This window comes from uncultured Eudoraea sp., assembly GCF_947258525.1.
GTDB lineage: Bacteria > Bacteroidota > Bacteroidia > Flavobacteriales > Flavobacteriaceae > Eudoraea.
In genome coordinates this window covers 1-83,592 of the sequence record NZ_CAMYIP010000049.1, presented here as the reverse complement: position 1 = coordinate 83,592, position 83,592 = coordinate 1, and the positions used below count along the sequence as shown (strand labels likewise).

Below are 83,592 nucleotides of genomic sequence, written 5' to 3'. Positions count from 1 at the left end.
AACAACTGCCACCAGAAAGTTTTGATAACCTCCCAGAGCACCAATTGCAGTTAAAACAATGGCTGCTAAACCAGCAGCAGGGCCGCTGACCCCGATATGCGAGCCACTAAGTGATCCAACTATAATACCTCCCACTATTCCGGCTATTAAACCAGAAAATAAAGGTGCGCCACTGGCCAAGGCTATTCCTAAACACAAGGGAAGTGCCACAAAGAATACCACTATACTAGCCGGTAGGTCGTTTTTTAAATATTTAAACATAATTATAAAAGTATTGTCCTCAATAAATTATTAAGGATTGATTAGAAACTAAATTGTATATGAGCTTATGCGTTATAGACCATTAATTCCGGAGGAGGTAAGGGAATTTCAATGGAATGAGTAGAAGAATTTATCTTTTCCATCTCTAAATAGGGTGATTTTTCGTGCGGGGATAATTGAACCTGAGCCAGCCAATTTTCTAGCAGTATTTTTTCCTCTTTGTTGTCTTTCTTAGACTGTTCTTGCTGCTCTTCTTCATTTAAATTCAAAGAGATTAAAATGCTTTCCCCATTATTTACCAGGGTAATAACAGATGGGGCAACTATCGCAAACAGCCAAATGCCAATAAGGGTCGCTATAATTGCAGATCTAGTCATTGTTAAATTGGTTATAAAGCAAATATAAACGTAACTACAATGAATAATTGTTAAAGAAAAATTAAAAATCCTTCAACAATTTAATTTCGCCTGCAGGGACCCAGCCGGCTTTTCCATCTATCAGTTCTATTTTTTTCCAATCATCCAACTCATCCAATACATAGACTTTTGTTCCCTCATGCAAAAGGAAAGCCTGTGAACTTCTATTATTTGGTTCAGATTTTACTGGTAGCTCCTCGGAAAATACAATTGCCGGCTCATCTGCCTCAAAATCCTGAAATTGAATCAATGCCAGTACAATACAAAAAACCGCAATAAAGAAAGAAACAATACTCGTGATAAATGCTATGCGCTTATGAGTAGAATACCTAAGGTAATAAAATAAAATATAGGCCAGGACAAAGAGCAATACAAAGAAAACACCTACATAGGACCATTGATCGAAAGAGAGCAATCCGGTAATATTTTTGTATAACTTTGACAGACTTGTCTCCGGAAGCGGCTCAAAAGCATCTAAAGTCATATTTTGAGCATATGCCAGATTATTTTTAATTTCCCTGTCATTGGGTTTAAGCAACAAAGCCTTTTCATAATAATAAATACTTGGCGCTATCTGGTTTAATTTGTAGTAACAGTTACCTATATTGTAATAAACTGCTGCCGAATGTTCACCATTCTCCAATATTTTAAAGTAGTTCTCAGATGCTTTTTCATATTCACCTTCATTATAATACGTTGTTGCCCTGTTAAAAAGGGCTTCGTTTTGAGCATTGGCTGTAAACGATAGCAGTATTAATAATAAGAAGATCAAATTCTTCATAACTAAAGCTTTTTGTCTATTGATGAAATTGTTTCACCGGCTTTATTGTAATCTTGTTGCATCTGGACATCAGAGAAAGGGCTATAGCGAGCCATTTCACAATTCTTAAGCAGATCTACAAAGGCATGGTTAGTTGTCTCGTCTATTCCTTTTTTAGACAACAAAGAAGCTATTTTATCTTTGCTAAACTCAGAGGTTTCTATTTTTAGTTTAGCTTTAAGATAGTTGTGTAAAGCTTTTTCAAGTGCAATATAAAATGCCTCTTTGTTACCTAAGGCCCTTTTGGCCTCGGAGAGATATTTCCTTGCCAGTTTGTTGGCCTTCTTGATTTTGTTACCCGCTACATCACTAGCGATGGCTTCGCGCCTTTTACCAAAGAGTACGGCAATTGGAATAAGCAAAAATGGTGAAAATAACCAAAAATAAAACCGTGTAGAACCAAAAAAATAATTAGTACCAATAACAGATAGGTTTGGTTTAAGTTTAATAAAATTAAACTGATCATTTGTGTTGATAACCGTCTGCTTACTTGTTGTTGAAGGGCCACTCGCTATTGCACCTGATCCTAATGGGCCTTCCATAACGTTTATCATAATCTCATCGGATGCCACAGATTTGTAAATCTCTAATTCCGGGTCAAAATAGCTGAATGAAATACTAGGAATGGGGTATTTTCCTCTGAATGATGGGACTACAGTATAATTATTACTCACTTTTCCCTTCATACCGGAGAGTGTTGTTCTCACTTCTTCATTAAATTCCGGTTCATAAACTTCTAAAGCTCCGGGAAGTGAAGGTTCGGGTAATTGAAATAGTTTTAAATTCCCGTTCCCTTGTACAGTAATTGTCGCTTGTAATGACTCTGAAGCATTTAATGTTGTTTTGCTGGTAGTAACAGAAAACTCAAAATTACCCACTGCTCCTCCAAAATCTGCAGGCCGCCCTTCAGATGGTAAGGGTTTTACATTAATCACGCGCCTTCCTGCCGATACTGTTTTGTTGGTTTGAGTATATATTCTCCCACCAAAAAAGTCGCGTTTGTTAGTAGGTACTTCCAATGTTACATCCAAGGAGAGAGGCTCAATGGTCAATTCACCGTTCTTTTGAGGATAGAGTACGACTCTTTTAAGAACTACATAACGATAAGCCTTTCCTTCATAAGTGCCATTTTGAACATCATATCTTGTGAATGGCATATCCTGGCTCCAGAAATTATTGTATTTAGGATTATCCAGTGGGCGAAAATTAGAAACATTAATAGTAGGACTTACATATAATTTGTAAACAACACTTATGGCCTCATTGAGATACGGAGAAGTTTTGGAAACTTCTGCTACTAAATGTAAATTGTCATCAGCAAAGTCTTCTACAGACATTTGATCATTTGGTTTATCTACAGCGGCTGTAACCTCTACATTTTTCGACAAGGATTTATAGATCCTTCCATCAATTGTGATTGTTGCCTGTTTAATAGTGAATTTCCCTCTGGAAGTAGGAGCAAGGGTATAGGAGTAGGTTTTGGAATAACTCCTGACCCCATTTATCCAGGAAGAGCTAATAGATTGGGAGGGCCCCATAAGTACTCTAAAGCCTTCAAAATCCGGCGGGGTAAAATTATCGCCGTCTTTGTTCATTTCAAAATCTACCCTTAGACGCTCATTTATTCCCAACCTGCTTTTGCTGAGTTTTACTTCAAAAGTAATAGCCTCTTTATCTTGTGCTATTGCCTGGCCAGAGGCCAGTAATAGAAAAGATATACAAATGATAAAATATTTAAGTTTATTAAATATCACCAATCTTTCTCATTTTTTGTTTTAACCCCTTTTACTTTCTGGGCATCCATTTTTTCTTTAACTTTTTTCTCTTCATTTTGCATTGCCTCGAGTAAATTTTTTATTTGCTGTTGAGACAACTGGTTTGGTCTGGGTTGTTTTTGCTGTTCCTGATCTCCCTGTTCAGGCTGCTTTTTTTCTTCTTCTTTGTCATCGCCTTCACCTTTTTTATTTTCTTCTTTTTCCTGCTCTCCATTATCTCCTTCGTTACTCTCTTTATCGTTTTCTTCGTTTTTGGGATCTCCTTTGTTTTCGTCTTTATTATCTCCCTGGTCTTGCTGGTCCTGGTTTTTATCTTTTTTCTCCTCCTGATCCTGATTCTCTTTATTATCGTCTTTATTCTGATTATTCTTATCTTTTTCTAGCAGCTCTTTGGCCAGTGCCAGATTATATCGGGTTTCTTCATCCGACGGATCATTGCGCAATGCTTCTTTATAAGCTTCAACTGCCTTAGCGTATTCTTTATTTTTCATGAATACATTGCCCATATTGTGAAATGCCTTATGTTTAACAGGTTTTTCCGATGTCAATTCCCCTGCTTGCTTAAAACGGCCAAATGCCTCAGAAAAACTCTCTTTGTTATAGTAAGCATTTCCCAAATTATATGGGGCCGCGGTATTCTCATTACTTTTGGAAATGGCTCTTCTGTAATTCACCTCCGCATCTATAAAATCGTTATCGGCTAAATCCTTATTCGCTTCAAATGTTATATCTGTTGAGGCTTTGAGTGCTTTTTCCTTTTCTTTCACATCATCTTGCGGAAAAACGGCAGCGCTTATAAAAAAAATAAATAATACAAACTTTTTCATTTTAATGAATTTCCTGTTCGTTAAACAAATTCAATTTTTTGAGCCATTTAGTTTTTCGATCCAATAAAAAAACTTCCAAAAATAAAAACAAAAGACCAATACCCAGGAACCATTGAAATTGGTCCTTATATTCTGCAAATTGCTTGGCTTCAAATTCTTTTTTGTCCATTTGGTTTAATTCTTCTTTAATGAAGTCAACAGCATCATCTGTATTTGATCCGTTTACATATTCCCCATCACCCTCGTCTGCAATTTCCTCCAATATCTCTTCATTTAATCTGGTGATAACCACTTCACCTTGTGAATCTTTTTTTAAACTTTCTACGATTCCATTTCTTTTAATGGGAATTGGGCTGCCTTTTGTCTTTCCAACACCAATTGTAAAAATTCTTATTCCTTCTTCAACGGCTAATTCAACAGCATCCAGTGTTGAGCCTTCAGAATGATCCTCACCATCCGAAACAATAAACAATACCCTATTTGTTTGTTCCTCATCATCAAAATAGGTAGATGCCAGTTCAATAGCTTCATTAATGGCCGTTCCTTGTGATGAAAGCATATCTGTATTCATACTTTGAAGGAACATTTTAGCTGCACCATAATCTGTAGTTATTGGCAACTGAGGAAAGGCCTGACCCGCATATGCTATTATACCTATTCTATCACTGGCTAATTGATTAATAATTTCAGAAACCAATCGCTTAGATTTCTCTAGTCTGTTTGGAGCAATATCCTCAGCCAGCATACTTTTTGAGACATCAATAGCAAAAACAATGTCTACTCCTTCTCGTTTGACTGTTTCTAATTTTGTTCCAATTTTAGGGTTTACAAGACCTAAAACCAGAAACGAAATCCCTAAAACGAGAAAAATTAATTTTAATATTGATTTGAATTTAGACTTATTAGGAGATAGTCTTTTCAACAGATGGGGAGCGGCAAACTTCTTTTGGGTTCTTTTTTTCCAAATTTGAAGCAATAGATATATAACTACCATTACCGGAATAATGGATAGAAGATAAAAATATATTTTCTCGTCTAACTGAATCATATTCTAAATAAAACTTCTAAATACTGTATTTCTAAGGAACCATTCCATAATGAGCAAAGCGCCAGCCAAAAGAATCCATGGTCTGAATTTCTCCTCATATTTATAATACTTAAATTCTTCAACTTCTGTTTTCTCCAATTTATTTATTTCATCATAAATTTCCTCCAATTTTTCATTGTCTGTTGCTCTAAAATACTGTCCACCTGTCGCGTTGGCAATAGCTTTAAGTAATTCCTCATCTATTTCAACCTGTCGCATTCCATACCTATATGACCCATCATCATTATAAGCAACAGGTGAGAGCGCGTTTCCGTTAGTGCCCAAACCAATAGTATAAGTCTTGATGTCGAATTCCACAGCAAGATCAGCGGCAGTTTGGGGTTCAATAAATCCTGAATTGTTAACACCATCGGTAAGCAAAATAATTACCTTACTTATAGATTTGCTTTCTTTTAACCTATTAACGGAAGTTGCTAATCCCATACCAATGGCTGTTCCATCGTTCAATTGACCATAAGTAATTTCTTTAAGGGCATTTAGAACAATGGATTTATCACTTGTTATTGGGGTTTTGGTATAGCTTTCACCGGCATAGACAACTAAACCAATTCTATCATTTGGTCTTTGTCTAATAAAATCTGCAGCAACTTCTTTAAGGGCTGATAATCTATTTGGTTTTAAATCTCTTGCCAACATACTCGAAGAAACATCAATGGCCATAACAATATCAATGCCTTTTGTGGTTTTGGTTCGAGTAGAAATATCCTCAGTTTGAGGACGTGCCATAGCTACTATTATGAATGTCAATGCCAACAAACGGAAGGCAAATAATACCGGTTTTAATTTTGGCAATAAGTCATTTGCGGTAAACCCTTCTAGGCTCGGAATTTTCAAGCTCGCATTCTCCTCTTTGCTCTTGAATATGTACCATATCAAAGCCAGTGGTAGCAATAAAAGCAACCAAAAAAACTGAGGATTTGCAAATTCTATATTCTCTAACATTTATGCCTCTGTTTTAACTTCCAAGGAACCAATTATCCTATTTACAATTTCTTCTGCGTAAACATCTTCATCTAACCATGATAAAATTAAATGCTGTTGAAAACCATTTCCACCAAAAAGAATAATGGTATACTGTCCTTTAGCCAACTCTTTTGAGTCTGGTAATGCAAAATTGCCCCTGCCAAATACTTTAACTCCTTTTACACCAGATAGGGTAACAAATTCTTCTTGCTTGGTAATTATGTTTTTTGCGCCCTGATCTTCAAAATTTTGCAATATTTGTTCAACAACCCGATTGAAATCTGGTTCTTCAGGCTTATTTAAGGTTGTCGAAGTTGTACCAATGGTAAGCAAACCTTTTTTGCTTCTGTACATGAATGCCTGCAGTTCTTTAATATTGGCCTTAACCTCTGGTGGGAGTTTAACTTCCTGCCGCACTAATACTTCCGGAGTTTCAACTATAATTGGTGGATATCCATAAGAACTGGAAACCCATTCACCTTCTAAAAGTGTTTTTGTAGGATGCCCGGTAATGGTATCCCAAACATAAGAAGGACCTAAATATGTAATTACCCCTCCTAAAGAAACCAGTAATACAATTGCCGCAGCCGATACAATTGAAATAATTTTCTTTTTCCTTTTTTTCTGAGCAATAATTTCCTGGTACTCTTCTTGTTCCAGTAATTCTTCTTCTGTAGGTTCAGGAAGAGCCTCTTTTGTCTTAACAACGATTTCTTCAATTGCTTTTCGGTCCTTTTCGGCTACTGATGTCGGCGGTTTAGACCTTGCAAATTTTACAAGATCTGCTGTTTGCAAAATATTTTCAAATTGCTTTATTGTATTGTCCTGTAACTTTAACTCACCTGCATCCTTCAACATTTCCAATTTATGAATCAGTTCACTTGTGGTACTTTCCAGTGCCGAAATATTCACTTCTTCTTCGAGATAGGATCTAACAATTGCAGTTAATTCTGAATAATACGCTTTGTACTTATCCTGAATTAGATATTTAGAATTTTCCAATCTTTTCAATTCTAAAAGGGCCCTGTCATAAGCAGGCAATAATGCTACCTTTTCTTCTTCCGTCAATGGTTTTTTTCGGATTACAAACCAATAGATAAGCCCGCCAGCAATGGCGGCAATAAGTAAAACTATTAAAAGGATTTTCCAAAATTCACTATTGCTTTTTTGTACGCTTATTAGGGGTTTAATATCATACATTTTTTGGTTCACTGTATCTACGGGTACTGTAGCGACATCTACCCGAAGTGAGTCAGTGAAAAATCCGGCTCCATTGATTTCAATGCGCTGAGCCGGGAGAACATAAGATCCGGAATCAAATTGTGTAAGCGCGTAAATTTTTTGTAGGGTTATTCTATCTTTTTTTCGTGTGGTATCCGTTTTAAAGGCTTCTACTGTTTCCAGAGGGGAAAATGTTTGCCCTTCAGGAAAGAAAACCTGGGCAGTTGAATCTGCCTCAACAATAACGGTAAATTTAATTTGTTCACCAATTTTTATGTTCGTTGTGTCTACTTTCGAGAGAACGACGGGTTTTACCTGGGCAATAATGGGATTGGTAATAAATAAAAGAAACAAAAGGAGTACCGGTACGGACCAGTCACCAAAAATATCTTTTAATTTTATCAAAATCTTATACATCTATCCTCTTTGCTTAAAATAACCCAGTAATTTTTTAACATAACTTTCATCTACCCTGCAATCCAAAATACCGCATCCTGATTTAGTGAAAGTATCTTTAAAGTAGTCTACCCTATTTCTGTAGTATTCGCCGTATGCATTCCGAACCTTTTTAGATTGTGTATTTACAAGTTTCAGTGATCCTGTTTCCGAATCGAGCATTTGAACAACACCCAGATTTGGAATATGTTCTTCTTTTTCGTCATAGATGCGAATTCCGGTAACATCATGCTTTTTCCCGGTAATTTTTAGTGTTTGGTCATAATTGGTTGCCATAAAATCTGAAAGCACAAATACAATTGACTTTTTCTTCAGGACGTTGGTCAAATATTTTAGGGCTTCTCCAATATTCGTCATATTGCTTTGTGGAGAAAATTCTAACAATTCTCTTATTATTCTAAGGACGTGGCTTTTGCCTTTTTTAGGGGGTATAAAAAGCTCAATTTCATCAGAAAAGAGAAGAAGACCAATTTTATCGTTATTTTGAAGAGCGGAAAATGCCAGGGTTGCAGATATTTCTGTAATTATATCTTTTTTAAATCTATTGGTTGTGCCAAATAGTTCAGAGCCACTCACATCTACCATCAACATCATGGTTAGTTCCCTTTCTTCCTCAAACACCTTTACAAAAGGTTCGTTATATCTGGCTGTTACATTCCAATCTATACTTCTTACATCATCACCAAACTGATATTGGCGGACCTCGCTAAAAGTCATTCCGCGACCTTTAAATGTAGAGTGGTATTCTCCTCCAAATATATGATCTGAAAGACGACGCGTCTTAATTTCAATCTTACGAACTTTTTTTAATAACTCCTTGGTATCCATGCGGGTTCAAGCTTTTAAGTTATATAAGCAAATGCTTTTATGGCATTTAATTATATAGGTTGAACTATTATGGGACTTCAATTTCGTTAACAATCCGGTTGATCATTTCTTCTGAAGTAATATTTTCTGCTTCTGCTTCATAGGTAATTCCGATTCTATGCCTCAGCACATCATGTACAACAGCACGGACATCTTCAGGAACAACATAGCCACGTCTTTTTATGAAAGCATAGCACTTGGCGGCATTCGCCAGATTTATGCTGCCACGTGGTGAAGCTCCAAAACTTATAAGTGGTTTAAGATCTGCCAAATCATATTTTTCAGGATATCTTGTTGCGAATACTAAATCGAGGATATATTTTTCAATTTTTTCATCCATATAGACTTCCCTCACTGCCTGCTGCGCACTTAGAATTTGTTTAAGTGATATAACAGGTTTCACATCCTGAAGTATGCCTTTAAGATTTTGCCTTATAATTAGTTGTTCTTCGTTCATCTTTGGATAATCAATAACCGTTTTCAGCATAAAACGATCTACTTGAGCTTCAGGCAGTGGATATGTTCCTTCCTGTTCAACCGGGTTTTGAGTAGCCATAACCAGGAATGGTTTATCAAGAATGAAAGTTTCATCACCAATCGTAACTTGTTTTTCCTGCATGGCCTCTAATAGAGCCGACTGCACCTTCGCGGGAGCACGGTTAATTTCATCAGCTAACACAAAATTGGCAAAAATTGGACCTTTCTTAATTGAAAAATCATTTTCTTTCATGTTGTATATCAAGGTTCCTACGACATCTGCCGGTAAAAGATCCGGAGTGAACTGAATTCTGCTAAAACTACCTTTAACCGCCTTTGAGAGCGTAGTAATAGCAAGAGTCTTTGCAAGCCCGGGGACTCCTTCCAGCAAAATATGACCCTGTCCTAAAAGTCCGATTAACAATCGTTCTAGCATATGCTTCTGACCCACAATAGCCTTGTTCATTTCCATAAGAAGCAGGTCTATAAAAGCACTTTCCTGTGCAATTTTTTCATTAACAGCACTTATATCTACAGTAGTATTTTCCTCCATGAAAAGATTTTATTTTTTGGTTTTTAATATGTTGGTCTCACAGTAGGGCGCAAATTGAAAATTTATTTATATAAGTGCTGTTAATGATTGGTTAAAAAATGGCCAGAACCCTAAGTTTTATGAAGTATTTAAGGGATTTATTTTATATTTTCACATACTTATGAAAAACCGGATATCCTATTCAAAAATTATTGCCGGAACCATGACATGGGGAAGTTGGGGGAAGAATCTTTCAAAAGCAGAAATGTCTGGACTTATAGATTATTGTGTGGAAAATGGAATAACAACTTTTGACCATGCGGATATTTATGGAGGTTATGATAACGAAGAAGCCTTTGGAAACGCTTTTTTTAAAAGTGAAATACCTAGAGAAAGCGTACAACTCGTTACCAAATGTGGAATTCAATATGTCTGCAAAGCCAGAGATAATAAGGTGAAACATTATGATTATTCCAAGGATTACATTGTATGGTCTGCGGAACGATCTCTGAGTAAACTTAAAACAGACTATCTGGATCTTTTTTTATTGCACAGGCCAAGCCCTTTAATGGAGCCCGATGAAATTGCGGAAGCCATTCTTCATTTGCAAAAAGAGGGTAAAATCAGGGAGTTCGGAGTGTCTAATTTTTCACCTTCTCAGATTGCGCTATTGGAGTCAGTAATACCGGTAAATGCTAACCAGGTTGAATTTTCCTTAACCGCTGAAAAATTAATGTTTGATGGTACTTTTGATGATTGCATTCTTCATAAACGCACCGCAATGGCCTGGAGTCCGTTGGGCAGTTATTTCAGGGAGACTGATAAAAGAAGGAAGCGCATTAAAAAAGTACTGAAACAATTTAAAAAGAAATATAAAGCAGATAGTAGTCAAATTCTCCTGGCATGGATCCTAAGACATCCTTCTAAAGTGCACCCTGTAGTTGGTACCACGAACAAAGATCGATTAAAAGCTTCGATAAGAGCTACTGAAATTGAGTTGGAGTTGGAGGATTGGTTTGCATTATTGGTGGCATCTCAGGGACATAAGGTACCTTAATTTATAATCTCTCATTTAATTCTTATGAAGAAAACAGCATTTATTACAGGCGCAACCAGTGGCATAGGAAAGGCCACAGCGCAGCTTTTTGCAGCTAATGGCATTCGTTTGATAATTTGTGGACGAAGAACAGAGCTTTTAAAAGAATTGAAAAAGGAGTTAGAACCTTTAACTGATGTATGTGTTTTAAATTTTGATGTACGTGATAAGGATATTGTTTCAGCCACTATTGAATCATTACCCAAGGAATTCAGACATATAGATATTTTGATTAATAATGCGGGAAATGCTCATGGCCTGGATCCTATAGAAAAAGGCAGTCTGGAGGATTGGGATGCTATGTTAGACATTAATGTAAAAGGACTATTATACGTCTCCAGGGCAATTTTACCACAAATGGTGGAGCGCAACTCGGGCCACATAATTAATATAGGTTCTACCGCGGGCAAAGAGGTTTATCCAAGAGGGAATGTTTATTGCGCCAGTAAACATGCTGTTGATGCAATTAATCAGGGAATGCGAATTGATTTGAACGCTTATGGGATAAGGGTAGGAGCTGTAAACCCCGGATTGGTGGAAACTGAGTTTAGCAATGTTAGATTCAAAGGAGATGCAAAAAGAGCCAAGACTGTTTATAAGGGGTTTCAACCTTTAAAACCGGAAGATATAGCAAACATTATCTTCTTTGTAATTTCACAACCGTCTCATGTAAACATTGCAGATCTGGTAGTCATGCCCACTGCTCAGGCAAGCAGTACAATAGTCAATAAAACAATATGATTAATAAACGCCTATTGGTAAAAAACCTTTTGGCTCATAATGACGAGAATAGTTTTTATGATAAAAAAAGGTTCATAAATATAGGTAAACGAGAAGGGAAAGCTAAGTTTCTGAAGCATGTATGTGCGCTGGCTAATAGCAATCCAATTAATAATTCATTTATAGTAGTTGGCGTAGAGGATGAAGACAATAAAATTGTTGGAGTAGATTTCTTTGATGATAGTAAGATTCAAAACCTCGTAAATGCTTACTTGGATAACCCTCCATTAATTTCTTACGAGAATATTCCTTTTCCACATTTACCTGAAGGCAAAGTGGTAGGTTTAGTTACTATAAAGTCTAATGGTAAAGTTTGCGCTTTGCGGCGTAATATTTGGAAATACTATGGTGGGGCCGTTTTTTTCAGAGACGGAAGTATAAGCATGCCTAAGGCTTTTGATGTTGTGTTGAAGGATATCAATTCAGACACTGTTGCCACAATTGAACAACATGCGCGAAATAATATTGAACTGACACTTGATGGTGTTATAGACTTTATAAATAACAGACACAGGGATCTGATTAGCAATTATAAGGTTTTTAAAGAACAGTTTGTACTCTGTTGGGCAGGGAATCAAAAGAAAGTCAAAAATGAGGTTTTTTATTCCAGGGTTGACATTGAACTTATTAACGAACAGGTTAAACTTTTCTATTCTGCCCTCGATGAAATTTCCATAAATTATAATGATGAATCGTTTACTATTATGGAGTATGTGAAATTGGGCCTAGGGGATCAACAGAAATATTATCCTTTGGAAAAAGTGGATATATTCTTTTCAGATAATGGGACCTATCAAATTCAAAGCGATTTAATTTTTGAACCGCCTCAATATGACAAAAAGACGTTGCATCATATTTTTAATTCAAACAAGGCAATACTCCAAAAAATACAAAGGGGGGTATCCCTGAAACGTTCAGAAGAACTAGATTTAAAATTATTACCGGCAACTTATCTTATATGCCATTTTAATGGTTTTGAAGAAGCTAAGGATCTTCTGGATGCAGCGAGGCCTATATTAAAGAAATATGATTTGAGTATTTATAAATCTCTGAAAGAGTCTCTGCGAATTTTAAGAAAAGTAAAATATAGCTAAGACTTACGCAGCCAAAATATTTGATATGGATTTATGTCTAATAAGCCACTTTTTAAAATAATATTTTTGCCTGACACCAGATCCTTCAATTTACCTTCGGATACATAGCCCATGGAATCAAGCGTTCCGACTTCAACCAAATGAATTTTTTCATCAAAATTGCATATTACAAGGACATCTTTCTCAGAATTATTTATTCTCTCAAACATAAAAAGATGTGGGTTTGCGTTAGGATGTAACACTAAATTGTTCTTGTCAGCAAATACCGGGGTATTTTTCCTAATTTTTATTAGTCTTTTTAAGGAATGGAATATTTGTGTTTGCGGGGTGTCAATTTTATCTAATTCAGATACCGTTTTCCAATCTTGTTTGGGCCTGTTGGCCCATCTGCTATCTTCTTTTAAGTCGTTATTTTTAAGATAAGTATAATCATTTAACATCCCTATTTCATCACCGGCATAGATCATAGGAATTCCCCCATATGATAAAATTATAGCGTGTAACATTAGGATTTTATCAACCGACATTTTTATCAATTCCTGATTGTTCTGTGCCAAACCTTTTTCCAATCCAAGAAGAGAGGCTGCACTGCCGGTTATTCTTCCATCACCATTTTTGGGATTATACATAAAAATTTGCCCCATAGCCGGCGACCAATCAAGTTTTTGGCCATAGTAATCCAACAAAAATTTTCTATGAGCAACTGCATCCCAACCTACTTCGTATATGTAGCGGTCTTCAAAACCAAGTCCAATATCATCATGACATCTGATATAATTTATCCAGGTTCCCTCTGAGGGTTTGCCTGGTATGTTAAGCAGATTCTTGTATAATAGATGTGTTTTTTTTGTTGCAATTGAATTCCAGAGCAAAGCCATTAAAGTGGCATTATATGCAATTTCACACTCGTTACCTTTATTAATGCCCTCACCATAATACTTTATAATATCTCTGGGAGAAACTATAGCTTCGGCCAGTAAAACAACCCCCGGAGCAACAACTTGCAAACACATTCGAAATAATGTAATTAAGCTATGGGCTTCCGGAAGATTTTGAGAATTTGTGCCCATTTTCTTCCAAAGAAAGGCCAGGGCGTCAAAGCGAATAACATCTACCCCTAAGTTGGCTAAGTCTACCAGATTAGTAAGCATATCCATAAATACCAAAGGATTTGTATAATTAAGATCCCATTGATAATCGTTAAACACAGTCATAACCCACTTATTCATTTTTTTATTGAAAGTGAAATTACCGGGTGATGTTCTGGGAAACACTTCCGGCAAGGAATTTTCAAATTCATCCGGTAATTGCCTGTCCGGGTATGTATAATAATAATCTTGATATTTTTTATCACCGGCCATTGCTTTTTTTGCCCAGGGAAATTCATCTGAAGTATGATTTACAACAAAATCCATCATCAGATGCATATTTTTTGACTGCATTTTTTTTACCAGATTTAACAAGTCCGATTTTGTACCGTATTTCTTGTCTACCCGGGTATAGCTATTCACCGCATATCCCCCATCATTTTCTCCTGTAGGCCTTGTAGTGACAGGCATTATATGAATGAGGTTAACTCCTAATTTTTCCAAATATGGAATTTTAGTTTCTAGACCTTTCAAATCCTTATTATAGTGATCTACATACAATTGCATGCCGACCATTTTTTCTGATTGATACCAATTGGCATCTTTAAGCCTTCTTAAGTCCTGAATTTTATAATTTTTCGACCTTTTCTTAAAAAGTTCAGGCAAAAGTTTCATTAGGTATTGAAATGAATCTGGGGTGGTGGTCTCCGGATAAAGCGATAAGAATAAGTTTTGTATAATAGAATGGTTAGTGGATAGCCTCAAATCGAATAAGTCATTAAGGTTGGCTTTCTCCGGCTTATCCAGCTTATCTGAAGCCAACAAGCGGTGTAATGAGGCTTGGTTCATTCTAATGGTCGAGTTGAGTTTGAGACGGTAATGACTTAATTGCCCCGTAGTTCATTGTGGTTATTGCCCCGGCTTTATTGGCCATAGTGATCATTTCAAAAAGTAAATCGGGATTACTTCGCATACTTTCAATATTATCCAGTGTGGAAATTTGTTTTAACAAACAACCAATAAAAGCATCCCCTGCACCTGTGGTATCAACTGGTTTTACGCTAATACTCGGGATTATCTGTGAATGCCCCTGAGAACTTACAAAAGTACCTTCAGAACCAAGCGTAATTGTAATGATTTCTGTACCGGTTTCATGGAAAAATTCACAAGCCTCCGAAATATTTTCCTTGCCTGAAATTAATTTGGCTTCTTCCAGACTAAACTTACAGAGTGTAGATTTTTCAATAAATGGCATACACTTTTTAATAAAGATATCGGTTTTGTTTTTCCATAGGTCCGCTCTGTAATTTGGATCAAAACTGATAAATGCGTTTTGAGTTATGGCATCAAATAAAAACCGTCCATATGCTTCCTCCAAACTTCCACCTAAAAGTGCTGTTGCTGCACCAAAATGTATTATATTTTTATTGAACCTTTTCTTAATTGCCGGACTGTATTTAAGTTCTTTGTCCGCACCCCTGCTAAAGACAAAATCACGTTCTCCGTCTTCTGCAATAGAGACAAAAGCCAGGGTAGTAAAAATTTCTGAACGTTGTGCTAAAGAAACGTCCACACCTTCATTTTCTAATACGTTCAATAAAAAGGTACCAAAAGGGTCATTGCCAACACAACCAATAAATGTACTTTTTCCTCCCAGTTTGGCTACTGCACAAGCTACATTAGCCGGGGCACCGCCGGCTTTTTTTGTGAATTCACGGGCGAGGGATAAATCGCTTCCTTGTTTTTCAGCCACAAAATCTATGAGCACTTCACCTATACAAAATACTTCTTTCATGAAATTGTAATTAAGTAACTCCCAAAGTAATGAGAATTTAGGTGTTAGACCAAAAAAACAACTACTATTTATCCTATTGATTCTGAGTGTTAGTCTTAACCATTTATTCATTAAAGACGCTTGGTCTGCTTTAAAGAATTGTTTACCTTTTTCTGGAATTAAAAATTTAGCAAAATGAACCTATTTGATGAGATAAAAAAGAAACTAAGTCAGGAGTTTATTGATATAGTAGAATGGATTGACACCACCAATGATACTATAGTTCACAGATTTGAGCGGTATCAAAATGAAATTAAAAATAATGCCAAATTGGTGGTTAGAGAAGGTCAGAAAGCGGTATTTGTTAATGAGGGTCAACTGGCAGATGTTTTTAACCCGGGGACCTATACACTTAACACCAACAACCTTCCAATTCTGACTACTTTAAAAGGATGGAAATATGGATTTGACAGCCCTTTCAAGGCAGAAGTTTATTTTGTTAACACAAGGTTATTTACGGATGAAAAGTGGGGCACAAAAAACCCGATAATGCTAAGTGATGAGCGTTTTGGGTTGACTGAGATACGCGCTTTCGGAACCTATAGTTTTAGAATTAGTGATCCTGGAAAGTTTGTAGTTGATGTAGTAGGCACTGATGGGAATTTTACGAATTACGAAGTAAATGAGCATCTTAAAAGCTTAATTGTGACTCGTTTCACGGATACTGTTGGAGAAGCCAACCTGCCGTTGGAGTTATACGCAGCAAATACAAGTGAACTTTCTGAAACTTGTCAGGAAGTCATGAAACCTGAATTTGAACGTGTAGGGATAGAATTGGAAAAATTCTATATAGAAAACGTTTCTATGCCGGAAGAACTGAAGAAAGAGATTTTTGAATACAGCAGATTAGATAAATTAGATTTGTCCAAACTCACTCAATTTAAGGCAGCCAAAGCCATGGAAGCCGCAGCTAAAAATGAAGGAGGTACAGCCGGAGCTGGCATGGGACTCGGCATGGGGTTTGTCCTGGCGCAACAAATGGGAACACTAATGGGTCAACCAACTCAGCAATCGGTTACTTCGCCACAACCACAGGGAGCTGCTCTACCACCTCCGATGCCTGTTCAGGTAATGTATTACTATGCTGCAAACGGGCAACAACTTGGCCCCGTTACTTTTGACAAATTAAAAGAACTGTTTGCAAACAGAACTATTAACAGAGATTCTCTTGTATGGAAACAGGGTCTTTTGGAGTGGACAGCTCTTAAAGAAATTGAAGAACTAAAGGCTTTTTTAGGTGGCAGTACCCCACCACCTTTGCCACAAAAGTAAACCCCTCGGGATTTAGAAACACTTTACCAATTTTGCTGAATTTGGTAACAAATGCAAATGGAAAAAACCCAGTATTCAGAACAGAAAAAATCCTGTGCCAATTGTGGGGCAGAACTAAAATACAAACCAGGTTCACATCAGGTTAAATGTGAGTACTGCGGATATGAAGAATTTATAGAAAAGGCAAAGCGAAGTTTTGAAGAACTTGAATTGCAACATTATCTTAAGGCCGTAGGAGATAATGCATATGATGCCACTATAGATCTTCTGCATTGTAAAAATTGTGGGGCTAACCAGCATGTTGAAGAAAATTACAAGTCGCTTCATTGTGTCTATTGTGGGGAGCCTCTTATTAGAGAGGATACAGAAAGAGAAGGCTGGATACTTCCGGGGGCACTTGTTCCTTTTCAATTAAATAGCAAACAGGCTGGAAGGATATTCAAAAAGTGGGTAAAGGGATTGTGGTTTGCCCCAAATAAACTCAAGCGTGCATCGTTAGATCCGGAAGCCATGCATGGGCTATATCTTCCTTTTTGGACTTTTGATGCAGAACTCGTAGCATCCTATGAAGGTCAAAGAGGAGATTATTACTATGTTACCAAGACCTATAAGACTAAAAATGGAACTCAAACCAAACAGGTAAGAAAAACGCGTTGGACGCCGGCCTATGGCACGGTTGACGGTTTTATTGATGATATACTAATCAGTGCTTCTGAGAATAAACAACAAGAAATTCCAACGCAGATATCGCATTGGAATTTGAAAGAGCTTGCAACCTTTAATTCAAAATATCTCTCTGGATTTGTGACCGAAAAATACACTATTACCTTAAGAGAAGGACATCGTAAATCATTCCAAAAGGCCAAAGAAATAGCGCATTCATGGATACGACAAGATATTGGAGGTGATACACAAAGGATTCACCATTCGGATATAAAACTTTCAAATGAAACTTTTAAACATGTTCTTTTACCTATTTATATAAGTTTCTACAATTACAAAGGGAAGGAATATCACTTTTACATAAACGGGCAAACCGGTAAAATCCATGGTATTCGGCCTTATTCGTTTTGGAAAATATTCCTGCTCATACTTTTTATTATGGCCATCATTGGAATTATTGCGATTTTTGCCAAATGAGAACTTTAGTAATCGGAGATATACATTCTGGCCTGAAAGCTTTGCAACAAGTTTTGGAAAGGGCTAATGCCAGTGAGGATGATCTTCTTGTTTTTCTGGGAGATTATGTCGACGGATGGAGCCAGGCTGTTGAAACGGTAAATTTTTTAATTGGGCTAAGAGCAACACACCAATGCATATTTTTAAGGGGGAACCATGATGAACTTTGTTATGATTGGCTTAGAACAGGAAAAGATAACCCTACCTGGTTACAACATGGAGGTAAAGCTAGCAGGGATTCTTATGAGGTACTTGAGGATGGTTCGCTAAGCGTTCATATGGATTTTTATAATAACCTGGACAATTACTATCTGGATGATAAGAACCGTTTGTTTATTCATGCTGGTTTCACAAGCTTAAAAGGTATAGAATTTGAATATTTTCCTAAAATATTCTACTGGGATAGGACTTTATGGGAACTGGCATTGGCCATTGATCCGGAACTTACTGAAACAGACTTGTATTACCCTCAAAGACTCTCCAATTACCATGAAATTTATATTGGTCATACCCCTGTAACAAGAATTGGCAAAAACAAACCTCATAGGGCCGCGAATGTATGGAATATGGATACCGGAGCAGCTTTTAGAGGGCCCTTGTCCATAATGGACGTAGATTCCAAACAAGTATGGCAAAGTGATCCGGTTTATCTTTTTTATCCAAATGAAAAGGGAAGAAATTAATATTTGAATTGCTTCTACAATAAATACAAGATTTTATTGTCGTAATTTGTAAAAAAATTAAATATGTCTACGAAAAATATAAGGCTGGAGGTGATGCAGGCAATTGAACCCCAAGTTACCGGGTTTATGGATTCATTTTTAATTCCTATTGATGAGATATGGCAACCTTCTGATTTTCTTCCCGATTCACGAAGTGAAAGTTTTTTTGATGAGGTGGAGCAAATCAGAGAGGAATCTAAAGAATTGGGATATGATTTTTGGGTTACTATGGTTGCAGATACTATTACAGAAGAAGCACTGCCAACGTATGAATCATGGTTAATGGATGTCGAAGGAATTAATCAGCACACAGAAGAACCAAGTGGTTGGGCTAAATGGGTTAGAGCCTGGACAGCAGAAGAAAACAGACACGGCGATGTGCTTAATAAATATTTGTATCTCTCCGGAAGGGTAAACATGAGAGAAGTTGAGATCTCAACACAGTACTTACTTAATGATGGCTTTGATATTGGAACAGACAGAGACCCGTATAAGAATTTTGTATATACTTCATTTCAGGAATTGGCTACCAATGTTTCGCACAAAAGAGTAGGTCAGATGGCTAAGAAAAAGGGGAATGCTCTTCTGAGTAAAATGTGCAGCATAATTGCAGGTGATGAAATGCGTCATCATCTGGCATATAGGGAATTTGTAAAGACCATATTTGGCCAGGACCCCAATGGTATGATGCTAGCCTATGCAGATATGATGAAGAGGAAAATTGTAATGCCGGCCCATTTCTTGAGGGAATCTGGAGAAAGCATGGGACTTGCATTCGAAAATTTTTCCAACTGCGCTCAAAGATTGGGAGTGTATACTTCTCATGATTATATTGACATCTTTAATAAATTGAATCAGTATTGGGATCTCGAAGCAATAAGAAGCCTTTCAGACGAGGCACAAAAAGCCAGGGATTATCTTTTGGGTATGCCGGATCGTTTGCAACGTATTGCCGAAAGAATGAAACTGAGTGAGGATCAATTCCGATTTAAATGGGTAGAAGCCAATGGAATAGTATAAATAAAAAGACCGGATATAATCCGGTCTTTTTATTATAATTTGCCATGTTTATGTTCTACCTGCCATTTGTTTAATTCTTTCCACTTGCCTTCATAACACATTTTCGCCTGCATTGGCCAGGACGCGGGATCATGGACTTTATAACGATCACCCCCTGAGTCTAATACTTGCTGGCATTTTGAAACAGTAGTTTTGGATAAGGCTTTCCAGGTTTTTATATCATAATTGTGAAAAAGGCCTTCAATCTTAGGACCTATGCCTTCAACAATTTTCAGGTCATCCAGTTTTACGTTTTTACCCATTGCTGCTTTGGCGGCACTTTTGTTAAAAGGAATTTCCGAAGAAACCATTGCTAAACTCTCAGCGGCCACTTTTTTATTACATGCCGCTAGATCAGCTTCTAATTTTGCATTTTGATTCTTTAGTTCTATTAGCTCAGAATTGTCGAGGGGTGTATTGCCTCCTTTCCCTAATAAATATCCAAAAATAGCGCACAGAACACCTACAAGAATAGGGATGAGCCAACACCAGATGTTTATACTTTCCAAATTCATAAGTTGATATTATTTAGTTCTTATATAAAAATTCTTGCTTGCTTTTTTCAATTGTTTCTGGATTCATTGTGTTATTTACAACAGAAGAATCTTCATTGTGAAGAGTGGCAAAGTCGTCATCTAATCCACATTGACTGCAATACATTACAAAAAAATAAATACCTGCCAAAATGGTAATTATAATCCCAAGCAAGTTGGTTGTCTTTTTTGTCATGGTAATTGGTAATTTGTCGTTCTGAATACAATGTATTAAAAAAATCTTAAATTTTGTTAAAACAGATGGGCTAAATACCCTACACTATCTGGTTAATCTTCTAATAATGACTAAGATGTTTCCTCCTAAAACAAATACAGGACATAGCAAAATAGCTACCAATTACACACTTTTCACAACCAATCATAATTTCCTCGCTTAGAAATAAACAACCATTTAGGATATTTGTTGAAATTAAGCTGCAACGCAATTTCTACCGGCGAGGCACCGGTATTGAAACATTGCTCTATTGCTGCTTACTAATAGTTTGAATTAGTTTAGTTAATTAAGAATCCCGTTGTTATTTATTCTATTAATAGCAGCGGTTTTTTTAGTGTTCAGATTATTCAATTCAATCTTCCAAATTTTTATTTTTTACAACTGACAATATTGTAAAGATTTTCTCCAGGAGAGAAGTTGTATTTTAAGAATGAATTTGCCTAAGGAGTTCGAATGAAATAATTAAATTTTGCTTTTTTTATTAAACACTTACAGGAACTCCAATCCGATTCATTTTTCATTTAATGAAGCAGCTAAAATCAATGTAAGGATTATTATCTCTAAAGATCAAATTTTATACCCTGTGCTAAAGGTAATTCTGTAGTAAAGTTAATAGTGTTGGTTTGTCTCCGCATATATATTTTCCAGGCGTCGGAACCACTTTCACGACCACCTCCGGTCTCCTTTTCACCTCCAAAAGCGCCCCCAATTTCAGCACCCGAAGTACCAATATTTACATTGGCTATACCGCAATCGCTGCCAGCTGCAGAAAGAAAATTTTCGGCTTCTCGTAAATTATTGGTCATAATGGCGGAGGAAAGTCCCTGAACAACATTATTCTGAATTTTTATCGCATTTTCTACATCACCTGAATATTTTAACAAATAAAGGATGGGTGCAAATGTTTCATGCTGTACTATTTCATAGTTATTGTTGGCTTCGGCTATGGCCGGATATACATAACAACCACTTTCATAACCTTCGCCTTCCAAAACACCGCCTTCCACAATAAGATTTCCACCTTCTTCTACCACTTTCTCCAGAGCTTCTTTGTACATGGCTACGGCATCTTTATCTATTAACGGCCCCACATGATTATTCTCATCCAGCGGGTTTCCAATTCGCAGTTGCTCATAAGCAGTAACAATAGAATCTTTTAACTTATCGTAAATAGATTCGTGGATGATAAGTCTTCTTGTAGAAGTACATCGCTGACCAGCGGTACCAACCGCACCGAATACAGCTCCAATAACCGTCATTTTTAAATCTGCATCAGGGGTAACGATGATGGCATTATTGCCGCCCAATTCAAGGAGCGATTTGCCAAGTCTTGCGGCAACGGCTTGTGCAACAATTTTTCCCATGCGAATAGAACCTGTAGCGGAAATCAAAGGGATTCTTTTGTCAGTTGTCATCATTTCTCCAACTTTGTAATCGCCGTTTATTAAACAGGAGATTCCTTCTGGGAGTCCATTAGCTTTGAACACTTCAGCAGCTATATTTTGACAAGCTATGCCACAAAGTGGTGTTTTTTCTGATGGTTTCCAGACACAAACATCCCCACAAATCCATGCAAGTGCTGTATTCCAGGCCCACACTGCCACTGGGAAATTAAAAGCAGAGATAATACCTACAATACCTAAGGGATGGTATTGCTCATACATGCGATGCCCGGGTCTTTCCGAATGCATGGTAAGTCCGTGTAATTGCCGCGAAAGGCCAACTGCGAAATCACATATATCTATCATTTCCTGAACTTCGCCAAGACCTTCCTGATACGATTTTCCCATTTCATAAGAGACTAACTTACCTAAAGGTTCTTTTAGTTCACGCAGTTTATCTCCAAACTGACGAATAATTTCGCCCCTTTGAGGAGCAGGTTTTTTTCGCCAGATTTGAAAGGCCTCAGTGGCCGTTTCCATAACTTTTTCATAATCATCTAAGGAGGTGGATTTAACTTTAGCAATTAAAGCCCCATCTACCGGGGAATAGGAGTCAATAATTTCCCCTGATGAAAAATAATCAGATCCTGTTGAGGTACCATTATTGATTTCCTTGATCCCTAATTTTTCTAATGCTTGGTCTATTCCAAAATCCGTGGCAACTAATGTCATTTTATAACTTTTAAAACATAATTTGTTAGATTATGACAAAGCTACAAATAATAGTGATGATGTTACCCGAAAGTTATGGAATCTTAGACCCGGTTAATAAAGATTAGGAGCAGCGCAATTAACGCAGGTAGAGCCTGCACAAAGAAGATTTTTTTGTCGGCAGTAAAAGCTCCATAAATACCTGCAATTGCAACACAGCTTAGGAAAAAAACAGAAATATTTGTACTCCAAAAAGTATCCTGAATAATAAATGTCCAAATTAGGCCGGCAGCCAAAAATCCGTTGTAGAGACCCTGGTTTGCAGCAAGAGATTTTGTCGGTTCGAACATGTCTTTAGGAAATTTTTTAAAGATTTTTTTACCCCTGGTAGTCCAGGCAAACATCTCGAACCAAAGAAAATACAGATGTAGTCCTGCCACAAGCGCAATTAAAATGGTAATTGTAAGTTTCATTTATTATCTTTCTTCCTTTGCCGTAAACCTATCATCAACCGGCATAACGGTTCCACAATTATCGCAAGTCCTTAACTCTTCAGAACCATAGAAATGTGTAAAATGTGATAAAAAGTCTTTTTCAATGTCATGTAAAGTAAAGTATATTTCGTAAAGTTTGTGGTTGCAATTATCGCAAAACCAAAGAAGGCCGTCCTTCATTTGCAAATGATCGCGCTTAAGCTCTATTACCAAACCAATGGAGCCCTCGTACCTAACAGGAGAGTGCGGGACTTTTGCAGGATGTAAGTACATATCACCAGGCCCCAGTTTCATTGTTTTTTTTTGTCTGTCTTCCTGTATATGGACTTCGATATTGCCTTCCAACTGAAAAAAAAGTTCCTCAGTTTCATTGTAGTGATAATCTTTTCGCGCATTGGGCCCGGCAACGATCATTACTATATAGTCTCCTGCATCTTTGTATAAATTCTTATTTCCAACAGGGGGTTTTAATAAGTCTCTGTTTTCTTCAATCCACTTGTTAAGATTAAAAGGAGGTTTAATGGACATTGTTTTCAAATTATTAATGAGTTTTTTTGATGGTATTAAAAGTAATACTACCTATCAAATGTAATAAAAGAAATTTTTCCGGATTAGATTAACGGTAGAACAACTGGGTAAAATAGAGTTTTCCGCTGGCGTCTTTTTTTACGCTTACGGCCGTATGTGTAAATTCACCTTCAATAGTTTTGCGATGATTAGGGCTCTGGAGCCAATTTTCCAAGGCTGCAGCGGCATCTGGGTAATCTTTAGCAACATTTTCAGCCACGTATTCTGCATTGACTTCGCTAGAAATTTTGGAGGCTCTTGAGCTAAAGTTATCGTGACTTAAACTGCCTTTAGCGATCATATAATCGGTATGCGTATTGGCATACTCATAAGCTACTTGGCTAAAGAGTAATGATGAATAACCAAGATTAATTCTATGGTCATTAACAATATCCAAAAGGGCCTGTTCAACCAAAACGGCATTTTCAGAACTCGGAATATTCGTATTTTCTATGGACTCTGTGCTACAAGATCCAGCCAACAATACAAATAAAACCGAGAATGCTATAGGCAATCTCATTTTCATATAGTGTTCTATCTGTAAGTAGGGTAAAGGAAGAGTGGGGTGTTCTCTAAGATCCTTATTAAAAGGATCATCCTTGTAATATTAAAGAAATTATGAAAAGAGCGCATGAAAAACCCTTTTTTTTCGATGAACTGCACTTTTTACCAATTATCCGTCCTGAAATACCTCTATTATGTTACCAAAAACCAGGGCCCCAATATCTCTTACAGGTTTATAAAGAACAGATTCTTTAACGGTATTATTTTCAATTAGATTAAATGATGAACTTGCACTTTCAATAAAATACAACAGAGTACCAAGAATAACCGCTGTCTTTAATATCCCAAATAAACCACCGGCAATTTTATTTAGTAATCCGAGCATAGCAAAATCTGCAATTTTGGTAAGTATCTTACCAGCCATATTTACCAGAATCACTATGGCCAGAAAAGTAATTATGAACGCCGCTATTTTTATGTAATTTTCATTCCAATCCATGTTTTGAGAAAGGTAGCTACCGGTTAAGTAAGAAAATTTAATTGCGCCATAAAGCCCGATAATGATGGCGGCAAGTGAGGCGATTTCAACAAAGAGTCCATTTTTTAGTCCTTTATAAAGGCCATATACCAGAAATAACCCCAAAATAATATCAAGAATATTCACAGAAAATTGTTTGCACAAATATAGAATTTTGATTTGTACCTTTGATTTTTACCTCAATAAGGGTTTAGGGTTTATTATAATTTTTAATCTTTTTCGATCAAAAAAGTGAGTAGAGACAGTCAATTAAAGGATAGGTGGGAAGAGCTCATTGTGAAATTGTCTGCTAAGTTTTCCGATGGAGATCCAATGGACATAGATGGGATCATTTACCTTATTGGCATCCAGGAACTAGGCCAATATCACAGAACCTATAAAAAAGAAGAGAAAGTTAATCTGATGCATATAGCCATTTGCAAATTATTGGAGCCTTACGGATATTACGAGTTTGAGTTTTTTGACGAAGAAGGTTGGCCCCATTATATTGTAAAGGAAACACTTCCTCCTTTAAAAGCAGGAGAACAATCTGTCTTAATGAAAGAAGCTATTGTAAATTATTTCGTAGAACGCGCTTTCATTTTATAAACAATCATGACAAAACCGTACTATGCCGTAATATTTACCAGCACGCGAACTTCCGGGGATAAAGGTTATCTCCAAATGGCAAAGCAAATGGAAGAATTGGCTAAAAATCAACCGGGCTATCTTGGATTTGAGAGTGCTAAAGACAAAATTGGAATATCAATAAGTTATTGGAAAAACCTGGAATCTATTTCAAAATGGAAATCCAACCTCAAACATTTGGCTGCACAGGAAATGGGAAAAAAAGAATGGTATAAATGGTACAAAATAAGAGTCTGTCTTGTAGAAAGAGAATATGAATTTACTGCCTCATCATAAAACGCGCTATAATTATTTTATTACCCGATACTTAAGGAGAAGTTATACTCAATGATAACAATTGAATAAAACTGGAGCAACTGTATAGGAGATATAAACCGTTACATTTGTAATTAGGTTAAGGAATTATTGAAAAGCAAATAGCATGAGCGAGAATATACGATTTTCAAACCTTGACAGGAATAAAATCATTCAAAACCTGGCCAGAACCAAATTTGACCTTGTAATAATTGGAGGAGGAATAACCGGAGGAGGTATTGCCCTGGACGCAGCTTCCAGAGGACTAAAAGTGGCATTACTGGAAAAAGGGGATTTTGCCTCAGGTTCCAGCAGTAAATCTACAAAGTTAATTCATGGCGGTCTCAGGTATCTTAAGCAATTTGATTTTTGGTTAGTAAAAGAAGTAGGATCTGAAAGGGCTATTGTTCATAAACTCGCACCACACCTGGTGCTTCCTGAAAAAATGCTACTTCCTTTGATTGATGGCGGGTCATACGGAAAATGGCTTACTTCTATTGGGTTGAAGGTATATGATATTTTAGCGCAGGTTGCTGGGGATGACAAACGTATAATGCTTGAAAAGAAAGAAGCATTGGAATTGGAGCCCCTATTGCCAAAAAAGAAATTAAAAGGGGCAGGGTATTATGCAGAATATCGTACAGATGATTCCAGGCTCACCATTGAAAACATTAAGACGAGTCTTACTTTTGGGGCTGTTGCATTGAATTATGCAGAGGTCACATCTTTTGATTACGAAGAGGATATTATTTCCGGGCTTCATTTTAGGGATGGTCTGACAGGTAATGAATTTACGCTTAAATCAAAATACGTTATTAGTGCGGCCGGACCATGGGTAGATGAATTAAGAAGTATTAATAACTCAAAAAAGGGCAAAAGACTTCATCTTACGAAAGGGGTTCATTTAGTATTTCCACATGAAAAATTACCTGTAAAGCAATCCGTGTATTTTGATGTTCCTGATGGGCGAATGATTTTTGCTATCCCCAGAGGTAAAATTACCTATGTAGGAACAACGGATACTAACTATGATAAGGATAAAGATAATATACAACTCGATTTAGCAGACGTATTGTATTTAATTTCAGCAGTCAATAATATGTTTCCTAAAATTAATTTGGAAATGGATGATATTATTTCTTCATGGGCGGGTTTACGACCTTTAATCCATGAAGAGGGAAAATCTACTTCCGAATTATCTCGTAAGGATGAAATATTTGTTTCAGACAGTGGCCTTATCAGCATAGCAGGAGGTAAATTAACCGGGTATCGAAAGATGGCTGAAAGAGTCGTCAACCGGTTATCAAAAAAAATGGATGAGGAAGAAGGAATTGAACTTGATGAATGCACAACGGATGATATTCCTTTATGTGGAAATGATTTCAAAAAATTTAAACACGTTAAAAAATATATATCAGAAATATTTGAACGAATCCAAAAAGATGGTTTTACAGAATATGATGCCTGGTATCTTGTAACAACCTATGGGAAGCAGACTGACACTATTTTAGAGGATTATTCCATTCAAAAAGATAAGGATCCTTACATAAGAATGGCCAAAGCCGAACTGCATTATGGAATTAATTATGAAATGATAGCTACCCCTATGGACTTTTTTATTCGAAGAACAGGACGTTTATATTTCGATATTGAAAGCATACCTTTTCTATTGGATCCAATTCTGGATGAATTTAAATCAATTTTTAAATTGGATGATTCAAAAATCCTGTCATGGAAAGAGGAAATGCTGCAAGAAATACAGGAGCATTCTGTTTTTACTATAGACCGCGTTTAATTTATTTTCTATTCCTCTTCTACTTTTGTCTCTCCGGGTACAGGTATTGGATCCTCCAGTACTTTGGTCACTCCGGGTACAGGTATTGGATAAAATCCATTAGTATCAGGGGTTACAGGAGGTATTGCATCCCAACTATATTCATCTGGCATTAGACTCCTCCCTCTGTTTAAAGCATCTTCAAAGGTGATTAACTGCCCTGAATATGTAGCCATCCTTCCAAGAATAGCTGTCATTGTTGTCTTTGCCGCGTGCTCCGCATCGCTTATTACCCCTCCGTTTTTAATAGAAGCAAAAAGAACATCATGTTCTGTCTGATAGGGATTAGGATCATTAGCCCCCTGATGTTCATAGATTGTGCTGCCGTCATAACCGGTAATTATTCCTTTATTCTGAGAATCCAAATAGATTTTACCTTGGGTACCCATTAAACTTTCCGATACATTGTCTAAACAACCTTTTTGGTGTCTGCACTGACTGGAAATTACAGCACCGGAGGGATATGTGAATTCAACAAAATGGTGGTCAAATATTTCGCCGTACTCTTTTCCTTTTCTTACTTCTCTGCCTCCCATACCCTGCGCATGCACAGGGAACTCACCAATAAACCAATTAGCTACATCTATATTGTGAATATGTTGTTCTACAATATGATCCCCGCACAACCAGTTAAAATAGTACCAATTCCGCATTTGATATTCCATTTCTGTTTGATTTTCCTGGCGCTCTTTTACCCATACCCCAGCACTATTCCAATAAACCTGTCCGGAAATAATCTGGCCTATTTTACCAGCTCTTATCTCCTCAAGGCATGCCAAATAATTCTTTTGATAATGCCGTTGCAGTCCAACAACAACATTCAATTTTTTCGTTTTGGCAATTTTGGCGGTTTCCAGCACGCTTCGTATTCCCTGAGCATCCGTAGCTACAGGCTTTTCCATAAAAACATGCTTGTTTTTGCTAATTGCATACTCAAAGTGGAGAGGCCTGAAACCGGGTGTAGTGGTTAATATTACTACATCTGCTTTATCAATAGCTGCTTTATAGGCATCAAAGCCCAGGTGCTTATCTTCTTCTTTAATTTCAATTTTGTCAGTATCAATAAATTTCTTGGATAAGATTTCATAACAGCTATCCAGACGATCCTGAAATGCGTCGGCCATTGCAACTAATTTTACATTTTCTTTAGTGCTAAGTGCCTGTACTGCAGCACCGGTGCCCCTGCCACCACATCCTACCAGCGCAATTTTTATGGAATCTTCACCAAGAACATGTGCTGAAGCCGCTACGTCCAATGGAACAGTTAAGATTCCTCCTGCTGCGATAGCAGTATTTTTACAAAAATTTCTTCGGGTAAGAGCGTTCTTTTTATTTTTCATTTTTAAGGATTTTAATAGTCATCTATTGCAGTAAGCCAATAGGCTTCGATTTCTTCTTTTGGTGGAATTTTTTTAGGGCGGATAATTCTAAAACCAACATTCGGCGCATTAGTAAACCACCAGCGGCTTTTAGGAATCTGGGGGTCAATTCTTTTCCATTCTGCTGAGGATCCTTGCCGGGCAGATGATCTTAGTGCTGTTGCATGATCTATCCAGGATCCTCCGCGAACTGTTCTCGGATATAGTTTCGTTGGTTTAATAAAAGGATTTTTGGTAGTTTTTCCCAATCTACTGGCATAAGTATCCGAAACATATTGATCCATGGTCCATTCCGCAACATTTCCATGCATATCGTATAGGCCAAACTTATTAGGCTGCTTCGTGCCTACCTTCTGATATTTACCTTCACTATTATCCTTGTACCATGCATATAAATTGAGTTCAGCCAGATCATCACCAAAATAATAGGTGGTTGTACTGCCTGCCCTTGCTGCATATTCCCATTCCGCTTCTGTGGGCAGCCTATAGAATTTTCCTGTTTTTGCGCTAAGCCATTTACAAAATGTTAATGCTGCATATTGTGTTGTGTTTACAACAGGATATCCCTTTTTGCCCATGCCCTGGCTCATATCAACATATGGTGTTGATGCTGAAGATACCGCATCAATTTCTATAGCCACTTCAGGGTCTGAATGTTTTAATCCGATAGTATCAATTTGGCGTTCTAAAAAAAGTTCATACTGCTCCCAGGTTATTTCAAACGTACTCATCCAGAAATCATCTACAAAAACCTTGTGTTGAGGTTTTTCATCATCTTCATGGCTGTTGCTTCCCATCAAGTAGTCACCTCCTTTTACAGGGGTCATTTTAATTATAATATCGCTTCCGGAAATTTCTTGTGAATAAGCAACAAAGGGATCTGTTCTTTTTGTTGGACCAAAGGACCTGGAATTTCCATCAGTCATGAACGCCATGGATGAAAATAAGGCTATAACCATTACAATAAGAAGGAAATATTTTAGATTCATTTCAAAATAATCGAGAATAACAACATATCAAGGCATTCCTAAAATATTCAATTAGAAGCTAATAAAAAAATTTCATGTTCAATCTAATTTTTCCGTGAGAGCTCTGAAAGTTTTTTTTGCATTCTTATGGTCATAAAGAATATCATATACCGCATCAATAATTGGAGTCCTGACTTTCTTTTTAAAAGTTGATTTTAATTTATAGGCAGTTTCCGTTGCGTAGTAACCTTCCGCTACCATTTTCATTTCCATCATGGCACTTTTTACTCTATATCCTTTACCTATCATATTACCGAACATCCTATTCCGACTAAAAGTTGAATAACCGGTTACCAGAAGGTCTCCCAGATAGGCAGAGTTATTGATATTGCGTTTCATCTTGTGAACTCTCGAAATATATCGCTTCATTTCTCGGATAGCATTACTCATTAAAACAGATTGGAAATTATCGCCATAACCTAATCCATGAGCGATACCTGCGGCTAAGGCGTAAATATTTTTCAGCATGGCTGCGTATTCAGTGCCTATGATATCATCTGAAATTTTAGTCTTAATATAATGGCTGTTTAAATGACCTGAAAGTTCAATAGCCTTGTCAGTATCGGCACAGGCAATTGTTAAATACGACAAACGTTCCAAGGCCACTTCTTCAGCATGACATGGACCGGTTATAACACCAATATTTTCATAGGGAATACCATATTTTTGATAAAAATGTTCTCCTACTATTAATCCTGTTTCAGGCACAATTCCCTTAATAGCAGAGAAAATTATCTTATCACTCAAAGGGATTGTGAGTTTTTTGAGTTCACTTTCTAAAAAGGCAGATGGAATTGCGAATATCAGTAGATTAGCCATGGAAACTGCTTCGCTTATATTATTTGTGAGGACTAGCTGTTCTAGCTTAAATTCTACGGAGGTAAGGTAGTTAGGATTGTGTTTATTGGCCTTAATATATTTTATTGCGTCTTCATTACGCATATACCAGATTACCTTATCCCTGTTTTCGGTGAGCATTTTTACAATAGCCGTAGCCCAACTTCCACCGCCCAAAACAGCAATTTTAAGATCTTTTTCCATCAAACTAATTTAGTCTATCAAATGTACTTAAAAATAATAACCACTTAATTTATTGACAGTCATTGTATTATAATATTTTATCAGACAAATAGTATTGTCTGGGTCGTGGGAATAATGTTGAAATTGCCAAGTTAAAAAACGATGAAATACTCAAAACTTTAACATTGGTTTACCTGTATCCAGGCAATGAAAACTTTAAATATTGCGTTATTTAAGTTAGTAGGGAAAGGTTTGTAAAAAAATATTTTTGGTTGGTTATTTAGTTAGAAACCGCTCCGGATTTCAATTCGGAGTGGTTTTTTTGTACACAATATCTTAATTACCCTTTGCTGCATTTGCTTTGTTGTCGTAATATTCTTTCAGAACATAGAACGCTTTCTTTTTATTTCCTTTTTCATCAAAAAGACCCTTTCTGTTATATCCGTCCTGAATTTTTGCCAGAGGTCTTCTGGGTGATCTGAAGTCTTTTAGAACCCATGGCGAAAATCCTTGTAATTTTTCAATTTTGTCTAGCATATTTAATGATTCTTCGTAAAGATATTCCTGATATTCTTCGGACCACCTTGTTTCTTTGTCAGCATGATAACCAAATTTAGCTCCTGCTCCAAATTCTGAAATAAATACAGGTTTGTTCTGATCAATTTTCCAGGTAATGGTACGAGCTTTGTCAGGCAATCCAACATACCAGCCTATATATTGGTTAAAGCTCAGGATATCGACCTCCTCTGCAAAAGGATCATCTATGGTTAGCACATTACTGTTACCATCAACGGTATTTTGTTCTAATGCTGCGCTTATTAAACGGGTAGGGTCCAGACTTCTGGTATGTTCTTTCAATTTTTTAAGAAATTTAAGACGGGGCTCACTTACCGGGGTTTCATTAGCCATGGACCAAATGATGACTGATGCCCTGTTCTTATCTCTTTGTATGACCTCTGTAAGTTGATTTTGAGCGTTTTCGTAGGTGCTGGGATTCTCCCATTTAATAGTCCAATAAACCGGGTTTTCCTCCCACAGCAATATTCCCATACTATCAGCGGCTCTGACCATAGACTCATTATGGGGATAATGCGCCAGGCGTGCAAAATTTCCGTTCATTTCCTTTACCCATTCTAAAAGTTTTTCAGAATCTTTCATGGTTTTTGCTCGTCCTTGATTAATAGGACTCTCTTCATGGATACATATTCCTCTTAAAAAAATTGGTTTATTATTTAATAAAATTGATGTTCCTTCGGTTTTTATGGTTCTAAAACCAATCTTATCTTTGATCTGGTCTCTACCTGCATTGAGAGAAACATCATATAATTTTGGATTTTCCGGACTCCATTTTTTCAATTTTGCCTTTTTAATATGTATTTGAGCCCTGCCGGTTATGTCGGTGTTTACTTTTCTGGAAATTTTCGCTTCTGATATTTTAAGTGTTACTTCTCTATTTGCTTTATCAGGGCCATTGAGCTGAATATATCCTAAAATTTCATCGGAATTTTTAGGATTTAATTGAATCATATAGTCATCTATATAAGTCTCTTTTGTTTCTATTAATTTCACATCTCTGGTAAGACCACCGTAATTCCACCAATCTGTATTCAACGTGGGGACAGCTTCCGGGGTTCTCTTATTATCAATTTTGACTACCAGAAAATTTCCTTTATCCATTAGCAAATCCGTTACTTCAAAATTAAATGGTGTAAATCCGCCTATATGTCGGCCCAGTTTTCTTCCATTCAGGTATACATCAGCTTGATAATTTGCAGCTCCGAAGTAAACAAAAACTCTGTTGGCAGCTTCTTCTTTAGAATAATCGAAAGACCTTTTGTACCAAATAGAACCTTCATAATATAAAAGTTTATCCTTTTGGGAATTCCAGTCTCCTGGGACCATTAATGTTTCGGAATTATCAAAATCATATTCTATTAAATCCGTTTTGTCCACAGGGGATGTATTTGTAAAATATGCATTTTTTGAGGGCGGATCCGTCAGATCAAAAGCTTCATAGCGATAATTATAATAGCCATTTTCATATGGATCTATAATTATGTTCCACTCTCCATTAAGTGATAAAGATGCTCTGCTATATGCATTATTTAATACCTCATCTTGCGCAATTGTTGATGAGCAAATAATGAAAAATATTAATGTAACTATGAATTTCATTTGAATTATGAGTTTAGAAAGTATTTTTATTTAAATATCTTTTTTTAAAATCAGATGGATTTTCAAAGGCAATTTTTTTAAAAGTACGATTAAAATAAGAAAGGCTTTCATAACCGCATTCGTAGCAAGCCTCGCTGATATTACTGCCTTTCATAAGTAAACGCTTGGCCTGGCTAATGCGATATTGGTTTAAGAATGAGGTAAAAGAGCGTCCTGTAGCATCTTTAAAATACCTGCAAAAAGCTTCTTTGCTTAAATTGCTAATTGAAGCTACTTCTTTAAGTTCTATTTTTCGCTGGTAATTTTCATCAATGAATGCATAGATATTCTTCAACCGGTCTTTTTGTTTTTGACTGTATTTATTTATAACCGGATAGTCATGTAATAAGACATACTCCTGAGATGCTGCTAAAATTGAAAAAATATGCAGTACTTCCAGAAACTGTGTAAAAGGACTTAAAGTATGAAGTTTTTTTAGCCTTGAGCCCACAGCAACCTTGGTATTTCCGGTAAAGGCTATTCCATGTTGAGATTTTTCAAAAAGTTCAAACACATCAGATAGCTCCGGAATTTCGGTAAATATATTATTCTTAAATGCCGAACTAACATGCAAAACCTCTTTTTTGTAATCTGTCTGTATGCCATAATCGAAATTCAAATGGGGGATATTAGACCCTATCAGTACCAAATCACTATGTTCATATTGAGAGATATGATCTCCCACATGCCTTGTACCGTTGGCACCTTCAATATAGACCAATTCATATTCCGGGTGAAAATGCCAGTAGAATAAGTCGTTTAATCTTGGATTGTGCAATAATCTGAATGAGCTCTTGGCATCCGGATTTATTTGTTCTAATTGAATTTTCAAATCAAATATTTAACAAAATTGTTGTTATAGACTATAATTGGGATAATAAATATCAATATAGTACAATTATTGATCAAAATCAAGGTGGAGATCGCCATAAGATCTCTTTAGATTTGACTATCTTTTAATTTCAATACAGAATCATTATGGAAAAAGCAGCATCCAAACTGGAAATGGCCAATAAGGCCCACAAGGATATTCCGGGAAACCCATCAACGGCTACAAGTAGCAAAATTCAACTTAATGACAGGTCTAATAATGTTCCTTTAAGAGTTCTTAGCGAAAAGGACTGGGAATTCTGGAAGCATAATGGTTATATAGTGATAAAAAATGCAATTTCCAGAGAACAGGCCAGGATAACTGCAGATTTTCTATGGGAATTCGACGAAAAAGATCCGAGCGACCCTGAAACCTGGTATGCGCCACCGCGGGCTGAAATGCAAATGAAAGAGCTAACCGGCACGGGTATGGTTGAGGTTTATAACAACCAGCATCTTTGGAATAACCGGCAAACACAACGTGTATATGATGCTTTTGTGGATGTTTGGGGGACGGATAAACTTTGGGTCACTATTGACCGGGCCAATCTAAATTTTCCACAAAGACCCGGATTTGAAAAGAAAGGCTTTATACATTGGGATTATGATCCCGAAACACGCCCGCAAAACGTCCAAGGTGTGCTGGCACTAGTTGATCAGACGGACGAGAACATGGGAGGCTTTCAATGCATTCCATGGTTGTATAGAAATTATGATAGCTGGAAACTAACCCAACCTGAAGACAGGGATCACTTTCAACCAGACACAACTGGTTTGGAAGAAAAGATTGTGAAAGTAAAAATGGAGGCAGGAGATCTGCTTATATTTAACAGCACTCAGCCTCATGGTATCAGACCCAACAGATCTAAGGATAAAGTAAGAATAGCTCAGTATATTTCAATGATGCCGGCAGAAGAGGAAAATGAAGAATTAAGACAATGGCGCATTAATTCCTGGAAGAACAGAGTAGCTCCGGAGGGTTATGCCTTTCCGGGTGATCCAAGAAATTGGGAGCAAGTTAAATACGATACTGCTAAATTATCTGAACTTGGGAAGAAATTATTAGGCCTGGATCGGTGGTAATTATGAATTCCATAATTCTTTTCAATTAAGTCTTTAAACTGTTAATAAGTACTATTTTTGCCTCCTTAAAATATAAAGGCTTTGAAGAAGTACTTAAATCTATTTGATTTTTCTCAAAAAGTAAATTATAAAACTGAAGTCCTATCCGGATTAACTGTGGCATTGGCCTTAGTCCCCGAGGCAATAGCTTTTGCCCTCATTGCCGGGCTATCCCCATTAACCGGATTATATGCAGCTTTTGTAATGGGGCTGGTTACTTCTATACTCGGGGGAAGACCGGGAATGATTTCCGGAGCAACGGGGGCAGTTGCGGTTGTTATAGTTTCACTTGCCATGGATTATGGTGTGGAATACGTATTTGCTACAGTTGTGCTGGCAGGAATTTTACAAATTGCCGCCGGCGTTCTTCGATTAGGTAAATTAATGCGGCTCGTTCCCCATCCGGTAATATTTGGATTTGTAAATGGGTTGGCGATAATTATTTTTATTTCACAGTTAGACCAGTTCAAGTCGTCAGATGGCTCTTGGTTGTCCGGTAGTACTTTATTCATTTTTTTAGGATTAGTTTTTTTCACAATGCTCGTAATATGGGGATTGCCAAAATTAAGTAAGGCGGTTCCTGCCTCCCTGATTGCGATCCTGGCCGTTTTTGGACTGGTACTTGCATTCGATATAGACACTAAAACAATTGGTGATATTGCTTCTATTCAAGGCGGATTTCCTCCTTTTCATATTCCACAACTGCCTGTTAATTTGGAAACGCTCCAGATCATTTTCCCTTATGCGGTTATAGTTGCGGGCGTAGGCTTAATTGAGAGTTTGTTAACGCTTAATATTATAGATGAAATTACAGAAACCCGTGGACGCGGGAACAAAGAAGCGGTTGCCCAGGGAACAGCGAATATTCTTTCGGGACTTTTTTCCGGAATGGGCGGTTGTGCTATGATTGGCCAGAGTTTAATCAATACTTCCAATGGAGCAAGGGCAAGATTATCGGGAATTGTGGCTGCGGTGATGCTTCTAGTTTTTATCATGTTTGGTGCTGACCTGATTGAAAAAGTACCTATGGCTGCACTTACCGGCTTAATGATAATGGTTGCTTTAGGAACATTTGAGTGGGCTAGCTTGCGTACCTTTCGAAGAATGCCAAAATCTGATGTGCTTGTAATGATATTGGTAACCCTGGTGACGGTATTTCTCCATAACCTTGCCTTAGCAGTGTTGGTTGGGGTTATAATTTCTGCCCTTGTCTTCGCATGGGATAATGCTAAAAGGATACGCGCAAGGAAATATATCGATGAAAATGGAATAAAACATTATGAGATCTATGGGCCACTGTTTTTTGGATCTGTCACTTTATTTAATGAGAAGTTTGAAGTACTGGAAGATCCGGATGAAGTGATCATTGACTTTAGAGAAAGCAGGGTAGTAGATATGTCTGCCATAGAAGCATTGAACAAAATTACGGAACGCTATCACAAAGTAGGTAAGAAAGTTCATTTGAGGCATTTGAGTGAGGATTGCAGACGCCTATTGTCAAATGCCGATGCCATAATTGATGTCAATGTCCTCGAGGATCCTACCTACAAGCTAGTTGTGGATAAGGTCTGATAGTTACTGGATTGAAAATTTAACATTTACAGTACTTTCTATTTTTATCTTTTCAAATTCAATAGCTATGGGTTGCTCTTCATCGGCCTCTTTAAACATTTGTACCCTCGCCATTCGTCCATCCATCATGGGTTGTATGCCCGTATTTAGATCGGAGATATAAAGGGCATTTCCCAGTTTCTGATCTAAAGGGAGTACCATAGCCTCTGCCTGTTTTTTTGCTGCCCGAACAGCCTCTTGTCTCAGATCAATTTTAAGCTTTTCAATTTTTGAATACTCGGTTTTTGTTAGGTTCACATTTGAGATTCCAATTGATTCAAGACCCAGGATAACCTTTCCTGCCATTACCGCGTCATAGACCAATAATGAATATTCCTTATCTTTTTGTACGTCCACTTTTCTTAGGAAATACTTTTTAAAATTACTTGCCAGATCTGAAAGCGTAAGCTGTTTCTCGATATCAATACCCAGTGATTTCAGTTTGTCGGCCATTTTGTTCTCTAATTTTTCAACCGAAGTTTTTCCCTTGGTGTCTGCTTCTGTAATTCGTATTGATAGATAAATACGGTCTGGTATAACTAAGGTATCAACTCGTGCGGTGGTCTCTAAATACGGTTGATCAATAAAGTTTTTATTTTGTCCGTAATTCTTGAAGCCTGTTATCAATAGAATTATTACTAATGATCTTAATAGAATTTTTTTCATATCGTTAATTTGCTTGTACGAAACTAAGAATTTCTTTATTTGTTAAAAAGGTAAAATGAGTAAAGTGGTTTGCTCTGTGAGGGACTAATACAAATATGGACGTATAACCATCTATGTTGATATAATTCTTCAAAAAAAAGTGCTGAACTCTTTATATAAAATCCAGAGAACAGCACTTAAATAAGTAAATCTAAACTTTATAAGGTACGCAAGTATTCGGCTACCGCCCGAGCCTCTTCCTCACTTAAATTCTGATTGAGCATTACAGCTTTATTGTATTCTTCATATAAAGCTATAGCAATTGGATCTTCTTTAAGCATGCCATCCGGGTTTAGGATCATATTCATGACCCATTCCGGGCTTCTGCGATCATAAACACCTGCTAAAGCAGGTCCTATCATACGTTGGTTTGCCATGTGGCAAGCGGTACAAATAGCGCTGTACTTTGCCTCACCCACCGCTGCCATTTCAGTATCAATTTCTTCGGCAAATTCAACAGAGGTAATTGGCCCTATACCTTTGTTATTTAGATCAACCGGGACAGTTTCAGACTTAGTTTCTACTTGCACTTCCTTTTTGGCGCGGTTCATTTCAAAACCACCTTCTTTTTTCTCTTCTTTTTTTTCTCCACAGCTGGTAGCCACGGCACAAATTGCAATTATGGCAAATATTTTTCGCATGTCATTTAAATTAAAAGCACTAAGATAAGAAATAGCATGGATCAAAAAAGATCCTTAATAAACTTTAAGCCAATTTTTTCCGAATAGGATATGTTTTGTGAATCAAAAAATCCCACATGTCCTCCATATTTAGGCATATCAAGAAAAAGCCTTGGGTTATTCTCTGCTTCTTTAACCGGGTAGCAATCGCGGCCTAAAAATGAGTCGTCCCGGGCATTAATAATCAATGCAGGAATCTTTATCCGGGGTAAAAACTGAAGGCTGCTACACTGTTTGTAGTAATCTAAAGCATCCTCAAATCCATGAGCTCTGCTTGTGTAAACATCATCAAAGTCTTTAAGGGTCTTTATAGTTTCTATTTCCTTAACGGATATTAATTCCGGGAATTTCTTTTGTTTTATGTAAAGCTTCTCAATCAGATGTTTTTTAAACCTCTTGGCATAAAGCGTATTTTTAAATTTAAGCAATTGTATGAGAGAATCGTGTAAACTGCAAGGCACGGAAACAGTTACAGCTCCTTTTATTTCATTTGCAACTTCACCTTCTCCCAGATACTTTAGTGTGAGATTACCCCCTAGGCTAAACCCTTTTATATAAATGCTGCTGTATTTCCTGGTAGAAAGGATGTGTTGTATTACCGCTTTGAGATCTTCTGTAGCTCCTGAATGATAAGACCTGAATAATCGATTGGTTTCTCCGCTACAGCCTCTGAAATTTACAGCACAACTATCAAGTCCGTTGGAATTAAAATGCCTGGCACTTCCTGTTATGTAAGGACGTTGCCCATGGCCTTCAAGACCATGCAGAAGAATAACAACGGCATTACTCGGGGTTTGAGAAAAGCTCCAGTCCAAATCTATAAAATCACCATCCCCCAGTTCCAGACGTTCCCTTTGCTGGCTAAAATTATTAACCTTTCTAATCAAGCCGGAGTAAATAGTAGAGATATGACCATTTTTAAATGGAAGGGGAGGATTGTATTGAGATTTAACCAGAGGCATTAGTAGAGAATATGGTCTTTGGCTTTAACCGCTTCTGGTAAATTGTCTTCATCCAGCATATCCCGTAAATCAATTTCAATAGTTCGGCATAAGGCGGTCATTGGCACATCAGATGATCTGCCTTCAAAAGGATCTTCGCTATTATCCCCAACTTTTTCCATGGTAATAAATACCCATGAAATCAGAACTGAAAAGGGAATCATTAAAAATACATACCAGGCTTGCATAGAATCAAATGATACTAAAGTCTCATCTTCAAAAACGTCGAGCAGACCATAAGGTAAAATCAAAATGAATATCCAGGTAAAAAGCCTTGAAAAATATCCATATTGTCGTGGAAAAGGCGTGTTTTTTATTCGTTCACTTTTACCCTGGAGATTATAGAGCTCTTCTAAAACAGAATGCATCTGATCTTCCTGGAAACCATCAATAACACCCTTTTCTTTTAATGCAACAATATCCATGGCCTGGTTTTTAACCAAATGGGTAGCCGGGTTTACCCTTTTTTTTAGATCAATAAATTCTCTTTTATTTACGTATTTAAAAGCTTCGTTACAGGATGGGTTTCGCTCTCCGTGTTTTTCATACATTTTTTCAACCGATCTGTCTTCTTTTAAGGACCAAGGTTTTGGTTGCCTCAGTTGCACTCTGAGTGCATTTATCCATCCAATATGCCTGTAGATTAATTGGGTATGCATTTTTTTATCGTATGTCTTATCCTCAGTACGAACAAAACTTAATACCTGAATACCCCAGGTTCTGCTGTAATTTACGATGCCACCCCAAATTTTTCTACCTTCCCAAAAACGATCATAGCTTTGAGAGTTTTTGAATCCAATATAAAAAGCAACAGCAATACCGATAACACTGATTGGTTGAAAGGGAATATCAATGAAATTCCAGCCAAAAAAATGATATATAGAAAATACCAAGCTTGCGTACAGGGTAAAAAAGATAACGTTTTTCCAGGAATATCTCAGGATAACTCCCCAGCCAATATTTCTTTTTACGTACATATATTAGATGATTGTTTAATTATTATTTTGGATAATTGTCCAATAATGCCATTTGTTCTTCAATTGCTGCCTTAAATTCAGATTTAAGACTCGCAACGAGTTCCGAGACAGAAAGGACATTATCTATTGTGGTGGATCCCTGACCGGCAGACCAAATGGTTTTCCATGCCTTGGCTTCCGTATCTAGTTCTTTCCCAAAGTCAATTTTAACGTCCTTTTTCAGGTCTTCTTCTGTTATTCCTGCAGCTGCAAGACTTGCTCCAAGAAAATTGGCATGTACTCCGGAGATGGCTGCAGTATAGGTAATATCACTTGCTCCGGCCTTAATGATCATCTGGCGATATTCCTCCGGCGCTTTACTTTCAACAGTGTTAATAAAGCGTGTACCCATATAAGCCAAATCTGCCCCCATTTGTAAGGCCGATGCAATATCTCTGCCGGTACTTATACAGCCTGAAAGGATGATGGTTTTATCGTAGAACTTTTTAATTTCTGCTACAAGCGACATAGGATTAATAGTTCCTGCATGACCTCCGGCACCGGCCGCAACCAATATTAGTCCATCAACCCCTGCTTCAGCCGCCTTTTCCGCATGCCTTTTTTTGATTATATCGTGAAAAACCAATCCACCATAACTGTGGACAGCATCAACTAGTTGCGAAACTGCTCCCAAAGAGGTGATAATGATAGGAACTTTATGTTTAATGCATAATTTCAGATCTGCTTCGAGCCTTGGATTCGTAGGATGAACAATCAGATTTACACCAAATGGAGCTGCCTTAGTCGCTGTTTTTTCTTCGAAAGCATCTAATTCAGATTTTATTTGAATAAGCCATTCTTCAAATCCTTCACTTGTACGTTGATTAAGGGCAGGAAAAGTTCCTATAATTCCATTTTTGCAACATTCAATAACCAATTTAGGACCAGAGATAAGGAACATGGGCGCTGCGATGGCAGGCAAAGAAAGTTCTTTAATAAATGAAGGTTTGTTAGTCATAGTCTTTTTTTGTGAGTTTAAAAATAGGAATAATTCTGTTTGTAAAAATATCAATTGGTATAGAACTTATAAGCCGGTCCCTGGAGGCTCAAAAAATTACTGAAAGTAATGATGTTGTAGTTAATACCTCTGGGAAAGCCAGCTAGTCTGTTATTGAACCCGGTTTTGGTTTTTTGCTAACAAGATAAACTCCTAACATCACTAAACACGCCGCTACTACTTTAACGGTTGTGAGGTTATCTCTGCCACTTATTACAGCAAAAAGAATACCGATTACAGGTTGTACATATACAAAGGCACTTACTGTAGATGCCTTTAATTGGGTTAATGCAAAAACATTAAACAAATAAGCACAAAAAGTAGTTCCTATGACCACAAATGCCATTTTCCATATAGCCTCAAATGGCAGCGAAAACCATGACACTTCTAAAAACTCGGGAAGTGCAACCGGTAAATTGTATATAATGCCTATCAGAAACATCCACTTTAAAAGAGTGAAAGGATGGTATTTTTCCAGTAGTTTTTTTACAAGAATAAGGTAAAGTCCAAAAAATAGTGAATTCAACAAAAAGAGAGAATTACCCAATGGGATATTTGATGCATCCTGTCTGATTTCATTACCGTATAGGACAAGAAAAAGAGCACCTGTAAGACCAATCAATATACCCGCGATTTTGAGCATCCTGATTTTTTCTTTAATTAAAAAAAAGGATAAAACGACCACTATGATGGGCGTGGTGGTAACCAGGACAGCACTATTTATGGGCGTTGATAAATCCAAACCTTTAAAAAATGCCAGCATATTAATTGCCATGCCAAAAAGCGAACACAGCAGTATCCGCCCCCAGTCTTTAGATTCAATCTTTTCTTTTGGGCCCATCAAGGAAATACTCCAAAACAATATGGCAGCTCCCAGCACTCTAAGCATAATAAAACCAAATGGTTTAATATAAATGGGCATCACCCCTTTGGCAATGGTATGGTTTAATCCATAAATTGTTGTAGCACCCAGGGCTGATAATATGGCTAGAGTTCGCTTATTCAAGAATGAATGATTTCTTTGGCAGAAGCAACCACCTTTTTACTATTTCCTATAAATATTTGATTGTTTACCAAAATAACAGGTCGTTTCAAGAATGTGTAATGTTCCAATATCAGCGCCTCATAATCCTTTTCTTCAAGTTGCTGATCTTTTAGATTGCGCTCACCATACAGGCGTGCCCTTTTACTGAATAAGGCTTCATAACTACCTGCTAAATTTCGCATTTCGTTTAACTGCTCACTAGTAATTGGGTCTGTTTTAATATCCTGAATTTCAAAATTATCAAGAGGCTTTAGCTCATTTAAAATACGCTTGCATGTATCACAACTACTTAAATAATAAATTTTCTTCATGCTATTTCTTTATGAAATTAAAATTATAATAACCGCCACTAATTATTATTAAATGAATATGTTATTTTTATTCAAGGCAAACGCATTATTATTAATCGGAAAATTAGTAAACATTGGAAAAAATATTTGACATTACGATTCAAAACAGGAAGATACTATACAAAATATTAAAGCAAACTCCTCCTAATCTTCTATTTGAAATTCCGGAAGGCTACCGCAATAACATATGGTGGAATATAGCCCATGTCGTTGCCACCCAACAAATACTTATTTACAAATTTAGTAATCTAACTCCGCGTATTGATGATTCTTTGATTCAAAAATTCAGAAAAGGAACTTTACCAGATTTACCTCCTACGGATGAAGAGATAGATCATATTGGTGGTTTTTTGTTTTCCACAGTGGAATGGACACAGCAGGATTACGAAAATGGAATTTTCAAGGAGTATAATGAATATACCACGAGCACAAAGGTTGTATTGAGCAATGTTGAAGACGCTTTGAAGTTTAATCTATTTCATGAAGGATTACATCTTGGCGTAATACTTTCATTGGATAAGATTCTACTAAAGGAAAAGGCGAGCTAGGTTTTGATTTTACCCGATAAAAATTTTTGAATATCCTTATAAGGAAGAGTCAGTTCAATAGGGCCATCGGCATATGAAGCCACTTCATATTGATTATACAAAAGTTTAAGCCCTTTGTCTGTAAATCCAATATTTTCAGGTAGATAAAAAAGGTCTCTGTCAAACATAAAGCCTGTACTGTTTATGGACTTATTTTCGGGGATATTCTGTTGTATTCTAAATTGCGTTTCTGCATATTTTTGAAACCCTTCCTTATCTTCAAACAACTCCCAGGGATCTATTTCTCTACCACTTTTTTTATTGAAATTTAAATAATTTGTAGATCCATAACCATGAGCGCCACCAGTAAACAAATAAGACTGCAATTCAATCGTTATGAGGTCATTATTTTCATAGGTTACCAATCCATTTATTGTGGCCTTCCATCCAATTGTTTCATCGGGATAGATTTTTTTTAATTCAAAATAACCCTTTGTAAATGATTCAATGGCCTGCTGAATAGTTTCAGCATTTAATTCATCATCAAAAGTCAATTTGGATATAACTTCTTCCTGTAAAGCGAGATTAAGTAACATTGCGGTTGTCCTGACAGCTAATTAATAATACAGGTAAAAAAAGGTAGGTTATAATATGCTTCATTGCATTGAATTTGGATCTATTGCAAAACTAAGGATTCATTGGTTTCTCCAAAAGATAACAATACATTTGTGAACATAAATTTAAAATATGAGCGACAAGAAATTAAGATTTAATAGTAAGGTAATACATGGGGGACAAAAGCCGGACAAGGCCTACGGTGCTGTAATGCCTCCGATTTATCAGACGTCTACCTATGCCCAAACTAGTCCTGGTGAGCATATGGGTTTTGAATACTCTCGTAGTGCTAACCCAACAAGGAGTGCATTGGAAGATGCCCTTGCCAGTATTGAAAATGGAAATCATGGATTGGCATTCGCGAGTGGATTGGCGGCTATGGACGCAGTTATTAAACTATTAGAGCCAGGTGATGAGGTAATTTCAACGAATGATCTGTACGGTGGTAGCTATCGCCTTTTCCGACAGATCTTTGAAAAATACGGGATTAAATTTCATTTCATAGGTATGCAGGAAGTAGCTAATATTGCTGCCTTAATTAATTCAAATACGAAATTAATTTGGGTTGAAACTCCAACTAATCCAATGATGAATGTAATTGACATTAAGGCGGTCGGTTTCAGAATTGGCCAAAAGTAATAAACTGCTTATGGCGGTGGATAATACTTTCGCAACTCCCTATTTGCAGCAACCTCTGGATTTAGGAGCTGATATAGTAATGCATTCTGCCACCAAATATCTTGGCGGACATAGCGACGTGGTCGTAGGCGCTTTAGTTGTGAAAGATGCAGTCTTGGCAGAGAAATTATATTTCATTCAAAACGCCAGTGGAGCTGTGTGTGGCCCAATGGATAGTTTTTTAGTTCTAAGAGGGATTAAAACGTTGCATGTAAGAATGCAGCGGCATTGTGAAAATGGAAAACTAATTGCAGAATATTTACTTGCGCATCCAAAAATTGAAAAGGTCTATTGGCCTGGTTTTAAAAATCATCCCAATCATGATGTTGCCACAAAACAAATGAAAGCATATGGTGGAATGATATCCTTTATACCCAAAGGAAGCAGTTTTAAGGATGCCGTTGCAATTGTAGAAAAACTAAAGGTCTTCACGCTTGCAGAATCATTGGGAGGAGTGGAGAGTTTAGCAGGCCACCCGGCAAGTATGACCCATGCCAGTATTCCAAAAAAAGAACGGGAAAAAAGTGGAGTCGTTGATTCTCTTATCAGACTAAGTGTGGGAATTGAAGATGGCCAGGATCTTATTTCTGATCTGGAACAGGCAATCGGATAAATTTTATCATATTTTTAAAAAAAGCCCCTTTAAATTACAGAAAAGGTATAATTTTGCGCTTGAATTTTTAATTCAACAAAAAACCTTAGCTAATTAATTTTAATATGAACGCAAACATTGAAGCATTTATGGATGAGGTTCGTACCCGAAACGGTCATGAACCAGAGTTCATTCAGGCAGTACAGGAAGTTGCCGATACAGTAATTCCTTACATAGTCCAGCATGATATTTATTACGGCAAAAACATCTTATTGAGGATGGTTGAACCAGAACGATTGATTTCCTTTAGAGTTTCTTGGGTTGATGATGATGGCGAGATACATGTAAACCGGGGATATCGTATTCAAATGAATTCGGCAATAGGGCCTTATAAAGGAGGCCTTCGTTTTCACCCATCTGTTAATGCCAGCATTCTTAAATTCCTTGCTTTTGAACAGGTATTTAAAAATAGTTTGACTACCCTTCCAATGGGAGGGGGAAAAGGAGGTTCAGATTTTGATCCTAAGGGAAAATCTGATGATGAAGTTATGAGGTTTTGTCATGCCTTTATGACGGAATTATGCAGGCATATTGGACCTAACACAGATGTTCCGGCAGGAGATATTGGCGTAGGGGCACGGGAGATTGGATTCCTTTTTGGGATGTATAAAAAGATAAGGAATGAGTTCACTGGTGTTCTTACTGGAAAAGGATTATCATGGGGTGGGTCTAAAATTCGCCCGGAGGCCACCGGCTATGGTACTGTATATTTTGCTCAAAGTATGTTAAAAACAAAAAATGAGGAAATTAAAGGAAAAACTGTTGTTGTTTCCGGATCTGGAAATGTTGCTCAATATGCGGCGGAAAAGATTATACAATTAGGGGGTAAAGTTTTGACACTATCTGATTCAGGCGGCTATATTTATGATAAGGATGGGATTGATAATGAAAAATTGAACTTCGTAATGGATCTCAAGAATGATAGGCGTGGTAGAATATCTGAATATGTGAAAAAGTATAAATCAGCTACTTATCATGAAGGAAAACGCCCCTGGGAAGTAAAATGTGATATTGCGCTGCCATGCGCTACTCAAAATGAACTGGATGGAAATAACGCTAAAGAATTAGTTGCCAATGGATGTATTTGTATTGCCGAAGGGGCTAATATGCCATCTACTCCTGAGGCAATTCACGCTTTTCACGATGCAAAAGTTTTATTTGCACCCGGCAAAGCTTCTAATGCCGGGGGTGTAGCTACTTCTGGTCTGGAGATGTCACAGAATTCTTTAAGGATAAGCTGGACAAGAGAAGAAGTAGACGAAAGGCTACGCGGAATTATGGAAGATATTCATGATTCCTGTATTGAATATGGGATAGAAGAAAACGGATATTGCAATTATGTAAAAGGAGCTAATATTGCTGGCTTTGTTAAGGTGGCAGATGCCATGCTTGCACAAGGAGTGATTTAATTAGTATTAAGATAATAGGCGGTTTTAGGAAATGAGCTTTCAATTTTGTGAAAGTTTTAGTCTCTAAAACCGCCTTTCTGATTTTTTTATTAATTCAACCTATCTTTGCTTTATTCTAAGCACAATAGATGCAAATTACCACTAAAGCTTTAATTCTATCTTCTATTAAGTATGGGGATACAAGTTTAATTGTAAAAGCGTTTACTTACTCAGATGGATTAAAATCCTATCTCCTTAAAGGAATCTTAACTTCTAAAAAAGGAAAATTAAAAACCGCCTACTTTCAACCCTTAACGCAACTGGAAATAGTTGTAAATCACAAAAATAAAGGGACTTTAGAACGATTAATAGATGCTAAAGTAAGTTACCCTTATCAAAGTGCTCATACAGACATCGCTAAAAATGCAATGGTCTTATTTTTGGCTGAAATACTTGTTAACAGCATATTTGAAGAGGAACAAAACGAAGACTTATTCCGTTTTCTGGAGGCATCGCTTCAATGGTTGGATACCCATGATAACATTAACAACTTTCATTTGTTTTTCCTATTGGGCTTATCTAAATATTTAGGGTTTTATCCGGACACAACAAATATGAATTACCCTTATTTTGATTTGGCTGAAGGTGCATTTATTGAGACCCCGGGGATGAATCCAATTCTTAAAGAAGAAGCCCTTGAACACTTTAAAGCATTTTTGGGCATAAATTTTGATGCTATCCATAAAGTTAGGATGGGCAAAAAAACCAGGCAAGAATTATTACAATCCCTTGTACTCTATTTTGAAGTACATTTGCACGGTTTTAAAAAACCCAGATCACTTGCTATTTTGAACGAAGTTTTTAGCTAAAATGCATAGGGGAATTTTTCTTATTATACTTCTATTTGCTAACCTCGTATCTGGTCAGGAGATAACTCTCCTTGATGCGGAAACAAAGGAGCCTGTAATTAATGCCGTTCTTTACAATAATGATAAATCAAAAACGGTCCTTTCCGATTTTGACGGAAAATGTGATATATCTGTTTTTGACAGGAACGAGCGTATTACACTAAGGCACCTTAGTTATCAAACTAAAAGATCTACTAAGCAACTACTATTAAAAAGAGGAGGTAAGGTTTATTTTAGTTTAAAGCGCGAACAACTGGATGAAGTGGTTATGTCTATTTCCAAGTGGGAACAACAAAAAAAGGATATACCGCAAAAAATAGTTTCCATAAACGCACAAGCAATAGCATTTACAAACCCACAAACTTCAGCAGATCTCTTGCAGAGCAGCGGGAAAATATTTGTGCAGAAGAGCCAGTTAGGAGGTGGAAGCCCTATGATCCGCGGTTTTGCAACAAACAGGCTGGTGTTATCAGTAGATGGTGTACGTATGAATAATGCTATTTTTAGAGGAGGTAATATTCAGAACATCATATCCATAGACCCTTTTACGGTTAAGAATACCGAAGTAGTTTTTGGACCAGGATCAGTTATATATGGAAGTGATGCTATTGGAGGGGTAATGAATTTCATTACCAATAAACCACAATTTTCAACTGTTGAAAGTTTGGAAATTTCAGGGAGTATGAACTATAGATATGCTTCTGGAAATGATGAAAATACAGGACATTTTGATATCAACATAGGGTCGCAAAAATGGGCTTTTTTAACAAGTGCGTCCTACAATAACTTTAGCGATCTAAAAATGGGAAGCCATGGTCCGGATTCCTATCTTAGAAATCAGTATGTGAAACGACTAAATGGCCAGGATGTATTAGTCCAAAATGAAAATCCACGTATCCAAATCCCAACAAGCTATGATCAAATTAATCTAATGCAAAAAATTTCCTTTAGACCAAATAACAATTGGAGTTATGATTTGGGATTATTTTTGTCCGGTACTTCAGATTATTCCAGGTACGATAGATTAATAAGACCAGACAGTACTGGAACTGGTTTGCGCTCTGCTGAATGGTTTTACGGGCCTCAAAAATGGTTTATGGGAAACATGCAGGTTTCTAATAAAGGCCGAGGCAGGTTTTATGATGGATTGCGAATTACGGGGGCTTTCCAGAATTTTAAGGAGAGTAGAAATGAAAGGCAATTTCAGGACCCTATTCGCAATACAACAAAAGAAAATATAGTACCTGGCAGACCCTTGCGGCATATTTAAACAGCGAATTCAAATCAAAGCCGAATTTCACATGGTTGGCGGGGATTAGGTATAGCCATGTCTGGATTAATGCAGATTTTGATACAACCTTCTATCCTTTTCCTTTTGATAATGCAGATTTGAATAATGGGGCTTTTACCGGAAACATTGGATTTAGCTGGTTTCCAAAAGCCGACTTGCAGTTCACACTAAACGGAGCAACCGGTTTTAGAGCTCCAAATATTGATGATATAGGCAAGGTATTTGACTCTGAACCAGGTTCGGTAGTGGTGCCGAATCCCGATCTAAAACCTGAATATGCCTATAACGCTGAATTTGGAGTACAAAAGAATTTTAAAGATAAGTTAGTGTTAAAAGGTGCGGCATATTACACCTATCTGATAGACGCTCTTGTCCGGAGGGATTATCTGTTTAACGGGGAAGAAGAAATTATTTATAATGGGGAATTAAGTAATGTACAGGCCATACAGAATGCTTCCAATGCATATGTTTATGGTTTGGAGGTTGGGTTGCAGGCATTTCTTTCTGAAAATTTCTCCATCATGTCTAATTTAACTTTCACTGAGGGAACCGAAGAGGATGAAAACGGCAATGACACTCCGGCCAGACATGCTCCCCCGACATTTGCTGATTTTCATCTTGTTTGGAGAAACCAAAGGTTGAAAGCAGATCTTTTTTTGAATTATAATGGTGAAATATCTTTTGAAAACCTTGCGATTTCTGAAATAAATAAAAGTTATATCTATGCTAAAGACACAAATGGCAATCCTTATTCGCCTTCCTGGTACACCTTGAATTTAAGGTCTCAGTATCAAATTGCAGATCCTTTAAAACTGACTTTTGCCATTGAGAATTTTACCAATCAAAGGTATCGTCCTTATTCATCCGGAATTACTGCTGCAGGTATTAATTTCATACTGGGAGCAAGTTTTCGGTTTTGAGATTAAAATAGGATCGATAATTTCATTCTAATTCCTTAATTTTGCAGCCTTAATTTATACCAAAGGAGACCATTCGTATGAAGTTTGCGGAATATAAAGGGTTGGATTTATCTAAGATTGGAGAAGAAATACTTCAATTTTGGAAAACTCGGGATATTTTTGAAAAAAGTGTATCCACAAGAGATGGACAGGCAAGCTATGTTTTTTATGAAGGACCACCCTCTGCAAATGGAATGCCCGGAATTCACCACGTAATTTCCCGAACCATTAAGGATATTTTCCCCAGATATAAGACTATGAAGGGGTTTCAGGTTAAGCGAAAAGCAGGCTGGGATACACATGGTCTGCCTATTGAACTGGGTGTAGAGAAAGAACTGGGAATAACAAAGGAGGATATCGGTGTAAAGATTTCCGTAGAAGAATACAATGAGGCTTGTAAGAAAGCAGTAATGCGCTATACAGATGCCTGGAATGATCTCACAGAAAAAATGGGGTACTGGGTAGATATGGATGATCCATACATTACCTACAAGCCCAAATACATGGAAACTGTTTGGTGGCTGTTAAAACAGATTTACGACAAAGGACTGATCTATAAAGGATATACAATTCAGCCTTATTCGCCAAAAGCAGGTACAGGTTTAAGTTCTCATGAATTAAACATGCCGGGAACATATCAGGACATAACTGATACAACAGTAACTGCTCAATTTAAAATTATAAATAGTTCACTGCCTGAATTTCTGGAACCGTTTAAAAACGAACTCTATTTACTGGCATGGACAACTACACCCTGGACACTGCCCTCAAATACAGCACTCACCGTTGGGCCAAAAATTCAATACGTGTGGGTAAGAACATACAATCAATATACATTTAGACCAATAACTGTTATTCTTGCAAAAAACCTGGTAAGTCAGCAGTTTACAGGTAAATTTTATGAGGTTGAAAATGAGGGAGAACTGTCATCTTTTTCTAAGGATGATAAAAAAATACCTTATTATGTACAGGGATCTTGTACGGGGGAAGATTTAGCAGGAATAAAATATGAGCAGCTAATTGATTATGCACAACCTTACAGTAATCCCGAAAATGCATTCAGGGTTATAGAAGGCGATTTTGTTACTACTGAAGATGGTACTGGGATAGTTCATACCGCACCCACTTTTGGTGCAGACGATATGCAGGTGGCTCAAAAGGCAAATCCGCCTGTACCTCCGTTGTTGGTATTGGATGAAAACAGTAATCCAGTTCCACTGGTTGACTTGCAAGGCAAATTCCGCAAGGAAATGGGAGAATTAGCCGGGAAATATGTTAAAAATGAATATTATGAAGATGGGAAAGCTCCGGAGCGTTCGGTTGATGTTGAAATCGCCATTCGTTTAAAAGAAGAAAATAAGGCCTTTAAAGTTGAAAAATACGTTCACAGCTATCCCAACTGCTGGCGTACTGATAAGCCCATATTATATTACCCCTTAGATTCATGGTTTATTAAAATAACCGATGTTCGGGAACGCATGTATGAGCTCAACCAAACAATCAATTGGAAACCCAAGGCCACAGGCGAAAGGAGATTTGGGAATTGGCTTGCGAGTGCAAACGATTGGAATCTTTCAAGGTCCAGATTTTGGGGTGTACCATTGCCAATTTGGAGGACTGAAGATGGTAATGAAGAAATTATTATTGGTTCAGTAGAACAATTGAAAGAGGAAATGATCAGATCAGTTAAGGCCGGTTTTATGAAATCTGAAGCGTTTGCCGATTTTGAGTTAGGAAACATGAGTGAAGAGAATTATGATAAGATAGATCTTCACAAAAATATTGTTGATCAGATCATCCTGGTTTCAGATTCAGGCAAACCAATGAAGCGAGAGAATGACCTTATTGACGTTTGGTTTGACAGCGGGTCTATGCCTTATGCACAATGGCACTATCCTTTTGAAAATAAAGAACGTATTGATAAGCGCGAGACTTTTCCGGCAGATTTTATAGCGGAAGGGGTTGACCAGACAAGAGGCTGGTTTTATACTTTACACGCTATTGCTACCATGGTTTTTGATTCGGTGGCATATAAGAATGTAGTATCTAATGGCTTGGTTTTAGACAAGGAAGGCAAGAAAATGTCTAAACGCCTCGGAAATGCAGCAGATCCCTGGATGACTATAAAGGAATTTGGCCCGGATGCAACTCGTTGGTATCTAATTTCCAATGCCAACCCATGGGATAACCTTAAATTTGATGTGGAGGGGATTGCGGAAGTAAAAAGGAAGTTTTTTGGAACCCTTTACAACACCTATTCTTTCTTTTCTCTTTATGCCAATATTGACGAATTTACGTATGCAGAAGAAGAAATACTTTTGGAAAATCGACCAGAGATCGACCAATGGATTTTATCTGAATTACATACCCTCATAAAAGGGGTTGATGAGTCTTATGACAATTATGAACCTACCAAAGCTGCAAGGGCTATATCAGATTATGTTCAGGAAAACCTAAGTAACTGGTATGTTCGTTTGAGCAGAAGAAGATTTTGGAAAGGGGATTACCAGGAGGACAAAGTTTCTGCATATCAGACATTATACACCTGTTTAGTTACTATAGCTAAACTCTCTGCACCTATTGCACCATTCTTTATGGATAGGTTGTTTATTGATTTGACGAAAACAACCGGGAAAGATCTTTTTGACAGCATCCATTTATCTAACTTTCCAGAATATAATACTGAATTTGTGAATAAGGATTTGGAAAGTAAAATGCAAAAAGCGCAAACCATATCTTCCCTTGTCCTATCAATTCGTCAGAAAGAAAAAATTAAGGTACGCCAACCATTGCAGAAAATAATGATCCCTGTTTTGGATGAAAAACAGCGTTCAGAAATTGAAGCCGTCGAAGATTTGATAAAAACTGAGGTTAATGTAAAGGAAATCAAGCTTCTGGATGACGCCTCTGGGATATTGGTAAAACGTATTAAGCCTAATTTCAAAGTACTGGGCCCAAGGTTTGGCAAAGATATGAAGCTGATAAGTGCGGCAGTGAGCAATCTGGATCAAAAAGACATTCAAAAAATTGAGCGTGAAGGTAAAATTTCACTTGAAATAGAAAATAAAAGTATTATATTACAGTTAGAGGATGTAGAGATATCTTCTCAGGATATAGAAGGCTGGCTGGTGGCCACTTCAGGTTCCCTCACGGTAGCCTTGGATATAACTATTGATGAGGAACTAAAACAAGAGGGGATAGCTCGCGAACTTGTAAATAGAATTCAAAATCTGAGAAAGGACTCTGGATTTGAAGTAACAGATAAAATTGATATTAGAATATTAAAGGACGGTTTAGTCGAAAGAGCGGTTAAGAGTAATATTAGCTATATTAAAAACGAAACCTTAACCTCCGAACTTAATTTTGAAGAACAAATGGAAGATGGTGTAGCCATTTCCTTTGATGATGTAAACACAAAATTGTCTATCCAAAAACACTAAAATTATGGGACAAGATTTAAAAGTAAGGTATACCGATAAAGAATTAAATGAGTTCAAGGTACTTATAGAAGAGAAGATTGAAAAAGCTAAAAGCCATTTAGAATTACTCAGGAGTTCATATATGAACGATGGGAATAATGGAACGGATGATACCTCTCCAACTTTCAAGGCTTTCGAAGAAGGTTCAGAGACCATGAGTAAGGAAGCCAACACTCAGTTGGCAATACGCCAGGAAAAATTCATCAGGGATCTTAAGAATGCATTGCTGAGGATAGAAAATAAGACCTATGGTATTTGTAGGGTAACAGGCAAGCTTATTAATAAAGAACGCCTGAAGCTTGTACCTCATGCTACACTTAGCATCGAGGCCAAAAACATGCAAAAATAAAGGGTATATACGCTTTGTCTCTTGTTGGTTATTCTTCTGAGAATTTGGGTTTCAAGCATTAGTTTTACTGCACTTTTATGAAGTGTCTTTTGTTTGAGATATTAATATACTAATATCAATTCCCTTTGAATTTTATATATTTTGCCAAGAGGGGATAGTAGTTGAATAATCCGGTTAGGTTCATATTTTCCAATGGACTATTTAAAATGAGCAGCCTTGCCTTTTGTTGGTAGAATAATCCCTATTTTAGCCGAATCTATTTTGAAAAAGAATGAATATAAAGAGGTCTCTGCTTATTATAGCAATTGTTTTACTAATAGATCAGCTCAGTAAAATATATATTAAAACAAATTTTGAACTTGGAGAATCAGTGGAAGTTTTTTCCTGGTTTAGAATTCTTTTTATTGAGAATGAAGGCGCGGCCTGGGGCGCCAAATTAAGTGATATTCTTCCTGTATCGGATAAAATTGGCAAATTGGTACTTACGGTTTTTCGCCTTTTTGCAATAGTAGGAATTGGATATTGGTTATATGACATTATTAAGAAGAACGCAACAGCAACTCTTGTTACAGCTGTTTCGTTGATTTTTGCCGGTGCACTAGGGAATATTCTTGATTCTTTGTTTTATGGGATACTTTTTAATGACAGTTATAACCAGGTAGCAAGCTTATTTTCTGAAGAGCCCTATGGCAGTTTATTTTATGGTAAAGTAGTGGACATGCTTTATTTTCCACTAATTGACGCCAATTGGCCCGAATGGGTTCCCATTGTTGGGGGGAATAATTTTCGATTTTTTGAGCCGGTATTTAATGTGGCCGATACTGCTATCAGCACTGGAGTAGGAATATTAATTGTATTTAATAAAAAGGCTTTCGAAAAAAAAGAAGCTTAAAAAGCATAGATTTTCTCGGGAGTAACGCAGTAATCCATCAAAATATCATGCTCCTGAGTATCACTAATTTTATCCACAGGCTTAAATAAGGAAAGACCTATTTTTATAACATCTTCGCGACATTCCTTTAAAAATTTATCGTAGAAACCTTTGCCATAGCCCACCCTGTAACCTTGTTTATCGAATGCTAAAAGGGGAATAAATACGACGTCTATTTTAGGTGGAGATACCTCCAGTCCGTCCACAGGTTCCGGAATATTCCATTTGTTTTTTCTTAAAACGGTATTGTCTGTAAGTAAATAATGAATCAGACCGGTTTCGTCTAATACTTTTGGGAGCACAATATTTTTATCTTTTCCCTGTAAAACAGATAGAATGAAACTGGTATCAATTTCATTGTTTTCCGTGATCGGTAAAAAAAGGTGGTAATAATTACATGTCCATACAGGTAAAACCAGTACCCTGTTAGCAATTTCTAAACTGTAGTTTGAAATTGCTTCTGAAGACAATTCATTTCTTAATTGAAGGTAGCTTAATCGAAGCTCTTTTTTTAGCATAAATACCGATTAAACCTGTAGCTAATTTGGGGAACTATTTTAATAAAACTAATCTTTTGCTGCAACAGCAAAATATATTTTAAAAAATAGCATCAAAATAAGGTACATACCTAAAGTGATGACATAATTTTCCATGCAGTGAATTAATTTTCTGGTTAAATATAAAGAAATAAATGTCAATTATCCTATAAACAGCACCATTTAATCGGTGAAATGCACAATTTTTACAATTCTTTTAACAATTTTCCTGTTACGAAATAATTCAAAATACTTAAGTTTTGTACAGTAAATAATTGATATTTAGATTATTACAATAAATTAATTTACTATTCTTAAAATATTTTGTAAGACTACATTTTATGGATGGTAGTTTCTAACCACAAACAATATCGGATTATATGTTTTTTGACTTAGAATCCGGAGATTTTAAACCTAATATGAGGCTATGAAGTTTATAGTAATTGTATTGTAACTTACCTTTGTATTAAAGAAAATCATTCTTCCTGCGATCATATGCATAAAATACCATTAGAGATTAAGCTGAGTACATTGCCAGACAGTCCTGGAGTATATCAATTCTATGATGTAGATGGCAAGATATTATATGTAGGTAAGGCAAAGAATCTGAAAAAGAGGGTTTCTTCCTATTTTAATAAGAAGCATGAATATGGAAAAACCCGCGTAATGGTAAAGAAAATAGATTCTGTAAAACACATAGTTGTTAAAACGGAATCTGATGCTTTACTTCTGGAGAATAACCTTATCAAAAAATACCAGCCAAGGTATAATGTTCTGCTCAAGGATGATAAATCGTATCCCTGGATTTGTATTAAAAATGAGCGATTTCCCAGAATATTTCCGACTCGAAAGCTAATAAAAGACGGTTCTGAATATTACGGCCCATATACCAGTCTGAAAACCGTAAAAGTTTTACTTGAACTTATCAGAAGTGTTTATCCTTTACGGACCTGCAATTATGATCTATCTCCCGAAAAAATTAATGACGGAAAATACAAATTGTGTCTCGAATACCATCTTGGAAATTGTAAAGGACCATGTGTAGGACTTCAAACTTCTGAAGAATACGATAGACAGATCGACGATATAAGGCAAATTATTAAAGGTAATTTCAAATCCTCCCTCCATTATTTTAAAACGCAAATGAAATCTCTATCAAAAGAGATGCAGTTTGAAGAAGCTCAACGCATCAAGGACAAAATTGAAGTTCTGGAAAATTATCAGGTTAAATCTACAATTGTAAATCCTAAAATAAACAATGTTGATGTATTTAGTATTATTTCAGATGAAGCATTTGCCTATGTAAACTTTCTTCAACTTTCGCATGGATCCATTATTCGGTCCCACACCATGGAAATTAAAAAGAAACTGGAAGAATCTGATAAAGAACTATTGGAGCTTGCGATTATTGAAATAAGACAGCGTTTTAATTCTCAGTCCAAAAGTCTTTTACTCCCCTTTTTATGTACTGTAGGGGATGATATAAAAGTCACAGTTCCTAAGTTGGGAGATAAAAAAAAGTTATTGGAGTTGTCCGAAAGAAATTCAAAGTATTATAGACAGGAAAGATTTAAACAAATAAGGATAACGGACCCGGACAGACACACAAACCGGATTATGGCGCAAATGAAAAAAGACCTTCGCCTGTCCGAAGAACCCAGGCATATAGAGTGTTTTGACAATTCAAATATCCAGGGGAGTAATCCCGTCGCCGCCTGTGTGGTCTTCAGAAACGGAAAACCGTTTAAAAAGGAGTACAGACATTTTAATATTAAAACGGTTGACGGCCCTGATGATTATAAATCAATGGAAGAGGTAGTCCACAGACGCTATAGAAGATTGTTGGAGGAGGATTCTGGCTTGCCTCAACTTATTGTAATTGACGGAGGAAAAGGACAATTGTCATCGGCCGTAAAGAGCCTTGATTTACTTGGATTGAGAGGTAAAATAGCAATTATTGGTATTGCGAAAAAGCTGGAAGAAATTTACTTCCCCAATGACCCAATACCACTTTATTTGGATAAAAAATCAGAATCTCTGAAGATAATTCAGCAATTGCGAAATGAAGCACATAGATTTGGAATAAACTTGCACAGGAATAAGAGAAGCAAAGCAGCGATTGATTCTGAATTGGAACGCATTAATGGTGTAGGAAAGAAAACAGCAGAAGAGTTGCTTAAAACCTTTAAATCTGTCAACAGAATTAAAAAAGCTTCAATAGAGGATCTTTCAAAAACTGTTGGACAATCTATGGCAAAGAAAATTTATGAAAACTTCCATTAATCTCATATCTTAACCTAATGCAAAAATTGGCTTTAATTCTGACATTGTTTCTATGGGTTGGGATTGGCCGGGCACAGCAAAATGAACCGGACAAGGCACCAAAAGTAGGTCTTGTACTTAGTGGAGGAGGTGCAAAAGGGATGGCTCATATTGGGGTGCTGAAAGTTATAGAAGAAGCAGGAATTACCATTGACTATATTGGTGGCACCAGTATGGGAGCCATCGTTGGAGCGTTGTATGCTTCTGGATATTCTGCAAATGAATTGGATTCATTATTTAGAGAAGCTAATTTTGATGATCTGATTCAGGATAATCTTCCTCGTGGAGCAAAAACTTTTTATGAAAAAGAAGATTCCGAAAGATATGCACTGACTCTTCCTTTTGATGATTTCAAAGTATCCTTCCCTTCAGCTATTTCGGGTGGGCAAAGAATCTATAATGAACTTGTACGACTTCTGTATCATGTCAAGGATGTAAACGATTTTAATGACTTGCCTATTCCTTTTTTTTGTATTGGCACTGATATTGAGAGTGGGGCTGAAGTTATACTAGACAAAGGATATCTTCCACAAGCAGTCATGGCCAGTGGTACCTTTCCATCCTTAATTGAACCTGCTGAAATAGATGGTCAGCTTTTGATCGATGGAGGAGTAACAAATAATTATCCGGTCCTAGAAGTTAAAAAACTTGGAGCGGATATTATTATAGGAGTAGACGTACAGCATGGTCTCAGAAGCCGTGAGAATTTGCAGTCCGCCACTGAAATATTACTTCAGTTGAACAGCTTTAGAACAGTTGAAAAAATGAAGGAAAAGATCATAGAAACCGATATTTATATAAAGCCCGACATTGAGGATCTTTCGGTTATGGATTTTGATTTAGCTGAACCCATTATTGAAAAAGGCAGGGTTGCTGCCCTTGAGCATCTTGAAGCCTTAAATGAATTGGCCTCAAAGCAAAAGTACATTGGTAAAGAGGTCAGGAATATAGTTCATAAGGACTCCATAGTTATTAATAGATTAATCCTGGAAGGGAATATAAATTATTCCCGCGCTTATGTCAAAGGGAAATTGCGAATGGACTTACCGGTCAAAACCACTTTTGAAAAACTTCAGCAGGGAATAAGTAACCTGGCCACTACTAACAATTTTTCTACAATTAGATATGAACTTGTTTCAAATGGTTTAGGAGAAGATTTGGTTCTTAAACTCCGGGAAAACCCTAATAAGGCTTATTTGAGACTTGGGGTACATTATGATGATTTATATAAAACTGCCGCGCTGGTAAATCTTACTAAAAAGAATCTCTTTATGAAGGATGATGTTGCCTCAATTGATTTTGCCCTTGGAGACAATATTAGATATAACTTTCAGTATTACCTGGATAAAGGTTCTTATTGGAGTTTTGGAATAAATTCGCGACTCAATGATTTTAGGGATAATGTTAACTATGAGATAATCCGTTCTAATTTTGAAGTCCCGAATGACGATAATATTAACCAAATAAATCTTGATGTCTCTGATTTCACAAATCAGTTATACCTGCAGACCGTTTTCAGGGAAGAATTCGCTTTTATTATAGGTTTGGAGCAAAAGTTATTAAAGTATAGTACCAGGACATTTAATAACCAAAATGGGGTGCCACCTACCGGAACATCCAACGAACGTATATTTTTTGAAAACAGCAATTATTATAGCACTTATGGAAAATTAATACTGGATACGTATAATAACAGATACTTTCCCTCAAAGGGCTTATATTTTAACGGTGATTTTCATTTGTATCTATTTTCTTCTGATTTTAATAATAATTTTAAGGAGTTTTCGATTGCAAAAGCAAGAATGGGGGCTGCATTTCCTATATTCAAAAAACTTTCTTTAAACCTGGAAACCGAAGGCGGATTTAAACTAGGTAGCTCAGAGGTCAAAGCATTGGATTTTGTATTAGGAGGTTTCGGAAATGATCTCATAAATAATTTTATTCCTTTTTTAGGATATGATTTTTTGAGTTTGCCCGGGAATAGTTTTGTTAAGGCGTATGGGCGCTTAGATTATGAATTTATGAAGAAGCATCACATGATGTTTTCGGTGAATATCGCAAATGTTGAAGACGATCTTTTTAGAACTGGGGAATGGTTTACGCTTCCCGATTTTTCAGGCTACGGACTATCATATGGATGGGATTCTTTTATAGGGCCTGTGCAGGTAATGTATTCGTGGACTCCTGAATTAAATGATGGTAATTTTTTCTTCAGTATTGGTTATTGGTTTTAAAAGTTTATGCAAGCCGCAATTGACGGAATTACCCCTGGTTTTTACAAAGATTGGCAGTTTTTTCCGATATTTGTATTGTATAATTACCGTAATGTTAGATACCAGAATTGATATTTCAGCCCATCTCAGGGCAATGTGGTAAAAATGCCGGAACTCAGGTAGGGACCATTACGTCCCAAAACACTTTTAGTTATTAATCAATTCAAAAAATATCATGGAAATATTAGATAAAACGTCATTAAAGTTGCCGAAGGAAAATCCTGAAGCAGAAGATTTTTTACCTCTTTTAGGGACTGATCATGTAGAGCTTTATGTGGGTAATGCCAAACAGGCAGCGTATTATTATATGTCGGCATGGGGCTTTCAACCCTTAGCCTATGCCGGTTTGGAAACAGGGCTGAAAGACAGGGTGTCTTATGTAGTAGAGCAAGATAAAATAAGACTTGTACTCACGTCTTCTCTCGTACCCGGTGGAGAAATTAACAGACATGTAGAATCACATGGTGATGGGGTAAAAGCTATAGCCCTTTGGGTAGATGATGCAACTCAGAGCTATAATGAAACCACTAGCAGAGGTGCAGTGAGTTATTTTGAGCCCAAGGAACTTAAAGATGAAAAAGGTTCAATCATTTTGTCTGGAATACATACATACGGGGAGACAGTCCACGTGTTTGTTGAACGGGGTAATTATAACGGAATATTCATGCCTGGCTATATTAAGTGGGACCCCTACTTCAAACCAAAAGATGTAGGGCTTAAATATATTGATCACATGGTTGGCAATGTGGGCTGGAATGAGATGAACAAGTGGTGTGAGTTTTATGAGAAGGTTATGGGCTTTGCTCAATTGGTTTCATTTGATGATAAGGATATCTCAACAGACTATACTGCTTTAATGAGCAAGGTGATGAGTAATGGCAATGGCCGAATTAAATTTCCTATTAATGAACCGGCAGATGGAAAGAAAAAATCACAAATAGAAGAATATATCCAGTTTTACAATGGAGCCGGAGTTCAACATATGGCAATGGCCACTGATAATATTATTGAGACCGTTACAGCTCTAAGGGATAGAGGAATTGAATTTTTAACAGTTCCTTCCAGTTATTATGAAGATGTGCTGGATAGGGTAGGAGAAATAGATGAGGATCTTGCACCTTTAAAGGAATTAGGTATACTTATAGACAGGGATGATGAGGGGTACTTGCTTCAGATTTTTACGAAACCTGTGTTGGATAGACCTACATTGTTTATAGAAATTATTCAGAGGAAGGGCGCGAAGTCTTTTGGTAAAGGTAATTTTAAAGCACTCTTTGAAGCCATTGAAAGAGAACAGGCATCAAGAGGAACACTTTAAAGGTATTTTTCTTAAGATTTTGTCAAAAATCAACACGCTTTTATAAAGTATTGTTAATACCCTAGTTAAAGTAAGTTAAAAGATTTTCAAGGAAAATACTTATTAAGTAAATTTGGAGGTATAAGGGGTGGTTCCCTTATAACTTTAAGTATTGGTTTTTCATAATTTAAAGTTTGGTTGGTTATTTAGGAAAAGCCCTGATGTCTTAATCGGGGCTTTTTTTTGAATAAAAATGAATAAGACAAGATAAAACGAATTCTCTGTCGGGTTTCTTGCCAACCTCCCATTCAAATAGTTGCAATTGACAAGTGTTTCCAATCCACTTAATACAAGCAGGATTGACAGAACGAAAGTTACAAGACAATACTTTGGAATAAATTTTGTTTATGTAATTGTAAATTAAGGTTTATTTAAACTCTTTTTTGATAATTTTAAATCGAAAATTAGACATGAAAAAGATCGTTATTCTATTTTTTACTGCTATAACCCTGTCAATGACCGGCCAGTTTGCCGTTGTTGAATCCTACAAACATAATAGCGATACGGATCCCAAGGAAGTTCCTAAGGTCTCAGCTTTTAAACCAGGCGAGTGGTTGAAATTTCGAGTCCACTATGGTTTTTTAAATGCAAGCTATGCTACATTGCACCTGATTAACGATATGGTAGATAGTATTCCTGTTTATCATGTTGTGGGCAAGGGAAAAACAACAGGTTTTGCCAGCTTATTTTTTAAAGTTGATGACACATACGAAAGCTATTTTGACAAAGAAGACGGTAAGCCTTACCGTTTTGTCAGAAAGGTATATGAGGGAGGCTACACCAAGGATGTAGAAATAAATTTTGACCATAACAAAGATGTTGCAGTCTTAAATGATAAAAAGAATAATAAAAAACTTAATTTTACGCTGCAGGATAGTGTCCAGGATCTTATTTCAGCATTTTACTATTTAAGAAATAACTATGAATTTGATGATTTGGTCCAGGGGGAAGTTGTAGAGCTAAAAGTTCTTTATGACCGCGATGGTATTTATAGCTTTAAACTAAGGTATTTGGGTAAGGAAATACTTAAAACAAAATTTGGGAAAGTAGAATGCCTTAAATTTCACCCTATGGTTGAATCTGGTCGTGTTTTTAAAGAGAAGGAAGGTTTAGCCTTATGGGTGTCAAATGATATGAACAAGATACCAATAAGAATTAAAGCGAATCTCGTAGTGGGAGCACTTTCTGCAGATTTAGACGGCTTTAATGGTTTAAAGCATCAGTTCAAAATAATAATGGACTAAACAAGTATGAAAAATAAGGAGCGCCTAGAATCCCAAATTCTAAAACTAAAAGAGAAATATAAGGATTCAGGTCAGGATTTAAGCTCCTATTTAGATGGTTTGTTGTACCAGCGCTATCTCACTTACTGGGATTATATTCACCTCGATACACTATTGAGTTTGCAAGTCCCCAGAACACATTTCCCTGATGAGGAAATATTTATCATGTATCATCAAATCACAGAACTGTATTTTAAGCTTATACTTCACGAAGAAAAACAAATTGTAGATGATAAATCTCAAAATGTGGATTTCTTTATTGAAAAATTAAATCGCATTAATAATTATTACAAAGCATTAATTTCTTCATTTAGTATTATGATTCGGGGAATGGAACGTGAACAATTCCTTCAATACCGAATGTCCTTATTGCCGGCAAGTGGATTCCAATCTGCTCAATATAGAACCATAGAGATATATGCAACCCCCCTTGAACATTTGGTACTTCCCTCCAGAAGAAAAGATTTTACTGAAAATAATAGTATTGAAGAACTATATGAACAAATCTATTGGAAAAAGGGAGCTACTGACAAGCGGACCGGAGAGAAGACACTAACACTTAAACAATTTGAATATAGATATACACCTCGATTTATTCGGATTGCCAAACAGTTGAAAAACAATACGATATATCACAAATATTTAAATTTGCCGGAAGAAAGCAAACATAATAAAGTGCTTATTGAGGCGTTAAAAATAATGGACATAAATGCAAATATAAATTGGCCTTTAATGCATTTGGGATCAGCTCACAGATATCTAAATACAGAGAACACTTCAATTGAGGCCACCGGGGGAACTAATTGGAAGGAATATTTGCCTCCAAGTTTTCAAAAGGTTGTATTTTTTCCAAATTTGTATTCAAAACAAGAGTTAAATAATTGGGGGAAACAATGGGTGGACCATATCTTTAACCCTGAAAAAATTGAAAACTGACAATGTATAAGTATTGGGGCACATTTGTATTACTTAGTATTTTTATTTCCTGTAAAAAAGTTCAAACCAACAAAGAAGTAAATGAGGTTGATGAAGTAGCTGTCTCAAGTAAATTATCTGCGGATAAACAATTCGGATTTAATCTTGAGGATTTTTTAGTAGTAAAGGATACGGTAAAACGCGGGGATAGTTTTGGAGAGTTAATGATTCAAAACAAAGTAGACTATCCCAAAATCGCCAAACTATCTGAGGACTTTAGGGATACATTTGATGTCCGTAAAATTAGAGTAGGCAAGCCATATCTAATTCTGAAGTCAAAAGATACCACACAAGGGGCTCAGATTTTTATTTATCAGAACGACCTTATAAACTTTACGGTAGTTGACTTTCGGGACTCCGTTGTTGCCTATAAAGATCGCATGCAGGTAAAATATGTGCAAAAAGAAGCGGCGGGGATCATTGAAACTTCCCTTTCGGAGGCGATATTGGATCAGGGAATAGATTACAACATTACCAATGACCTATCGGAAATATATGCCTGGACTATAGATTTCTTTCGATTGCAAAAGGGAGATAAGTTTAAGGTAATCTATAAGGAAAAGTATATTAACGATTCAATTTATGCAGGGGCCGAACCCATTGAAGCTGCCTATTTTGAGCATAATGGAACACCTTTATATGCCTTCGCTTATGAATCTGATTCCCTAAAAAATATTATCGACTACTTTGATGACGAGGCAAACAATTTGCGAAGGACATTCTTAAGAGCGCCTGTAAAATTTAGCAGAATTTCGTCTCGTTATAACCTAAAGAGAAAAATTCGATACTATGGATACAAGGTAAGACCTCACCGTGGTACTGATTATGCAGCACCCGTTGGCACTCCTATCATGGCAACGGCCGATGGAACAGTTACTGAATCCACAAGAAAAGGAGGGAACGGGAAATATGTAAAAATCAGGCATAACGGCACTTATAGTACCCAATATCTGCATATGAGAAAACAAAAGGTAAGAAGAGGAGAATTTGTCAGACAGGGAGATGTTATCGGATGGGTTGGCATGACCGGAAACACCGGGGGGCCACATGTGTGTTATCGTTTTTGGAAAAATGGACGTCAGGTAGACCCGTTTAAGGAAAAACTTCCTGCAGCAGAACCTCTTCCCGAAGAGGTACGAAAGGACTATTTTGACTTTATTGCGCCACAAAAAGTACAATTAGACTGTATTGAATTTTCGGAAAGACCCGATGAAGAATTGCTAACTCTTAACTAACTCAATGCCATTAAAGAACACTAACCCAACAACTACTGCAGCCTGGAAACAACTTGGCGAGAATTTTAAAGAAACAGAAAGCTTACATCTCAAGGACCTGTTTGTGACCAATAGGGAACGCGCCACAAAATTTACATTAAGATTTCAAGAATTTATAGTTGATTTTTCTAAGAACAGAATAACGGATAAAACCTTATCACTTTTAATTCAACTTGCAGAAGAAGTAAATTTAAAAGATGCTATTGAAAAACTATTCAATGGTGACCTTATTAATCAAACAGAAGCAAGATCAGTACTTCATACAGCGCTAAGAGCAAAAGAAACAGAAAAGATCATGGTTTCAGGGGTGAATATTATCCCTGAAGTTTACCAGGTTAAAGACCAGATTCGTAAATTTTCTGAGGAGATAATCAATGGACACAGGAAAGGATTTACTGGTAAAAGGTTTACAGATATTGTAAATATTGGCATTGGAGGTTCAGATTTGGGTCCTTTAATGGTTACGGAGGCTCTGAAGTATTATAAAAATAAATTGCGTACTCATTTCGTGAGTAATGTAGACGGCGACCATGTCCATGAAATGTTAAAGGAATTGAATCCTGAAACCACACTCTTCGTAATTGTTTCCAAAACATTTACTACTCAGGAAACTCTCAGTAATGCAAATACAATAAGAAAATGGTTCTTAAAATCGGCAACAGAAGAGGATGTTTCCAAACATTTTGCGGCAGTTTCTACAAATGCTGAAAAGATCAGTGAATTTGGAATAGCGGATGAAAACGTATTCCCCATGTGGGATTGGGTAGGTGGAAGATTTTCTCTTTGGAGTGCAGTAGGCCTGTCAATTTCACTGGCAATAGGCTATAAAAATTTTCAGGAACTATTATCAGGAGCAAATGAAATGGACACACATTTCAGGACTGCAAGTTTTGATGAAAACATTCCGGTTATACTTGCCCTCTTAAGTATTTGGTACAATAATTTCTACGGAGCTGAAACAGAGGCCGTTATTCCTTACACACAATATCTAAATCGATTTTCTGCCTATCTTCAGCAAGGTATGATGGAGAGTAATGGTAAGAGTGTTGATCGCGACGGTAATTTTACTGAATATCAGACAGGAACCATTATTTGGGGTGAACCGGGAACTAATGCACAGCACGCTTTCTTTCAGTTAATTCATCAGGGCACAAAATTAATACCGGCAGATTTCATTGGATTTAAGGAATCATTGCACGGAGATTCTGATCATCACAACAAATTAATGGCTAATTTTTTTGCACAGACTGAGGCGCTCATGAATGGCAAAACCGCTGAGGAGGTCAGGCAGGAATTAGAAGCTAAAAAAATGACGGCTAATGAAATTGAAAAGCTGGTTCCTTTCAAAACTTTTGAAGGAAACAAACCTACCAATACCCTGTTAATAGAAAAACTTACTCCCAAAACATTAGGGATGCTAATTGCCATGTATGAGCACAAAATTTTTGTACAGGGTATTATCTGGAATATATACAGTTTTGATCAATGGGGCGTGGAGCTTGGGAAGCAACTTGCATCGACCATTTTGGAAGATATCAATAATTCAGAAATTGCCAAACATGACAGCTCTACATTGAATCTTTTGCATCTTTTTAAGGATTAAATTAGAACTTCTGTAATTCGAAATATCTACCCTTAAATAATCCGATTGTTTATCAATTTGTTGCCAAACTAACCTTACATTTGTTATTGGTTTTTTAACATTACCTTAACGTGTATGTGTCTTGTAAACAGCACATTTGCGTGATAAATCAAAAACGAATTAACACTTAGTAAAATGAAAAAAATCTACGTTGGTTTAATTGCTTTTTTAATGTCAGCTATGGCATTTTCACAAGGAGTTACAACCTCTTCTATTGGAGGTAAAATAACTAATAACACTGGTGAACCTTTGCCTGGGGCGACAGTAGTGGCAGTTTATGTTCCTACAGGAGCTAAATATGGTGCTGCAACAGATTTTGATGGCTATTACAGGATTTCAAATATGAGATCTGGAGGCCCTTATAGAATTACCATATCTTATGTTGGTTTTAACGATTATGTTCAGGAAAATTTAAACTTAACTTTGGGACAATCTACCACAATAAGCACTGGGTTAGTTGAGTCGGCTACTGCCTTAGATGAAGTTGTGGTAACTGCCACAGGAAGTGGTATCTTCAGTTCAAGTAAGACTGGCACGGAAACAAACGTCTCCCAAAGACAAATTCAGACCTTGCCTTCTGCATCGAGATCTCTCGCAGATTTTGTTAGAATTACTCCTCAGGCCCAACTTACTGAAGGGAATGATGGTTTTTCTATTTCACTGGCTGGTCAGAACAACAGGTATAATGCCATTTATATTGATGGAGCTGTTAATAATGATGTATTCGGACTTGCTGGCTCTGGTACTAATGGGGGTCAAACCGGGGTTAATCCCTTCTCTGTTGATGCTATTGAAACCTTTCAGGTAAATATTGCACCTTTTGACGTAAGGCAATCCGGTTTCTCTGGTGGATCTATTAATGCTATTACAAGATCGGGATCTAATGAATTTAGTGGTTCTGTCTATGGGTTTATTCGTAATCAGGATCTTGTAGGTAAAACACCTCCCGATTTAGTAGGTGAAGACGAACAAAGAGAAAAAGTATCTGATTTTAGTGCTTATACTTATGGTTTAAGAATAGGGGGTCCAATAGTAAAGGACAAACTGTTCTTTTTTGTAAACTACGAAAGACAGGATGAAGAAACGCCACAGCCTTTTAATTTCAGTAATTATACAGGTAGATCAACACTTGGAGATATAGACGGACTTTCTAATTTCCTTCAATCTACTTATGGTTATGATCCGGGCATCTTTGATGATAATACAAGAACACTTGAAAGTAACAAACTGGTTGCAAAAATAGATTGGAATATAAACCAGGACCATAAAATTACTTTAAGGCATAGTTATGTTGGAGCAGACAATGTTGAAGCCAGAAACTCTGGCAATAGAAATATTGGTTTTATAAATGGGTCTGAGACTTTTAAGACCACAACGAATTCAACTGCCCTGGAATGGAGTTCAAGGTACGGCAATAAGTTTGCCAATAACTTTGTTCTCGGTTATACAAGGGTAAGAGATGACAGAGACCCGGCTGGAGCCCCATTCCCAACTGTAGATATTCAAGATGGTGGAGGTACAATTTCTTTTGGTGCAGAACCTTTTTCTACAGCAAACTTGCTTGATCAGGATGTATTTACAATTACCAATAATTTTGATGTTTTTGCCGGGAGGCACACATTCACTTTTGGTACTAACCTGGAATTTGCAAAGGTTAAAAACTTGTTCTTTGCATTCAATTATGGGGATTACACTTTTGAAGACCAGTTCGACGATAATGGAATACTACTGTCTAGCGGTCTGAATCAGTTTTTGACTATGCAAAATAGCGATGTTTACCAACACGGGTATTCTTTAGTTGGAGATGGCACGGTAGGGGATGAATCAGATGGTGCTTCAGAATTCGACACTTTCCAATTAGGTCTTTATGTACAGGACGACATACAGGTTACAGACAACTTAAAGGCAACAGTAGGTTTCCGTGTTGACGTGCCTTATTGGTCTGATGGCCCCGTAAATGAGGATTTTAATACAAGAACCGTTGGTTTATTAGAAGCCGCCGGCAAAGATTTACAAGGTGCCAGAGTTGGTCAGGGGATAAACCCAACCGCTATGGTTGCTCCCAGAGTTGGATTTAACTGGGATGTTAACGGAAATAACACCACACAAATACGTGGTGGGTTAGGTGTATTTACATCCAGACTTCCTTTGGTATGGCCGGGAGGTACCTATAATAATAATGGGATAACAGGCGGATTTATGTTTGAATTTGATCAGCCTTTTGAACCAGACGTAAATAATCAGTTTAAAGATCCTCTACCCGGCACTGGTGGAGTAGGTGGAAATATTGATTTACTCGCTAAAGATTTTAAATTACCACAGGTATTTAAATACAATATTGCAATAGACCAGAAACTTCCTATTTGGGGATTAATTGCTACGGCTGATTTCCTATACACAGATGTAATTACGGATATTTATTATGAAAACCTGAATCTTAGAGGTCCAGTAGGGTTCTATTCAGGAGCAGACCAAAGACCTTTCTACGACAGAGGAGATGAAATAGATGATACGTATGGAAGGATTATTTTAGCCTCAAATACAGGTGGTGGTGATGCAACGAACTTTACATTCTCTTTAAGAAAACCATTTGAGAATGGCTTTGCAGGCCAGGTTAACTATTCATGGGGAGATTCGTTTAAGATTTTTGATGGAACCTCTTCCCAGAATAGCTCTCAATGGAGAAACATTCAAACCGTTAATGGTAAAAATTCCGACCTACCGATTACCCGTTCAGATTTTGCCCTTGGTAACAGGGTAACAGCTAATGTAAGCTATGAAGTAAGATGGAATGAAAATGTCAAAACCACTTTTGGTGTGTTTTATGACGGATCACAATCACAACCTTATAGTTTTACCTATAGAGAAGGACGCGACTTGTTGAATGATGATTCCAGGGATAATGCACTGATTTATATTCCGGCATCTCAGGACGAAATTGTTTTTGCCGGAGATCCTGCTGAACAGGCTGCCAAATGGCAACAATTGGATACTTTCATTAATAGTGTAGATTATTTAAGAAACAGAAGAGGGCAATATGCCGAGAGAAATGGTTCAAGGGGGCCATGGAGTAATATTATTGATTTGAAATTTCTTCAGGATTTCTCATTTGATGTTGGAGGGAAACGAAATACTATCCAAATTTCTGCAGACATTTTCAATTTCACGAATATGTTAAACAAGGATTGGGGTAAGAGAAAATTTGTAAGAAGTAATGTAAGCCCACTTACTACTGTATCTACAGGGGATACACCTACCTTCGATATTAATGACGGGGTTATCAATGATGATGGATCCCCGAATATAGTTGAATTAGACGATTCAGGATTGCAGTCTTCCAGATGGCAAATGCAACTTGGACTGCGTTATATATTTAATTAAGGATATTAAAACCTTAACAGAAAAACCCCGGTAGAAATGCCGGGGTTTTTTAATTCCCAGAAATCCGTATTTTTAGAAAAAATATATCAAAATGGAAATTTTACAAACAGCGCATTCCTACCTTGCCTATATAGTTCTCGGAATTCTCTTTATTGCAGTAGCTAATGCAATAACAGGATTAATGAGCAACAGAATGTTTACATTGGAAAAGGATTTCAGGATAAGTCTTTTTACCCTGATACTTTCACATATCCAGTTGGTTTTGGGTCTTATCTTGTTTTTTGTTTCATCCAATGGATTTTCGGCAATCAAAACGCTTGGCATGGGCGGTTTAAATTCGGCGGCCAGATTATTGGCTGTAGAACATCCATTTATAAACATAATTGCGATAGTTTTAATCACAATAGGCTGGTCTCGCCATAAAAAGTTCATGGAAGCCAAAAGAAAGTTTAAAGCAATCAGCATTTTTTACGGCCTTGGCCTTGTTCTTATCCTAAGTAGGATTCCATGGAATCAGTGGTTTAACTAATCAAAAGATAAATTATGAAATTATTAAGCAGTCTTATAGCTCTGTTATTTAGCCTTGTGGTTCTTGCACAGGAGCAATCTTTATTCAATGGAAAGGATCTTTCCGGTTGGACCATCTACGGTACTGAAAAATGGTATGTAGAGGATGGCCTTTTAGTTTCTGAAAGTGGTCCTGACGCTCAATATGGTTATCTGGCTACAGATAAATATTACAAAGACTTTGTACTAACTCTGGAGTTTTTTCAGGAAGCTGATGGTAATAGCGGGGTGTTTATTAGGTCTACTGTTGATGGAACCAAAGTAAACGGCTGGCAGGTTGAAGTGGCACCAAAAGGCCATCATACCGGAGGGGTTTATGAATCCTATGGCAGGGGCTGGTTAATTAAGCCCAGCGCTGAAAAGGAGAAGGTGCTTAAAGAAGGGGCATGGAATAAGATGAAAATTCAGCTATCCGGAGATGAGCTTACTTCATGGCTTAATGGTGTGGAAATGGTTTCTATTAAAGATGATAAAATTGGGGCAGGTGAAGGCTCCATAGCACTGCAAATTCATGATGGTGGCGGAATAAAGGTAAAATGGAGAAATATTAAAATAACCACTTCAGAGTAGGTTCTAATCTACTTTTTTTATCAGAAAAGCATAGACGGGGAAATGATCGCTATACCCACCTGTGTATCTCCCGGCTACATAGGTCCTGAAAGGATATCCCTTGTAGTTTCCTGATTTGATCCTTAAATATGCAGGATGATAAATACCGGCTTTCCAAAAGGTGTATGATTTCCTATTTTCATTTACCAGATTTTTTGATAATAGAATTTGGTCGAACAAATTCCATTGGTCCCTATAGGCGAGAGAACCGTTACCTTTTTTATATAGAGATTGCATGGGATTAAAGAGAGCCGGACTTTCTTCGTTCTGTCTATCAGAGGAAGTTAGCGTATTTTTTATACTGCTATCATTGGGGTTATCATTCAGATCCCCCATAGATATTATTTTTGCATCAAGGTTGATTCTCAATACAGAATCTATTATTCTTCTATTGAGTCTCGCCGCAGCTTTTCTGAATGGTTGGCTTCTTGCGGCACCTCCACTGCGAGAAGGCCAATGGCTAACTATGATGTAGAATTCCTCGCCTTCTAATAATCCTTCTACTACAAGCTGATCCCTCGTGAAATCTCGCTGATCGGAATCATTAAAAATCAGAAGCCGGTGACTTTTAAATGAGATAGGAATAAATCTATTGCTTTTATAGATTAAAGCCACATCTATTCCTCTTTCATCCGGAGAATCGAAATGAATAATTTTGAAGTCATAAGTCCGAAGAAGCGGATGATTTATTAAGTCTTTTATGACGTGCAGATTTTCTACCTCAGAAAGACCAACAATATCAGGGCAAGTTTGCGTAATTGACCGCCCTATCTTTGAGATTACTTCGGCAATATGTTGGATTTTAAGACTATAACGTTCCAAAGTCCAGTTATAATTTCCATCAGGGGTCATTTCATCATCAAAGAATAATGAATCATTAACGGTATCAAAAAGGTTTTCAACATTGTAAAAAGCAATGGTACGTATGCTGTACCGGGCCACTTTTTGCGGATGTGCCATATTTGATATTAGTAAGCCAACAAAAAACACGCACTTTATGTCCATAATGGTTAATATTCCAAATTAGTTTCAAGCTGTTTCCAATTGCAATTTATACCCGGATGCCGCAAGCAAAATGCAGCCGCTAAGAATACTTTCGGTCTGAATCTTATGAAAATTTGAATGCGATTTATCCACTGTATTTTTATTCTCTTATTCTTTTTTCAAGTACTTAAAGGACAACAAATAAGTATACACGGGAGTATTGGAGATGCGCAAAGTCTTCTTGCAATTTCTCATGCAACTATTGAAATTGAGGGGACCTCTTTGAAGGTAATGACCGATATGGATGGAAGCTTTAAAATAGTCACTGCTTTAAAAGGGGAGTTCATATTATCAATTAAAGCCAGGGAATATATTGAAAAAAGGCTGCCTTTGGAGATTTTTCAAGATGAAATAAAGTTGGGGCAAATATTAATTGAAAAGGACACTTCTATTGATCAAAATGAAATTCTAGTGACACTAACCGATAACCAAATTAATGGGGAACAAGAGGGAGGAAATTTAGGTATGTTGACAGCCACCCGTGATGTCTTTTTAAATCGTGCAGCCTTTGATTTTGGACAAGTGTTTTTTAAAGTGAAGGGTTATGACTCACGAAATGGTAATGTGCTTATAAATGGTGTTGTTATGAATAAACTTCGTGATGGAAGGCCACAATGGAACAATTGGGGTGGTCTGAATGATGTAACAAGGAACCAGGTTTTTAACCTGGGATTACAATCATCTCCTTATGGGTTTGGCGGACTTCTGGGGGTCACAAATATAGACACAAGACCCTCGGGTCTTCGACCGGGGATCAGATTATCCGGTTCTCTTTCCAATCGTATTTATTCGGGACGTATCATGGCAAGTTATACCTCGAGAAAAAAGAAAAGTGATTTTTTATATTCTCTTGCAGCATCGAGAAGATGGGCTAAGGAAGGATTTGTAAATGGAACATTATATGATGCCTTTTCCATATATGGAGCAATGGAATATCAATTCAACCCAACTAATAGCATACTTTTTACAGGTATTCTTTCTTCCAATCGCCGTGGCAGTTCTGCAGCTATTACTGAGGAGGTTAATAACTTGGCAGGCAATAGGTACAACCCCTATTGGGGATTTCAGAATAACCACTTTCGCAATTCCAGGGAGCGTAAAATTTTGGAACCGCTATTTATGCTTAACTATTTGGGTAAATTAAAAAATCTACATATCAATGCAGCAATTTCATACCAATTTGGCAGCTTTGCAAAAAGTAGAATAGGATATTATAACGCTCCAAATCCGGACCCCACTTATTATAGATATTTACCCAGCTTTTATGTAAACAGTCCTGTTGGGGCAAATTTTTTAAATGCAGTTCTCGCCAAACAGGCCTTTTTATTAAACCCGCAATTGCAATGGGAAAACCTTTACAAAGCAAATACGATGAGCTCTGGAAACGGGATGGCCTCTTATGTCCTATACGACGATACCACTTCGGATAAGCAATTGACGCTCAGTACTACTTTTAATATTATGCTCAATGAGGTGTTTACTGTAGACATGAATATGTCTTATAGAAGCACTATATCCGATAATTTTGCCAAAATTCAGGACCTATTAGGGGCAGATTATCATTTGGATATAGACCCTTTTTCAGATACTCGAAATGATCTGGATGGGGAATTGAAAAAGAATAAAGGAGATATATTTAATTATGATTATACGCTGAATTACAAGGTATTTGATGCTTTTGCCCAATTGCGTGTGGATAAAAGTAAATGGAACTTTTTTCTGGCGGGGCACTATACTAATTCCAGCTACCAACGAACCGGTCACTTTTTGAATGAGCGCTTCCCCGAAAATTCACTGGGAAAAAGCAATCTCATACAATTCAGTAATTATGGGCTTAAAGGAGGATTTACTTATAAATTAAATGTGAGACAATGGATTAGTACAAATGGAATACTCTTAACCAGGGCCCCTTTGGTAGTCAATGCATTTATAAATCCAAGAGAGAACAATGCAATTGTACCTAATTTAAATGAAGAAAAAATTACAAGTATTGATATCAACTACTTCACCAGGTTTCCAGATCTTATTGGAAGAATAACTTGCTTTTATACCCGTTTTCAAAAACTTACTGATGTTAATTTTTTCTTTGTTGATGCCGGAGTAGGTTCAGATTTTGTGCAAGAGGTAATTACCAATCTTGATAAGCTAAATATGGGCGTTGAGTTGGGATTGTCTTATCAGCTTTCTTCATCTGTGAATTTATCCGGAGCCTTTGCCTTAGGGAAATATGTATATGCCAGTGATCCCAATCTGGCTATAAATTTTGATACAGCCGGGAATGAAGAGGATTTAATAACTATGGAGGGCACTAAAGACTTAGGAATTGCTAAAATTAAAAACTATAAACAGCCAAATGGCCCTCAAAAGGCGCTCTCGTTGGGAGTAGAATACAGAGACCCCGGGTTCTGGTGGATTGGCGCAAAAATGAATTATTTGTCGGATAATTATGCCAGTATTTCAATTATAAGAAGAACCCGGAGTTTTTATTTAAATCCTGATACAGGTGAACCATTTGAAAATTTAAATTTGGAATATGCAGATCGAATTTTAAAACAAAATCCTTTAGGGAATATCTATCTATTAAACTTGGTTGGAGGTAAATCCTGGTTGCTAAATGGAAAATATATAAGTGTTTTTGCCAGTATCAATAATGTATTCAACACTGTATTTAGAACCGGGGGTTATGAACAAAACCGGAATGGTAATTACGGACAATCGATAGAGGACAATCTAAGTGGTAATCCATCATTCGGGCCAAAGTATTGGTTTGGCTTTGGAAGAACATTCTTTTTGAATCTTGCCATAAGTTTTTGAAATACAATAGAATAAAAAATTGACTATAATAATTGTTAAAATGAAAAAGGGTAAGAGATGTAAAACAGGTTTTTTAGTTAAGTACTGTTTTTTTCTGCTCATTTTCAGTTGCGTTAAGGATTCGGAATTTAAAAACCCGGAAACTCCTTGTAACGATGAATTAATAGCAAATATTACTTTTAATGAAGTCAAAAATTTATTTCAGGGAGACGTTATACAAATACAGGAAGATTTTGTAATTGCCGGTTATGTTATATCATCAGATCAGGATGGAAATTTTTTTAGTACAATTCATATACAAGATGCTCCGACAAGCCCAACTTCAGGCTTCCAAATAGAAATAGATCTTAGGGATTCCTATTTATTCTACAAAATAGGAAGTAAAGTCTATATTAAACTTAAAGGACTTTATTTAGGCAAAAGCAAAGGTGTTTACAAACTTGGAGGGGTATTCACTTCTTTTGGAAAATTAAGTATTGGAAGGTTGCCGGCGCTTGCAGTAAAAGATCATCTGCTTATTTCATGCGAACCTGTTAGTAAAATAGTTCCGACAATTACCTCGATACAAGAACTTAACGCAGATTTAGTGAGCACTTTGGTAGAACTTCAAAGTCTGGAGGTAATAGCAGAAGAACAAAACCTTAGGTATGCCCTTCCTGAGGAGGAGACGATAAGGAATCTTACTAATTGTACTGGTAGTATGATTGAATTATTGAATAGTGGTTATTCTGATTTTCAGGATGAAATACTGCCTTCTGGGAATGGATCTGTAACTGCGGTTCTTTACAGAGAAAATAATGATTATCAATTAATCATTCGCGGATTAATTGATATGGATATGAGCAGAGAACGTTGTGAAGACACAAAAGTCTTTATGACGTCTGATGAGATATTAATTTCTGAGATAGCGGATCCTAATAATAATTCAGAAGCTCGATTTATTGAACTTTATAACGCAGGTAACGATCAACTCCAATTAGATGGTTGGAATTTGATAAGATATACCAATGAAAATATTACTTCAGGATCAGAAATTGACCTTTCGGGGATAGTAGTCGAATCAAAGAATACTTTGGTTTTCTCGCCCAATGCCACCGAATTTGAGAGCGTTTACGGGTTTCCTCCCGATGTTGAAACGGGAAGTAATAGCCCGGCTGACTCCAATGGGGATGATAATATAGTACTAATAGATCCATTTGGCACTGCAATAGATATCTTCGGACTTATTGGGGAAGACGGTTCCGGAACAAATCATGAATTTGAAGATGGAAAAGCTGAAAGAAATGAAAATATTGTGAGGGGAAATCCGGTCTTTACTTTTAGTGAATGGACTATTTACAATGATTCGGGAGGTTCTGAAACATTAAATTTACCACAGAATGCACCTGAAGATTTTTCACCGGGAATCCGCTGATTTGTAAGATTTATGCAACTTTTTCTTTCTGAATAACTTCCAGATCATTAACAGTCACAGGTTTAAGAATATAGTCTTTTACAATTGGATAGCTTTTTATGCGCACCAGATCTCTCGGATCGACTGAAGAACTTATAATATATACTACCGTATCATTTAATTCTGAGGCATCAATTTTACAAAAATCATTCAGAAAGTCCCAGCCATTCATAATAGGCATATTTAAATCTAAAAAGATAATTGAGGGTAATTTATTTCCGGCTTCCAAATGAAGCCTAAGGCCATTCAGGGCTTCCTTTCCATTTTCATACACGAGAATATCTTCGCCAAAATTCACTTCCTTCATAAGACGTTTAATCCCATAAATAAATATATGATCATCATCAATTATACAAACATCTTTCAAGTTCTTCATTATTATTAGGATTAATTGTCAATAGCCTCAAAATACAATCGGAATGTAGCACCTTTATCTATCTGGCTATCCACTTCAATTTTACCATTCATGGATTCAATTTGATTTTTAGTAATAAAAAGCCCTATTCCTTTCGCATCTTCATGCCTATGAAAGGTTTTGTACATGCCAAAAATTTTATCACCATGCCTGTCAAGATCTATTCCCAGTCCGTTGTCGCAAAAGTCAACTTTGATATACGGGCCTTTTCTTGTGGCACTTATTTTAATGATAAGAGGTCTTTTTGGAGAACTATATTTTAGGCTGTTCGTAAACAAATTCAAAAGGATACTATCCATGTAAGCGGGAATAGCATTTATTTGAAGATTTTTACTTACGTCTATTTTACAAGTTGTATCTTTTTCTTTTAGGAGGACAGCAAGATTTTTCTTAACACCTAATATGGCCTCATATAAATTTACAGTACGCATTTTATCAATAGCCTCCGTTTTAACCTGAACCACCTCCGTTAAATGCTGCACGGTTTCGTCTAAACTTTCAGAAGCCTCGCACAACATTTTTATAAGCCTGTTCTTTTCTTCTTTATCTTTTTCCTCAGAGAAAAACCCAGTAAGCATAGATAAATTACTGGAATGAGACCTTAGGTTATGAGATACAATATGAGCAAAATTCGTTAAACTATTATTTTGCTCGCTGGTGATATCGAGAAGATCTTTTAATTTTTTTTCAGCTTTTTTATCCTTGGAGAAATCCCAATTGGCTCCAATCATTTTGACAGCATTTCCTTTAGAATCTCTGATAACATGACCTATTGCTTTAATATATCTGACTTCACCATTTGGCCATACCACTCTGAATTCGGTATTAAATTCTATTTCACCCTTTATTGCAAGATCTAATTCTTCCTGTGCAGACTTTATATCTTCAGGATGAACAGAAGATTCCCATGCTTCAACAACCCCACTGAAATCCTCTTTTTTGACCCTGTACAGTGAATACATATTATCATCCCATAACAGTTTGTTTTCAACCATGTCGTAATCCCAGATACCTATGGAGGCAACTTTTGTAGCAATTAACAACCTGTCGGAGACTTCCTCGCATTTTAATTCTACTCTCTTTTTTTCATCAATATCCTGGAAAGTACCATACATGCGAACTACTTTGTTATTTACTATCTCTACTTCTCCTTTTGCCCTCACCCATAATTCTCTACCCTTGGCAGTTATAATTCGTAACTCTTTATCCCACGGCACGCCATCTTTTATAGCATCACTTACCAGACTGGTTATTTTATTACGGTCAACACCTTCTTTATAAAAATTAATACCTTCTTCTAAATTAGGAATGAAATCCATAGGCACTTCATGAATTTCCTTAGTTACTTCTGTCCAGTACATCGTATTAGCCACTAAATCTACTTCCCATCCTCCTATTCGTGCAATACTTTTGGCTTTCAGCAAAAGCTCTTCTTTTCTTTTGGTTTCGGTGATATCATTTTTTATTATGATCAGGCCATTGATCTTGTCGTGATTCTCTTTCCATGGCGATATGGTCCATTCCAGCCATCGTGTCTTTTCCTCAAGAGGATTCAATTTTTGAATAACCTTCGTTATTTCCCCTCTTTGCAGACATTCTTCACAACATTTTAAAAATTCCTCGGAAGTGTAGTTGATTATATTATAGATGGAAACTCCAATTGGACTCTGGTTAATATTCTGCAATTCCTTTAACCAAAGCTCAGAATGGTCAATAATTTCCAGTTCACGATTTACAATAACTACAGAAGCAGGATAATCTTTAATAAAAGAAGATATTACAAGTGATTCCAAGTGATTTATTGGTTTTAAAGTTAGGTTTAATTGGTATAACGTAAGAAAATACCTTAAAAGTATATCATATAATACATCTTTCAATAATATTCATGTACCTCAATGCTCTGGTACAAATAACAAAAAGGGCATGTTGGCCATTTTAAGAGTCATTTTTAAACTGTTTCTTATACACCATAATAAGATCCCTATAGTGATATTTTTTTTATACATTTATTTCTTATGGAAGATAGAATAGCCGCTTTTTTTAATGAAATAAGAAATGGCAACATAGAAGCCGTTAAGAATTTGACTTCAGAATTACCTGCCCTCGTAAATTCTGTAGACCAGAGAGGGTCTACCCCTTTAATTCTTGCAACTTACTACGATCATAGAAAGATTGCAAATTTCCTGCTGGAGCAAGGGGCAAATATTGATGATAAAGACGCTTCAGGCAATACAGCGTTAATGGGAACCAGTTTTAAAGGCTTAGTAGAAATAGCTAAGGATCTAATAAACAGAGGAGCGAACGTAAATGAGAGAAATGCCTTAGGAGGCACCTGCCTTATTTATGCGGCTACATTTAACAGAGTAGAATTAGCGAAGCTACTATTAGAATTTGGTGCAGATACAACTGTTAAAGATGCCCGGGGAATAACAGCTCTGGACCATGCCAGAATGCAAGGATTTTCGGACTTGATAGCCCTTCTGGAAAAGAATGGATAATTTGTGATTCTTATGCAAAGTAAGCTAAAAGTAGCGTTGATACAGACCGAATTGATATGGGAGAATCCTCCGGAAAATAGAAATATGTTTTCCAAAAAGATCAAAGAGATTCCAAGCGATACGGATATTATTGTTTTGCCTGAAATGTTTACAACCGGATTTACAATGAACCCGGAAATAGTCGATGCTCGGGAGGGAGAAATTACGGTAAAATGGATGAAGGAAATAGCCAGAGAAAGGAATATTGCTTTGCTAGGAAGCATTTCTTTTAAGAAAAAGAATAAGTATTCAAACAGACTTTTTTTTATACATCCTGATGGCACGACCAGGACCTATGATAAAAAACATACATTTACCTTTGCCGGGGAAGATGAAGTATATGATTCAGGTACAAATAGATTAGTATTCTCATATAAAGGATTCCGGATTTGTCCTCTGATATGCTATGATCTTCGATTCCCTGTATGGTCTAGATATAAAGGAGATTATGACCTTTTAATTTTTGTAGCCAATTGGCCTGAACCCAGAATTGAAGCCTGGGATACTTTATTAAAAGCCAGGGCCATAGAAAATATGAGTTATTGTATTGGGGTTAATAGATTGGGTGAGGATAATAATGCACATAGATATCCGGGTCATTCAGCCATATATGACCCTATGGGCAATCAGATTGTTTTCTCCGGAAACGATGAGGTACTCTATGCATCTTTAAGCCTGCAAAAACTGGAAGATTTAAGGGCTCAATTTAAATTTTTGGATGATAGAGATCATTTTAATCTAGAACAGTAAATGTTTCAATTTTTTCCCAATTAGCCCGCATTTCAATAGCAGTTGGGTAATAGATAACTTTTTCAGGTTGAATCTTCCTTAAATAATTTCCTGTATCCCATTTGCCGTTCGCGTTCTTGTCAATAATAATCCGGATAAGATAATTTCCAGGCTCAAGGGTATTAAATTCTAAGTCTGTTGCTTCCGTTACGTATATTTCCCTGTACAATTCCCCTTTATCATCGGTTAATTGTACAATAATTGGATAGGTTATATCACCTGCTAGACTCAAGCGCAGATTCCCAAAATCAGCATAACCTCCTGTAGATAATCTATAGTTAATAGTATCATTTGTATCTCCAAAAAAGTCCGTCACAAAATCAGGAAGCAAATTTAGAAAATAGGTCTCATCCGGTTCTTTCTCAAACTTCATTGATATCCGGTTTAGTGCAGTATCTATTTGTGTTTCAAAATTAACTTCTATTGTATCCTTGTTAAAAATAGCAATCCTTGTTGTGTCTATATTAACTATAGGTATGCTGGTAGTTATATGGAATTCATCTGCAAAATTTAGCTTATTTCGGTGACTGGGGATGAGCATCAAAGAATCTGAAACCAGCTTTCTCGTTTTTACTGTAAATGTGTCAATTTTCTTCAGGCTTTCATTGGTCACTTTAAAAATAATTGAGTCTATTTCAAAAGGCGTAAACCAATAGTTAAGGGTGTCTTTTTCCGGTTCTTTGACTACGAGTGTTCTAACAGAGTCCGGTAATTCTGTTAGAGCTGCTACGTCTATTTTTTCATCTCCCCCGGAATAGCCAAAAATAATTTTGTTAGCGGCTGCAAAATTTGGCGTCTTTAAACTATAATTAGGGATTTCTTTAAAGAGATTAAGAAGAAAAACAGTGTCTGTAGGCAGCGTCACAGTGTCTTCAATAAAACCTATTTTATCAATATTCTGATCGAAAACGTTGTTTTTAGATTCATCCTTAATAGCAAAAAGCGCATATTTTCCCGCTTTGAGGTATTTAAGTTGGAAGATTGTGGTACTGTCTAAGGTATTTGTAAGATAATTGGGGGGTTTATTAAAGATGGTAGAATCAGTATATGCAGTATCTATTTCATATAGCATTACACTAATAAATTCGTCCGCTTTTAGATTGAAAGCATCTTTTACAACACCAGAAACAGTTAATGAATCAATATACGTACCCGTAGAAAAAACATAAGTTAAGAAGCTGTTCGGATTACCTTCATTATTATCCACAATGCTTTGTCCAAAATTTAAAGTATAGGTAGTATTCTCTAACAAAGTATCTTTTAATATTATTTCTACGAATTTGCTAGCCCCTCCTTGGGGAGAAACTTCCGGATTATATTTTAATGGGGGAGAAACTATTAACTGATTCTGAACATCTTCCAGTTTGATATATTCATCAAAATAAAGCCTGATTTTTGTAGCCTTGAATTCCGTTGTTAGGTTTTCAGGATCTGCCTTTATTAATACCGGGGGTGTTGTGTCTTTTGGTCCGCCGGTTGGAGTTCCTCTCCTGGCGCATTGTATTACCGCCAAGACAACTGCAATCAGGAAAAAGAAGGATAAAATACGCTGTATTCGAGGCATTTGATTATTCTATGAGGCAAAGAAACAATTAATTTATAGAATTGTGAAATTAAGGAACAACCGCCATCGCAGCAACTGAAATACTAACACCTTTTGCCTTTTTTATAGCCCGCGCGCAAGTTTCGATGGTAGCACCGGTCGTAATCACATCATCCACCAATAATACATTCTTGTCGCTTAAAATCTCGGGATGAGTCACTTTATAAAGATCGGGCATACCCCTCCAGCGGTAAATCCGGTTTTTCTTGGTTTGAGTCCTCGTATTTGCGGTCTTTACAAGGATATTCTCCATATAACTGGCATTAATGTGCTCTGCAATTCTTTTTGCAAAGCCTGAAACCTGGTTATAACCTCGCTTTTTAAGCTTATTTTTATGTAATGGAACAGGTATTACAATATCAATATGGTTTAGAGCGTTTCTTTCTTTTAGAATCTGGCCATACCAGTCACCTAAAAATTGACCTAATTGAGGTTGATTTTTATATTTTAAAAAGTGGATTAAATTTTTGACAATCCCCTGATCTGAATAAAAAAGGAAAGCAGCGGCCTTTTTTATGTCAATACGGCCATAAAATATTGTATCCACTGCATTTTGCTCAATAAAATTGTATTCGGTCAGTGGTATTTGGTTCCGACAAAGTGTACACAATAGCTGCTCTCCTCGATATAATTGAACATTACATCCAAAACACAACCTCGGTAGAAGTACCGTGTTGATATCATTTATTATATTTGATAGCTTGGAAAAGTACAAATCTTAACTAAACCTAATCTTATTTACTTAGCCTATCTGAATGGATATTCAAGATAATAAATTTAACTATAAGATAATACTTGCTGCATTAGTTGCCGTTATAATAGGTATATTAATTGCTTTCTACTATAGTTATGCCCAATCCAGAACTCAAATAAACTATCTTGAAGATGAAAAAGGGCTGCTTGTAAAAGATTTAACCCTGATGAAGACTGAAGTAGACCGACTGTCAGCACTTAACGAGGTTAACGAAATAGAATTGCAGGATTCAAGATACCGTGTACAGCAGCTTTTGGATTCGGTGGGTAGATTAAACTTTACCGTAGCTAAATTAAAGGAATATAGGAAAGAGCTTCGCGAATTAGAAGTAAGGCACGATAGTCTTAAACTCAAAAATAATTTCCTCAAATACAATAATATGCTCCTCTCCGATAAATATGAGGAGACTCGCAAAATGATTGAAGAATTAAGGGGAAAAAGCAGTTCTTTGGCAGAAGCCGAAGCCTTATTGCGTGAAAAAAATAGAGAGCTTAGCAAGGAATTGCGAATTAAGAGCTATTTAAAATTGGAAAATTCTGAAGGAAGTGGTTTTAGACTTCGAAGCGGAAAACCAATTAAAACTACCAAAGCCTCCACCATTGAAAAACTCAGAGGATGTGTAACAATAATGGGTAATCCTAATGACAGGAACGAAGAAAAGGTTTTATACTTTCAGTTTCTTGGCCCAAACATGAGTGTTATAGAGGATAATGCCAATATCATTTCAGTAAATGGAAATGTCTACAGTAAAAGGGTAGAACTTATATCCACAGGGAATGAACTTAGCGTATGCGATTTTATAACGATTCCTGAAGGTTCATTGGAACCTGGCAGGTATACGCTAAATATTTTTGAAAATGAAAAACTTCTGTCATCTTCAGAATTTCAATTGAAATAAACTTTACTTCATAGTCTTATTTCATTTTATTTCCATCTCTTAAATAATAAATGCGATAATATTCTATTTTTGCCAAATGGCAAATCAAGAAGACATCTTTAAAAAGGTAATCTCACATGCGAAAGAATATGGCTATGTGGTGCAATCAAGTGAAATATATGATGGATTGAGCGCAGTTTATGACTATACTCAGAATGGAGCTGAACTTAAAAAGAACATAAAAGAATACTGGTGGAAAGCCATGGTACAGATGCATGAAAATATAGTTGGCATAGATGCTGCGATATTTATGCACCCTACTACCTGGAAAGCATCCGGGCATGTTGATGCATTTAATGATCCACTTATAGATAACAAAGATTCTAAAAAAAGATATCGTGCAGATGTATTGGTTGAGGATTACGTTGCCAAAATAGAGGCTAAAATTGATAAGGAAGTTAATAAAGCTTCCAAGCGATTTGGTGAATCATTTGATAAAGCTCAATTTCTGACAACTAATCCGCGAGTTTTGGGTTATCAGGAAAAGGCTCAAAGTATACTTAAACGCTTAGGACGATCTTTGGAAGCAGAAGATTTAGCGGATGTAAAGAACTTAATCGAAGAATTGCAAATAGTTTGCCCCATTTCAGGGTCAAAGAACTGGACAGATGTTAAACAATTTAATTTAATGTTCGGAACAAAACTA

73 protein-coding genes and 2 pseudogenes are annotated in these 83,592 nt (G+C 36.7%); 37 read left to right on the top strand and 38 right to left on the bottom strand.

What is annotated here, in order from left to right:
* From Q0X89_RS03660 to Q0X89_RS03615, 10 genes are all read right to left on the bottom strand, one after another.
* Positions 1-261: SulP family inorganic anion transporter (locus Q0X89_RS03660; protein ID WP_297691252.1), on the bottom strand; the 261-nt coding region annotated here is incomplete at its 3' end.
* A 65-nt stretch (positions 262-326) separates the two neighbouring features.
* Entirely contained in the window at positions 327-638 is a 312-nt protein-coding gene (locus tag Q0X89_RS03655) for a hypothetical protein (RefSeq protein ID WP_297691251.1), read from the bottom strand.
* Positions 639-699: 61 nt separating this feature from the next.
* On the bottom strand, positions 700-1,458 hold the full coding sequence (locus tag Q0X89_RS03650) for a tetratricopeptide repeat protein (protein WP_297691250.1): 759 nt from the start codon (positions 1,456-1,458) through the stop codon (positions 700-702).
* 2 nt (positions 1,459-1,460) lie between these two features.
* Positions 1,461-3,251 carry a BatD family protein gene (locus Q0X89_RS03645; RefSeq protein WP_297691249.1) on the bottom strand — a complete coding sequence of 597 codons (1,791 nt, stop codon included), beginning with the start codon at positions 3,249-3,251 and terminating at the stop codon, positions 1,461-1,463.
* Complete coding sequence (locus Q0X89_RS03640) at positions 3,248-4,099, bottom strand: tetratricopeptide repeat protein (protein ID WP_297691248.1); 852 nt, start codon at positions 4,097-4,099, stop codon at positions 3,248-3,250. Before Q0X89_RS03640 ends, Q0X89_RS03645 begins: the two co-directional genes overlap by 4 nt.
* 1 nt (position 4,100) lies before the next feature.
* Positions 4,101-5,147 (bottom strand): VWA domain-containing protein, encoded by a 1,047-nt coding sequence (locus Q0X89_RS03635; RefSeq protein WP_297691247.1) that lies wholly within the window; start codon positions 5,145-5,147, stop codon positions 4,101-4,103.
* A 3-nt stretch (positions 5,148-5,150) separates the two neighbouring features.
* Entirely contained in the window at positions 5,151-6,149 is a 999-nt protein-coding gene (locus tag Q0X89_RS03630) for a VWA domain-containing protein (protein WP_297691246.1), read from the bottom strand.
* Positions 6,150-7,808, bottom strand: coding sequence for a hypothetical protein (locus Q0X89_RS03625; RefSeq protein WP_297691245.1), 1,659 nt, complete (start codon positions 7,806-7,808; stop codon positions 6,150-6,152).
* Positions 7,809-8,675, bottom strand: coding sequence for a DUF58 domain-containing protein (locus Q0X89_RS03620; RefSeq protein ID WP_297691244.1), 867 nt, complete (start codon positions 8,673-8,675; stop codon positions 7,809-7,811). It abuts the gene before it with no gap.
* A gap of 67 nt (positions 8,676-8,742) precedes the next feature.
* The gene (locus tag Q0X89_RS03615; RefSeq protein WP_297691243.1) at positions 8,743-9,744 is read right to left on the bottom strand and encodes a MoxR family ATPase; all 1,002 of its coding nucleotides are present in this window, start codon (positions 9,742-9,744) and stop codon (positions 8,743-8,745) included.
* A gap of 160 nt (positions 9,745-9,904) precedes the next feature.
* Between Q0X89_RS03615 and Q0X89_RS03610 the strand changes: the two genes are divergently transcribed.
* The 3 genes from Q0X89_RS03610 to Q0X89_RS03600 are packed head-to-tail and all read left to right on the top strand — an operon-like array spanning position 9,905 to position 12,693.
* Positions 9,905-10,780 (top strand): aldo/keto reductase family oxidoreductase, encoded by an 876-nt coding sequence (locus tag Q0X89_RS03610; RefSeq protein ID WP_297691242.1) that lies wholly within the window; start codon positions 9,905-9,907, stop codon positions 10,778-10,780.
* 24 nt (positions 10,781-10,804) lie between these two features.
* The gene (locus Q0X89_RS03605; protein WP_297691241.1) at positions 10,805-11,560 is read left to right on the top strand and encodes an SDR family NAD(P)-dependent oxidoreductase; all 756 of its coding nucleotides are present in this window, start codon (positions 10,805-10,807) and stop codon (positions 11,558-11,560) included.
* Positions 11,557-12,693, top strand: coding sequence for an ATP-binding protein (locus tag Q0X89_RS03600; RefSeq protein ID WP_297691240.1), 1,137 nt, complete (start codon positions 11,557-11,559; stop codon positions 12,691-12,693). Before Q0X89_RS03605 ends, Q0X89_RS03600 begins: the two co-directional genes overlap by 4 nt.
* Here Q0X89_RS03600 and Q0X89_RS03595 read toward each other — a convergent pair.
* Positions 12,690-14,630, bottom strand: a complete 1,941-nt coding sequence (locus tag Q0X89_RS03595) for an alpha-amylase family protein (RefSeq protein ID WP_297691239.1) — start codon at positions 14,628-14,630, stop codon at positions 12,690-12,692. The two genes, Q0X89_RS03600 and Q0X89_RS03595, sit on opposite strands and share 4 nt — an antisense overlap.
* A gap of 1 nt (position 14,631) precedes the next feature.
* Positions 14,632-15,576 (bottom strand): carbohydrate kinase, encoded by a 945-nt coding sequence (locus tag Q0X89_RS03590; protein ID WP_297691238.1) that lies wholly within the window; start codon positions 15,574-15,576, stop codon positions 14,632-14,634.
* Positions 15,577-15,750: 174 nt separating this feature from the next.
* Here Q0X89_RS03590 and Q0X89_RS03585 point away from each other — a divergent pair, with 174 nt between their 5' ends.
* The 4 genes from Q0X89_RS03585 (at position 15,751) to Q0X89_RS03570 (ending at position 19,808) form a co-directional block, all read left to right on the top strand.
* Positions 15,751-16,887 (top strand): SPFH domain-containing protein, encoded by a 1,137-nt coding sequence (locus tag Q0X89_RS03585; protein WP_297691237.1) that lies wholly within the window; start codon positions 15,751-15,753, stop codon positions 16,885-16,887.
* Positions 16,888-16,944: 57 nt separating this feature from the next.
* On the top strand, positions 16,945-18,027 hold the full coding sequence (locus Q0X89_RS03580) for a DNA helicase PriA (RefSeq protein ID WP_297691236.1): 1,083 nt from the start codon (positions 16,945-16,947) through the stop codon (positions 18,025-18,027).
* On the top strand, positions 18,024-18,749 hold the full coding sequence (locus Q0X89_RS03575; RefSeq protein ID WP_297691235.1) for a metallophosphoesterase family protein: 726 nt from the start codon (positions 18,024-18,026) through the stop codon (positions 18,747-18,749). Before Q0X89_RS03580 ends, Q0X89_RS03575 begins: the two co-directional genes overlap by 4 nt.
* Positions 18,750-18,812: 63 nt before the next feature.
* Positions 18,813-19,808, top strand: coding sequence for an acyl-ACP desaturase (locus Q0X89_RS03570; protein WP_297691234.1), 996 nt, complete (start codon positions 18,813-18,815; stop codon positions 19,806-19,808).
* 32 nt (positions 19,809-19,840) lie between these two features.
* Here Q0X89_RS03570 and Q0X89_RS03565 read toward each other — a convergent pair whose 3' ends face one another.
* From Q0X89_RS03565 to Q0X89_RS03535, 7 genes are all read right to left on the bottom strand, one after another.
* Entirely contained in the window at positions 19,841-20,362 is a 522-nt protein-coding gene (locus Q0X89_RS03565) for a hypothetical protein (protein ID WP_297691233.1), read from the bottom strand.
* A 13-nt stretch (positions 20,363-20,375) separates the two neighbouring features.
* Positions 20,376-20,576 (bottom strand): hypothetical protein, encoded by a 201-nt coding sequence (locus Q0X89_RS03560; protein WP_297691232.1) that lies wholly within the window; start codon positions 20,574-20,576, stop codon positions 20,376-20,378.
* Positions 20,577-21,175: 599 nt separating this feature from the next.
* Positions 21,176-22,729 carry an aldehyde dehydrogenase family protein gene (locus tag Q0X89_RS03555; RefSeq protein WP_297691231.1) on the bottom strand — a complete coding sequence of 518 codons (1,554 nt, stop codon included), beginning with the start codon at positions 22,727-22,729 and terminating at the stop codon, positions 21,176-21,178.
* A gap of 83 nt (positions 22,730-22,812) precedes the next feature.
* Entirely contained in the window at positions 22,813-23,181 is a 369-nt protein-coding gene (locus Q0X89_RS03550) for a DUF1304 domain-containing protein (protein WP_297691230.1), read from the bottom strand.
* A gap of 3 nt (positions 23,182-23,184) precedes the next feature.
* Positions 23,185-23,730, bottom strand: coding sequence for a 3-hydroxyanthranilate 3,4-dioxygenase (locus tag Q0X89_RS03545; protein WP_297691229.1), 546 nt, complete (start codon positions 23,728-23,730; stop codon positions 23,185-23,187).
* 88 nt (positions 23,731-23,818) lie between these two features.
* Positions 23,819-24,295 carry a CAP domain-containing protein gene (locus tag Q0X89_RS03540; protein WP_297691228.1) on the bottom strand — a complete coding sequence of 159 codons (477 nt, stop codon included), beginning with the start codon at positions 24,293-24,295 and terminating at the stop codon, positions 23,819-23,821.
* A gap of 147 nt (positions 24,296-24,442) precedes the next feature.
* A complete protein-coding gene (locus tag Q0X89_RS03535; protein ID WP_297691227.1) occupies positions 24,443-24,937 on the bottom strand; it encodes a CvpA family protein in 495 nt (164 codons plus the stop codon).
* A 105-nt stretch (positions 24,938-25,042) separates the two neighbouring features.
* On the opposite strand from Q0X89_RS03535, the gene Q0X89_RS03530 reads away from it, so the two are divergent.
* The 3 genes from Q0X89_RS03530 to Q0X89_RS03520 all read left to right on the top strand — a co-directional run bounded on the left by Q0X89_RS03530 (position 25,043) and on the right by Q0X89_RS03520 (position 27,527).
* Positions 25,043-25,399: a hypothetical protein gene (locus tag Q0X89_RS03530; RefSeq protein ID WP_297691226.1), complete on the top strand. Its 357-nt coding sequence runs from the start codon at positions 25,043-25,045 to the stop codon at positions 25,397-25,399.
* 6 nt (positions 25,400-25,405) lie between these two features.
* The gene (locus Q0X89_RS03525) at positions 25,406-25,714 is read left to right on the top strand and encodes an antibiotic biosynthesis monooxygenase (protein WP_297691225.1); all 309 of its coding nucleotides are present in this window, start codon (positions 25,406-25,408) and stop codon (positions 25,712-25,714) included.
* Between the two features lie 145 nt (positions 25,715-25,859).
* Positions 25,860-27,527 (top strand): glycerol-3-phosphate dehydrogenase/oxidase, encoded by a 1,668-nt coding sequence (locus Q0X89_RS03520; protein WP_297691224.1) that lies wholly within the window; start codon positions 25,860-25,862, stop codon positions 27,525-27,527.
* A gap of 8 nt (positions 27,528-27,535) precedes the next feature.
* Here Q0X89_RS03520 and Q0X89_RS03515 read toward each other — a convergent pair whose 3' ends face one another.
* The 5 genes from Q0X89_RS03515 to Q0X89_RS03495 all read right to left on the bottom strand — a co-directional run bounded on the left by Q0X89_RS03515 (position 27,536) and on the right by Q0X89_RS03495 (position 34,039).
* Positions 27,536-28,906: a Gfo/Idh/MocA family oxidoreductase gene (locus Q0X89_RS03515; protein WP_297691223.1), complete on the bottom strand. Its 1,371-nt coding sequence runs from the start codon at positions 28,904-28,906 to the stop codon at positions 27,536-27,538.
* An 11-nt stretch (positions 28,907-28,917) separates the two neighbouring features.
* Positions 28,918-29,934, bottom strand: a complete 1,017-nt coding sequence (locus Q0X89_RS03510; protein WP_297691222.1) for an SUMF1/EgtB/PvdO family nonheme iron enzyme — start codon at positions 29,932-29,934, stop codon at positions 28,918-28,920.
* Positions 29,935-30,012: 78 nt separating this feature from the next.
* Positions 30,013-31,014 (bottom strand): NAD(P)H-dependent glycerol-3-phosphate dehydrogenase, encoded by a 1,002-nt coding sequence (locus tag Q0X89_RS03505; protein WP_297691221.1) that lies wholly within the window; start codon positions 31,012-31,014, stop codon positions 30,013-30,015.
* A gap of 315 nt (positions 31,015-31,329) precedes the next feature.
* Positions 31,330-33,168, bottom strand: a complete 1,839-nt coding sequence (locus Q0X89_RS03500) for a glycoside hydrolase family 2 TIM barrel-domain containing protein (RefSeq protein ID WP_297691220.1) — start codon at positions 33,166-33,168, stop codon at positions 31,330-31,332.
* Between the two features lie 13 nt (positions 33,169-33,181).
* On the bottom strand, positions 33,182-34,039 hold the full coding sequence (locus Q0X89_RS03495) for an AraC family transcriptional regulator (RefSeq protein ID WP_297691219.1): 858 nt from the start codon (positions 34,037-34,039) through the stop codon (positions 33,182-33,184).
* 146 nt (positions 34,040-34,185) lie between these two features.
* Between Q0X89_RS03495 and Q0X89_RS03490 the strand changes: the two genes are divergently transcribed.
* Together Q0X89_RS03490 and Q0X89_RS03485 are read left to right on the top strand one after the other, a co-directional pair.
* The gene (locus Q0X89_RS03490; protein WP_297691218.1) at positions 34,186-35,160 is read left to right on the top strand and encodes a phytanoyl-CoA dioxygenase family protein; all 975 of its coding nucleotides are present in this window, start codon (positions 34,186-34,188) and stop codon (positions 35,158-35,160) included.
* Positions 35,161-35,241: 81 nt separating this feature from the next.
* Entirely contained in the window at positions 35,242-36,771 is a 1,530-nt protein-coding gene (locus Q0X89_RS03485) for a SulP family inorganic anion transporter (RefSeq protein ID WP_297691217.1), read from the top strand.
* A 3-nt stretch (positions 36,772-36,774) separates the two neighbouring features.
* On the opposite strand, the gene Q0X89_RS03480 is transcribed toward Q0X89_RS03485, so the two are convergent.
* The 7 genes from Q0X89_RS03480 to Q0X89_RS03450 all read right to left on the bottom strand — a co-directional run bounded on the left by Q0X89_RS03480 (position 36,775) and on the right by Q0X89_RS03450 (position 42,565).
* Positions 36,775-37,476 (bottom strand): SIMPL domain-containing protein, encoded by a 702-nt coding sequence (locus tag Q0X89_RS03480; RefSeq protein WP_297691216.1) that lies wholly within the window; start codon positions 37,474-37,476, stop codon positions 36,775-36,777.
* A 197-nt stretch (positions 37,477-37,673) separates the two neighbouring features.
* Complete coding sequence (locus tag Q0X89_RS03475) at positions 37,674-38,156, bottom strand: cytochrome c (RefSeq protein WP_297691215.1); 483 nt, start codon at positions 38,154-38,156, stop codon at positions 37,674-37,676.
* Between the two features lie 41 nt (positions 38,157-38,197).
* Positions 38,198-39,157, bottom strand: coding sequence for an alpha/beta fold hydrolase (locus tag Q0X89_RS03470; RefSeq protein ID WP_297691214.1), 960 nt, complete (start codon positions 39,155-39,157; stop codon positions 38,198-38,200).
* Positions 39,157-40,173 carry a bestrophin family protein gene (locus Q0X89_RS03465; RefSeq protein WP_297691213.1) on the bottom strand — a complete coding sequence of 339 codons (1,017 nt, stop codon included), beginning with the start codon at positions 40,171-40,173 and terminating at the stop codon, positions 39,157-39,159. The genes Q0X89_RS03470 and Q0X89_RS03465 overlap by 1 nt, the downstream gene beginning before the upstream one ends.
* 22 nt (positions 40,174-40,195) lie before the next feature.
* Positions 40,196-41,170 (bottom strand): nitronate monooxygenase, encoded by a 975-nt coding sequence (locus tag Q0X89_RS03460; protein ID WP_297691212.1) that lies wholly within the window; start codon positions 41,168-41,170, stop codon positions 40,196-40,198.
* A gap of 142 nt (positions 41,171-41,312) precedes the next feature.
* Positions 41,313-42,215 (bottom strand): DMT family transporter, encoded by a 903-nt coding sequence (locus Q0X89_RS03455; protein ID WP_297691211.1) that lies wholly within the window; start codon positions 42,213-42,215, stop codon positions 41,313-41,315.
* The gene (locus tag Q0X89_RS03450; RefSeq protein ID WP_297691210.1) at positions 42,212-42,565 is read right to left on the bottom strand and encodes an arsenate reductase family protein; all 354 of its coding nucleotides are present in this window, start codon (positions 42,563-42,565) and stop codon (positions 42,212-42,214) included. Before Q0X89_RS03450 ends, Q0X89_RS03455 begins: the two co-directional genes overlap by 4 nt.
* Before the next feature lie 113 nt (positions 42,566-42,678).
* Between Q0X89_RS03450 and Q0X89_RS03445 the strand changes: the two genes are divergently transcribed.
* A complete protein-coding gene (locus tag Q0X89_RS03445; protein WP_297691209.1) occupies positions 42,679-43,152 on the top strand; it encodes a DinB family protein in 474 nt (157 codons plus the stop codon).
* Here Q0X89_RS03445 and Q0X89_RS03440 read toward each other — a convergent pair.
* Positions 43,149-43,727, bottom strand: a complete 579-nt coding sequence (locus tag Q0X89_RS03440) for a DUF3298 and DUF4163 domain-containing protein (RefSeq protein ID WP_297691208.1) — start codon at positions 43,725-43,727, stop codon at positions 43,149-43,151. The two genes, Q0X89_RS03445 and Q0X89_RS03440, sit on opposite strands and share 4 nt — an antisense overlap.
* Positions 43,728-43,878: 151 nt before the next feature.
* Between Q0X89_RS03440 and Q0X89_RS03435 the strand changes: the two are divergent.
* From Q0X89_RS03435 to Q0X89_RS03405, 8 genes and pseudogenes are all read left to right on the top strand, one after another.
* A pseudogene (locus tag Q0X89_RS03435) lies at positions 43,879-45,037 on the top strand (cystathionine gamma-synthase).
* A 104-nt stretch (positions 45,038-45,141) separates the two neighbouring features.
* Positions 45,142-46,485: an NADP-specific glutamate dehydrogenase gene (gene gdhA, locus Q0X89_RS03430; RefSeq protein ID WP_297691207.1), complete on the top strand. Its 1,344-nt coding sequence runs from the start codon at positions 45,142-45,144 to the stop codon at positions 46,483-46,485.
* Positions 46,486-46,613: 128 nt separating this feature from the next.
* The gene (gene recO / locus Q0X89_RS03425) at positions 46,614-47,333 is read left to right on the top strand and encodes a DNA repair protein RecO (RefSeq protein WP_297691206.1); all 720 of its coding nucleotides are present in this window, start codon (positions 46,614-46,616) and stop codon (positions 47,331-47,333) included.
* Position 47,334: 1 nt separating this feature from the next.
* Positions 47,335-48,642 (top strand): TonB-dependent receptor plug domain-containing protein, encoded by a 1,308-nt coding sequence (locus Q0X89_RS18010; protein WP_367176928.1) that lies wholly within the window; start codon positions 47,335-47,337, stop codon positions 48,640-48,642.
* On the top strand, positions 48,573-49,583 hold the full coding sequence (locus Q0X89_RS18005) for a TonB-dependent receptor (RefSeq protein WP_367176941.1): 1,011 nt from the start codon (positions 48,573-48,575) through the stop codon (positions 49,581-49,583). Before Q0X89_RS18010 ends, Q0X89_RS18005 begins: the two co-directional genes overlap by 70 nt.
* A gap of 77 nt (positions 49,584-49,660) precedes the next feature.
* The gene (gene ileS, locus Q0X89_RS03415) at positions 49,661-53,062 is read left to right on the top strand and encodes an isoleucine--tRNA ligase (protein ID WP_297691205.1); all 3,402 of its coding nucleotides are present in this window, start codon (positions 49,661-49,663) and stop codon (positions 53,060-53,062) included.
* Positions 53,063-53,066: 4 nt separating this feature from the next.
* Positions 53,067-53,450, top strand: a complete 384-nt coding sequence (locus Q0X89_RS03410; RefSeq protein WP_297691204.1) for a TraR/DksA C4-type zinc finger protein — start codon at positions 53,067-53,069, stop codon at positions 53,448-53,450.
* 271 nt (positions 53,451-53,721) lie between these two features.
* Positions 53,722-54,342, top strand: coding sequence for a lipoprotein signal peptidase (locus tag Q0X89_RS03405; RefSeq protein WP_297691203.1), 621 nt, complete (start codon positions 53,722-53,724; stop codon positions 54,340-54,342).
* On the opposite strand, the gene Q0X89_RS03400 is transcribed toward Q0X89_RS03405, so the two are convergent.
* Positions 54,339-54,899 (bottom strand): 5-formyltetrahydrofolate cyclo-ligase, encoded by a 561-nt coding sequence (locus Q0X89_RS03400; protein WP_297691202.1) that lies wholly within the window; start codon positions 54,897-54,899, stop codon positions 54,339-54,341. The genes Q0X89_RS03405 and Q0X89_RS03400 overlap by 4 nt on opposite strands.
* 513 nt (positions 54,900-55,412) lie before the next feature.
* On the opposite strand from Q0X89_RS03400, the gene uvrC reads away from it, so the two are divergent.
* The 10 genes from uvrC (at position 55,413) to Q0X89_RS03350 (ending at position 70,561) form a co-directional block, all read left to right on the top strand.
* Positions 55,413-57,200, top strand: a complete 1,788-nt coding sequence (gene uvrC / locus Q0X89_RS03395) for an excinuclease ABC subunit UvrC (RefSeq protein ID WP_297691201.1) — start codon at positions 55,413-55,415, stop codon at positions 57,198-57,200.
* Positions 57,201-57,217: 17 nt separating this feature from the next.
* A complete protein-coding gene (locus Q0X89_RS03390) occupies positions 57,218-59,473 on the top strand; it encodes a patatin-like phospholipase family protein (protein WP_297691200.1) in 2,256 nt (751 codons plus the stop codon).
* A gap of 214 nt (positions 59,474-59,687) precedes the next feature.
* Entirely contained in the window at positions 59,688-60,830 is a 1,143-nt protein-coding gene (hppD, locus tag Q0X89_RS03385) for a 4-hydroxyphenylpyruvate dioxygenase (RefSeq protein WP_297691199.1), read from the top strand.
* Between the two features lie 449 nt (positions 60,831-61,279).
* The gene (locus Q0X89_RS03380) at positions 61,280-62,113 is read left to right on the top strand and encodes a DUF3108 domain-containing protein (protein WP_297691198.1); all 834 of its coding nucleotides are present in this window, start codon (positions 61,280-61,282) and stop codon (positions 62,111-62,113) included.
* 6 nt (positions 62,114-62,119) lie between these two features.
* Positions 62,120-63,088, top strand: coding sequence for a tryptophan 2,3-dioxygenase family protein (locus tag Q0X89_RS03375; RefSeq protein ID WP_297691197.1), 969 nt, complete (start codon positions 62,120-62,122; stop codon positions 63,086-63,088).
* Between the two features lie 2 nt (positions 63,089-63,090).
* Complete coding sequence (locus Q0X89_RS03370) at positions 63,091-64,362, top strand: peptidoglycan DD-metalloendopeptidase family protein (RefSeq protein WP_297691196.1); 1,272 nt, start codon at positions 63,091-63,093, stop codon at positions 64,360-64,362.
* 4 nt (positions 64,363-64,366) lie between these two features.
* The gene (pgi, locus tag Q0X89_RS03365) at positions 64,367-66,004 is read left to right on the top strand and encodes a glucose-6-phosphate isomerase (RefSeq protein ID WP_297691195.1); all 1,638 of its coding nucleotides are present in this window, start codon (positions 64,367-64,369) and stop codon (positions 66,002-66,004) included.
* Positions 66,005-66,178: 174 nt separating this feature from the next.
* Positions 66,179-69,424 (top strand): TonB-dependent receptor, encoded by a 3,246-nt coding sequence (locus Q0X89_RS03360; protein ID WP_297691194.1) that lies wholly within the window; start codon positions 66,179-66,181, stop codon positions 69,422-69,424.
* A 91-nt stretch (positions 69,425-69,515) separates the two neighbouring features.
* Positions 69,516-69,953: a hypothetical protein gene (locus tag Q0X89_RS03355; protein ID WP_297691193.1), complete on the top strand. Its 438-nt coding sequence runs from the start codon at positions 69,516-69,518 to the stop codon at positions 69,951-69,953.
* Positions 69,954-69,967: 14 nt separating this feature from the next.
* On the top strand, positions 69,968-70,561 hold the full coding sequence (locus Q0X89_RS03350; RefSeq protein WP_297691192.1) for a DUF1080 domain-containing protein: 594 nt from the start codon (positions 69,968-69,970) through the stop codon (positions 70,559-70,561).
* 3 nt (positions 70,562-70,564) lie between these two features.
* Here Q0X89_RS03350 and Q0X89_RS03345 read toward each other — a convergent pair whose 3' ends face one another.
* Complete coding sequence (locus Q0X89_RS03345; RefSeq protein ID WP_297691191.1) at positions 70,565-71,560, bottom strand: endonuclease/exonuclease/phosphatase family protein; 996 nt, start codon at positions 71,558-71,560, stop codon at positions 70,565-70,567.
* Between the two features lie 162 nt (positions 71,561-71,722).
* On the opposite strand from Q0X89_RS03345, the gene Q0X89_RS03340 reads away from it, so the two are divergent.
* Both Q0X89_RS03340 and Q0X89_RS03335 read left to right on the top strand, forming a co-directional pair.
* Positions 71,723-74,458: a TonB-dependent receptor gene (locus tag Q0X89_RS03340; RefSeq protein WP_297691190.1), complete on the top strand. Its 2,736-nt coding sequence runs from the start codon at positions 71,723-71,725 to the stop codon at positions 74,456-74,458.
* A gap of 40 nt (positions 74,459-74,498) precedes the next feature.
* Positions 74,499-75,872 carry a DUF5689 domain-containing protein gene (locus tag Q0X89_RS03335; RefSeq protein WP_297691189.1) on the top strand — a complete coding sequence of 458 codons (1,374 nt, stop codon included), beginning with the start codon at positions 74,499-74,501 and terminating at the stop codon, positions 75,870-75,872.
* A gap of 10 nt (positions 75,873-75,882) precedes the next feature.
* Here Q0X89_RS03335 and Q0X89_RS03330 read toward each other — a convergent pair whose 3' ends face one another.
* Positions 75,883-76,287 (bottom strand): response regulator, encoded by a 405-nt coding sequence (locus Q0X89_RS03330; RefSeq protein WP_297691188.1) that lies wholly within the window; start codon positions 76,285-76,287, stop codon positions 75,883-75,885.
* An 11-nt stretch (positions 76,288-76,298) separates the two neighbouring features.
* On the bottom strand, positions 76,299-78,119 hold the full coding sequence (locus Q0X89_RS03325) for a sensor histidine kinase (protein ID WP_297691187.1): 1,821 nt from the start codon (positions 78,117-78,119) through the stop codon (positions 76,299-76,301).
* Between the two features lie 222 nt (positions 78,120-78,341).
* Between Q0X89_RS03325 and Q0X89_RS03320 the strand changes: the two genes are divergently transcribed.
* Together Q0X89_RS03320 and Q0X89_RS03315 are read left to right on the top strand one after the other, a co-directional pair.
* A complete protein-coding gene (locus tag Q0X89_RS03320) occupies positions 78,342-78,824 on the top strand; it encodes an ankyrin repeat domain-containing protein (protein ID WP_297691186.1) in 483 nt (160 codons plus the stop codon).
* A gap of 12 nt (positions 78,825-78,836) precedes the next feature.
* Positions 78,837-79,613, top strand: coding sequence for an amidohydrolase (locus tag Q0X89_RS03315; protein ID WP_297691185.1), 777 nt, complete (start codon positions 78,837-78,839; stop codon positions 79,611-79,613).
* Here the strand turns inward: Q0X89_RS03315 and Q0X89_RS03310 are convergent.
* Together Q0X89_RS03310 and Q0X89_RS03305 are read right to left on the bottom strand one after the other, a co-directional pair.
* On the bottom strand, positions 79,597-81,216 hold the full coding sequence (locus tag Q0X89_RS03310; protein WP_297691184.1) for an Ig-like domain-containing protein: 1,620 nt from the start codon (positions 81,214-81,216) through the stop codon (positions 79,597-79,599). The two genes, Q0X89_RS03315 and Q0X89_RS03310, sit on opposite strands and share 17 nt — an antisense overlap.
* Before the next feature lie 49 nt (positions 81,217-81,265).
* The gene (locus tag Q0X89_RS03305; RefSeq protein ID WP_297691183.1) at positions 81,266-81,802 is read right to left on the bottom strand and encodes a ComF family protein; all 537 of its coding nucleotides are present in this window, start codon (positions 81,800-81,802) and stop codon (positions 81,266-81,268) included.
* Between the two features lie 208 nt (positions 81,803-82,010).
* Between Q0X89_RS03305 and Q0X89_RS03300 the strand changes: the two genes are divergently transcribed.
* Both Q0X89_RS03300 and Q0X89_RS03295 read left to right on the top strand, forming a co-directional pair.
* The gene (locus Q0X89_RS03300; protein WP_297691182.1) at positions 82,011-82,907 is read left to right on the top strand and encodes a hypothetical protein; all 897 of its coding nucleotides are present in this window, start codon (positions 82,011-82,013) and stop codon (positions 82,905-82,907) included.
* 76 nt (positions 82,908-82,983) lie between these two features.
* Positions 82,984-83,592, top strand: a pseudogene (locus Q0X89_RS03295) (glycine--tRNA ligase); the annotation flags it as partial.

Coding starts and splice junctions, on each gene's coding strand:
- Q0X89_RS03355 (WP_297691193.1), top strand. CDS start 69,516: ATGGAAATTTTACAAACAGCGCATTCCTACCTTGCCTATATAGTTCTC.
- Q0X89_RS03370 (WP_297691196.1), top strand. CDS start 63,091: ATGTATAAGTATTGGGGCACATTTGTATTACTTAGTATTTTTATTTCC.
- Q0X89_RS03580 (WP_297691236.1), top strand. CDS start 16,945: ATGGAAAAAACCCAGTATTCAGAACAGAAAAAATCCTGTGCCAATTGT.
- Q0X89_RS03500 (WP_297691220.1), bottom strand. CDS start 33,168: ATGAAATTCATAGTTACATTAATATTTTTCATTATTTGCTCATCAACA.
- Q0X89_RS03525 (WP_297691225.1), top strand. CDS start 25,406: ATGACAAAACCGTACTATGCCGTAATATTTACCAGCACGCGAACTTCC.
- Q0X89_RS03610 (WP_297691242.1), top strand. CDS start 9,905: ATGAAAAACCGGATATCCTATTCAAAAATTATTGCCGGAACCATGACA.
- Q0X89_RS03560 (WP_297691232.1), bottom strand. CDS start 20,576: ATGACAAAAAAGACAACCAACTTGCTTGGGATTATAATTACCATTTTG.
- hppD (WP_297691199.1), top strand. CDS start 59,688: ATGGAAATATTAGATAAAACGTCATTAAAGTTGCCGAAGGAAAATCCT.
- recO (WP_297691206.1), top strand. CDS start 46,614: ATGCAAATTACCACTAAAGCTTTAATTCTATCTTCTATTAAGTATGGG.
- Q0X89_RS03450 (WP_297691210.1), bottom strand. CDS start 42,565: ATGAAGAAAATTTATTATTTAAGTAGTTGTGATACATGCAAGCGTATT.
- Q0X89_RS03410 (WP_297691204.1), top strand. CDS start 53,067: ATGGGACAAGATTTAAAAGTAAGGTATACCGATAAAGAATTAAATGAG.
- Q0X89_RS03320 (WP_297691186.1), top strand. CDS start 78,342: ATGGAAGATAGAATAGCCGCTTTTTTTAATGAAATAAGAAATGGCAAC.
- Q0X89_RS03310 (WP_297691184.1), bottom strand. CDS start 81,216: ATGCCTCGAATACAGCGTATTTTATCCTTCTTTTTCCTGATTGCAGTT.
- Q0X89_RS03515 (WP_297691223.1), bottom strand. CDS start 28,906: ATGAAAAATAAAAAGAACGCTCTTACCCGAAGAAATTTTTGTAAAAAT.
- Q0X89_RS03340 (WP_297691190.1), top strand. CDS start 71,723: ATGCGATTTATCCACTGTATTTTTATTCTCTTATTCTTTTTTCAAGTA.
- Q0X89_RS03585 (WP_297691237.1), top strand. CDS start 15,751: ATGAACCTATTTGATGAGATAAAAAAGAAACTAAGTCAGGAGTTTATT.
- Q0X89_RS03480 (WP_297691216.1), bottom strand. CDS start 37,476: ATGAAAAAAATTCTATTAAGATCATTAGTAATAATTCTATTGATAACA.
- Q0X89_RS03475 (WP_297691215.1), bottom strand. CDS start 38,156: ATGCGAAAAATATTTGCCATAATTGCAATTTGTGCCGTGGCTACCAGC.
- Q0X89_RS03350 (WP_297691192.1), top strand. CDS start 69,968: ATGAAATTATTAAGCAGTCTTATAGCTCTGTTATTTAGCCTTGTGGTT.
- Q0X89_RS03380 (WP_297691198.1), top strand. CDS start 61,280: ATGAAAAAGATCGTTATTCTATTTTTTACTGCTATAACCCTGTCAATG.
- Q0X89_RS03605 (WP_297691241.1), top strand. CDS start 10,805: ATGAAGAAAACAGCATTTATTACAGGCGCAACCAGTGGCATAGGAAAG.
- Q0X89_RS03300 (WP_297691182.1), top strand. CDS start 82,011: ATGGATATTCAAGATAATAAATTTAACTATAAGATAATACTTGCTGCA.
- Q0X89_RS03490 (WP_297691218.1), top strand. CDS start 34,186: ATGGAAAAAGCAGCATCCAAACTGGAAATGGCCAATAAGGCCCACAAG.
- Q0X89_RS03540 (WP_297691228.1), bottom strand. CDS start 24,295: ATGAAAATGAGATTGCCTATAGCATTCTCGGTTTTATTTGTATTGTTG.
- Q0X89_RS03335 (WP_297691189.1), top strand. CDS start 74,499: ATGAAAAAGGGTAAGAGATGTAAAACAGGTTTTTTAGTTAAGTACTGT.
- Q0X89_RS03405 (WP_297691203.1), top strand. CDS start 53,722: ATGAATATAAAGAGGTCTCTGCTTATTATAGCAATTGTTTTACTAATA.
- Q0X89_RS03520 (WP_297691224.1), top strand. CDS start 25,860: ATGAGCGAGAATATACGATTTTCAAACCTTGACAGGAATAAAATCATT.
- Q0X89_RS03620 (WP_297691244.1), bottom strand. CDS start 8,675: ATGGATACCAAGGAGTTATTAAAAAAAGTTCGTAAGATTGAAATTAAG.
- uvrC (WP_297691201.1), top strand. CDS start 55,413: ATGCATAAAATACCATTAGAGATTAAGCTGAGTACATTGCCAGACAGT.
- Q0X89_RS03505 (WP_297691221.1), bottom strand. CDS start 31,014: ATGGAAAAAGATCTTAAAATTGCTGTTTTGGGCGGTGGAAGTTGGGCT.
- Q0X89_RS03345 (WP_297691191.1), bottom strand. CDS start 71,560: ATGGCACATCCGCAAAAAGTGGCCCGGTACAGCATACGTACCATTGCT.
- Q0X89_RS03510 (WP_297691222.1), bottom strand. CDS start 29,934: ATGAATCTAAAATATTTCCTTCTTATTGTAATGGTTATAGCCTTATTT.
- Q0X89_RS03630 (WP_297691246.1), bottom strand. CDS start 6,149: ATGTTAGAGAATATAGAATTTGCAAATCCTCAGTTTTTTTGGTTGCTT.
- Q0X89_RS03575 (WP_297691235.1), top strand. CDS start 18,024: ATGAGAACTTTAGTAATCGGAGATATACATTCTGGCCTGAAAGCTTTG.
- Q0X89_RS03555 (WP_297691231.1), bottom strand. CDS start 22,729: ATGACATTAGTTGCCACGGATTTTGGAATAGACCAAGCATTAGAAAAA.
- Q0X89_RS03460 (WP_297691212.1), bottom strand. CDS start 41,170: ATGACTAACAAACCTTCATTTATTAAAGAACTTTCTTTGCCTGCCATC.
- Q0X89_RS03545 (WP_297691229.1), bottom strand. CDS start 23,730: ATGTCCATTAAACCTCCTTTTAATCTTAACAAGTGGATTGAAGAAAAC.
- Q0X89_RS03615 (WP_297691243.1), bottom strand. CDS start 9,744: ATGGAGGAAAATACTACTGTAGATATAAGTGCTGTTAATGAAAAAATT.
- Q0X89_RS03635 (WP_297691247.1), bottom strand. CDS start 5,147: ATGATTCAGTTAGACGAGAAAATATATTTTTATCTTCTATCCATTATT.
- Q0X89_RS03625 (WP_297691245.1), bottom strand. CDS start 7,808: ATGTATAAGATTTTGATAAAATTAAAAGATATTTTTGGTGACTGGTCC.
- Q0X89_RS03315 (WP_297691185.1), top strand. CDS start 78,837: ATGCAAAGTAAGCTAAAAGTAGCGTTGATACAGACCGAATTGATATGG.
- Q0X89_RS03465 (WP_297691213.1), bottom strand. CDS start 40,173: ATGTACGTAAAAAGAAATATTGGCTGGGGAGTTATCCTGAGATATTCC.
- Q0X89_RS03655 (WP_297691251.1), bottom strand. CDS start 638: ATGACTAGATCTGCAATTATAGCGACCCTTATTGGCATTTGGCTGTTT.
- Q0X89_RS03600 (WP_297691240.1), top strand. CDS start 11,557: ATGATTAATAAACGCCTATTGGTAAAAAACCTTTTGGCTCATAATGAC.
- Q0X89_RS03390 (WP_297691200.1), top strand. CDS start 57,218: ATGCAAAAATTGGCTTTAATTCTGACATTGTTTCTATGGGTTGGGATT.
- Q0X89_RS18010 (WP_367176928.1), top strand. CDS start 47,335: ATGCATAGGGGAATTTTTCTTATTATACTTCTATTTGCTAACCTCGTA.
- Q0X89_RS03650 (WP_297691250.1), bottom strand. CDS start 1,458: ATGAAGAATTTGATCTTCTTATTATTAATACTGCTATCGTTTACAGCC.
- Q0X89_RS03550 (WP_297691230.1), bottom strand. CDS start 23,181: ATGAAACTTACAATTACCATTTTAATTGCGCTTGTGGCAGGACTACAT.
- gdhA (WP_297691207.1), top strand. CDS start 45,142: ATGAACGCAAACATTGAAGCATTTATGGATGAGGTTCGTACCCGAAAC.
- Q0X89_RS03590 (WP_297691238.1), bottom strand. CDS start 15,576: ATGAAAGAAGTATTTTGTATAGGTGAAGTGCTCATAGATTTTGTGGCT.
- Q0X89_RS03470 (WP_297691214.1), bottom strand. CDS start 39,157: ATGCCTCTGGTTAAATCTCAATACAATCCTCCCCTTCCATTTAAAAAT.
- Q0X89_RS03375 (WP_297691197.1), top strand. CDS start 62,120: ATGAAAAATAAGGAGCGCCTAGAATCCCAAATTCTAAAACTAAAAGAG.
- Q0X89_RS03330 (WP_297691188.1), bottom strand. CDS start 76,287: ATGAAGAACTTGAAAGATGTTTGTATAATTGATGATGATCATATATTT.
- Q0X89_RS03360 (WP_297691194.1), top strand. CDS start 66,179: ATGAAAAAAATCTACGTTGGTTTAATTGCTTTTTTAATGTCAGCTATG.
- Q0X89_RS03570 (WP_297691234.1), top strand. CDS start 18,813: ATGTCTACGAAAAATATAAGGCTGGAGGTGATGCAGGCAATTGAACCC.
- Q0X89_RS03440 (WP_297691208.1), bottom strand. CDS start 43,727: ATGTTACTTAATCTCGCTTTACAGGAAGAAGTTATATCCAAATTGACT.
- ileS (WP_297691205.1), top strand. CDS start 49,661: ATGAAGTTTGCGGAATATAAAGGGTTGGATTTATCTAAGATTGGAGAA.
- Q0X89_RS03565 (WP_297691233.1), bottom strand. CDS start 20,362: ATGAATTTGGAAAGTATAAACATCTGGTGTTGGCTCATCCCTATTCTT.
- Q0X89_RS03400 (WP_297691202.1), bottom strand. CDS start 54,899: ATGCTAAAAAAAGAGCTTCGATTAAGCTACCTTCAATTAAGAAATGAA.
- Q0X89_RS03640 (WP_297691248.1), bottom strand. CDS start 4,099: ATGAAAAAGTTTGTATTATTTATTTTTTTTATAAGCGCTGCCGTTTTT.
- Q0X89_RS03595 (WP_297691239.1), bottom strand. CDS start 14,630: ATGAACCAAGCCTCATTACACCGCTTGTTGGCTTCAGATAAGCTGGAT.
- pgi (WP_297691195.1), top strand. CDS start 64,367: ATGCCATTAAAGAACACTAACCCAACAACTACTGCAGCCTGGAAACAA.